Source organism: Pseudarthrobacter arbutini, assembly GCF_054510915.1.
The window spans coordinates 1-98,894 of record NZ_JBTNDQ010000019.1 but is presented as its reverse complement, the minus strand read 5'-3'; the positions used below and the strand labels follow the sequence as shown (position 1 = coordinate 98,894).

Annotated in this window: 85 protein-coding genes, 7 tRNA genes, 1 other RNA gene and 1 riboswitch; of the genes, 69 read left to right on the top strand and 24 right to left on the bottom strand. The window is 65.1% G+C overall.

All coding sequences use genetic code 11. From position 1 onward, the window contains the following. Nucleotides 1-265: pyruvate dehydrogenase E1 component-related protein (locus ACX80V_RS19330; protein ID WP_485844509.1), on the bottom strand; the 265-nt coding region annotated here is incomplete at its 3' end. A 398-nt stretch (nt 266-663) separates the two neighbouring features. Between ACX80V_RS19330 and ACX80V_RS19325 the strand changes: the two genes are divergently transcribed. From ACX80V_RS19325 to ACX80V_RS19290, 8 genes are all read left to right on the top strand, one after another. After that, entirely contained in the window at nt 664-1,083 is a 420-nt protein-coding gene (locus tag ACX80V_RS19325) for a DUF3052 domain-containing protein (protein ID WP_056341561.1), read from the top strand. Next, entirely contained in the window at nt 1,080-1,574 is a 495-nt protein-coding gene (locus ACX80V_RS19320; RefSeq protein WP_485844508.1) for a peroxiredoxin, read from the top strand. The genes ACX80V_RS19325 and ACX80V_RS19320 overlap by 4 nt, the downstream gene beginning before the upstream one ends. 6 nt (nt 1,575-1,580) lie before the next feature. Continuing rightward, complete coding sequence (locus ACX80V_RS19315) at nt 1,581-2,501, top strand: NAD-dependent protein deacetylase (protein WP_485844507.1); 921 nt, start codon at nt 1,581-1,583, stop codon at nt 2,499-2,501. Between the two features lie 100 nt (nt 2,502-2,601). After that, nucleotides 2,602-2,677, top strand: a tRNA-Val gene (locus tag ACX80V_RS19310). Nucleotides 2,678-2,760: 83 nt separating this feature from the next. Next, nucleotides 2,761-2,913 (top strand): hypothetical protein, encoded by a 153-nt coding sequence (locus ACX80V_RS19305; protein WP_485844506.1) that lies wholly within the window; start codon nt 2,761-2,763, stop codon nt 2,911-2,913. 39 nt (nt 2,914-2,952) lie between these two features. Then, nucleotides 2,953-3,243, top strand: a complete 291-nt coding sequence (locus tag ACX80V_RS19300; RefSeq protein WP_485844505.1) for a hypothetical protein — start codon at nt 2,953-2,955, stop codon at nt 3,241-3,243. Between the two features lie 265 nt (nt 3,244-3,508). Next, nucleotides 3,509-4,306, top strand: coding sequence for an IclR family transcriptional regulator (locus tag ACX80V_RS19295; protein WP_104061272.1), 798 nt, complete (start codon nt 3,509-3,511; stop codon nt 4,304-4,306). A gap of 214 nt (nt 4,307-4,520) precedes the next feature. Next, the gene (locus ACX80V_RS19290; protein WP_485844511.1) at nt 4,521-5,837 is read left to right on the top strand and encodes an MFS transporter; all 1,317 of its coding nucleotides are present in this window, start codon (nt 4,521-4,523) and stop codon (nt 5,835-5,837) included. 216 nt (nt 5,838-6,053) lie between these two features. On the opposite strand, the gene ACX80V_RS19285 is transcribed toward ACX80V_RS19290, so the two are convergent. Continuing rightward, nucleotides 6,054-7,118 carry a D-2-hydroxyacid dehydrogenase gene (locus ACX80V_RS19285; RefSeq protein WP_485844504.1) on the bottom strand — a complete coding sequence of 355 codons (1,065 nt, stop codon included), beginning with the start codon at nt 7,116-7,118 and terminating at the stop codon, nt 6,054-6,056. A gap of 73 nt (nt 7,119-7,191) precedes the next feature. On the opposite strand from ACX80V_RS19285, the gene ACX80V_RS19280 reads away from it, so the two are divergent. From ACX80V_RS19280 to ACX80V_RS19270, 3 genes are read left to right on the top strand one after another with little or no spacing between them, the layout of a single operon-like run. Then, on the top strand, nt 7,192-8,136 hold the full coding sequence (locus ACX80V_RS19280) for an NAD(P)-dependent oxidoreductase (RefSeq protein WP_485844503.1): 945 nt from the start codon (nt 7,192-7,194) through the stop codon (nt 8,134-8,136). After that, nucleotides 8,133-8,903 carry an SDR family oxidoreductase gene (locus ACX80V_RS19275; protein ID WP_485844502.1) on the top strand — a complete coding sequence of 257 codons (771 nt, stop codon included), beginning with the start codon at nt 8,133-8,135 and terminating at the stop codon, nt 8,901-8,903. The genes ACX80V_RS19280 and ACX80V_RS19275 overlap by 4 nt, the downstream gene beginning before the upstream one ends. Next, the gene (locus tag ACX80V_RS19270) at nt 8,903-9,991 is read left to right on the top strand and encodes an L-idonate 5-dehydrogenase (protein WP_485844501.1); all 1,089 of its coding nucleotides are present in this window, start codon (nt 8,903-8,905) and stop codon (nt 9,989-9,991) included. Before ACX80V_RS19275 ends, ACX80V_RS19270 begins: the two co-directional genes overlap by 1 nt. Nucleotides 9,992-10,058: 67 nt before the next feature. Here ACX80V_RS19270 and ACX80V_RS19265 read toward each other — a convergent pair whose 3' ends face one another. Then, nucleotides 10,059-10,787 carry a FadR/GntR family transcriptional regulator gene (locus tag ACX80V_RS19265; protein WP_485844500.1) on the bottom strand — a complete coding sequence of 243 codons (729 nt, stop codon included), beginning with the start codon at nt 10,785-10,787 and terminating at the stop codon, nt 10,059-10,061. A gap of 173 nt (nt 10,788-10,960) precedes the next feature. Here ACX80V_RS19265 and gnd point away from each other — a divergent pair, with 173 nt between their 5' ends. Beyond that, nucleotides 10,961-12,397, top strand: a complete 1,437-nt coding sequence (gene gnd, locus ACX80V_RS19260) for an NADP-dependent phosphogluconate dehydrogenase (protein WP_485844499.1) — start codon at nt 10,961-10,963, stop codon at nt 12,395-12,397. Nucleotides 12,398-12,521: 124 nt separating this feature from the next. Further along, nucleotides 12,522-13,355, top strand: a complete 834-nt coding sequence (locus tag ACX80V_RS19255) for an oxidoreductase (protein WP_248760185.1) — start codon at nt 12,522-12,524, stop codon at nt 13,353-13,355. A gap of 16 nt (nt 13,356-13,371) precedes the next feature. Here ACX80V_RS19255 and epsC read toward each other — a convergent pair whose 3' ends face one another. The 3 genes from epsC to msrA form a co-directional block, all read right to left on the bottom strand. Then, nucleotides 13,372-13,956, bottom strand: a complete 585-nt coding sequence (gene epsC / locus ACX80V_RS19250) for a serine O-acetyltransferase EpsC (protein WP_058932136.1) — start codon at nt 13,954-13,956, stop codon at nt 13,372-13,374. A gap of 39 nt (nt 13,957-13,995) precedes the next feature. Beyond that, nucleotides 13,996-14,931 (bottom strand): cysteine synthase A, encoded by a 936-nt coding sequence (gene cysK / locus ACX80V_RS19245; protein WP_058932137.1) that lies wholly within the window; start codon nt 14,929-14,931, stop codon nt 13,996-13,998. A gap of 65 nt (nt 14,932-14,996) precedes the next feature. Further along, nucleotides 14,997-15,521: a peptide-methionine (S)-S-oxide reductase MsrA gene (msrA, locus tag ACX80V_RS19240; protein WP_485844498.1), complete on the bottom strand. Its 525-nt coding sequence runs from the start codon at nt 15,519-15,521 to the stop codon at nt 14,997-14,999. Nucleotides 15,522-15,620: 99 nt separating this feature from the next. On the opposite strand from msrA, the gene ACX80V_RS19235 reads away from it, so the two are divergent. Both ACX80V_RS19235 and ACX80V_RS19230 read left to right on the top strand, forming a co-directional pair. After that, complete coding sequence (locus tag ACX80V_RS19235) at nt 15,621-16,544, top strand: Nif3-like dinuclear metal center hexameric protein (RefSeq protein ID WP_485844497.1); 924 nt, start codon at nt 15,621-15,623, stop codon at nt 16,542-16,544. A gap of 124 nt (nt 16,545-16,668) precedes the next feature. Further along, nucleotides 16,669-17,424 (top strand): zinc ribbon domain-containing protein, encoded by a 756-nt coding sequence (locus ACX80V_RS19230; RefSeq protein ID WP_485844496.1) that lies wholly within the window; start codon nt 16,669-16,671, stop codon nt 17,422-17,424. A gap of 60 nt (nt 17,425-17,484) precedes the next feature. Here ACX80V_RS19230 and ACX80V_RS19225 read toward each other — a convergent pair whose 3' ends face one another. Further along, nucleotides 17,485-18,249 carry a YaaA family protein gene (locus ACX80V_RS19225; protein WP_485844495.1) on the bottom strand — a complete coding sequence of 255 codons (765 nt, stop codon included), beginning with the start codon at nt 18,247-18,249 and terminating at the stop codon, nt 17,485-17,487. 56 nt (nt 18,250-18,305) lie between these two features. Between ACX80V_RS19225 and rnpB the strand changes: the two genes are divergently transcribed. From rnpB to ACX80V_RS19205, 4 genes are all read left to right on the top strand, one after another. Next, nucleotides 18,306-18,692, top strand: an RNA gene (rnpB, locus tag ACX80V_RS19220) — RNase P RNA component class A. Between the two features lie 268 nt (nt 18,693-18,960). After that, nucleotides 18,961-20,439 (top strand): glyceraldehyde-3-phosphate dehydrogenase, encoded by a 1,479-nt coding sequence (locus ACX80V_RS19215; RefSeq protein WP_485844494.1) that lies wholly within the window; start codon nt 18,961-18,963, stop codon nt 20,437-20,439. Nucleotides 20,440-20,517: 78 nt separating this feature from the next. Further along, complete coding sequence (locus ACX80V_RS19210) at nt 20,518-20,721, top strand: hypothetical protein (protein WP_485844493.1); 204 nt, start codon at nt 20,518-20,520, stop codon at nt 20,719-20,721. A gap of 125 nt (nt 20,722-20,846) precedes the next feature. Continuing rightward, nucleotides 20,847-21,644 carry an HNH endonuclease family protein gene (locus ACX80V_RS19205; RefSeq protein WP_485844492.1) on the top strand — a complete coding sequence of 266 codons (798 nt, stop codon included), beginning with the start codon at nt 20,847-20,849 and terminating at the stop codon, nt 21,642-21,644. A gap of 9 nt (nt 21,645-21,653) precedes the next feature. Here ACX80V_RS19205 and def read toward each other — a convergent pair whose 3' ends face one another. The 3 genes from def to orn all read right to left on the bottom strand — a co-directional run bounded on the left by def (nt 21,654) and on the right by orn (nt 23,177). Continuing rightward, the gene (gene def, locus ACX80V_RS19200; RefSeq protein WP_485844491.1) at nt 21,654-22,226 is read right to left on the bottom strand and encodes a peptide deformylase; all 573 of its coding nucleotides are present in this window, start codon (nt 22,224-22,226) and stop codon (nt 21,654-21,656) included. Between the two features lie 116 nt (nt 22,227-22,342). Continuing rightward, nucleotides 22,343-22,415: transfer RNA gene (locus ACX80V_RS19195), tRNA-His, on the bottom strand. 129 nt (nt 22,416-22,544) lie between these two features. Further along, entirely contained in the window at nt 22,545-23,177 is a 633-nt protein-coding gene (orn, locus tag ACX80V_RS19190) for an oligoribonuclease (RefSeq protein WP_485844490.1), read from the bottom strand. A gap of 162 nt (nt 23,178-23,339) precedes the next feature. Here orn and mptB point away from each other — a divergent pair, with 162 nt between their 5' ends. Beyond that, complete coding sequence (mptB, locus tag ACX80V_RS19185) at nt 23,340-24,896, top strand: polyprenol phosphomannose-dependent alpha 1,6 mannosyltransferase MptB (protein ID WP_167349848.1); 1,557 nt, start codon at nt 23,340-23,342, stop codon at nt 24,894-24,896. Between the two features lie 15 nt (nt 24,897-24,911). Here mptB and ACX80V_RS19180 read toward each other — a convergent pair whose 3' ends face one another. Beyond that, a complete protein-coding gene (locus tag ACX80V_RS19180; protein ID WP_485844510.1) occupies nt 24,912-25,688 on the bottom strand; it encodes a DNA alkylation repair protein in 777 nt (258 codons plus the stop codon). A 140-nt stretch (nt 25,689-25,828) separates the two neighbouring features. Here ACX80V_RS19180 and map point away from each other — a divergent pair, with 140 nt between their 5' ends. Next, entirely contained in the window at nt 25,829-26,596 is a 768-nt protein-coding gene (gene map, locus ACX80V_RS19175; protein WP_485844489.1) for a type I methionyl aminopeptidase, read from the top strand. Here map and ACX80V_RS19170 read toward each other — a convergent pair. Next, the gene (locus ACX80V_RS19170) at nt 26,583-27,038 is read right to left on the bottom strand and encodes a GNAT family N-acetyltransferase (RefSeq protein WP_485844488.1); all 456 of its coding nucleotides are present in this window, start codon (nt 27,036-27,038) and stop codon (nt 26,583-26,585) included. The two genes, map and ACX80V_RS19170, sit on opposite strands and share 14 nt — an antisense overlap. Nucleotides 27,039-27,043: 5 nt before the next feature. Continuing rightward, a complete protein-coding gene (locus ACX80V_RS19165; RefSeq protein WP_485844487.1) occupies nt 27,044-28,132 on the bottom strand; it encodes a LacI family DNA-binding transcriptional regulator in 1,089 nt (362 codons plus the stop codon). A 178-nt stretch (nt 28,133-28,310) separates the two neighbouring features. Here ACX80V_RS19165 and ACX80V_RS19160 point away from each other — a divergent pair, with 178 nt between their 5' ends. The 3 genes from ACX80V_RS19160 to ACX80V_RS19150 are packed head-to-tail and all read left to right on the top strand — an operon-like array spanning nt 28,311 to nt 31,548. Then, nucleotides 28,311-29,480 (top strand): Gfo/Idh/MocA family protein, encoded by a 1,170-nt coding sequence (locus ACX80V_RS19160; protein ID WP_485844486.1) that lies wholly within the window; start codon nt 28,311-28,313, stop codon nt 29,478-29,480. Then, nucleotides 29,480-30,694: a dihydrodipicolinate synthase family protein gene (locus ACX80V_RS19155; RefSeq protein ID WP_485844485.1), complete on the top strand. Its 1,215-nt coding sequence runs from the start codon at nt 29,480-29,482 to the stop codon at nt 30,692-30,694. The genes ACX80V_RS19160 and ACX80V_RS19155 overlap by 1 nt, the downstream gene beginning before the upstream one ends. Beyond that, a complete protein-coding gene (locus ACX80V_RS19150; RefSeq protein WP_485844484.1) occupies nt 30,691-31,548 on the top strand; it encodes a sugar phosphate isomerase/epimerase family protein in 858 nt (285 codons plus the stop codon). The genes ACX80V_RS19155 and ACX80V_RS19150 overlap by 4 nt, the downstream gene beginning before the upstream one ends. A gap of 110 nt (nt 31,549-31,658) precedes the next feature. On the opposite strand, the gene ACX80V_RS19145 is transcribed toward ACX80V_RS19150, so the two are convergent. Next, nucleotides 31,659-31,734 (bottom strand) — tRNA-Arg (locus ACX80V_RS19145). A gap of 214 nt (nt 31,735-31,948) precedes the next feature. Between ACX80V_RS19145 and ACX80V_RS19140 the strand changes: the two genes are divergently transcribed. The 3 genes from ACX80V_RS19140 to ettA all read left to right on the top strand — a co-directional run bounded on the left by ACX80V_RS19140 (nt 31,949) and on the right by ettA (nt 34,931). Next, nucleotides 31,949-32,530, top strand: a complete 582-nt coding sequence (locus ACX80V_RS19140; RefSeq protein WP_485844483.1) for a single-stranded DNA-binding protein — start codon at nt 31,949-31,951, stop codon at nt 32,528-32,530. 108 nt (nt 32,531-32,638) lie between these two features. After that, nucleotides 32,639-33,202, top strand: a complete 564-nt coding sequence (locus ACX80V_RS19135; RefSeq protein ID WP_485844482.1) for a DUF6993 domain-containing protein — start codon at nt 32,639-32,641, stop codon at nt 33,200-33,202. A 46-nt stretch (nt 33,203-33,248) separates the two neighbouring features. Further along, a complete protein-coding gene (gene ettA, locus ACX80V_RS19130; RefSeq protein ID WP_058932192.1) occupies nt 33,249-34,931 on the top strand; it encodes an energy-dependent translational throttle protein EttA in 1,683 nt (560 codons plus the stop codon). Between the two features lie 102 nt (nt 34,932-35,033). Here ettA and ACX80V_RS19125 read toward each other — a convergent pair whose 3' ends face one another. Next, a complete protein-coding gene (locus tag ACX80V_RS19125; RefSeq protein WP_252599541.1) occupies nt 35,034-36,014 on the bottom strand; it encodes an acyl-CoA thioesterase in 981 nt (326 codons plus the stop codon). 63 nt (nt 36,015-36,077) lie between these two features. On the opposite strand from ACX80V_RS19125, the gene ACX80V_RS19120 reads away from it, so the two are divergent. Continuing rightward, complete coding sequence (locus ACX80V_RS19120; protein ID WP_485844481.1) at nt 36,078-36,734, top strand: DUF8185 domain-containing protein; 657 nt, start codon at nt 36,078-36,080, stop codon at nt 36,732-36,734. A 50-nt stretch (nt 36,735-36,784) separates the two neighbouring features. Here ACX80V_RS19120 and ACX80V_RS19115 read toward each other — a convergent pair whose 3' ends face one another. Both ACX80V_RS19115 and ACX80V_RS19110 read right to left on the bottom strand, forming a co-directional pair. Next, complete coding sequence (locus tag ACX80V_RS19115; protein ID WP_485844480.1) at nt 36,785-37,237, bottom strand: globin; 453 nt, start codon at nt 37,235-37,237, stop codon at nt 36,785-36,787. A gap of 4 nt (nt 37,238-37,241) precedes the next feature. Next, complete coding sequence (locus ACX80V_RS19110) at nt 37,242-37,961, bottom strand: mechanosensitive ion channel family protein (protein WP_485844479.1); 720 nt, start codon at nt 37,959-37,961, stop codon at nt 37,242-37,244. Between the two features lie 122 nt (nt 37,962-38,083). On the opposite strand from ACX80V_RS19110, the gene ACX80V_RS19105 reads away from it, so the two are divergent. Beyond that, nucleotides 38,084-39,076: an NAD-dependent epimerase/dehydratase family protein gene (locus ACX80V_RS19105; protein WP_485844478.1), complete on the top strand. Its 993-nt coding sequence runs from the start codon at nt 38,084-38,086 to the stop codon at nt 39,074-39,076. Between the two features lie 100 nt (nt 39,077-39,176). Here the strand turns inward: ACX80V_RS19105 and ACX80V_RS19100 are convergent, their stop codons facing one another. Both ACX80V_RS19100 and pepN read right to left on the bottom strand, forming a co-directional pair. After that, complete coding sequence (locus ACX80V_RS19100; RefSeq protein WP_485844477.1) at nt 39,177-39,650, bottom strand: OsmC family protein; 474 nt, start codon at nt 39,648-39,650, stop codon at nt 39,177-39,179. A 9-nt stretch (nt 39,651-39,659) separates the two neighbouring features. After that, complete coding sequence (gene pepN / locus ACX80V_RS19095; RefSeq protein WP_485844476.1) at nt 39,660-42,227, bottom strand: aminopeptidase N; 2,568 nt, start codon at nt 42,225-42,227, stop codon at nt 39,660-39,662. Between the two features lie 110 nt (nt 42,228-42,337). On the opposite strand from pepN, the gene ACX80V_RS19090 reads away from it, so the two are divergent. The 3 genes from ACX80V_RS19090 (at nt 42,338) to ACX80V_RS19080 (ending at nt 44,846) form a co-directional block, all read left to right on the top strand. Then, nucleotides 42,338-43,354, top strand: a complete 1,017-nt coding sequence (locus tag ACX80V_RS19090; RefSeq protein WP_485844475.1) for a hypothetical protein — start codon at nt 42,338-42,340, stop codon at nt 43,352-43,354. 77 nt (nt 43,355-43,431) lie between these two features. Beyond that, entirely contained in the window at nt 43,432-43,926 is a 495-nt protein-coding gene (locus ACX80V_RS19085; RefSeq protein WP_248760260.1) for a ribose-5-phosphate isomerase, read from the top strand. After that, on the top strand, nt 43,926-44,846 hold the full coding sequence (locus ACX80V_RS19080; protein WP_485844474.1) for an Fpg/Nei family DNA glycosylase: 921 nt from the start codon (nt 43,926-43,928) through the stop codon (nt 44,844-44,846). The genes ACX80V_RS19085 and ACX80V_RS19080 overlap by 1 nt, the downstream gene beginning before the upstream one ends. A 73-nt stretch (nt 44,847-44,919) precedes the next feature. Here the strand turns inward: ACX80V_RS19080 and ACX80V_RS19075 are convergent. Next, nucleotides 44,920-44,993, bottom strand: a tRNA-Gly gene (locus ACX80V_RS19075). Nucleotides 44,994-45,141: 148 nt separating this feature from the next. Between ACX80V_RS19075 and ACX80V_RS19070 the strand changes: the two genes are divergently transcribed. The 6 genes from ACX80V_RS19070 (at nt 45,142) to ACX80V_RS19045 (ending at nt 50,381) form a co-directional block, all read left to right on the top strand. Next, nucleotides 45,142-45,216, top strand: a tRNA-Pro gene (locus ACX80V_RS19070). Nucleotides 45,217-45,301: 85 nt separating this feature from the next. Next, nucleotides 45,302-46,693: a trigger factor gene (gene tig / locus ACX80V_RS19065; RefSeq protein WP_485844473.1), complete on the top strand. Its 1,392-nt coding sequence runs from the start codon at nt 45,302-45,304 to the stop codon at nt 46,691-46,693. A gap of 224 nt (nt 46,694-46,917) precedes the next feature. Beyond that, nucleotides 46,918-47,541 (top strand): ATP-dependent Clp protease proteolytic subunit, encoded by a 624-nt coding sequence (locus ACX80V_RS19060; protein WP_058933073.1) that lies wholly within the window; start codon nt 46,918-46,920, stop codon nt 47,539-47,541. 37 nt (nt 47,542-47,578) lie between these two features. Beyond that, complete coding sequence (locus ACX80V_RS19055) at nt 47,579-48,238, top strand: ATP-dependent Clp protease proteolytic subunit (protein WP_056340578.1); 660 nt, start codon at nt 47,579-47,581, stop codon at nt 48,236-48,238. A gap of 179 nt (nt 48,239-48,417) precedes the next feature. Continuing rightward, nucleotides 48,418-49,698, top strand: a complete 1,281-nt coding sequence (gene clpX / locus ACX80V_RS19050) for an ATP-dependent Clp protease ATP-binding subunit ClpX (RefSeq protein WP_056340575.1) — start codon at nt 48,418-48,420, stop codon at nt 49,696-49,698. A gap of 68 nt (nt 49,699-49,766) precedes the next feature. Beyond that, complete coding sequence (locus ACX80V_RS19045) at nt 49,767-50,381, top strand: mycothiol-dependent nitroreductase Rv2466c family protein (RefSeq protein ID WP_485844472.1); 615 nt, start codon at nt 49,767-49,769, stop codon at nt 50,379-50,381. Nucleotides 50,382-50,694: 313 nt separating this feature from the next. On the opposite strand, the gene valS is transcribed toward ACX80V_RS19045, so the two are convergent. Continuing rightward, the gene (gene valS, locus ACX80V_RS19040; protein WP_485844471.1) at nt 50,695-53,313 is read right to left on the bottom strand and encodes a valine--tRNA ligase; all 2,619 of its coding nucleotides are present in this window, start codon (nt 53,311-53,313) and stop codon (nt 50,695-50,697) included. 116 nt (nt 53,314-53,429) lie between these two features. Between valS and ACX80V_RS19035 the strand changes: the two genes are divergently transcribed. Continuing rightward, a complete protein-coding gene (locus ACX80V_RS19035) occupies nt 53,430-54,233 on the top strand; it encodes an SDR family oxidoreductase (RefSeq protein ID WP_485844470.1) in 804 nt (267 codons plus the stop codon). On the opposite strand, the gene ACX80V_RS19030 is transcribed toward ACX80V_RS19035, so the two are convergent. Further along, nucleotides 54,230-55,240, bottom strand: coding sequence for an endonuclease/exonuclease/phosphatase family protein (locus ACX80V_RS19030; protein WP_485844469.1), 1,011 nt, complete (start codon nt 55,238-55,240; stop codon nt 54,230-54,232). The two genes, ACX80V_RS19035 and ACX80V_RS19030, sit on opposite strands and share 4 nt — an antisense overlap. Nucleotides 55,241-55,454: 214 nt before the next feature. On the opposite strand from ACX80V_RS19030, the gene ACX80V_RS19025 reads away from it, so the two are divergent. The 5 genes from ACX80V_RS19025 to ndk all read left to right on the top strand — a co-directional run bounded on the left by ACX80V_RS19025 (nt 55,455) and on the right by ndk (nt 62,487). Then, complete coding sequence (locus ACX80V_RS19025; RefSeq protein ID WP_485844468.1) at nt 55,455-56,507, top strand: glycerophosphodiester phosphodiesterase; 1,053 nt, start codon at nt 55,455-55,457, stop codon at nt 56,505-56,507. A 383-nt stretch (nt 56,508-56,890) separates the two neighbouring features. Further along, nucleotides 56,891-60,217: an isoleucine--tRNA ligase gene (gene ileS / locus ACX80V_RS19020; protein WP_485844467.1), complete on the top strand. Its 3,327-nt coding sequence runs from the start codon at nt 56,891-56,893 to the stop codon at nt 60,215-60,217. A 3-nt stretch (nt 60,218-60,220) separates the two neighbouring features. Next, nucleotides 60,221-61,579 (top strand): bifunctional folylpolyglutamate synthase/dihydrofolate synthase, encoded by a 1,359-nt coding sequence (locus tag ACX80V_RS19015; RefSeq protein WP_058932209.1) that lies wholly within the window; start codon nt 60,221-60,223, stop codon nt 61,577-61,579. Nucleotides 61,580-61,581: 2 nt separating this feature from the next. After that, on the top strand, nt 61,582-62,028 hold the full coding sequence (locus ACX80V_RS19010) for a DUF4233 domain-containing protein (protein ID WP_485844466.1): 447 nt from the start codon (nt 61,582-61,584) through the stop codon (nt 62,026-62,028). Between the two features lie 39 nt (nt 62,029-62,067). Next, the gene (gene ndk, locus ACX80V_RS19005; protein ID WP_485844465.1) at nt 62,068-62,487 is read left to right on the top strand and encodes a nucleoside-diphosphate kinase; all 420 of its coding nucleotides are present in this window, start codon (nt 62,068-62,070) and stop codon (nt 62,485-62,487) included. Nucleotides 62,488-62,601: 114 nt separating this feature from the next. Here the strand turns inward: ndk and ACX80V_RS19000 are convergent, their stop codons facing one another. After that, on the bottom strand, nt 62,602-63,276 hold the full coding sequence (locus ACX80V_RS19000) for a vitamin K epoxide reductase family protein (protein WP_485844464.1): 675 nt from the start codon (nt 63,274-63,276) through the stop codon (nt 62,602-62,604). A 454-nt stretch (nt 63,277-63,730) separates the two neighbouring features. Here ACX80V_RS19000 and ACX80V_RS18995 point away from each other — a divergent pair, with 454 nt between their 5' ends. From ACX80V_RS18995 to ACX80V_RS18895, 21 genes are all read left to right on the top strand, one after another. Further along, nucleotides 63,731-67,009 carry an Rne/Rng family ribonuclease gene (locus ACX80V_RS18995; RefSeq protein WP_485844463.1) on the top strand — a complete coding sequence of 1,093 codons (3,279 nt, stop codon included), beginning with the start codon at nt 63,731-63,733 and terminating at the stop codon, nt 67,007-67,009. Between the two features lie 101 nt (nt 67,010-67,110). Next, a riboswitch (TPP riboswitch) is annotated at nt 67,111-67,208 on the top strand. Then, on the top strand, nt 67,191-68,789 hold the full coding sequence (gene thiD / locus ACX80V_RS18990) for a bifunctional hydroxymethylpyrimidine kinase/phosphomethylpyrimidine kinase (RefSeq protein ID WP_485844462.1): 1,599 nt from the start codon (nt 67,191-67,193) through the stop codon (nt 68,787-68,789). It overlaps the preceding riboswitch by 18 nt. 272 nt (nt 68,790-69,061) lie before the next feature. Further along, nucleotides 69,062-69,370 (top strand): 50S ribosomal protein L21, encoded by a 309-nt coding sequence (gene rplU, locus ACX80V_RS18985; RefSeq protein WP_018773353.1) that lies wholly within the window; start codon nt 69,062-69,064, stop codon nt 69,368-69,370. 61 nt (nt 69,371-69,431) lie between these two features. Then, nucleotides 69,432-69,695 (top strand): 50S ribosomal protein L27, encoded by a 264-nt coding sequence (rpmA, locus tag ACX80V_RS18980; RefSeq protein ID WP_056340543.1) that lies wholly within the window; start codon nt 69,432-69,434, stop codon nt 69,693-69,695. A 117-nt stretch (nt 69,696-69,812) separates the two neighbouring features. After that, nucleotides 69,813-71,402: a GTPase ObgE gene (gene obgE, locus ACX80V_RS18975; RefSeq protein WP_485844461.1), complete on the top strand. Its 1,590-nt coding sequence runs from the start codon at nt 69,813-69,815 to the stop codon at nt 71,400-71,402. Next, a complete protein-coding gene (gene proB, locus ACX80V_RS18970) occupies nt 71,392-72,543 on the top strand; it encodes a glutamate 5-kinase (RefSeq protein WP_248760284.1) in 1,152 nt (383 codons plus the stop codon). The genes obgE and proB overlap by 11 nt, the downstream gene beginning before the upstream one ends. A 26-nt stretch (nt 72,544-72,569) precedes the next feature. Continuing rightward, nucleotides 72,570-73,934 carry a glutamate-5-semialdehyde dehydrogenase gene (locus tag ACX80V_RS18965; RefSeq protein ID WP_485844460.1) on the top strand — a complete coding sequence of 455 codons (1,365 nt, stop codon included), beginning with the start codon at nt 72,570-72,572 and terminating at the stop codon, nt 73,932-73,934. Between the two features lie 75 nt (nt 73,935-74,009). Further along, nucleotides 74,010-74,240, top strand: a complete 231-nt coding sequence (locus tag ACX80V_RS18960; protein ID WP_056340536.1) for a hypothetical protein — start codon at nt 74,010-74,012, stop codon at nt 74,238-74,240. Then, nucleotides 74,179-74,910, top strand: a complete 732-nt coding sequence (gene nadD / locus ACX80V_RS18955; protein WP_256468649.1) for a nicotinate-nucleotide adenylyltransferase — start codon at nt 74,179-74,181, stop codon at nt 74,908-74,910. Before ACX80V_RS18960 ends, nadD begins: the two co-directional genes overlap by 62 nt. Nucleotides 74,911-74,917: 7 nt before the next feature. Next, a complete protein-coding gene (locus ACX80V_RS18950) occupies nt 74,918-76,186 on the top strand; it encodes a hypothetical protein (protein ID WP_485844459.1) in 1,269 nt (422 codons plus the stop codon). Nucleotides 76,187-76,233: 47 nt separating this feature from the next. Next, entirely contained in the window at nt 76,234-76,635 is a 402-nt protein-coding gene (gene rsfS / locus ACX80V_RS18945; RefSeq protein WP_058932218.1) for a ribosome silencing factor, read from the top strand. 100 nt (nt 76,636-76,735) lie between these two features. Then, nucleotides 76,736-76,808 (top strand) — tRNA-Ala (locus ACX80V_RS18940). A 361-nt stretch (nt 76,809-77,169) separates the two neighbouring features. After that, a complete protein-coding gene (locus tag ACX80V_RS18935) occupies nt 77,170-83,214 on the top strand; it encodes an Ig-like domain-containing protein (protein ID WP_485844458.1) in 6,045 nt (2,014 codons plus the stop codon). 64 nt (nt 83,215-83,278) lie between these two features. Further along, nucleotides 83,279-84,253, top strand: coding sequence for an AAA family ATPase (locus ACX80V_RS18930; RefSeq protein ID WP_485844457.1), 975 nt, complete (start codon nt 83,279-83,281; stop codon nt 84,251-84,253). Next, entirely contained in the window at nt 84,250-85,608 is a 1,359-nt protein-coding gene (locus ACX80V_RS18925) for a DUF58 domain-containing protein (protein ID WP_485844456.1), read from the top strand. The genes ACX80V_RS18930 and ACX80V_RS18925 overlap by 4 nt, the downstream gene beginning before the upstream one ends. Further along, entirely contained in the window at nt 85,605-87,935 is a 2,331-nt protein-coding gene (locus ACX80V_RS18920; protein WP_485844455.1) for a transglutaminase-like domain-containing protein, read from the top strand. The genes ACX80V_RS18925 and ACX80V_RS18920 overlap by 4 nt, the downstream gene beginning before the upstream one ends. Beyond that, complete coding sequence (locus ACX80V_RS18915) at nt 87,936-89,072, top strand: RDD family protein (RefSeq protein WP_485844454.1); 1,137 nt, start codon at nt 87,936-87,938, stop codon at nt 89,070-89,072. Beyond that, nucleotides 89,069-89,959 (top strand): PP2C family protein-serine/threonine phosphatase, encoded by an 891-nt coding sequence (locus ACX80V_RS18910; protein ID WP_485844453.1) that lies wholly within the window; start codon nt 89,069-89,071, stop codon nt 89,957-89,959. The genes ACX80V_RS18915 and ACX80V_RS18910 overlap by 4 nt, the downstream gene beginning before the upstream one ends. Further along, nucleotides 89,956-91,410: an FHA domain-containing protein gene (locus tag ACX80V_RS18905; RefSeq protein ID WP_485844452.1), complete on the top strand. Its 1,455-nt coding sequence runs from the start codon at nt 89,956-89,958 to the stop codon at nt 91,408-91,410. Before ACX80V_RS18910 ends, ACX80V_RS18905 begins: the two co-directional genes overlap by 4 nt. Beyond that, complete coding sequence (locus tag ACX80V_RS18900) at nt 91,407-93,008, top strand: serine/threonine-protein kinase (RefSeq protein WP_485844451.1); 1,602 nt, start codon at nt 91,407-91,409, stop codon at nt 93,006-93,008. Before ACX80V_RS18905 ends, ACX80V_RS18900 begins: the two co-directional genes overlap by 4 nt. Nucleotides 93,009-93,173: 165 nt before the next feature. Then, nucleotides 93,174-93,249: transfer RNA gene (locus ACX80V_RS18895), tRNA-Ala, on the top strand. 103 nt (nt 93,250-93,352) lie between these two features. Here the strand turns inward: ACX80V_RS18895 and ACX80V_RS18890 are convergent. Next, complete coding sequence (locus ACX80V_RS18890; RefSeq protein WP_485844450.1) at nt 93,353-94,669, bottom strand: class I SAM-dependent methyltransferase; 1,317 nt, start codon at nt 94,667-94,669, stop codon at nt 93,353-93,355. An 84-nt stretch (nt 94,670-94,753) separates the two neighbouring features. Between ACX80V_RS18890 and ACX80V_RS18885 the strand changes: the two genes are divergently transcribed. The 4 genes from ACX80V_RS18885 (at nt 94,754) to ACX80V_RS18870 (ending at nt 98,767) form a co-directional block, all read left to right on the top strand. Next, nucleotides 94,754-95,107, top strand: coding sequence for a zinc ribbon domain-containing protein YjdM (locus tag ACX80V_RS18885; protein WP_485844449.1), 354 nt, complete (start codon nt 94,754-94,756; stop codon nt 95,105-95,107). An 18-nt stretch (nt 95,108-95,125) separates the two neighbouring features. Next, nucleotides 95,126-96,205 (top strand): FAD-dependent oxidoreductase, encoded by a 1,080-nt coding sequence (locus tag ACX80V_RS18880; protein WP_485844448.1) that lies wholly within the window; start codon nt 95,126-95,128, stop codon nt 96,203-96,205. Next, the gene (locus ACX80V_RS18875) at nt 96,202-97,383 is read left to right on the top strand and encodes a class I SAM-dependent methyltransferase (RefSeq protein WP_485844447.1); all 1,182 of its coding nucleotides are present in this window, start codon (nt 96,202-96,204) and stop codon (nt 97,381-97,383) included. The genes ACX80V_RS18880 and ACX80V_RS18875 overlap by 4 nt, the downstream gene beginning before the upstream one ends. A 181-nt stretch (nt 97,384-97,564) precedes the next feature. Next, complete coding sequence (locus ACX80V_RS18870) at nt 97,565-98,767, top strand: ROK family transcriptional regulator (protein ID WP_485844446.1); 1,203 nt, start codon at nt 97,565-97,567, stop codon at nt 98,765-98,767. The last annotated feature ends 127 nt before the right edge of the window (nt 98,768-98,894 follow it).

Genomic DNA, 98,894 nt, shown 5'->3' with positions numbered 1-98,894 from the left:
CCTGGTCCACCGGGATGGTGTTCACGTAGTCCGTGGTGGTCACCATCGGCACGCCGACGCTCTGCGCGCCGGCGCGCTGCAGCAGGCTCCGCATGATGTATTGGGCACGCTCGGTGCCCTGTTCCCTGATCAGTGCATCCAGGGACTCAGCCCATTCGGCGGTCTCTTCCGGATCACGATCAGGCAGCTGGTTTGTCAACCCGCTGAGGATATGGGAGGTATCTTCTCCTGCAGCCACGTCCAACCTCTCTTTGCGCGCATGCATCGGCGCCCACATGCCGGGCAGGGTGACTGTCCGGCATGAATGCGACGTGTGCGACGTATCGGTTACAACAGCCCGGTCATGTGCGCCGGGCAGGGTCTTATCACGCCTATGTCTGCCATTGAGTTCCAGGCGGTCGCCCCGCAGGCATAGTTGTCACCAGTCACTCTAGCTGTGACTCCAGCGCGATGCGTAGCCGCGTCCATGGCGTCCCTGTTGTATTTCGCCGTCATACTGGTTGTGTGACGAAAGCCGCTGCAACGCAGGCTGACGGCGCCGGATGTGACGCAGAATATGGCGGATCGCGGTGGTGGCAGCTTGAAGCGCAGGCACAAAGGGTGTTGGCTGGGAGTAATGGAAATCACTATGCGAATTGCATGTATTAGGCATTGGAGGAACACGTGAGCGAGGCCGACGCCGCCACTTCGGTAAATGTGGCGGAAAAATTGGGTTTCAAAAACGGGGATCTGATTCAGGAGTTCGGTTACGACGACGACGTCGATTTCGACTTACGTGATGATATTGAGGACCTGACAGGGTCCGAACTCCTGGACGAGGACGACCACGACGTTGTTGACGCCGTCATTTTTTGGTGGCGGGACGGCGACGGGGATCTGGTCGACAGCCTCATGGATTCCCTGACCACCCTGAGTGAAACCGGGGTTGTTTGGGTGTTGACGCCAAAGTCCGGGCGCACCGGGTACGTGTCGCCGGCGGAAATCCAGGAAGCGGCGCCCACTGCGGGCCTGCACCTCACCACCTCGGCAGGTGTGTCAAAGGACTGGAGTGCCACCCGCCTGGTCAGCAGGAAGAACAAGTGACGGCAGCTCTTGCCATAGCCGGGCAGACTGTTCCGGCGGTGGGGGAGCTTGCCCCGGACTTTGAGCTGGTAAACCAGTTCGGAGAACCTGTCCGGTTATCCACTTTCCGCGGGCAGAACGTTGTGCTGGTGTTTTATCCGTTTGCGTTTTCGGGTGTCTGTACCGGCGAGCTCTGCGAAATCCGGGACAACCTGGCCGCGTTCGAGGATGCCAGGGCCACCGTCCTGGCCGTGTCCGTAGACAGCAAGTTCAGCCTGCGGGCTTATGCCGAGAAGGAAAGCTACGGCTTTGACCTTCTGTCCGACTTCTGGCCGCACGGCGCTGTCGCTTCCGCCTATGGAGTCTTCGACCCGGAGAGCGGCATGGCTGGGCGCGGGACGTTCATCATCGATGCAGCAGGAACAATCCGCTACGTCGTGGTGAATCCACGCGGGCAGGCCCGCGATCTCGCCGAGTACCAGGATGCTCTGGCAGGTCTGGAACAGGCCTGAGGCCGCATGGACCAGGTGCGGCACGGCATCGGCCTGACGGGCTTCGCCAGCCTGCCGGCCGCTGACCCTGCCGCGCTGTCCAGTGCGGACCTTCAGGGGCTTGAACGCGTCCGGGAGCTTTTGTCCGGCAAGCGGCTGGCGTTACTGACCGGTGCAGGGCTGAGCACCGATTCGGGCATACCGGATTACCGCGGGCCGGACGCCGTGCCACGTTCGCCCATGACGTACCAGGAGTTTGTGCGCGACGGCGCCAACCGCCAGCGCTATTGGGCGCGGAACCATATCGGCTGGTCCCACTTGCGGCACGCAGATCCAAACCCTGGGCACACGGCGGCCGCAGAACTTGAGCGACGGGGCCTGCTCACTGGGTTGATCACGCAGAACGTCGACCGGCTGCATGAAGACGCCGGCAGCCGGAATGTCATTGACCTCCACGGCCGTTATGACCGGGTGGCCTGCCTCGATTGCAAGCGCACCTACACCCGCCGCCTGCTGTCGGACGTGCTCGAAGAACTCAATCCCGGCTTCCTGGCGCGCGCCACAACTTCCGGCCTGGTGGAAATGGCGCCCGACGCCGACGCCACTGTTGAGGACATTGCTCTGATCAGCAGTTTTGTGGTCGCTGCCTGCCCCGCCTGCGGCGGAATCCTCAAGCCCGACTTTGTCTACTTCGGCGAGAACGTGCCCAAAGAACGCGCAGAAGCCGCCTACGCGATGGTGGACAGTGCAGAGGCATTGCTTGTTGCCGGTTCATCGCTGACCGTGATGAGCGGACTGCGGTTCGTCCGTCACGCGGCGAAGGACGGCAAGCCTGTGGTGATCATCAACAGGGGCGGTACCCGGGGCGACCAGTACGCCACCATCAAGCTCGACGCCGGCGTCAGCGAGGCACTGACCTGGCTCGCCGCCGAACTCCCCGATCTTTGACCGTTCGGGGCGGACCGTGTCGATTGGCTTTTCGTCCCGCCCGTCAGGTAGAGTTTATGTTCGTTGGTTGACGCGCTGAGGTGCGAAAAACCGGCAGTTTGGGTCTTTAGCTCAGCTGGTAGAGCGCCACGTTTACACCGTGGATGTCATCGGTTCGATCCCGGTAGGACCCACCACCAAACCCCGTTGTTCCTGGCCAGAGGGCCGGGAACGGCGGGGTTTTTGTTGCCCTGTGCGGTTCAGGGCGTAGGGCCGGCCCATGAATGTGAATGGGGTCGAGTATCTCCGCGGCAGGGATTCCCCCAAGGGACCCGTGGAGCTCGTGGCATACGACGCAGGGTGGCCGGAGATCTTTTGCGACCTCCGCGACAACATCCGTTCCGCACTTGGCTTCATGGCTCAATACCGCTAGGGCGCCAAATTGTCGGTGGCTGTCCCTAGTGTTCCCGCTATGGAATATGTGGTGGTGAAGACGGCCAAGGACGGCAGCCCGACGGCCGTGGTCAGCAACGGCAGGGAATGGGCCGTCGGTGCCGACGCAGTGAGATGGTTTGAGCGTGTGAGCTGGTGGGAGGCGCAGCGGCGTATGCCCAAAGGTCTGGGCCGCGTAGACGTTGAGGTCTTGCAGGTCCAGGTGCGGCTGGGCCGCAATCCCCGGTCCGCATTGACCACCATGGTGCTGGAGCGCGACGGCCTTGGTGGCGGCTGGAGGCTGAGGGAATCCGTGGTGGACGTCGCCTGAACCCGGCAGCCCAGGCCACGGCAACATTCAGGCATTGGAAAACCCTCCACCGCGACTATTGGGGGATGCCGCGGTGGAGGGTCTGAAATGAATATACCGTGAACTTCCTGAAACAAACAAATGCCACGCGAACCAGGGTGCGTGGCGCGGTGGACAGCGCCTTGGCCCGGGCCCTGAATCGCCGCTAAGCCATTATGATGGTTACTGTTCAGCAGATTGAACGCATCTACGCGAAGCGCCCCGGCGTGCCGATCGAAGGAGAATCATGGCCGATTCCCGCACCTCCCGCTCCTCCGAGGGTTTGGGGAGCACATCGCCGGCGCCGGCGGTCACGCGTGCCGCCGCCGTCATGGACGCCTTGTCAGCCTCGGCGACGGGGCGGCTGACACTGAGCGACCTGGCCCGCGAGCTGGGTATCCCCAAGTCGTCCACCTCCAACCTGTTGCTGGCGTTGGAAGAAGCCCGGCTGATCAGCCGCCAGGGCGCCGAATTCACGCTGGGCCGCAAGCTCGTGGAACTCGGCGCCGCCTATCTCAGCCGGCTCGACGAAGTACAGGAGTTCTACCGGTTCTGCGAGCAGGCGCCGACTCTTTCCGGGGAGACGGTGCGCATAGCCATGCTGGACGGAACCAACGTGATCTATTTGGCCCGCTATGAGGGTCATCCGGCGGTCCGCCTGACGTCCAACATCGGCGACAAGATGCCGGTGTCCCTGTGTGCCGTGGGCAAGGCCCTGATTGCCCGCCTTCATGACCACGACGTCGACGCAATGTTTTCCGATGACGCCCAACTTCCGGTGCTGACCCCGAAGTCCCTCCGCACCGGGGCCGAATTGAAGGCACAGCTCACAACCATCCGTGAACAGGGCTATGCGTTCGAAGATGAGGAATCCACTACTGGAGTGGTCTGCTTGGCTGTGGCCGTGCCTACGCGCGGTGCCCACGGCCCAAGCCTTGGTTTGTCAGTCACGGCCCTAAAGGCCACATACTCCGCGGAGCAGGGTTCCCAGATGGTCAAGGAACTGAACGAGCTGGCGCGGTCCCTGGGCAACCCTATGGGCTGAGTGCCCCCCGCTCTGGCGGCCCTATTTAACGTTCGTCACCCCGGGTGTGAACAAAATCCGTCAACCACTTGCTGCGTGTTCAACTTGCTGTACTCTGTTCAATATAGTGATCGACACCACGGCGTGTCCTCGCTATCCCACCAGGCCAACGGGGGCCTGGAGTGTTTTTGAGGGAGTTCTTGTGACAACTCGTACTAAATCACCGCAGACTGACATGGACGGCGCCGCCGTCGATCCGGAGCAGCTGCGAAGGGCAACTCTTGCCAGCTCAGTAGGCTCCGCACTGGAGTACTACGACTTCTACATCTACGGCCTCGCCTCGGCCTTGATCTTTGGGCCGCTCTTCTTCTCACCGCTGGGGGAAAGCGGCGCCGTGATCGCGTCGTTCGCCACCTATGGTGTGGGCTTCGCAGCCCGCCCGTTCGGCGGCATCGTCTTCGGCTACATCGGTGACCGGTTCGGCCGGAAGATGGTCCTGATCCTGACCATCGGCCTGATGGGCATGGCCAGCTTCGCCATCGGGCTCCTGCCCACCTTTGAACAGGCGGGAATGGTCGGCGCAGTGCTCCTGGTGGCCCTTCGGATCCTTCAGGGCCTGGGCGCTGGCGCCGAGCAGGCAGGCGCCACCACCCTGATCTCAGAGGTGGCCCCGCGCCGCCGTCGTGGATTCTTCGCCGCACTGCCGTTCGTCGGCATCCAGCTGGGCACCCTGCTCGGCGCAGGCACCTTCGCCCTGATGGCACTGGCCGACAAGGAAGTGCTGCAGGGCTGGCTGTGGCGCGTTCCGTTCCTGGCGAGCGTCATCCTGATTGTTATCGCGGTGTTCATCCGACTCCGGCTCAAGGAAACGCCGGTCTTCCAGGAACTGGAAAAGCACAAAGCCGTGGTCAAGAACCCCGTCGTGCAGATCTGGAAGCACTCGAAGAAAAACGTGCTCATCGGCATCGGCCTGCGGATGGGAGAAAACGGAAACTCCTCCATTTACTCCGCCCTCCTGGTGTCCTTCATCAGCATGCCCGCCGGAATCTTCGCCGGCGACAAGTTCATCGGCCCCACCGGCCTCCTCATTGCCGCTGGATTCGCAGCGGTCATGGTGGTCACCTTCGGCGCCCTTTCCGACCGCTTCGGACGCGTTCCTGTATACCGCTACGGCGCCCTCTTTCAGGCCGTCATCGCACTGCCGGCCTTCTACCTGGTCACGCTCGGCAACGTCACCCTCGTCTGGGTGGTCATGGTGGTGGGCATTTCACTCGGCGTGCAGTCCATGCTCGGTCCGCAGTGCGCCATGCTGCCGGAACTCTTCGGCTCCCAGCACCGCTTCACCGGCGTGGCGCTGAGCCGTGAACTCTCCGCCGTCCTGGCCGGCGGATTCGCACCCATGATCGGTGTGGCCCTCCTGGCTGCGACAGGCCATTCCTGGCTGGTTCCCGCCATCTATTCCCTGGTCCTTGCGCTGATCTCCTTCGGCACCACCTTCTTCACCCCGGAAACCAACGGCCGGGACCTGCTCCTGGTGGAGGACGCACGCTAGGCACTCCACCCACGCAATAGGCGGCCTCCCCTTGATGGGGAGGCCGCCTATTTCCGTGCCGCTCGTTAATTTGGGCGCCGCTGCTCAGCGTAAATACGTAACTGATTTGCCGCTGACAGCACGCGGACATAACTGCCGGACACAAAAGAGCCCCTGCTACGGATTCCTGTTCCAGGATCCACGGCAGGGGCTCTGTGGTGCGGGCCGGGGCCTGCGTTAGTAGAAGTGGACCGGGTCCACCAGGTGGGGGAGGTCGCCGCCATCGAGGAACGTGCGCAGGTTGCTGCAGAAGCGCTCCGCAATCAGGCGGTTCTCCGCGGCACTGAGCGCCGAGGTATGCGGCGACACCATGACCCTGGGGTGGTTCCACAGCGGGCTGTCCTGGGGGAGCGGTTCCACGGCAAAGACATCAAGGCAGGCGTAGGAGACCTGGCCGTTGTCCAGGGCCTCCAGCAGGGCGTCCTCGTCCACCACGGTGCCGCGGCCCACGTTCACAAACACCGTTCCCGGCTTCATTGCGGCAAACACCTCACGGTTGAAGAGCTTCTCCGTGTACGGCGTGCCGGGCAGCGTATTGACGACGGCGTCCGCCGAGGCGAGCAGCCCGGCCAGTCCGTCGTTGCCGGCAACCTGCTCGATTCCTTCGATCGGCTCAACATTCCGCTTGGTGCCGCTGACAGTCATGCCCAGGGCGCGGGCGATCCGGGCGGTCTCCAGACCGATTTCGCCCAGGCCGGTCACTACCAGCGTGGAACCGCTGACCAGACGGGTGGGGGTCCGAAGCTCGGGCCACACCTTGGCGGCCTGGTCCTGGGCCAGCTCGGCGCTGCGCTTGAAGCCGTTGAGGATTCCCAGCGCAGCGAATTCTGCCAGCGGCAGGGCATGGACGCCGGCGGAGGTGGTCACCTTGAACTTGAGGAGGGTTTCCTGGTCCAGCCCGGAGGCCTTGACGGCACCGCCGGCGCCGGCGGCCATCGCGTGGACCCACTGGAGCCGTGGATTCTCGCGCGCTATGCGGGCCAGGCCCGCGGGGCTCTCATTGGGCAGGCCGTACAGAACCTGCGCCTTGTTGAGCATGGCCCAGTACTGCTCCTCCTGCGCGGGAGTGCGTTTGAAGTCCGGATCCCCGGAGTGGTCGGCCGGAAAACGCTCGGGCGGAAGCAGGTCCGGCTCATAGAGGACAGTTACGGAGGGGTCTACGGCGCGGATGCGGTCCACCAGCTCTGCTTCGAGCGGGACAGCGATCGCGACGGTGGTTAGAGTCGTCATAGTGTTCATCATACTGAATAGCGGCTAGGATATTGGACAGATTTCCCTTCATTAACCACACAACGATGTGAGTCGAGGCCTAGATATGCAAGACAGAACAGCGGGCTTTGTAGGCCTGGGGCTGATGGGGCTGCCCATGGCAGCGAATCTGGTCCGCGCCGGCTGGGCGGTCACCGCCTGGAACAGATCCGAAGCTCCCCTCCAGGAATTCGTGGCGCAGGGTGGCCACTCCGCGCCCGACGTCGCATCCCTGCGGGACCTGCCAATCATCGCCTTTATGCTCCCGGACCTGTCCTTCATCGAGGAGGCCTCGGCGGGGTTGCTGGCGAGCTGGGATGCGAATCCGCCGCAGGCCGGCACTGCCGTAGTGGTCGCAAGCTCAGTCTCACCGGCGAAGGTCCAGCACTTCGGGCGACGGGTCCACGCGGCAAGCCACGGCCGCGCCACCGTGGTGGACGCCCCGGTCAGCGGCGGGACCAAGGGCGCGACCGACGGGACCCTGGCCATCATGGCCGGCGGTACCGCGGACGACTTCCGGCGGCTCGAGCCCTTCTTCAACGCCATGGGAACCACGGTCAGGCACATGGGCCCACTGGGCGCGGGGTCGCTCGCCAAGGCCTGCAACCAGCTTATTGTTGGAACCACGACGGCGGCGCTCGCCGAAGCGGCCGAGCTCGCCGAGCGCTCCGGGATGGATCCGGCAGCGCTGTTCGACGTTCTGGCCGGCGGCCTTGCGGGCAGCCGTGTGCTGGAGAACGTGGGACCGCGTCTGGTCCGGAAGGACTACACACCAACAGGCCCGGCGAAGTTCATGCATAAGGACCTGTCCTTTGTGCTCGAATCAGCCCGGGCAGCCGGTGCTGCCGTGCCGATGGCAACTGCCGGTGTCGAGCTTTACGCCGAACTCAAGCGCCAGGGCCTTGGCGATCAGGACCTTGCCGTGGTCCGCCAGGCCATTTCGAATCTGAGCGACAACTCCAATATCGCGGAACCTGTGGATGCCGCAACGAAAGGGACAGCTGCACCATGAGTGGACTTTTTGATTTGACGGGGCGGGTTGCCCTGGTGACGGGTTCGAGCCGGGGGATTGGTCATGCGTTGGCGCGGGCGTTGGCTGATGCCGGGGCGACGGTGGTGTTGAACGGGATTAATGCGGAGCGGTTGAAGGCGGCTGAGGCGGCGATGGCCGCGGACTTCGCGCCGGGGCGGGTCCATGGTGTCGCGTTTGATGTCACGAGTGATGCCGAGGCTGCGCGGGGTGTTTCGTGGGTGGAGGAGCATGTGGGGCCGTTGCAGATCCTGGTGAACAATGCCGGGATCCAGCACCGGGTGCCGATGCTGGAGCTCGATGTCGCGGACTGGGAGCGGGTGATCAGGACGGATCTGACGAGCGCGTTCCTGGTGGGGCGTGAGGCCGCCCGGCACATGATCCCGCGGGGCAGGGGCAAGATCATCAATATCTGTTCGGTGCAGACGGACCTGGCCCGGCCCACGATCGCCCCGTATGTGGCGGCCAAGGGCGGGTTGCGGAACCTGACCCGGGCCATGACGGCGGAGTGGGCGGGGTCCGGGCTGCAGATCAACGGGATTGCTCCGGGCTATATCCATACCGAGATGACGCAGAACCTGGTGGACGATGAGCAGTTCAATGCCTGGATCCTGGGCCGGACCCCGGCGCACCGGTGGGGCACGGTCCAGGACCTGGCGGGCCCGGCGGTGTGGCTGGCCTCGGACGGTTCGGACTTTGTGAACGGGCAGACGATCTTCATCGACGGCGGAATGACGGTGGTGGTCTGATGGGCACCTCAGCAGTGGCTCAGGGGACCGAAGCAACAGTTCTGCCAGTGTCGGGTGCGGCGGTGGTGGCGCATGCGGCCGGGGATCTGCGGATCGAGGAGGTCCCGCTGGCGGCACCGGCCGCGGACGAGGCCGTGGTGGAGGTTTCCTACGGCGGGATCTGCGGGTCGGACCTGCATTACTGGCTGCACGGGGCGGCGGGGGAGTCCATTCTGAGGGCCCCGATGGTGTTGGGGCATGAGATTTCCGGGACCGTGGTCCGGGCCGCGGCGGACGGGACCGGCCCGGCCGCGGGCACCGCGGTCGCGGTCCACCCGGCCACCCCGGGCCCCGGTGCGGGGGAGGTGCGGTGGCCGGCGGACCGGCCCAACCTGTCCCCGGGCTGTACGTATCTGGGCAGCGCGGCGCGGTTCCCGCACACCGACGGGGCGTTCGCCCGGTACGTGAACCTGCCTTCCCGGATGTTGCGGGTGCTCCCGGCGGGGGTGGATCTGCGGACCGCGGCGCTGATCGAGCCGGCCGCCGTGGCCTGGCACGCCGTCGCCCGGGCCGGGGACGTGGCCGGGAAGAGCGTGTTGGTGATCGGCTGCGGCCCGATCGGTGCGCTGGCCGTCGCGGTCCTCAAACGTGCCGGCGCGGCCCGGATCACCGCTGTCGATGTCCATGCCAAACCGTTGGAGATTGCGTCCGCCGTCGGAGCGGATCACACCCTGCAGGCCGGGGACGCGGACGCGATCGCCGCGGTGCAGGCCGCCGTCGTCATCGAGTCCTCGGGCAGCCACCACGGCCTGACCTCAGCCATCCAGGGCGCGGGGCGCGGCGGGACCGTGGTCATGGTCGGGCTGCTGCCCACCGGGCCCCAGCCGGTCCTGATCTCCCTGGCCATCACCCGGGAACTGGACCTGCGTGGATCCTTCCGCTTCAACAACGAAATCGACGACGTCATCACCGCCCTCGCCGACGGCACCCTGCACATCGGCCCCGTCATCACCCACGAATACCCCCTCAGCCAAGGACTCGAAGCCTTCGAAACCGCCAGGAACTCCGCCGCATCAGGAAAAGTACTCCTCAACTTCCAACCGGAATAGCTGAGTGATTGAGCGCGAACGGACACTTGAGGCCCCGCTCAAAGGGGGCTTAAGTGTCCGTTCGCGCTTAAGCCCGGCGGACCGGAATGAACACCCTGGGCTGGTCCGTCCACGTTCCTGACAGCCGGGACGTGGTGCGGCGCATGATCTGTTCGGATGCGGCCCGGGCCGTGGCGGCGTCCCCGGCGGCGACCGCCTCGGCGAGATCGACGTGCCATTGGAGCGCTCCCTCGTGGGGGTGGTCCGGCATTAGTCCGTGGACCGTGCGCCCCGTCAGGGTCTCCGCCACTTGCCCCATCAGGTTGGCGAACATTTCGTTGCCCGATCCGGAAAGCAGGACCGAGTGAAAAGCGATGTCCAGCTCCAGGAACTTCTGCGCGTCCCCTGTATGGCCGGCGTCGCGCAGGGCATGGGCGATGTCCACCAGTTCCCGCCGCAGCTGCGCCGGTGCGTTGTTCGCGGCCAGCTCGGCCGCGGCGGGCTCGACGGCGGAGCGCAGTTCGATCAGTGACCGCAGCTGGGCGCCGCGGGCGTCGCTGGACAGCCGCCAGCGGATGACCTGGGAATCGAAGGGGTTCCAGCGGCTCGGCGGCAGCACGCGGATCCCCACCCGCTTGGTGGTTTCCACGAGGCCCAGGGACTGAAGGACCCGCACAGCCTCGCGGACCACGGAACGCGAAACCTGCAGTTCTTCCTCAAGGTGCTCGGCCAGCATGATGTGTCCGGTGGGCAGCTCGCCCGTGATGATCCGCGTGCCAAGGTTCTCAATGGCACGGTGGTGCAGGCTGGTCGACATGGACTCAAGCCTAAACTGGGATTGACTGGCCCCGTTCCACAAAGTGGGCACGGCTTCCCTCAAGCCGATTGAATATATATGCTTTATTCGGATCCCTCGGTTCGTGACAGCGTGCTTCGCTGCGAACGCGGAGCCATCTGCACATCCATTGCACAACGAAATTGGAGTTTTTGATGTCTGCACACATCGGTGTCACCGGCCTCGCGGTGATGGGCGCCAACCTGGCCCGCAACCTGGCTCGCAACGGCTTCACCGTTGCCCTGCACAACCGGTCCGTCGAAAAGACTGACGCGCTGCTCGAAAAGCACGGTACGGACGGCGACTTCGTCCGCACCGAAACCCTGCAGGAACTTGTTGACTCCCTGGAGAAGCCCCGCCGTGTCCTGATCATGGTCAAGGCCGGCAAGCCCGTTGACTCGGTCATCGAGCAGCTTGAACCGCTGCTGGAAGCCGGCGACATCATTATCGATGCCGGAAACTCCCACTACGAGGACACCCGCCGCCGCGAAGCCGCGCTGGCGAAGAAGGACCTGCACTTCGTAGGCGTCGGCGTCTCCGGTGGCGAAGAAGGTGCCCTGAACGGTCCGTCCATCATGCCCGGTGGCTCCAAGGAGTCCTATGACGCCCTCGGACCGCTGCTGGAAAAGATTTCAGCCAAGGTCGACGGCGAGCCTTGCTGCGCATGGGTAGGCACCGACGGTGCCGGCCACTTCGTCAAGATGGTCCACAACGGCATCGAATACGCCGACATGCAGGTCATCGGCGAGGCCTTCGACCTCCTCCGCTCCGGCGCGGGCATCGAGCCTGCGGAGCAGTCCAAGATCTTCACCGAGTGGAACAAGGGCGAGCTGTCGTCCTTCCTCATCGAAATCTCGGCAGAGGTCCTCGGCCACGTTGACGCGAAGACCGGCAAGCCGTTTGTTGACATTGTGGTGGATGCCGCAGGCCAGAAGGGCACCGGCCGCTGGACGGTCATCTCCGCCCTCGAGCTCGGTTCCCCGGTCTCCGGCATCGCCGAGTCCGTCTTCGCGCGTGGCCTGTCTTCGCAGGCTGAGCAGCGCAAGCTGGGCCAGGAACTGCTGGCCGGCGGGGAAGCATCCGTGGAAATCCCGGAGACTTTCGTCGAAGATGTCCGCCAGGCACTCTACGCCTCCAAGCTGGTCTCCTACGCCCAGGGCATGGACATGCTGACGTCCTCCGCCAAGGAATACGGCTGGGACCTCAAGCTGGACGAGATCGCCTCTCTCTGGCGCGCAGGCTGCATCATCCGTGCGGAGCTGCTCAAGGACATCACCAAGGCCTACGCCGCCGAGGAAAAGCCGGCCAACCTGCTGTTCGCCCCGGCCTTCACCCAGGCGATTGCCGACGCCCTCCCGGCGTGGCGCCGCGTGGTTGCCACGGCTGTCCAGCTGGGCATCCCGGTTCCCGTGTTCTCCTCGTCCCTGGCCTACTACGACGGCCTGCGCCGCAAGCGTGTGGCCGCAGCGCTGATCCAGGGCCAGCGTGACCTCTTCGGCGCGCACACCTACGGCCGCGTCGACGCTGAGGGCACGTTTCACACCCTGTGGGGCGAGGACAAGTCCGAAATCGAAGCAGTGGACACGCACTAATCCCCATGCTCTGATTGCATCAAGCTGCAAACCCTGCGGCCGGCACTTCCCGGATATTCTGGGAGCTGCCGGCCGTTGGCGTTTCCGGCAGCAGCCGCGGTGTCCGTCCATCCAAGGAGTCAGAATGCCCAAGCCAGTCGCATTTGTTACGGGAGCCTCCACGGGTATCGGCTTCGAGGCTGCGAAGAAGCTCAGCAGCCATGGCTTCATCGTCTACGCCGGCGCCCGCCGCGTGGACAGGATGGAGCCGCTGAAAGCGCTTGGCGTCCAGGTCCTGGCACTGGACGTGACGGACGACGATTCGATGCGCGCCGCCGTCGGCCGTGTCCTGGAAGAGCGCGGGCGGATAGACGTCCTGGTCAACAACGCCGGCTACGGCTCCTATGGGGCGCTGGAAGACGTGGATCTGGCCGAAGGCCGGCGCCAATTCGAAGTGAACGTCTTTGGCCTTGCCAGAATGACCCAGCTGGTCCTGCCGGCCATGCGGAGTGCGGGCCGGGGCAGGATCATCAACATCTCGTCCATCGGCGGAAAATTCTACGAACCCCTTGGTGCCTGGTACCACGCCACGAAGTTCGCCGTGGAGGGCATGAGCGATGCACTGCGGCTGGAACTCAAGCCGCACGGCATCGACGTCGCCATCATTGAACCGGCAAGTACGCTCAGCGAATGGGGCCGGATTTCCGCTGACGGGCTGCTGGCCAGCAGCGGCGAGGGGCCGTACGCTGCCCAGGCAAAGCACATGGCCGATGTCCTGGCGTCCACGGACAGGCCGGAAACGTCAACGCAGCCAGCGGTGATTGCTGCGGCTGTACTACACGCGGCCACGGCTGCGCGTCCCCGGACCCGGTATCCCGTGGGCAGGGGAGCGGCAGCCATTCTGGGCCTGCGGCGCGTCCTGCCGGACCGGCTCTATGACGCGGTGGTCATGGCAGTCCTGAAGCGTGTTGCCGGGTAGAGGCTGCAGTAACGGATCAGATCCGGTATTCGATGTCGTACTCGGCCGGATCCACTGCGGGCTTGGTTTCGCGCTGGGCATCGCGGTGGCGCCACTTGGCGGGCACTCCGGTGACAATCGATTCCGGCGGCGCGTCCTTGACCACCACGGCGTTGGCGCCCACGGCGCTGTCCCGGCCGATGGTGATGGGTCCCAGGATCTTGGCCCCGGCACCGATGGTGACCCGGTCCTCAATGGTGGGGTGGCGCTTGACCTTGGCCAGGGAGCGGCCGCCCAGCGTGACGCCGTGGTAGATCATCACGTCTTCGCCGATTTCGGCGGTCTCGCCGATGACCACACCCATACCGTGGTCGATAAAGAAGCGCCGGCCGATCGTGGCGCCTGGATGGATCTCGATTCCGGTCAGGAAGCGGCCCAGCTGCGACACCAGCCGCGCCGGGAACCGCAGCCCCGGGGTCTGCCACATGCGGTGCGTCAGCCGGTGGATCCAGATGGCATGCAGCCCCGAATAGGCGAAAAAATTCTCAAAAGAACCTCGAGCCGCCGGGTCGTGTGACCGGGCGGCGTCGAGGTCTTCCTTCAGTCTTGCGAAAAAGCCCACAAAGTTCTTTCTACAGGAAACGGGGCGACAACGGACTGATCAGCCGCGGATGTCGTCATAGAGCACGGTGGAGATGTAACGCTCACCGAAGTCGCAGACAACCGCCACGATCAGCTTGCCGGCATTCTCCGGACGCTTGGCAAGTTCCAGGGCACCCCAGACGATGGCCCCGGAGGAGATGCCGCCGAGGATGCCTTCCTTGACGCCGAGTTCACGGGCGACGCGGACGGAATCCTCCAGGGTAGCGTCCAGGACTTCGTCGTAGACGTTGGTGTCCAGGATTTCCGGGATGAAGTTCGCACCGATGCCCTGGATCTTGTGCGGCCCGGGAGCGCCGCCGTTCAGGATGGCGGAGTCCTTGGGTTCGATGGCCACAATCTGGACGTCAGGATTGCGTTCCTTCAGGACCTGGCCGACGCCGGTGACGGTGCCGCCGGTGCCGATGCCGGCGACGAAGATGTCCACCTTGCCGTCGGTGTCGGACCAGATTTCCTCGGCGGTGGTGGTGCGGTGGATCTCAGGGTTGGCCTCGTTGGCGAACTGCTGGGCCCAGATGGAGTTCTCCGTGTTGGCAACGATTTCCTGGGCCTTTTCCACGGCGCCGCGCATGCCCTCGGAACCCGGGGTCAGCACAATCTCGGCACCGAACGCCCGCAGCATAACGCGGCGTTCGGTGGACATGGTCTCGGGCATGGTCAGGATGACCTTGTAGCCGCGGGCAGCGCCCACCATGGCCAGGGCGATGCCGGTGTTGCCGGAGGTGCCTTCAACGATGGTGCCGCCGGGCTTGAGGGCGCCGGACTTCTCGGCGGCGTCAACGATGGCCACGCCGATGCGGTCCTTGACGCTGTTGGCCGGGTTGTAGAACTCCAGCTTGACGGCCACAGTGGCGCCCAGGCCCTCGGTGAGCCGGTTCAGGCGGACCAGCGGAGTGCCGCCGACCAGCTGCGTTACATCGTCATAGATCCGTGCCATGTAGATATGCCTATCTCTCAAGAGTGAATGCTGAGGTCAGCCTAACGATGGCTGAGCGGCCGCTGCTAAGCATTAAGCCATGCAGAGTAATATTTCCTGGCCTTCGCGAGCTTTGGATTGATGATCACCTGGCAGTAGCCCTGCTCGGGATACTTGGCGTAATAGTCCTGGTGGACGTCTTCCGCCACATGGAACCGTGGCAGCCGGCTGACCTCGGTCACAATCGGGTGCGACCACAGCGCCTGGTTCCGTTCGATGGCTTCCTCGAAGAGAATCTTCTCCTCGGTGGTCTCATAGAACATGGACGAGCGGTACTGCGTGCCCACGTCGTAGCCCTGGCGGTTGAGCGTGGTGGGATCGTGCAGCGCGAAGAACATGTCCAGGATGACCTCGGCCGGGATGACCGTCTCGTCGAAGGTGACCGCCACGACCTCAGCGTGGCCCGTGGTTCCGCCGCAGACGGAGTAGTAGTCCGGCCGGGGATCATGGCCGCCCGTGTAGCCGGAAATCACCGAGGAGACTCCCTTGGTTTTCTGGTAGACAGCATCAAGGCACCAGAAGCAGCCCCCGCCAAGAACAAAAGTTTTCATGACCTCTTCAATGGTTGAGCGCGCCGGATGATTCCCAGACCACCCTACGAGAATTTGAAAGATGCCGGGCAAACGGCCCGATGGGGTAAAACTGAGACTATGGAATCTGCAGACACCGGCGTTACAGATGCGGACAAGCACGACGACGGCACCCTTAAGGGGGAGGACGCTGCAGCGGATGGTCCGGCTGCTCCCACGCTGGGCCAGGTGCTGCTGGCGGTCGAGGAACTCTGGCCCGAGTCGCTGGCCGAAAACTGGGACGAAGTAGGGCTCGTGGCCGGCCACCCGTCAGCGCCCGTGACCAGGGTGATGTTCGCCGTTGATCCCACGCTCACGGTGATCGAGGAAGCGGTGGAATGGGGTGCCGAGCTCCTGATCACCCACCACCCGCTGCTTCTCAAGGGCGTCACGTCCGTGGCCGCTACCACCGCCAAGGGCCAGGCCATCCACCGTCTCATCGAGTCTGGCACCGCGCTCCTGACCGTCCACACCAACGGTGATTCCGCCGTCGGGGGCGTTTCCGACGTCCTGGCTGATGCGCTGGGACTGGAGGGCGTCGTCCCGCTGACCGTTGCCGCAAACGGCCTGCCCGAGGAAGGCATCGGACGCGTGGGTGATCTGGCGGACGTGATGAGTCTGGGCGATTTCGCGGCCAGGGTGTTCGGCATCCTGCCGTCGGTGGCCGGGGGAGTCCGCGTGTCCGGGGATAAGGATGGGCTGGTGCGGCGCATTGCGGTGTGCGGCGGGGCGGGGGATTCCCTGTTCAACGAGGTGCGGGCCAACAATGCCGACGTCTATGTCACCGCCGACCTCCGGCACCATCCGGCGTCCGAAGCCCGCGAAGCGGCAGTGAACGGCCGGCCGTACCTGATTGACGTTTCGCACTTCGCCAGCGAATGGCTCTGGCTGCCCGCCGCGGCGTCGGCACTGGGCAATGTGCTCGCCGATCAGGGCCACGACGTCGAGATCCAGGTAAGTACCACCAACAGCGATCCGTGGGACTTCATTCTGACTCCGGGCTAAGCCTGGCGTTCGAGGGGCCCCCGGGTGAGCGTAGCGAGGCAGGGGAGCAGGCCAGGCGCTAGAGTCTATACAGCGCCGATACGGTGCCCGGCTTCGGCCGGATTGGATTCAGCGGAGGTAAATAGTGGCCAAGGCAGCACCGGCGGAACAGTTGAAGTTGCTCGAACTGCAGGGGCTGGACGCAAAGCTCAAGTCCCTGTCCAACCGCCGCCGGGCCCTGGAAACCGATCCCCGGATCGAGGACCTGCAATCTGCCCTGTCCGTCGCCAACGGTGAACTCGGCTCCGCCAAGATGGCTGTCCATGACGCCGAAGCAGAGCTGAAGCGTGCAGAGGCCGACGTCGAACAGGTCGCCTCCCGCATCGAACGCGACGAAGCCCGGCTCAACAGCGGAACGGGGCTGTCAAAGGACCTTGTGGCCCTGCAGAAGGACATCGCGTCACTGAACAGGCGCCGCTCCGACCTTGAGGATGTGGAGCTGGAAGTCTTGGAACGCCTGGACTCGCTCCGCGAGCGGCAGGCGGCCCAGCAGCTCATCGTGGACAACGTCCAAGGCTCTTTCGGCGGCATCCGGGCCGAACTCGATGAGGCCCTGGCCGAAGTGGCCGCTGAAGCGACCGTTGTCAGCGGCAAGCGTGCCGAATTCGCTGAAAAGCTCGACGCCGGGATGCTGGCTGTCTACGAAAAGACGCTGGGAAAGCGGGGAGTGGGCGCCGCACGGTTGTTCCACGGGACTTCTGAAGCCTCCGGCATGAAGCTGAGCCCCGGAGACCTCGCAGAAATCAAGGCCGCCGCCGAAGACGACATTGTGTTCTGCCCGGATTCGGGTGCCATACTGGTGCGCTCCGCCGAGTGGAACACCCCCGCCCCAACTGCCTAGCAGCCCCTGAAAGTAGCGCTAGCTGTCGTTTTGAACGTTCAAAACGACAGTTAGTGCTACCTAGTTGGGAAGGATGATGTTCAGCGCGTGCGGTTTCCGCGCTGAACCGTCAACCAACTCCGCGTCCCATTTCTCGCGCGCGGCCTTCAGCAGCTGTACCGGGGTCTGGGGGGCGTTGCCGCGGCGGGCCAGCAGGTGCCGTGCCAGCTCGCCGCGCGTGTGCTTGGCGAAGTGGCTGACCACCTTGCGTACACCGTTGACCTCGGTGAATACGCTGACTGCCACCGTCTGATCCGGCGGCGGTGCCCATGCCACGGCATACGTGCTGGAGCGGCAGTCCACGAGCAGATGCCCGGACACGGACTCCGCGAGGGCTTCCGAAAGCTGCGGCTTCCAGAACGAGGCGAGGCGGCCGACGTCGGGCAGTGCCGTTCCCATCGACAGCCGGTAGGCGGGCACACTGTCGGCGAAGCGGATGGCACCCCACAGGGCCGAGATCACCAGCACCGAAACATCGGCCTTCCGGCGCTGCGCCGGGGTCAGCGTTCTGTAGCCGAGGGCGTCGTACAGAACGCCCGAATAGATCTGGTGCGCAGGGGCCGCCGGTTCGGCGTGGAGCCGGGTGTTGCGTTCGACGTCGTCCTGCAGTGATGCGCCGACGCCGAGCAGCGCGAGGGCATCCTCATGTGCACTCACCGTCCCCAGCGCTTCCAGGACCTTGGCCCGGTAGGTGTTGAGTTCAGGAAAACTCAGTGACGGCCAGTCGACGGCGGACCCGCGGACTGCGGGGGTCTTGCCTTCGGAGGGGGGAAGCAGAATCAGCACCGTACGATCCTACCGGCGACGGAGGGGCCTCCTTCCGGCGGTAGACTGGCTGCGGATGGGTTGACCAGGCGGCCGCGCGTCACGCAAGTGGCTCGAGGAACGTCCGGGCTCCGCAGGGCAGGGTGGTGGGTAACGCCCACTCGGGGTAACCCGCAGGCCAGTGCCACAGAGAACAGACCGCCTGCGTCTTCCGGCAACGGAGGCTCAGCAGGTAAGGGTGAAACGGTGGTGTAAGAGACCACCAGCTTCCCGGGTGACCGGGAAGGCTAGGTAAACCCCACCCGGAGCAAGGCCAGACAGGACACGTTTGAGGGCTGCCCGCCCGAGTGTCCGGGTAGGCCGCTGGAGGGCGTCGGTAACGGCGTCCGTAGATGGATGGCCGCTACTCCCGCGCTGGTAACGGCACGGGAGCACAGAACCCGGCGTATCGGTCAACCCATCCAACACCACCCGCCGGGCACCGACCCGCCCCGCATGTGAGTGATTTCACGCCGGTTGCGGCGGTCCGCGGTGTCGCTCCAGCCTAGAATAGAGAGCGAACGTAGAAGTTCTGCCGCCGGGTCTGCGTTCGCAGCCGGTGGCTTTTCTTTACGCTTCTCCACGGCACCCGGGATGGACCGCATCCTGCCGGTGCCAGAGCCCCTGGACAACATCAGGTGGCCGCCAACCGCGTACGACGACGTATGCGGCTGAACCGAGGAAGGTAGTTCTGTGAGCCAGACGTCAGATTCTTGTCTTGATACGTGGATGGGCCGGGAGGCTCTCGCCGAGGCCATGATTCCGGTGATTGGCCGGCTGTACCGCGAGAACAACGTGGTGACCAGCATTCACGGCCGCAGCCTGATCAACAAGTCCACCATGAACATCCTCAAGGCGCACCGTTTCGCCCGCCGCATGAGCAACACCGAGCTCCTGCTCGAAGAGACCGCACCGCTGCTGAACATCCTGGCTCAGCTGGAGCTTGGTGCGGCGGCCATCGACGTGGCCCGCCTGGCGGAGAAGTTCAAGGCAGAAGGCGACGGCGCCACCTTGGAAGAGTTCCTCCGCGCCGAACTTGCCGAGGTAGTGGGCAAGCGCGGCGGCGATGACCGCACCAGCACCGACGTTGTGCTGTACGGCTTTGGCCGGATCGGCCGCCTGCTGGCGCGCCTCCTCATCGAAAAGGCAGGCGGCGGGCACGGCCTGCGCCTGCGCGCCATCGTGGTGCGCCGCGGCTCGGACAAGGACCTCACCAAGCGCGCCAGCCTTCTGCGCCGCGACTCGGTCCACGGCTCCTTCGAGGGAACCATCCGTGTGGACGAGGATGCCAACACCATCACCGCGAACGGTGTCCAGGTCCAGGTCATCTACTCGGAGAACCCCGCCACGATCGACTACACGGCCTACGGCATCCACGACGCCCTGGTGGTGGACAACACGGGCCGCTGGCGCGACGCTGAGGGCCTGTCGCAGCACCTGCAGAGCAAGGGCGTTGCCCGTGTGCTCCTCACCGCTCCGGGCAAGGGTGCGCTGAAGAACATTGTGCACGGCATCAACCACGGCAGCATCGAGGACACGGACCAGATTGTGTCCGCAGCGTCCTGCACCACGAACGCCATCACCCCGGTCCTGAAGGCCATCAACGACAAGTTCGGTGTGATCCACGGCCACGTGGAGACGGTCCACTCCTTCACCAACGACCAGAACCTGATCGATAACTTCCACAAGGGCGACCGCCGGGGCCGCTCCGCCGCGCTGAACATGGTCATCACGGAAACCGGAGCGGCCACCGCTGTGGCGAAGGCCCTGCCCGAACTGCTGGGCAAGCTCACGGGAAGTTCCATCCGGGTCCCCACGCCGGACGTCTCGCTGGCGATCCTGAACCTGAGCCTTGAGAACGGCACCACCAAGGATGAGGTGAACGATTACCTGCGCCAGATGTCCCTGCATTCGGACCTGCGCAAGCAGATTGATTACATCGATTCGCCGGAGGTTGTTTCCACGGACTTCGTCGGCTCGCGCCGTGCCGGCATCGTGGACGGTCTCGCCACGATCGCCAATGATAAGAACGTCATCCTCTATGTCTGGTACGACAACGAGTTCGGCTACAGCTGCCAGGTAGTCCGGGTCATGGAAGAGATGGCCGGCGTCAACCCGCCGTCCTTCCCCGCCAAGGAAGCCGCTGCTGCCTTGGCCGCAATCGCCGTCTAGGCCGTCTGCCGGGCTGGCTGCCCGACATTCCCGGCTGATTCGCTGGAATCAGCCGGGAATCGGGACCACACTGGTGGCATGGATAACGAGACTCTCCACGAGACCACCCTTGAACACGCCCTCGACGTCGCCAAGGCCAACCACAAAGAAGCCATCAGGCTCCTGGAGCAGGCCCGTGCGTCCCGGGCTTCCGGCGACGTCGGCGACGCCCGGGTGCGCCAGCTCGAAGGGCTCCTCCAGGTTGCCGAAGAAGACCTGCGCCGCGTAGCCCGGGAGCAGTAGCCGGCCTTAGCAGTAGGCGGACTACCCTGGCCACTCGTCCTCCCCATTGTGGATAACCGCCTGGGTGTCAGTGGGGTGGCCTAGGCTCTTCTGGTGCATTACATTTCCGGAAGAGCCGGTTGCCCATGACCGTCAGCTGGCGTGCCTACCGCCGTGCCCGCCGCCGCTCGAGGCAGGCCTGGGCTCTGCTGGCGGTGCTGGCCTTGTCCGCAGTGGGCTCCGCGGGGTGGTTTTTCACCGCGGGCCAGTTCGCTGCGGCAGAACCGGCAATCGCCGGGCCCCGCGAGGCGCCTGTTTTCGACGGGACCTGGATGAAGCCCGTGATCCCGGTGCATGCTGTACCGCAGGGGAGTGCCCTGGCCGCCCTCGAGCGGCTTTCCGTCAAGGGACGGGCTCCCAAAGACAATTACCAGCGGGAAGCCTTCGGGCAGGCCTGGCTGGACGTGGACCGGAACGGCTGCGACACCCGCAATGACATCCTCCGCAGGGACCTCACCGCTGTGGGCTTTACGGAGGGTTCCAAATGCAAGGTAGTGTCAGGGTCCATCCATGAGCCGTACACGGGGAAAGCCATGGAGTTCCGGCGTGGCCCTGAAAGCAGCAAGGAAATCCAGATCGATCACGTCGTGGCGCTCAGTGACGCGTGGCAGAAAGGCGCACAGGGGCTGACCCCGCAGCAGCGCCAGAGCCTGGCCAACGATCCGATAAACCTCATCGCCGCGGACGGTCCTGAAAATCAGCAGAAGAGCGCAAGCGACGCCGCCACCTGGCTGCCGAAGAACAAGAACATCCGCTGCCATTACGTGGCCCGCCAGATCTCGGTGAAGGCGTCCTATGGACTGTGGGTCACGCAGCCGGAGAAGGATGCGATGAAGCGCGTCCTGGACTCCTGCCCGGACCAGCCAACCATTACCGCGAGGTAATGCGTCGGCTCAGTGGCCGAACGGGTCCGGATCCACGCCGGGCATCCAGGTCAGGCCGGGCACACCCCAGCCGCTCTTCTTGGCCAGTTTCATGGCCTTCCGTGCATAGCGGTCCATCAGCCGGTTGACGTAGAGCTTTCCGTCGAGGTGGTCGTATTCGTGCTGGATGACCCGTGCGAACCATCCGGTCGCTTCGAACTCCACAGGCTGCCCATGGCCGTCAAATCCTTCCACCCGCGCCCACTCCGCACGCTTGAGCGGGTATGCGCCGCCGGGGAAGGAGAGGCAGCCCTCTTCCTCTTCCTCGGGGTCCGGCAGTGCGCCAGAGATCTTGGACAGGGTCAGTACCGGGTTTACCAGGACGCCGATGGGCGGAGCGCCGTCGTCGTTGGTGTACTTGTACACAAAGATTCTTTTGCCCACACCAACCTGCGGCGCCGCCAGGCCCACGCCGTTGGCGGCGTCGTTGGTTTCAAACATGTCCGCGATCAGGGTGCGCAGTTCGTCGTCGAAAACCTCCACCTCGGCGGCGCGGCGGTGCAGCACCGGTTCACCCCAGACGGTGATTGGCAGAACTGTCATGTCAGGCGGCCCTTCGTGCGTGCGGCGTGGCGCCGGCGGTTATGCAAAAAAATGGAGGCCGTACCGGATATCCGGTACGGCCTCCAAATGGACGGCTTTTACTGCCGCCCTATGAGGGTGAGCTACGGGGGTTGAACCCGCGACCTCCTGGACCACAACCAGGCGCTCTGCCAACTGAGCTAAGCCCACCATGTGCCCTACAGATTTCCCGGTAGTCCGGTGCTCTGGAAAGGCAACTCAAATAGCTTACCTGCTGTTTGAGGGTGCTTGCGCCACTTTTGGGGTTTTTGCGAAAATTTCCGCCAAACGTGGCGCAGATTACTCTTTCGGAATACGTGCTGTGCCCGGCGAGGCAGTGATGCGCTGGGCGACTTCGCGGGCCGTGGCGCTGTCAGGCCCCGGAGCCGGAACGAAAACCGCCTCGCGGTAGTAGCGGAGCTCGTCGATGGAATCCTGGATGTCACCCAGGGCGCGGTGGCCGCCCTTCTTGGCGGGGGACTGGAAGTAAGCCCGGGCGAACCAGCGGCGGGAGAGTTCCTTAATGGTGCTCACGTCGATCACGCGGTAATGCAGGTGCTCCACAACGGCCGGCATGTCGCGGGATAGGAAGACGCGGTCGGTCCCTACGGAGTTGCCGCCCAGCGGTGCCTTGCGCGGGTCCGGCACCCACTTTTCGATGTATTCCATCACGGCGGCTTCGGCCTCGGCCATGGTCTTGCCGTGAGGCAGTTCCTTGAGCAGCCCGGACCGGGTGTGCATGTCCCTCACGAAGTCGTTCATCTGGGCGAGGGCAGCATCCTCAGGCTTGATCACCACGTCCACACCGTCGCCGAGAATGTTGAGCTCTGAGTCCGTCACCAGCGCCGCCACCTCGATCAGGGCGTCGTTCTTGATGTCCAGGCCGGTCATTTCGCAGTCGATCCAGACGATGCGTTCGTTAGATATAGGCACCGGACCAGCCTACCGTTTAGCTCCGGCGCAACCGTCCGATGCTAGGATTTCGGGTACATGGGGGCGAGGATTTTGCCGCTGTGCTGTGTCTGCGCGGCCCGGGCGGCCACCGCCGCCCGCCGGACTGAAGCGCCGAGTGTAAAGAGATTGGACGATCCTGAGATGACGGCGCCTGTGCCTGCAACGGGGGAGATGGCGGCCAGCGTGATCCCGGAGCCCGGTGCGGCAGAAGTGGATAACGCCAGGTCCCCCATCCTTGCCGGTCTTGTCGGCTCGGTCCTTATGGTGTTCGGATCCCTCGGCGTCGGCTGGCTGGCTCCCGTTTCCGAACTCCGCCGCGTACCGATCTTTATCTGGATGCGGACGGAGGCCATCGGCGTTGCCCTGGCCATCGTGCTGGTTGCGGTAGGCGGCATGCTCCTGGTCCGCTCCTGGCTGAGGCTCGGCCAGCGGGTCCGCGTATGGGGGCCGGCGGCGCGAAAGGCAACGCTGCAGGCCATCGCAGCATGGGGCCTGCCGTTGATGTTCACCGTCCCGCTCTTCAGCCGCGACGTGTATGCCTACATTGGTCAGGGCAGGCTGATGGTGGAGGGGTTCAACCCCTACGAGAACGGCATCTCGGCGTTGTCCAACTATTTCCAGCTTGGCGCCGACAAACAGTGGACTGAAGCTCCCGTGCCGTACGGCCAGCTGTTCCTGTGGATCGAGCAGTTTGTGGTCTGGTCCACCAACGTCCAGCCCGAGGCCAGCGTGATGCTTTTCAGGCTCGTGGCGCTGTTTGGTGTGGTCCTCTGTGTCATCTACGTGCCCAAGCTGGCCGAGCTTCACGGCGTCAATCCGCACCGCGCCTTGTGGCTCACCGCGGCCAACCCCCTGTTCCTCACCAACTTCATCGCCAGCGTCCACAACGATGCCCTCATGATCGGGTTGGCCCTTGCCGGGCTGTACTACGCGGCCACCAGGCGCGTGGTGCTGGGCATAGTCCTCGTCACCCTTTCCATCGCCGTCAAGCCCATCACCATCGTTTTCCTGCCGTTCATCGGCCTGATCTGGGCAGGCAAGAACGCCGGCTGGCCGCGGAAATTCCTGTTCTGGGGACTGACCGGAGGGCTGAGCCTGGCCATTCTGTACGGCCTGAGCCTCGTCAACGGGTTCGGCTTCGGCTGGATCAATGGGCTGTCCGCCCCTGGCAGCCTCTTCATTTGGTACGCGCCGGTGGGCTTGGTGGGGCTGATGGTCGCTTCCGTTTCGAACGCCTTCGGCCTCGACGGGTGGACGCTCGCCGACTGGGTGTTCGACGCCGGCAAAATACTTGCCGTAGGCATCGTCGCCTTCCAGATATTCAGGGGTGAGCATGAGCGGCTGATCCGCCGCCTCACCTTGGGCTTTGCGGCCATTGTGGTGCTGGCGCCGATGATCCAGGCCTGGTACGTGGTGTGGCTCATCCCGCTGTTCGCGGTGACAGGCATCCGCAATGACTGGCAGGTCAAGGCCCTCTATTTCATCGTGTCGTTCTTCATGATCTACGCCATTTCTGACCAGCTGGAGGTATTTCCCTACCTCCAGACCGAGGACCTGGGACTTGCCCTGGTCCTGGCCCGCTTCGCGGCGGCGATTACCGGCCTGCTTTTTGCCATGTACCTGATCTTCATGGATCCGGACACCAAAAGGCTTTTCCGGAAGTCGGCCGAACCGGTGACCGAACGCCCCGTTATCTAGTCTCCGCAGGCGCGGTTATCCGGCGCCGGTGATTCCCGCCGTCGTGCCCTGTTCCAGATGCCGCAAGGCTTCCTTCCGGGACAGCGGACTCAACCGCGTGCCCTTTTCCACCACGAAATCGTGTACCCACTCCGGGTCCGTTTTGGCGTATTCACGAAGCGCCCAGCCAATGGCCTTCCGGATGAAAAACTCCGGGTCCGCCAGGTTCGGCTCAATGACAGCCCGCAGCAGGTCCTGATCCGTGCTGGCCTTGGCCTTCAACTGCGAGGTGATGGCCGACCGCCGGATCCAGAAGTCCTGGTCCGTGCTCCAGGCCAGCAGGAGTTCGGTCATCATGGGCCGGTGGGCCTGAAGAAGCCCGCCGATACGATGCGACACCCCATCCACGAAATCCCACCACGCGCCGGTGCGGATGATCTCCTCATAGACGGGGAGCATCAGCTGGTCACGGGCCACCAACCGGAGGCTTGTCAGGTCAATGGCCGCATAGCGTTCCTCGCGTACAGTGGAGCCGCGCCAGAGTTCCAGCACCGTGGCCCGCAACTGGCCCGCCGACATAACGGGGTGGACGGAAGCAGCGGCCAGCGCCAGCCGCCTGACTTCCGGGACTCTGACGCCCAGTGACGGCAGAGCGGACTTCATATACGCCTGCGCGCCAGTGGCCCGCACCGGGTCAGTCCGCTCCCGCAGCGCCGCGCGCACGGCATCCAGCAACTCGCGGTTCGGAGTCTCCGTGGCCGTACCTTCCGTGACCGGTGCGTTCGTGTCCAGCGATTCGTCATTCGGCGGCATTCGGTCCATGGTGCAACTTTAGCGAGGTGCCGGCGGCCTGGATGTCGGCCGGTCCATCCTCAGCGGGACGGCTCTAGAGTGGGACCAGACAAACTGCACGTTCCCGTGAACCGTGCCACCCGACGTCGGAGGTTCCCTGCATGTCCATGATCAAGACTCCCGAGCAGATTGCCCTCATGCGCGAAGCCGGGCGGGTGGTGGCCAATACGCTGGCGGCGGTGCGTGAGGCCGCCGGAGTGGGTGTCACCCTGCGTGACCTCGATGCGCTGGCCGCCGAGACGATTGCCACGGCGGGAGCCACACCGGCCTTCCTGGACTACCACCCGCGCTGGGCCGCAGTTCCCTTTCCCGGCGTGATCTGTACAAGTGTGAACGACGCTGTGGTCCACGGAATCCCCGACGGCTACAAACTCCAGGACGGTGACCTGCTCAGCGTGGATTGCGGGGCATTCCTGGAGGGCTGGTGCGGCGATGCGGCCGTCAGTTTCATTGTGGGAACACCCGATCCTGTGGACCAGGCCCTCATTGATGCTACGGCTGCCGCCTTGGCCCGTGGGATCGAGGCAGCCCGGATCGGCAACAAAATGGGAGATCTTGCCTACGCGATCGGCGGCGCCGCGCGGCGGGCGGGCTACGGTCTGCTGGCTGACCATGGCGGCCACGGGATCGGCCGCACCATGCACGCCGAACCGCCGGTGCCCAACGACGGCAGGCCGGGACGCGGGATCAAGCTCACCGAGGGGCTGGTCATCGCCATCGAGCCCATGCTGATCCTGGGCCGCAAGGACGACTACTACCAGGACGACGACGCATGGACGCTGCGTTCCGCCAACGGCCGCCGGGCTGCCCACAGCGAACACACAGTGGCCATCACTGCCGATGGCCCGCTGATCCTTACGCTCCCTTAGGTCCGGTGAGGCTCAGGCGCACCACGGCCCGCCCTGGAACGGCGCTGCTGGCCACGGTGAACCCGGCGCGCAGGAAGAGGTTAAGCGTGCCGTGGTAAAGGTCTGCGGGTCCCGCTTTGGGCCGCTGCTCGCGGTCCACCGGGTAGCCTTCCACAACGTCGGCACCATTGAGCCGGGCATGCTCGACGGCGGCGCGCAGCAGCGCGCCTGCCACACCGCTCCGGCGGTGGCCGGCGGCGACCACCAAGCAGGTCACTGACCACACGCTGTCGGCCGCATCCGGTGGTGCTGTTTCGGAATCGGGCGGCCCTGATTCCTCCGCTTGCCGAAGCATGCGGGAGCGAAGCACTCGGGGATAACAGGTCCGTGGCTCCACGGCGCACCAGCCCACGGGCTGACCGTCGACGAAGGCGAGGACGCCGGGGGCGGGCCCGTCCGTCATGCTGGTCAGGCCACCGACTCGGCGCTGCTCGGGTGTGCCACCTCAGTGCTGCGCCGGAGTATGACCTGGCCGGTTATCGGGGGCGATCCGGCATCGTCGGCGGACGGGCCGGCTGCGCTGCTGGCGGCCTGCCGTCCGATCTCCTCCAGGGGAAGGTGCACCGTGGAGAGGGCCGGCCGGAAATCGCGCAGAGTCTCAATATCGTCGAAACCGGCAACGGCGGCGTCGCGCGGGATCCGCAGTCCCTGGGAGCGCAGCGCGGCGGCGGCCCCGATGGCCATAACATCGTTGACGGCAAAGATGCAGAGCCGTTTTGTCTCCGTCCCGGGTTGGGACGGAGTGATCCGTGCAGCCAGGCCGAGGCCGGCCTCGAAGCCGCCCGTACGGGTGAAGTCCGTGCGGATGACGTCCGCGGCAGGCAGGCCGGCGCTGGCAAGGCCGCGCTGGAACCCACGGATCCGGTCGTCGGAGGTGAACAGCCCTTCCGGGCCGCCGACGATGACGAAGTCTTCTTCCCGCGACGCGGCCAGCTCAGTTGCGAGCTGCGCGGCCAGCTCCTCATTGGGCACACTCACCACGTGGTAGCCGTCCGCTGCCGCGGCCCCCACAATCCCGTGGCCGATCACGCCCACGTGGCCGCCGTTGCGGCAGTATCGGTCCAGTTCCGCAGCGAGTTCGGTGTTGCCTTCCAGGTCCTCGGTGCGGGAGGTCCGTGATCCTGCGATCACGATGGAATCGGCGCGGCGTGCGGCGAAGGCAGCCACGGCTTCCTTCTCACTGTCCGGAGCGCCCTCGGTGGTGGCCAGCAGCACCATCTTGTGCTGTTCCCTCGCGGCATCCTGGACGCCGCGGGCAATGGCTGCGAAGTACGGATCGGCAATGTCATGCACGATCAGCCCGATCAGCCCGGAGCTGGACTTAGCCAGCCCCTGCGCCTGGGCGTTGGGAATGTAGCCGAGGGATTCGGCAGCCTGGCGCACCCGGTCCGCAATATCCTTGCCGGGTATCCGGGCGGAGCCGTTCAGCACGCGGGAGGCGGTGGCCGGCGACACGCCCGCCAGCCGGGCCACCTCGGTGAGGGTACTTGCAGCCACAACTTCTCCCGTTCATACAGACTTTCAGCGCCGTTAGCGCCGCTTTCAGTATGGCAGTTTGAGGATACTTTGGGAAAGCGCTTGCCAACCCGAAGGGGAGCGGTGCATGATGGACGCAGTGGGAATGCGCTTTCCCAATTCAGTTTGAGTAACACTGCTCACACACCGTGGAGGACACATGGGCTTCGAAACAAAGACGATCCGTATCGCCATGAACGGCATTACCGGCCGGATGGGTTACCGCCAGCACCTGCTGCGTTCCATCCTTCCCATCCGTGACGCCGGGGGATTCACGCTGGAGGACGGCACCAAAGTCCAGGTGGAACCTATCCTGGTAGGCCGCAATGAAGCCAAGATCCGCGAGCTGGCCGAGCTCCACAAGGTGGCCGAATGGACCACGGACCTGGATGCCGTGATCAACGATCCTTCGGTGGACATCATCTTTGATGCGTCCATGACGAGCCTGCGTGCCGCCACCCTGAAGAAGGCCATGCTGGCCGGCAAGCACATCTTCACGGAGAAGCCCACGGCGGAATCCCTGGAAGAAGCCATCGAGCTGGCCCGCATTGGCAAGGAAGCCGGCGTCACCGCCGGCGTTGTGCACGACAAGCTGTACCTCCCTGGCCTGGTCAAGCTCCGCCGCCTGGTGGACGAAGGCTTCTTCGGCCGCATCCTCTCCATCCGCGGAGAATTCGGCTACTGGGTCTTCGAAGGCGACGTCCAGGCAGCGCAACGACCGTCCTGGAACTACCGCAAGGAAGACGGCGGCGGCATGACCACGGACATGTTCTGCCACTGGAACTACGTCCTCGAAGGCATCATCGGCAAGGTCAAGAGCGTCAACGCCAAGACCGCCACCCACATCCCGGCCCGCTGGGACGAGGCAGGCAAGGAGTACAAGGCCACCGCCGACGACGCCTCCTACGGCATCTTCGAACTCGAAACGCCGGCAGGCGAGCCGGTCATCGGCCAGATCAACTCCTCCTGGGCTGTCCGCGTCTACCGCGACGAGCTTGTGGAATTCCAGATCGACGGCACGCATGGTTCCGCCGTTGCCGGCCTGAATAAGTGCGTTGCCCAGCAGCGCGCCCACACTCCCAAGCCGGTCTGGAACCCGGACCTGCCCGTCACGGAATCCTTCCGCAGCCAGTGGCAGGAAGTTCCCGCCAACGCCGAGCTGGATAACGGCTTCAAGCTGCAGTGGGAAGAATTCCTGCGCGACGTGGTGGCCGGCCGCGAGCACCGCTTCGGCCTGCTCTCCGCCGCCCGCGGCGTCCAGCTCGCCGAGCTTGGCCTGCAGTCCAACGACGAACGCCGCACCATCGACATCCCGGAGATCACGCTCTGATGACTTCCCTGATCCTTCCCACCCACGACGGCGGCACCCGCGAGTACCGCCTCCAGGGCGGCGTGTCGTGGGCACGCCCCACCGCCCCGCTCACGTCGCGCCGCGCGTACGCGGCCGCCCACGTCATTCCCGAGGTCCTGGCGGACAACACGCCAGGTGCCCCGGCCAGCCTCGACTGGGACGCCACCCTGGCGTACCGGCACGAACTCTGGTCCTACGGCCTGGGTGTTGCGGATGCCATGGACACGGCCCAGCGCGGCATGGGCCTGGACTGGGCCGCAACCCAGCAGCTCATCAAGCGCACCGGTGTGGAGGCCGCTTCGGTGGTCGCCGCCGGTGGCCCCGCTACCGCCGGGAAGACCGTCCGCGACCTGGTCTCGTGCGGTGCCGGCACCGACCAGCTGGAGCTCGCCACACTGCCCACCGGCAAGGCAGGTCTTGCCGCCGTCCTGGACGCCTACCGCGAGCAGATCGCCGTCGTCAGTGAAGCCGGACCCAAGGTCATCCTCATGGCCTCTAGGGCACTGGCCCGCGTGGCCACTGGCCCGGAAGACTACCTGAAGGTCTATTCGACGCTGCTGCAGGAAGCGGACCAGCCCGTCATCCTGCACTGGCTCGGGACCATGTTCGATCCCGCGCTGGCCGGATACTGGGGTTCGGACGACGTCGCTGCCGCGACCGAGACGTTCCTGTCCCTGATCCGCGAGCACGCCGACAAGGTGGACGGCGTGAAGGTATCCCTGCTGGACGCTTCGCATGAGGTTGCCCTGCGCGCCGCCCTGCCGGAAGGCGTCCGCCTCTACACCGGCGACGACTTCAACTACCCGGAACTGATCGACGGCGACGGCAGCCACCACTCGGACGCCCTGCTGGGCATCTTCGCTGCCATCTACCCCGCAGCTTCCGTCGCCCTGCAGCACTACGATGCCGGCGACTCCGCCAAGGCGCGCGCCATCCTCGATTCCACCCGGGAACTGGGCAAGCACATCTTCAGCGCTCCCACGTTCTACTACAAAACCGGGATCGCCTTTATGTCCTGGCTCAACGGCAAGCAGCCCGGTTTCCAGATGGTGGGTGGACTGCACTCGGGCCGCTCCGTGGTGCACCTGGCGAAGACGTTTGAACTCGCCGACCAGGCAGGACTGCTGAAGGACCCGGCGTTGGCCGCGTTCCGAATGTCCGACTACCTGCGCATCAACGGAGTGGCAGTATGACATCCAATTCAGAACCGTCCCCTTTTTCGCGGCTTTCCCTGAACAGCGCCACCACCAAGAAGCTGACGCTTGCCGAAGTGGTTGATGGCTGTGTCCGCGCCGGAATCCCCGCGATCGCCCCGTGGCGCGACCGGGTTGAAGAAGCGGGGCTGGACAAGGCCGCGAAGCTGATCAAGGACGCGGGCCTCCGGGTCTCCTCCTTGTGCCGCGGCGGCTTCCTGACAGCGGCTGACGCTGAGGGCCAGGCCGCCGCGCTGGCGGACAACCGGGCGGCCGTCCTCGAAGCGGCTGCGCTGGACACCGGGGAACTCTTCCTGGTGGTCGGCGGCCTGGCGCCGGGGGAGAAGGACGTGGTGGCAGCCCGCCAGCGCGTTGCCGACCGCCTCGCCGATCTTGTCCCGTTCGCCTCGGAGAACGGCATCCGGCTGGTGCTCGAACCCCTGCACCCCATGTACGCAGCGGACCGCGCCGTGATTTCGACCCTGGGCCAGGCCCTGGATCTTGCAACCCCGTTTGATGCGCACGCGGTGGGCGTCGCCGTCGACACCTTCCATGTCTGGTGGGACCCGGAACTGAAGGCGCAGATTGAACGTGCCGGCAGGGAAGGGCGCATCGCCTCCTACCAGGTGTGTGACTTCAACATGCCGATCGCAGCTGATCCGCTGCTGTCCCGAGGATTTATGGGCGACGGCGTCATTGACTTCGCCACCATTGGCACGTGGGTCCGGGACGCCGGGTACACCGGCGACATCGAAGTCGAAATCTTCAATCAGGAGATCTGGGACACGGATGGCAATATGGTCCTTTCCACGGTCAAGGAGCGCTACGCGGAGCTGGTTCTTCCGTACGCCTGAAAACGGCAATTTCACACCAGTCACACAACGAAGAACACCCCCGGTCCGAGGACCGGGGGTGTTCTTCGTTGTATGGCGCATCCGTATAACGATGGCCCGATTCATCACGATGGTGCCCCAGGAGGGAATCGAACCCCCGACCGGCGGATTAGAAGGCCGCTGCTCTATCCCCTGAGCTACTGGGGCACGTGGCGCCACGACCATAGATCCGGCGCATCAAAAGTCTACATTGCCCCGACGCGCAGCAGCGTCAGCACCGCGCACCGCCGTACTCCTCCTCAACAGGGCGGTTTCAGGCAGGGGTTGTGCACATACGCGAAGTTGTCCCTCGCGGTCCGGTGCCGTCCGCGCGAAGCTGGTTCTGCCGCTAAGGCGCTACCTTTCGAGACAGGACAAGAAGATGACTGACTACCAAACATTCCGGGGCTTCGTTGCCACGGATATCAAGACCTCCACAACTCCGGGCGGCGTTGGCACCGCCTCGTTCCGCCTCGGTTCAACGGCGCGGCGTTTTGACCGGGCCACCAGCACCTGGGTGGACAGCCACACCAACTGGTTCAACGTCCAGGGCTACCGTCAGCTTGCCGGAAACATGGCCTGCAGCATCAAAAAGGGCCAGTGCGTCATCGTCGTTGGCCGGCTCAAGCTGCGCAGCTGGGAGAAAGACGGCCGGGTCTACCATTCGGCCGAAATCGATGCGGATTCCGTGGGTCACGACCTCAAGCGTGGTTCGGCCAACTACATCCGTACCAGCGACACCGGACTGCACCTCGTCTCAGACAACGGCGCGGCAGGGCAGGAGGCGTCAGCGGAGGGCAGCGGCGTCGTCCCCGCTGATCCTGACGAGGACGGCGGAGACCCGGAAGAAGGGGAGCACACGGACGACGACGCTGCAGCGTTGGGAGTCTTCCACGAGGATGCAGACGGCAACCGCATTCCGGTGGACGCTGAAACAGGCGAGCTCGCCGGAGCCACCGTCTGAAAGTGCTGGCGCTGGATACCGCACGGGACGCGGGCGGGCCCGGGGTTGGAAGTCCGCCCGCGCCGGGACCGTTCCGTCCCAGGCTTGGCCGCGTGGCAGAATGGCGGCATGAATCGCGCGACGGACAACCGGCAGGCAACCCCCATCACCAGCCGGACCACCCGTTCCCGGCGGTTCGGGGCACGTGCGGGGCGGGCGCCCGCGGCGCTCGCCGGAAGCCTCCTGATGGTTCTTGCGCTTGCGCTTGCAGCCTGCACCGGCGGCTCCCCAACGGCGACAGGCACGGGCGCTGCCACGCCCGGCGAACTGGCCACCCCCTCGGACCCGGCGACCACCGGAACCACCCAGCCGGCCGCCACGCCCCCGGCGGAGGATCCGGCCATCGTGGAGATGAAACAGACAGTAACGGACGCGCTGGGGAAGCTGGCGGCGGGGACACCAAAGCCAGCCACAGCCCAGGTGACAGATGCCCTGACCGGCGCCGGGATTTCCCCGCCGGCGCTCGAAGTGTCGGCGAGCCGGACTCCTACCGGGCTGGAAGCTGATGCCATTGAGGCCGCTGTGTTGCAGGGCACCGACTGCGTGGTGGGACAGGTCCGCGATGGCAAGGTCACCGTTATCGTTCTGCCGGTCCTGGCCAGCGGCAAGTGTTTCGTGGGAGCGGCTGCCTGACGCCTCGAATGTGAGTTAAGCCCGCCAACCCACTAGATTTGGAACCATGGCGGAATTTATCTACACAATGACCAATGCCCGCAAGGCAGTTGGCGAAAAACTCATTCTTGACAACGTAAGCATGTCGTTCTTCCCGGGCGCCAAAATCGGTGTTGTAGGCCCGAACGGTGCCGGTAAGTCCACCATCCTGAAGATCATGGCCGGACTGGACATCCCCTCCAACGGTGAGGCCCGGCTCAGCCCCGGCTACACCGTGGGGATCCTGTTGCAGGAACCGCCACTGAACGAGGAAAAGACTGTCCTGGGCAACGTCCAGGAAGGCGTTGGCGAGATCTACGGCAAGATCCAGCGCTTCAACGAGATCTCCGAGGAAATGGCCAGCCCCGACGCTGACTTCGACGTCCTGCTCGAAGAAATGGGTCAGCTGCAGGAAGCCATTGACGCTGCTGAGGCCTGGGATCTCGACTCCCAGCTCGAGCAGGCCATGGACGCCCTCCGCTGCCCGCCCGCGGACGCCGACGTGACACTGCTCTCCGGCGGTGAGCGCCGCCGCGTGGCCCTCTGCAAGCTCCTGCTGCAGAAGCCCGACCTCCTGCTCCTGGACGAGCCCACCAACCACCTCGACGCCGAGAGCGTGCTGTGGCTGGAACAGCACCTCTCCAGCTACGCCGGCGCAGTCCTGGCCGTCACCCACGACCGGTACTTCCTCGACCACGTCGCGGAATGGATCGCCGAGGTTGACCGCGGCCACCTGTACCCCTACGAAGGCAACTACTCCACGTACCTGGAGAAGAAGCGGGCCCGCCTGGAAGTCCAGGGCAAAAAGGACGCCAAGCAGGCCAAGCGCCTCACCGAGGAACTCGAGTGGGTACGCTCCAACGCCAAGGGCCGCCAGACCAAATCCAAGGCCCGTCTGGCCCGCTACGAGGAGATGGCTGCCGAGGCTGACCGCACGCGCAAGCTTGACTTCGAAGAGATCCAGATCCCGCCGGGCCCGCGCCTGGGCGGGCTGGTCCTGGAAGCCAGGAACCTGCAGAAGGGCTTTGACGACCGCACCCTGATCGACGGCCTGTCCTTCACGCTTCCCCGCAACGGCATCGTCGGCGTCATCGGCCCCAACGGCGTGGGCAAGTCCACGCTGTTCAAAACCATTATTGGCCTGGAGCCGCTCGACGGCGGCGAGCTGAAGATCGGCGATTCGGTCAAGATCTCCTACGCGGACCAGAGCCGCGGCGGCATCGACCCGAACAAGACCCTGTGGGAAGTTGTTTCGGACGGCCTCGATTACATCCAGGTGGGCCAGGTCGAAATGCCGTCCCGCGCCTACGTTGCCGCTTTCGGCTTCAAGGGTCCGGACCAGCAGAAGAAGGCCGGGGTGCTCTCCGGTGGTGAGCGCAACCGCCTCAACCTTGCACTGACGCTCAAACAGGGTGGCAACCTGCTGCTCCTTGACGAACCCACTAACGACCTCGACGTCGAAACGCTCAGCAGCCTTGAAAACGCGCTGCTGGAGTTCCCCGGCTGCGCCGTGGTGGTATCGCACGACCGCTGGTTCCTGGACCGGGTGGCCACACACATCCTGGCCTACGAAGGCGACGAGGAAAACCCCGCCAAGTGGTACTGGTTCGAGGGCAACTTCGAATCCTACGAGGAGAACAAGGTAGAGCGGCTCGGACCCGATGCGGCCAAGCCGCACCGCGTGACGCACCGCCGCCTCACCCGCGACTGATCGCAAAGAAGGCCGGCACCCCGTCAGGGTGCCGGCCTTTCTGCTGCCTGCCGGAAGCCAGTCAGCCCGCTCTGCCAGCCGGCTTAGTCAGCCCGCTCAGCCTCAGTTCCGCCCGGCCTTGCGGATCTGGTGCTCCAGGACTTTGGACTGGAACGCGCCAACTACTTTGTTTTTCAGGTCGGTGGGAACCCGGACCATGCCCTCCTGCGCCACCGAGGCAACGTGCTGCCCGGCCCGGTTGAAGATTTTGCCCGTTGCGAGGCCGCGGGCTCCCTGGGCGCTGGGGGATTCCTGGACGTAGAGCAGCCATTCGTCCACGCGGGCGGGACGGTGCCACCACATGGCGTGGTCGAGGCTGGCGACACTCATGCCGGGCGTGATCCAGCTCAGCCCGTGGCGGCGCAGAATGGATTCCAGCAGCGTGTAGTCGCTGGCGTAGGCCAGGGCGGCCCGGTGCAGGTTTGAATCATCGGGCATGGGCCCGAACGTCTTCATCCAGACGGCGTTCCGGGCCTCCTTCTTGCCTTTGGCAGAAACGTAGAGCGGCGGGTCAACGTGCCGGATATCAAAGGGCCGCTCGTAAGCCCAGTGCTGGGCGATGGGGTGGTCGAACTTGCCCAGCAGATCGGCCGTGCTCGGCAGCGACTCAGGATCGGGAATGCCGGCGGGCATCTTGGATTCGTGGTCGAGGCCTTCGTCCAGGTCCTGGAAGGACGCGATCATCGAAAGGATGGGCACCCCTTCCTGGTAGGCATGGACACGCCTCGCCGAAAAGGACCGGCCGTCACGCAGGCGCTGGACACCGAACGTGATGGGCTTGTTGGCGTCGCCGGGCCGGAGGAAATAGCCATGCATGGAGTGGACAAACCGTTCCGGGTCCACGGTCCTCATGGAAGCGACCAGCGACTGGGCCAGCACCTGGCCGCCGAACACACGCTGCCGGGGCTGCTGCTGCGATGGGCCAAGGAAGATGTCCTCATCCGTCCGGGCGCCCTCAAGCTCACCAAGGTCAAGGAGCTGGATGAGCGTTTCGGTGGGGTCGCCGCTGGGTGGCGCCAGCAGTCCCGTTTCGGCTTCAGTCATGGATCGACTCTAGACGCCGCCCCGCCGCTGCTCAACCAAGCTTCAGCCGGTAGTGTTCTTAATGTGTCTGACCTACTTACAAAGTCCTTCCGGTTCGCCGACCCGCGTGATCTCGCCGATCTGCGAACGTTCACTAGCCGTGCAAAAACGGTCGACGACGGCGCCATCCGGCTTCAGGCCGCAGGTTCCGTTCTCGCGGCCTACGTGTGCATCCTGCGGCCCCGCCTGCTGGGCGAATCGACCCCCACCATCCTGGGCCTGCGCACCATGGCGCTGGCGGAGCCTTCCGCGATTGACGTGACGGTACCGCTCTCAGCCGTCCTTGACCGGCTTGCCAGGGCAGGGGAGGACGACGTCGAGCTGCCGGTTCCGCCGTCCACCGTCACCGAATCGTGGACAGGCGTCGGCGCACCGCGCACCGGCTGGGAACTGGTGGGTGCATTGTCGGATGCCGACCTCCGGCGCGCGGCCGAAGCCGGCATCACCGAAGTGGCGGGCATCATGCCCGCCCAGCCGGGGGCGCTGATCGTCAACAACGCACGCGCCGCCGTGTGGGGCCGGGCCCTTGATGACTCCGGCCTTCCGGCAGGAGCCGCCTTCGCGGCCCTCACCCTGGGATTCCTCGCAGACGCTGACCAGAAGCTGTACCGGGCGGGCCGTTGGTTCCGCCTCAGTGGTCCACGCGGCCACGTCCTGGCACGCACCGGCAGCGGCCTCTAAAACCCGGCCAGCCGCCGTCGGACGCGCCCATACGCTGCCCGAAGGCCGCGTCAGGCCTCCGACGGGCTGTTCACCATGGACAGCGCGGCGCGTTCCATGTAGTCCCAGAGCGTTCCCTCGTACAAGGGTGGCAGTTCCAGGGCATCGACAGCGGTCCGCATGTGGAACAGCCAGCGGTCCTTGGCCTCCGGCGTGACCCGGAACGGTATGTGGCGCATCCGCAGGCGCGGGTGGCCGCGCTCCTCGCCGTACGTGGTGGGGCCGCCCCAGTACTGCTCCAGGAACATCAGGAACCGCCGTTTGGCCGGTTCGAGGTCCTCCTCCGGGTACATCGGGCGCAACAGCGGGTCCGTGGCTACGCCGTCGTAAAAGACATCGATCAGCTTGACGAACGTCTTGTGTCCGCCCACGGCGTCGTAGAAGTTGTCCGTGTAGCCGGGCTGGCTGAAGGGATCGTTCTGCATAAGCTGGCGTGGCTGCTGCGGCTCGGCGGGTAAGGTCATGTCTCTATTCTCCGGCCTTTTGCTCGGTCTTTTTCGCCTCGGTGGCGGGCGCACTCAGGGCAGTGTCCGGCCCGGCGACCGGCACGTCCGGCACGTCCGGCACGTCCGGCACGTCCGGCACCGGAACGTAGTTGCCCTGCGAACGGTTGCCGACGCGAAGGATCTCGCCATTACGGAGGTACCAGATGGCGCCGTCCTCCGAACGGACCCGGGTGATGCGCAGCCCCATGGACTCCACCACACCCACAACTTCGCTGGTTTCGATGACGTCACCGATCCCGTACTGGTCCTCGATGGTGATGAAGATCCCGGCAAGGAAGTCGCGGATCAGCTGCTGGGCGCCAAAACCGATGGCGATACCCAGGATTCCCACGCTGGTCAGCAGCGGGGCGATGTTGATGTCCAGGTTCTGCAGCACATACATGGTGGTGATCACGGCCACCAGAACTCCGACGATGCTGTTGAGCAGGGAACCGATGGTCTCCGCCCGCTGCACGCGGCGCTCGTGATCCAGGGCCCTCAAGGCGGGGGCAACCCACTTGAAGTGCGGTTTCTTGAAGAAATTGGTACCCGACGCCACGCGCTTGCTGATCCGGGAAATTACAAAGGTGGCCACCAGCCATATCGCGATTCCGACGCCAAGGCTGATCACAATGCCCGTGACGCTGACGCCGTTGGGCTGCGAGGTGAGGGGCGGGGGTGTAATCGACATCGTGCTGAACATAGAGGCAAAACTCCTTGGGGGGATCACCGGCGGCGGCCGGGGGATAACGTCGGCCCATGCACAGGTTCGCCCGTGGCATAAGGCTCTATTCTCTTTCAACCCTAGCGCCGTAGCGTGGCCCCATGCGCATCCTCATTCTCGGCGGAACCGCCTTTCTCTCGTCTGAAATCGCCCGGCAAGCCGTTTCCGCAGGTCACACAGTCACGTGCCTGGCCCGCGGATCCGCGACCGAACCGCCAGACGGTGTCCAGTGGGTAAAAGCGGACCGTTCACTCGGCGGGAACAGCTACGCACAAGTGGAAGGGGAGTGGGATGCGGTCATTGACGTGGCCCGCGATCCTGTCCCGGCCAAGGAGGCGCTGTCCGCCCTGGCCCAACGGACCAGCCACTGGACGTTTGTGTCCAGCTGCTCCGTTTACGCAGACCCTTCGACGCCGGGAGCGGCTGAGGACGCTGAGCTGCTGGCACCGCTGTCAGCCGGCACGGAATCCACCCCGGAGAATTATGGGGAATCCAAGTCGGCGATTGAACAGGCCACCCTGGAGGCCGCGGGGGACAGGGCCCACCTCTGCCGCGCCGGCCTGATCAGCGGCCCCGGCGATGGAACGGACCGTTACGGCTACTGGCCTGCAAGGTTTGCCCGGGACAACGCCCCGGCCGTGGTCCCGGCCATCGCCGGCCATGCCACGCAGGTCATTGACGTGCGGGACCTCGCGGCCTGGGTCCTCGATGCTGCCCAGCGTGGGGTGACCGGGCCGCTGAACGCCGTGGGGGAGCACGTGCCCTTTGGCGAGTACATCGAGGCGGCCAAAACAGTGGCCGGGTATCGGGGCGAGGCCCTCAATGCTCCGGAGGATTGGCTCGTGGAGTCCGGGATCGACTATTGGGCCGGACCGGATTCCCTCCCGCTGTGGCTGCCGCCCGGCCACGAGGGGTTCTGCAACCGCAGCAACCACGCCGCGAGGGCCGCCGGATTGGCCATAAGACCCTGGCAGGAAACGCTGGCGGCCACCCTGGAGGACGAACGCCGCCGCGGCCTGGACCGCCCCCGCAAGGCAGGGCTCACGCCCGCCACCGAAACACGGCTGGCTGAGGAGCTTGTTCGAAGCCGCTGAGTCCGGCCGAGCGCGAACCGGGTAGCACCCCACCCATGTAGGTCGCAGTAACTGTCGTTATGACCTCCCATAGCGACAGTTAGTGCGACCCAGTTGGGTCTCAGGCCACCACGGTCACGGGTGAATGATGCACGGGGAAGTTGACGCTGCGGGCGATGAAACAGACCGCGTTGGCTTCGCGGTGAAGCTGTTCCGCAAGATCCACGTGCGCCGCGTCCGCCACGGTCACCCGCGGGTTCAGCGTGACGGACTCAAACTGCCCGCTGCCGTCGCGGTTCAGCCGCATCACACCGGTGGCGTCGTCCTGATAGCCGGTCACCACCACGCCGTGCTTCACCGCCACGTGCAGGAAAGACAGCATGTGGCACTGCGCCAGCGCCGCCAGGAGCAGCTGCTCCGGGTTGTAGCGGTCACGGTCCCCATGGAACGTCGGATCGGCGGAACCGGGCAGGACCGGCAGCCCGGGGATCCGGATGTCGTGGTCCCGTGAGTAGCCACGGTACGACGACGTGCCGTTACCCAGGTTGCCGGTCCACTGCACCGTCAGGGAATAGTGGTGCTCGCCCAGGCCCATTGTGCCGGCCTAGGCTTCGCCCGGCAGCACGTCGGCCGCGCGTGCCCGCAACGCCCGGGCCACGCCGTCCCGGTTTTCCAGCATCATGCGGCGCAGTGCGCTGCTGTCGGCCGGAAGACCGGCGAGGAAAGCATCCGTCCGATCCACCGTTGCCTGCGTGGTCAGCAGTGCCGGATAAAGCCCGACGACGATCTGCTGGGCGAGTGCGTGTGTGCGGTTCGCCACGATCCCGGGAACAGCCTCGAAGTACTTTTCCGCATAGGGCTCCAGCAGCGAACGGTCCAGCACCCGCATAAAGCCTGTGACGGCTGAACCCTGGAGCGCATTGGAGAGTTCTCCCGTGACCACGACCGAGTCCCACGCGGCGGCCTTGGCTTCGGCGGTGGGGATGGCCGCCGTGGCCAGCGCCGCCGCGTTCTGTCCGCTCGCGGTGTTGTCGCGCTCCAGTTCGGCGTCGATCTGTGCCTGGCCCCGCCGGCCACCGGCCACCAGGGACGCCAGCAGCTCCCAGCGGAGGTCCTGGTCCACGGCCAGCCCGTCCAAGGTCGCCGTGCCATCCAGGAGCCCGGCGACGGTGTCCAGCTGGCCCGGGCTGCCGGCCAACAGGGCAAACGACTTCACAAACTGCAGCTGGGCGTCGGACCCGCCAAGTGCTGCACTGGCAAGCTCCCACAGCGTGTCCACGGCGGTGACCGTCGTGGCCTCGCGGTGCTCCTCGGCCACATAGAAGTTCACCGTGGTGGCCAGCTGGCGCAGCTGGACCAGGATCACCGAAGAATCCGATTCCGCGGCCACGTTGGCCAGGATCAGCTCCACATACCGGCGCGCCGGGGACTCGCCATCGCGGGCAGCGTCCCAGGCGGAGTTCCACACCAGAGTGCGCGGCAGGCTCTCGCTGAAGTCCTTCAGGTGCGCCGTTGCCGTGGCGAGGGACTTCTCGTCCAGCCGGACCTTGGCGTAGGCGAGGTCGTCGTCGTTGACCAGGATCAGGTCAGGCTGCGCCAGGCCCGCCAGCTCCGGCACCTCGGTTCGCTCACCGTCGACGTCGAGCTCCTCGCGGTGCACGCGCTCCAGCTTGCCCGCGCTGTTCAGGTTGTAGAACCCGACGGCGAGCCGGTGCGGACGGATGGTGGGCCACTCCTCGACGGCAGACTGCACGATGGTGAAGGACGTCAGCGTCCCGGAGCCGTCCACGGAGAGCTCCGGCTTGAGCGTATTGACGCCGGCGGTCTCCAGCCAGAGGCGGCCCCACTGGTCCAGGTCGCGGCCGCTGGCCTTCTCCAACTCCACCATGAGGTCGCTCAGCTCGGTGTTCTGCCAGGCGTGCTTCGCGAAATACTCCCGGACCCCGGCCATAAACTGCTCCGGCCCCACCCAGGCCACCAGCTGGCGCAGGACTGAGGCGCCCTTGGCGTAAGTGATGCCGTCGAAGTTGACCTCCACGTCCTGCAGGTCACTGATGTCGGCGAAAATCGGGTGGGTCGTGGGCAGCTGGTCTTGGCGGTAGGCCCAGGACTTCTCCACCGAGGCAAAAGTGGTCCACGCGCTCGTGAAGGACGTGTTTTCCACGGCCGCGAGGTGGGACATGTATTCGGCGAAGGATTCGTTGAGCCAGAGGTCGTTCCACCAGCGCATCGTCACCAGGTCGCCGAACCACATGTGCGCGAGTTCGTGCAGCACGGTGATGGCCCGGCGCTCGATCTGTGCCCCGGTCACCTTGCTCCGGAAGACATAGCCTTCCAGGATGGTCACCGCGCCGGCATTCTCCATGGCGCCCGCGTTGAACTCGGGCACAAAGAGCTGGTCGTACTTCTCGAACGGGTACGGGAAGCCGAACTGCGCCTCGAAGAATTCGAAGCCCTGGCGGGTCAGGTCAAAGATGTTGTCCGCGTCGAGATATTGCATCAGGGACTTCCGGGCAAAAACTCCCAGCGGGATCACGCGGCCGTCGGAACTGGCCACTTCGCTGCGGACTGACTGGTACGGGCCGGCGATCAGGGCGGTGACGTAGGAGGACAGCCGCGGTGTGGGAGCGAACGTCCAGACCGAGCGGGCGCCGCCGTCGTCCCCTGGTGTGGCTTCCACCGGGGCAGGGGTGGGGGAGTTGGAGATGACATCCCAGTGCGACGGCGCGGTGACCGTGAACCTGAAGGTGCCCTTGAGGTCGGGCTGCTCAAACACCGCGAACATCCGGCGCGAATCGGGAACCTCGAACTGCGTGTACAGGTACACCTCGTTGTCCACCGGATCCACAAAGCGGTGCAGGCCTTCGCCGGTGTTCATGTACGGCGCGTCGGCCACCACCGTGAGCTCGTTGGCCGCGGCCAGGTCCGGCAACTGGATCCGGATACCGTCGGACACTGCCGCAGGGTCCAGGGCGTGCCCATTGAGCGTGACGCTGTGCACGGCGTGCGTTACGGCGTCGATGAAAGTGGTGGAACCCGGCACTGCCGTGAACTTCACCGTGGTGGTGGTCCCGAAGACCTTCCCGCCCCTGGTCAGGTCGAGGATGACATCGTAGGAGTCAACGTTGATGAGTGCGGCACGCTCGCGGGCTTCGGCGCGAGTCAGGTTCATACCTGGCAAGTGGGGCCTCCAGAAGGGGTTGCGGTTGCCGGCGGGCGGTGGCCTGCACCGGCACAGTGAAGTCATTCTGTCACGCCCTCCGGCGGGAGTAGCGTTAATGCATGGGAAAGTTCCGGGATTCGGTGGACACCAAGGCACTGCGCTTCGCCGTCGGCTTTCCCGTCGTCCTGTCGGCGGCTTTTGTGTTCTGCGCCTTCTTGCTGCGTCCCGATCTTCCGGACCCCGTAGCCATCAGCTGGACGGCCGACGGCGGCGCCTCCTTTGCCCCGTTCGGCGCCTATGCGGCCGGCGGCGCGCTGCTTATCATCGCCTCAGGCTGGCTGGTGATGTTCCAGGCGGCACCGCTGTCCCGGCCCGCTGTGATGCGCCGGATCATGATGGGGACGGGACTGTTCCTGAGCCTGTTCATCACCAGCGTCCTGGCGGCCGGGCTGGTGGGGCAGGCCGGCCTCGCGGACGCCCGGGAGTCCCGGGTGGATCTCACGGTTCTCGCATTGGGCAGCGGGGCGGCGTTGTCGCTGGGTGTCATCATGGGCTTCGTGTTCAAGGCCGACCGGCAGTGGTCGCTTGACGACGACCGGGCCCTGGAGCGGGCCCTCGCCCGCGAGCTTGACCCGGAGCTTGCGGGGGACACGTTCCGGATGTGGGTGCACGCCCGCAGCTCGGTCTTTGTGATGATCGCGGTGGCAAGCCTGTTCCCGGCCGCGCTGATCGCTGTGGCGCTGCCCTGGCTCGGGGCCCTGGTGGCTGCCCTCGCTGTGGTGGCCGCTGCTTTCCTCTGCGCCCGCGTCAAGGCCGACCGCCGCGGCCTGCGTGTCCTGGTGGCCGGAGTGCTGCCGGTCATGGATGTGCCGGCGGCCGCGATCTCCACCGCAAGCGCCGCGGACGTCCGCGCCGCCGACTACGGCGGGTGGGGCTACCGCAACCACAGCGGCACCGCCGCGATGCTGGTCAGCAGCGGCCCCGCCGTCGTCGTTCATCAAACCGACGGACGCAACCTTGCGGTCAGCGGCGGCAGCCCGGCATCCGCGGCCCGGCTGGCGGAAGTCCTGACCCGGGTGGCCGCCAGGGCGCACGGGGGCACTTCCGGCGAACGCGCGCCGGAGTCTGAGTCCTAGTAACCTTGTCCCTGATGATCTGACCCTGGCCTGAACCAGCACTGCTGGCACCGGCGCCGAAACGAACGGATACTGCTGTGACTTCTTCCCCTGCCTTCCCGCGGGTACACATCGCCACCGACCACGCAGGCATGGAACTCAGCGCCCACCTGGTCAGCCACCTCACGGCCAAGGGCTACGACGTGGTGGACCACGGCCCCAAGGAATACGACGCCCTGGACGACTACCCGTCCTTCTGCATCAACGCAGCGCTCGCCGTCGTCGCTGACCAGCAGGCAGGAATCCACGCCCTGGGCATCGTCCTGGGCGGCTCGGGCAACGGTGAGCAGATCGCCGCCAACAAGGTCAAGGGGGTCCGCGCAGCCCTCGCCTGGAACCACTCCACCGCAACTTTGGCACGCGAACACAACGACGCCAACGTGGTGGCCGTGGGCGGCCGCCAGCACACTGTCGAAGAAGCAACCGAACTGATCGAGGCGTTCCTGGCTGAGCCCTTCAGCAACGACGAAAGGCACGTCCGCCGCATCGGCAAGATCGCGGCTTACGAAACCACCGGCGAGGTCATCGAGTAGTGCCCGAAGGGCATTCAGTCCGCCGCCTGGCGCAACAGTTCGGGGACGTCTTTACCGGGGAATCGCTATCCGTGAGCAGCCCGCAGGGCCGGTTCGTTGCCGGCGCAGCCCTGCTGGACGGCCAGGTCCTGACGGATTCGCGCGCCCACGGCAAACATCTCTTCCTGCATTTTGACCACGCTGTGGTGCTGCACGTCCACCTGGGGCTCTACGGGGCCTGGGACTTCGGCGGCGACGCGACCTTCAGCGGGGCCTCCAGCATCGGTGCCCCGCGGAAGATCGGGGAGCGCGAGGTTTTCGAGGACCCCGAAATTACCGACGACGCCGGGATGGTTGAGTACGCGGGACCTCCCGAGCCCCGCGGCGCCGTGCGTGTCCGGCTGGTCAGCAGGCATGGCTGGGCGGACCTCCGCGGTGCCACCACATGCGCGGCCACCACCGAGGCAGAAGCCCGGGCCGTGCTGGCCCGGCTGGGGCCGGATCCGCTGCACAACCATCACGCGGACAGGACCCGCTTTGTGACGGGCCTTTTGTCCCGCAAGACGTCCGTCGCAGCGCTGCTGATGGACCAGAAGGTGATTGCCGGCGTCGGGAATGTCTACCGGGCCGAAGTTCTGTTCCGGCAGCGGCTGGATCCATGGCTGCCGGGTACTGGACTCTCCAGCAGCGCCGCCGGTCTGTTGTGGGACGACACAGCCGCAGTAATGGCCGACGGCGTCCGCGACGGGCGGATCATCACCACACCGCCGATGTATTGGGAGCCGGATAACCGGGAACCGGGGGCGCTCCTGCCCACGGGCAGCGACGCCCACTTTGTGTACAAGCGCGAAGGGCAGCCCTGCCGGGTCTGCGCCGTGCCGGTGGCCATCACCGAAATGGTGGGCCGCAAGCTCTACTGGTGCCCCGGCTGCCAGCAGTAACCAAAAAAAGTCAGCCAACAAAAGTCGGCCAAACAAAAAAGCAGGGCCCCTCAGCTGAGGGGCCCTGCTTATGTGGAGGGGACGACGGGAATCGAACCCGCGTAATCAGTTTGGAAGACTGAGGCTTTACCATTAAGCTACGTCCCCGGAAAAATACAGCTCAGCTGTTGCGTCGGGCTGCTCTGCGTTTCTTCGGGCTGGCTGTTGAAGCCGGATACAACTAAACCTAATTCATGCCCCACGTGTCAAATGTGCAAAGAACGCCCGGATGACCGTAGACTTGCCTGTGCACTTACGGGGTGTAGCTCAGCTTGGCTAGAGCACCTGCTTTGGGAGCAGGAAGTCGCAGGTTCAAATCCTGTCACCCCGACTCTGCGGCTCGGGCCGTGCAAGCGGCCCGGGCAGAAAAATGCGTTTGCAGAAACCCATCCCACAAACCCAGGAGTACTTAGACCGTGAAGAGCGCTGTCGAGAACCTCACCCCCACGCGGGTCAAGCTCAATGTTGAGGTCCCTTTTGAGGAATTGAAGCCCAGCATCGACGAGGCATACAAGACTGTTGCTTCGCAGATCCAGGTCCCTGGCTTCCGTAAGGGCAAGGTCCCGTCCAAGCTGATTGATCAGCGCGTTGGCCGCGGTTACGTCCTGGAGACGGCCATCAACGAAGGCCTCAACGGCTGGTACCAGGCTGCAGTCCAGGAATCCGGCATCCGCCCCCTGAGCCGTCCCGAGGTTGAAATCACCGAAGTTCCGGACCCCACTTCCACGGACGGGGAACTGAAGTTCCACGCCGAGGTTGATATCCGTCCGGAGATCGAACTTCCCGACTACGCCGGCATCAAGGTCGAGGTAGCCGCAGCGGAGTCCTCCGACGAAGATGTTGACAAGGCCCTGGATGAACTGCGCGGCCGCTTCGGCACGCTGAAGTCCGTGGACCGCCCGGCCGCCGATGGCGACTTCCTGACCATCGACATCACCGCCACCATTGACGGCGCCGACGTTGATTCCGCGTCCGGCCTGTCCTACCAGGTGGGCACCGAGACCATGCTCGAGGGCCTGGACGAGGCCGTGACCGGCCTCAGCGTTGACGAGGACGCCATCTTCGAAACCACCCTGGTGGGCGGTGACCACGCCGGCGAGTCCGCCCAGGTGAAGGTTGTTGTCAAGGCCGTCAAGGAGCGCGAGCTTCCCGAAGCCAACGACGACTTCGCCCAGCTGGCCTCCGAGTTCGACACCCTTGCCGAACTCCGTGAGGACCTGGCCAAGCAGGCCGCCGAATCGAAGGTTGTTGAGCAGGGTGTAGAGGCCCGCGACAAGGTCCTGGACAAGCTCGTTGAGCTCATTGAGGTTCCGGTTCCCGACTCCGTAGTTGAAGAGCAGGTCGACGCCCACTTCAAGGAGGGCAACGGCCACGGTGAAGGCGAACACGACACCGAAGAGCACCGCGAAGAGGTCAAGGCCAACACCGCCCGCGCCTTCCAGAACGAAGTCATCCTCGACGCCATTGCCGAAAAGGAAGAAGTCAACGTCAGCCAGGCTGAGCTGATCGACTACATCGTCAGCGCGGCCAGCCAGTACGGCATGGACCCGAACCAGTTCGCCCAGATCATCGATCAGAGCGGCCAGGTTCCCATGATGGTTTCCGAGGTCCGCCGCCGGAAGGCACTGGCCGTTGTCCTGGGCCAGGCCACCGTGACCGACACCGAGGGCAAGACCGTTGACCTCAGCGACTTCGTCCGCCCCGGCGGCGAAGAAGAGGCTCCCGCCGTTGAGGCCGAGTCCGCTGAAGGCACCAACGCCGAGACCGCGGCCACCCCGAGTGACGACCCGGCAGCCGTGAAGTTCTAGCACGCCCCTGGTAGTGCGACTGAAGGCAGCCCCTGGACCTATTGGTCCGGGGGCTGCCTTGGTTAACGGGCTCTCGCAGGGATCGTGCGCCGTCAGCGAACAGCGCGATTCCCGCGAACAAATCGGCCACCAAACCGGTTAGTGTCCAAGTAGTGAAGTTCAGTGATGTCACCGTCACCAGCGAGAGGTAAGTACACATGTCACAGCACGCAGAGGCCCCCCGGATGGCGACTGTAGATCCGGCCGGCCAGGACAACTACATCTACAACCGCCTCCTGAAGGAGCGCATCATCTGGCTGGGCTCCGAGGTGCGTGACGACAACGCCAACGCCATCTGCTCGCAGCTGCTGCTCCTGTCCGCCGAGAACCCGGAAAAGGACATCTACCTCTACATCAACTCTCCCGGCGGCTCCGTGACCGCGGGCATGGCCATCTATGACACCATGCAGTTCATCCCGAACGACGTCGTCACAGTCGCCACCGGCCTGGCAGCCTCCATGGGCCAGTTCCTGCTCTCCTCAGGCACCAAGGGCAAGCGCTACGCCACCCCCAACGCCCGGGTCCTGATGCACCAGCCCTCCGGCGGCATCGGCGGCACGGCCTCGGACATTAAGATCCAGGCCGAGCTGATCCTGCATATGAAGAAGGTCATGGCCGAACTGACCGCGGATCAGACCGGCCAGTCCGTGGATACCATCCTCAAGGACAACGACCGAGACAAGTGGTTCACCGCGCCTGAAGCCCTCGAATACGGCTTCTTCGACAAGATCGCGGCCCACGCCGGTTCCGTCTCAGGCGGCGGCGGAACCGCCAACGCTACCTCCGGCGAGTCAGCCTCCGAGAAGTAACCCGGCACTTAGAACACTTAGATCAGGAGCAACAAAAATGACTTACAACTTCGGATCGACTGCCGGTAATCTTCCGACCAGCCGCTACGTCCTTCCCCAGTTCGAAGAGCGCACGCCTTACGGCTTCAAGCGCCAGGACCCCTACACGAAGCTGTTCGAGGACCGCATCATCTTCCTCGGCGTACAGATCGATGACGCCTCCGCTGATGACGTCATGGCCCAGCTGCTGGTGCTCGAGTCCACCGACCCGGACCGCGACATCACTCTCTACATCAACTCCCCGGGGGGTTCCTTCACGGCCATGACCGCGATCTACGACACCATGACGTACATCCGGCCGGAGATCCAGACCGTCTGCCTCGGCCAGGCCGCCAGCGCCGCCGCCGTGATCCTCGCAGCCGGCACCCCGGGCAAGCGCCTGGCCCTGCCCAACGCCCGTGTCCTGATCCACCAGCCGGCCCTCTCCGGCGGCCAAGGTGGACAGGCCTCGGACCTGGAGATCCAGGCCGCGGAAGTTATGCGGATGCGCGCTTGGCTTGAGGACACGCTGGCTCACCACTCGGGCCGCACCCCGGAGCAGGTCAACAACGACATTGAGCGTGACAAGATCCTGACCGCCGCCGAGGCCCTGGATTACGGCCTCATTGACCAGGTGCTTGATTCCCGCAAGATGAAGCCGCAGGCAATCACCAGGTAGCCAGCCTCTTCGACGGCCGGTGCGGTCCGGTAATTTGGGCCGCACCGGCCTTCGCTTTCCACCCTTGGACGCAATTGTGACCTAGAGTGGAAGATGTCACGGCCGGTCCTCCCAGGCCCGCCACGATTCCAGCAACGGTGCACAGCTGCCTGGCAGCAAGATACTAAAGGGGTTCACATATGGCTCGGATTGGCGAGAGCACGGATCTGCTGAAGTGTTCTTTCTGCGGAAAGAGCCAGAAGCAGGTACGCAAGCTCATTGCCGGGCCCGGTGTCTACATCTGCGACGAATGCATTGAGCTCTGCAACGAGATCATTGAGGAAGAGCTCGCGGAAGTCGCCGATCTGGGAAGCTTCGAGCTGCCCAAGCCCCGCGAGATCTTCGACTTCCTGCAGGAATACGTCATCGGCCAGGAACCTGCCAAGCGTTCCCTCGCCGTCGCCGTCTACAACCACTACAAGCGGATCCAGGCCGGCCACGCCCCCAAGAGCGGCAGCCTCGCCGAGGGCGGCCACCACGACGACGTCGAAATTGCCAAGTCCAACATCCTCCTGATCGGCCCCACCGGCTGCGGCAAAACCTACCTGGCCCAGACACTGGCGCGGCGGTTGAATGTTCCGTTTGCTGTTGCCGACGCCACGGCACTCACCGAAGCCGGCTATGTGGGTGAGGACGTGGAGAACATCCTCCTCAAGCTCATCCAGTCAGCGGATTACGACGTCAAAAAGGCCGAACAGGGCATCATCTACATCGACGAAATCGACAAGATTTCGCGCAAGAGCGAGAATCCTTCCATCACCCGGGACGTCTCCGGTGAGGGCGTGCAGCAGGCCCTCCTGAAGATTCTCGAAGGAACCGTAGCCTCCGTCCCGCCCCAGGGCGGACGCAAGCACCCCCACCAGGAATTCATCCAGATCGACACCACCAACGTGCTGTTTATCGTGGCGGGCGCCTTTGCCGGGCTGGAAGAGATCATCGGTTCGCGTTCCGGACGCAAAGGCATTGGCTTCGGCGCCCCACTCAACGATGCCAGCAACAAGGTGGACTCTTACGGTGAAGTTATGCCCGAGGATCTCCTGAAGTTCGGTCTGATCCCGGAATTCATCGGCCGCCTTCCCGTGATCACCACGGTCTCCAGCCTGGACCGCGACGCCCTCATCCAGATCCTCTCCACGCCGAAGAACGCGCTGGTCAAGCAGTACCAGAAGATGTTCCAGATCGACGGCGTGGAACTCGTCTTCGATGACGACGCCCTCAATGCCATCGCCGACCAGGCCCTGGAGCGTGGTACCGGTGCCCGTGGCCTGCGCGCCATCATGGAGGAAGTGCTGCTCCCGGTCATGTTCGACCTCCCCAGCCGCGAAGACGTGGCCAGCGTGGTCATCACCGCTGACGTTGTCCTCAGCAAGGCCGAGCCAACCCTCATTCCGCACGTGACCAAGCGACGCAAGTCCGCCTGACACGTCCGCCACCCCGCCTGACACTTCCGCCTTCCATCCCCGCATGCCCAGGAACAGAGGACTCACGCATGACTGAAACAACCATCAACCAGGCCGACTTCTGGTTTGATCCGCTGTGCCCGTTCGCCTGGATCACCTCACGCTGGATCGGCGAGGTTGAGGCTGTCCGCGACATCAAAACTGTGTGGCATGTAATGAGCCTCTCCGTCCTGAACGAAGGCCGGGATCTGGAACCCGCATACCGCGAAGGCATGGACAAGGCATGGGGCCCGGTCCGGGTCATCATCGCGGCCCAGGAGCAGCACGGCGACCACGTGGTGAAGCCGCTCTACGACGCCATGGGCACACTGATCCACCTTGGTGGGGAGAAGGACTTCGGCGTTGTCATCAGCAAGGCACTGGCGGAGTGCGGACTCCCGGCCGGCCTGGCAGACGTTGCCACCACGGACGCCTTTGACACCCAGCTGAGGGCCAGCCACGAGGAGGGCATCTCGCTGGTGGGCCAGGACGTCGGCACACCGGTTGTGGCCTTCAACGGAACTGCTTTCTTCGGCCCCGTGCTGACCCGCATCCCGCGCGGCGAACAGGCAGGCAAGCTGTGGGATGCCACCGTCACGCTTGCCTCCTACCCGCATTTCTTCGAGATCAAGCGCAGCCGCAGCGAACGTCCCGAATTCAACTGACGCAGACAGCAAAGAGCCCCGGACGAACTACTCTGATGTAGTTCGTCCGGGGCTCTTGCGCATCCAAACCGTCCGGACAACAATGGTTCTTACCCACTTCGAAAGAAGCGGGACGCAGGAACCAAAGATTCAGTGATATGTATCCGACGCAGCCATCGGCAAAGTCAGATACAAGCTACCAGTGACGAGGTAGGAAGACCTGAAGATCCAAGGATCCTGCCAGACCATCAAAGACGTCACCAGGATGGCCGAAAAGTCGAAGCCCCACCAACGGCAAAACGCTGATGGGGCTTCCCCTTTGCCCAAAAACAGGTCAGGCCTTGGGCTGTTCCTCCGGAGCGGCCAGCACAACGTCGCTGACGGTCAGTTCGCCGTCGCCTGCCACGAGGGTCAGTTCGCGGGCGTTCGAGGCTGCCTTCAGGTCGCCAAGTCCGGCCTTCAGCTGCGTGGTCAGGGATTCCGACGCCGTGATGGTGGCGGAGAGGACCTCGGTGCGCTGCTTGACCTTTGCCTCGGACTTTGCCTTGCGGACACCGCTCAGGGCCGTGCCAACGGTGGCAAGCAGGGTGGTGTCGCCGTCCACGTCCACTGCGGTGGGCCACGGTGCACGGTGTACGGAGCCGTTGCGCCACCAGCCCCAGACCTCTTCGGTGGCGAAGGGCAGGAACGGGGCGAACAGGCGCAGCAGCGTGTCCAGGCTGGTGGCGAGTGCTGCCAGCACGGAGGCCTGCTCAGCGTCGCCGGCGGCACCGTAGGCGCGGTCCTTGATGAGCTCCACGTAATCGTCCGTGAACTGCCAGAAGAAGCTCTCGGTGATCTGCAGGGCCCGGGCGTAGTCGTAGTTCTCGAACGCCTTGGTGGACTGGCGCACCACCTCGGCCAGCTGGGCCAGCACCGCCCGGTCCAACGGGTTGGTCAGGACCGAGAGATCGGTGGAGACCACGGAATTCTCCGTCGCGCCCAGGTTCAGGACGAACTTTGAGGCGTTCAGCAGCTTGATGGCAAGGCGGCGGCCGATCTTCATCTGCGCGATCTCGTACGCAGTATCCGCGCCGAGCTTGGCGGACGTGGCCCAGTAGCGGACGGCGTCGGAGCCGAATTCGTCCAGCACATCGGTGGGAACCACCACGTTGCCCTTGGACTTGGACATCTTCTTCCTGTCCGGGTCCAGGATCCAGCCGGAGATGGCGGCATGCTTCCACGGCGCGGCGTGCTGCAGCGCATCAGCCTGGACTACCGAGGAGAACAGCCAGGTGCGGATGATGTCGTGGCCCTGGGGGCGCAGGTCAAACGGGAAGACCTTGGCGAAGAGGTCCTCGTCCCGGCTCCAGCCGCCCACAATCTGCGGCGTCAGGGAGGACGTGGCCCACGTATCCAGGATGTCGGCGTCGCCGGCGAAGCCACCGGGAACGCCGCGCTGGGCTTCGTCGTAACCCGGTGCGGCATCGGCCGCGGGGTCAACCGGCAGCTGCTCGTCCAGGGGCACGATCGGGGCGTCGTACCGCGGGTTGCCCTCGGCGTCCAGCGGGTACCAGACGGGGATGGGCACACCGAAGAAGCGCTGGCGGGACACGAGCCAGTCGCCGTTCAGCCCGGAGATCCAGTTCTCGAAGCGGGACCGCATAAAGGCCGGGTGGAAGTCGATCTCGTGGCCGCGCGCGATCAGGCGGGCGCGGCGCTCTTCGTCGCGGCCGCCGTTGCGGTAGTACCACTGGCGTGAGGTGACAACCTCGAGGGGTTTGTCGCCCTTTTCGTAGAAGTTCACCGGGTGCATGATCTTCTTCGGTTCGCCGTCGATCAGATCTTCGGCGGCCAGGAGCTCCACCACTGCTTCCTTGGCGCTGAAGACGGTCTTGCCGGCAATGGCTTCGTACGCGGTGCGCCCTGCATCGGTGGTGATCCAGTCCGGGGTTTCGCCGACGATGCGGCCGTCCCGGCCAACGATGGCACGGGTGGGCAGCTGGAGTTCCCGCCACCAGGTGACGTCGGTGAGGTCACCGAACGTGCACACCATGGCGATGCCGGAGCCCTTGTCCGCCTTGGCCAGCGGGTGGGCCTTGACCTCAACCTCAACACCGAAGACCGGGGACGTGACCATCTTGCCGAACAGCGGCTGGTAGCGCTCGTCGTCGGGGTTTGCAACGAGGGCGGCGCAGGCTGCCAGCAGTTCGGGACGGGTGGTCTCGACATAGATCTTTTCGCCGTCTTCGGTGAAGAACGGGTAGCGGTAGTAGGCGCCGGCAACTTCGCGGTCTTCGAGTTCCGCCTGGGCCACGGCCGTGCGGAAGGTGATGTCCCACAGGGTTGGTGCCTCTGCCATGTACGCGTCGCCGGCTGCCAGGTTGGCCAGGAAGGCGCGCTGGGAGACTTCGCGGGAGGCATCATCGATGGTCCGGTACGTCAGCTGCCAGTCCACGGAAAGTCCGAGCTGCTGGAACAGGCTTTCGAAGACCTTCTCGTCCTCCACGGCCAGTTCTTCACACAGCTCGATGAAGTTCCGGCGCGAGACGACGTCGAAGTCGCGCTGGTTCTTGGCGGGCTCGGCCGGAGCACGGTAGCCGGCGTCGTACGGGATGGCCGGATCGCAGCGCACGCCGTAGTAGTTCTGGACGCGCCGCTCGGTGGGCAGGCCGTTGTCATCCCAACCCATCGGATAGAACACGTTCTTGCCGATCATGCGCTGGTAGCGGGCCAGCACGTCCGTCTGCGTGAAGGAGAACATGTGCCCCACGTGCAGGGAGCCCGACGCCGTGGGTGGGGGAGTGTCGATCGAGTAGACCTGCTCCCGGGTGGTGTCCGGGTTGAACTTGTAGGTCCCTTCGGCAAGCCAGCGCTGCGTGAGGGCAGCTTCCAGCCCCTCAAGGGCGGGCTTGTCCGGAACGTTGATAGGGGCGGTGGAGGGCGTGTCTGTACCCTGAGTGTCTTCAGCCATCTGGCAATTGTTTCATGTTCCGGTGGCGCGGCCTGCCGTAGCATGCGGGACATGGGTACAACCGCGGAAAGTTCATACTCAAGCATCGGTAGCTGCTCTGCCGTTAGGGTGGTGCCATGACTGAGGAATCACGGAACGCGACAGCACAGAACCAGGCATCACAAAGCGATTCACCCCAGAACAGGGCGGCGGTGGTTACCGGCGCCAGCACCGGCATCGGCGAGGCGACCGTGCGGGCATTGCGGGAAGAAGGCTGGACGGTATTCGCTGTGGCACGCCGCGCCGAACGGCTGGCCGCGCTGGAAGCCGAAACAGGCGCCGTCGGAATTCCCGCTGACATCACCGAGGACGACGACGTCACCAGGCTCCTTGCCCGCGTCACCGAAGCCGGCGGCGTGGGGACGCTCATCAACATTGCCGGCGGGGCCCGGGGTGCTGACCTGGTGGGCGAGGCCAACACCGAGGACTGGGAATGGATGTTCCGGGTCAACGTCCTCGGCACAGTGAAGCTCACCCGGGCGTTCCTGCCGATGCTCCGCGCCACCGGCGAAGGAACTGTCCTGAACCTGACGTCGACCGCCGGACTGGTGGCCTACGAGGGCGGCGGCGGCTACAACGCCGCCAAGTTTGCCCAGCACGCACTGACCGGTGCCCTCCGGCTGGAAGAGGCGGAGCACAACATCCGCGTCATCGAGGTAGCCCCGGGCCTTGTCCGCACCGAAGAGTTCGCGCTCAACCGCTTTGGTGACCAGGACGCCGCGGAGAAGGTTTACGAGGGCGTGGAGAAGCCCCTGACCGCAGCCGACGTCGCCGACGTAGTGCGCTACGCCGTCAGCGCGCCGCACCATGTCAACCTGGACCAGATCGTGATCCGGCCCGTTGCGCAGGCGGCCACCCACAAGCTGATCCGCAAGCGTTAGGGAAGCTGGATCTCCAGGGTGGCGATCACTGCAGCGTGGTCGGTGCCGCTGACCGGATGGACCGAGTAACCCGAACTTGAAATGTCCGGGCTGGTCACCAAATGGTCCAGAGTCACGCCGGGAAGGCTGTAATCCCGCATCGGCCAGGTGGGGATGAGCCGGCTGCCCAACGCGGTTGCAACATCCACCAGTTTCCGGCCGCCGCCGGCCCCCTCCAGCATCGCGCGGAATTCCCAGTGGTCATATGTCGCGTTGAAATCGCCCGCCAGAAGCGTAGGACCGGCTCCGCTGCTTGCCCGGGCCACAGCTGTAAGGTCACTTCGCCATTGATGAACGGCAATGTCCACGGGCGCGTGCGTGTGCACATTGATGACCGTCAGGCCGGCGCCGGCGCCCGGGTCACTGGTCTCAAGCCGGACAACCGGCATACTGAACGCTGTGTCAGGGACCAGTCCCACCTCCTTGAGTCGGAAAGACGAGTAAACGGCGCTGCCGGCCGCTCCGTTCCGGGGATGGGACACGCGGTGGGGAAGCACGCTGCCCAGGTCCGCACGCGCCAGCCGCTTCTCCAACTCCAGGCTGTGCTCCTGGACGGTCAGCAGGTCAACATGGTGGTCCTGGACCAGCCGGACGATGGCGGCGCTATCAGCACCCCCGAGCCGGGCATTGAGGTTCATGACTGTCAGCTTCGCCGCGGCTGGAGCATCCGGCCCCCGGACCTGGGGGTACCCTCCCTGCCGGGCCAGGAACACTTCCGGCGGGAACAGCCAGGTAAGCTGTGCGATCAGCAGGATTGCGGCCGGCAGGATAGCCCAGGCACGCCGGCTGGGCAGTGCCAGCAACACCGCGGCCGCGGCGAGGAATGCCAGCCACGGCGTAAAGGCCACTACCTGTACCACAAGCGGTGGCCACGGCGCCGGGACAGCGCGGAACCAGGACACCACCACAACCGGTGCCGCAACCAGGCCAGCAGACCACAGCCAGCCGTGGTGTGCACGACGGCCCATCAGGGACCGGAACAAATCGCCCGGGAGACTGTCATGGCACGAGTCTAAGGAGTCGCCGCCCTGGCGTCGCCCGTTGATTGGATCGGCTTTGCGATGAAGCCCAACGTTTACCGTCCAGTCGCACGCCGGCCAGCCCGCTGTGGCCTGACGTTGGCCGCAGGACGGCACCGTTGCAGGCGCAAACTGCACACCACCAGAGTGGAGATTCCTTCCCATGCGCACCCCGATGAAGCTTGGCGCTGCCGTACTCAGCGCAGCCCTGCTCCTCACTACTTCGGTCCAGGCCCAAGCCGCTGACACGAACCCCAACGGCACGGACAACCATTTTGATCTACAGGCCCACCGCGGCGGACTCGGCCTGACCGTCGAATCCACCCTGGCGTCCTTCGCCAAGGGCCTCGAGACCGGCGTGTCCACCCTGGAACTTGACCTCCAGATCACCAAGGACGGCCGCGAAGTGATCACGCACGACCGCAAGATCAGCAACAAGAAGTGCCTCGATACCGCGCCGGTCACGCCGAACGATCCGCAGTTCCCCTATGTTGGCAAGTACGTCAAGGACCTGACCTTCGAACAGGTCCGAAGCCTGGACTGCGGTTCGCTCACCCAGCCGCAGTTCCCGGGCCAGACGGCGTCTCCCGGCGCCAAGATGCCGACTCTGGCCGAGGTTTTTGAGCTCGCCGACGCCCACCGCGCCAGCCAGGTGAAGTTCAACATTGAAACGAAGGTCGAAGCCGGCGCTCCGGCGGAAACCGCCCCGCGCGAGCAGTTCATCGACGTCGCCCTCCGGGAAATCGACGCCGCCCAGATGCAGAGCCGCGTCTCCATCCAGAGCTTCGACTGGGGCTCCCTGCGCCTCGTCCAGCAGCGCGACCCGCAGATCCGCACCGTGGCCCTGACCAACAAGGACTTCCTCCAGGCCGGGCAGCCGGGCAGCTCGCCGTGGCTTGGCGGGATTGACGCCGACGACTTTGGCGGCGACCTCATCGCTGCAGCGTCCTCCCTCGGCTTCGACGCCGTCTCTCCCGTGCACGGCACCCCGCAGAACGGCAAAGTGACCGATCCGGGCTACGTCCCCTACGTCACCGCGGACATGGTGGAGCGTGCGCACGCTGCCGGGATGCAGGTCATCCCGTGGACCGTCGATGACCAGCCCACCATGCGGGCGCTGATCGACACCGGGGTTGACGGGATCATCACCGACTACCCGGACCGGCTCCGCGATGTCATGGCTGCTGCCGGGATGAAACTGCCGCGCGGCTTCTAGTACCGGCCCGGGCGCCCAGCCGCCGTCACTGCGTTTCGCTGCCCGGCGGACCGCGCTGTGCAGTGAAACGCAGTGACTTCTCCGGTAACATCGTCGTATCAGCTTTGACCCGGCCATCACCGGTGAGCTTCCGGAAGAACGCCCCGGCGCAAGGATCAGCACGCGCCAGGGCCGGTAGAACCGGACGGGTAAGCCCGTCACAGCAGTAATGAGCGGCCGGCGCACCAACAAGCTTCCCCCGGAGCATGGTGGAGTGCCGGTAAGTGAGGTGGTACCGCGGTAAGCGTGCAGTCCCAGGACAGTACACGAGCCGTCCTCGCATCCTGAACGGAACCATCCAGCAACGGCTGAGTGGTTCACCAGCTCAACACAGGATGTCGAGAATGACGTATTACCCCAAAGCCTCAGCTTCCCCTTCGGCTGCAGTTTCGAGCGGCGCTGCCGCCGGTGTCTCCGCCTCCGTGAAGTTCCCGGAGATCGAAGAGCGCATCCTGAAGTACTGGGACCAGGACGGCACTTTCCAGGCCAGCATCGACCAGCGAAGCGCCGACGCCCCCGGCGGGCAGCCCGGCAGCAACGAATTCGTCTTCTACGACGGCCCTCCCTTCGCCAACGGCCTGCCGCACTACGGCCACCTCCTGACCGGGTACGCCAAGGACCTCGTGGGCCGCTACCAGACACAGCGCGGCCGCCGCGTTGAACGCCGCTTCGGCTGGGACACCCACGGACTGCCGGCTGAACTGGAAGCCATGAAGCAGCTGGGCATGACGGACAAGACCCAGATCGAGGCCATGGGCATCGATAAGTTCAACGACGCCTGCCGTGCCTCCGTGATGAAGTACGCCGATGAGTGGAAGAGCTACGTCACCCGCCAGGCCCGCTGGGTGGACTTCGACAACGATTACAAGACGCTCAACGTCGAATACATGGAATCGGTCCTGTGGGCGTTCAAGCAGCTGCACGAAAAAGGCCTGACGTACAACGGCTACCGCGTGCTGCCGTATTGCTGGAAGGACGAGACGCCGCTGTCCAACCATGAGCTCCGCATGGACGACGACGTCTACAAGAACCGCCAGGACCAGACTGTCACGGTGACGTTCCCCATCACGGCAGGGGAGTCGGCGCTGTCGAAGCAGCTCGCCGGCGTCCAGGCGCTCGCCTGGACCACCACGCCCTGGACGCTGCCCACCAACCTGGCGCTCGCCGTCGGGCCTTCCATCACCTACGCCGTGCTCCCCGCCGGACCCAACGGCGTCAAGGCCGCTTCGCCGGACGCGCCCGTCACCGGCAGTTTCCTCCTGGCCGCGGACCTGCTGGCCGCGTACGCCAAGGACCTGGGCTATGAGGATGCGGACTCCGCCGAGGCTGCCGTGACGTCAACCCACACCGGCGCCGACCTGGAGGGCCTGGCCTACCAGCCGCTGTGGAACGACTTCAGCGACGACGAAAAGTACGGGACGCAGAACGCCTGGCGCTTCCTCGTGGCCGACTACGTCACAACAACCGACGGCACCGGCATCGTCCATCAGGCGCCCGCCTACGGTGAAGACGACCAGAAGGTCTGTGAAGAAGCCGGCATCCCGGTGGTCCTGTCCGTGGACGAAGGTGCCAAGTTCCTGCCGCTGTTCAGCCACGGCGACCTGCACGACATCGTGGGCCTTCAGGTCTTCGAGGCCAACAAGCCCATCACCCAGGTGCTGCGGGCCCAGGGCCGCCTGGTCCGCCAGGCCAGCTACGAGCACAGCTACCCGCACTGCTGGCGCTGCCGCAACCCCCTGATCTACCGCGCGGTGTCCTCCTGGTACGTCGAGGTCACCAAGTTCAAGGACCGCATGTCCGAACTGAACCAGGACATCAACTGGATCCCCGGCAACGTCAAGGACGGCCAGTTCGGCAAGTGGCTGGCCAACGCCCGCGACTGGTCCATCAGCCGCAACCGCTACTGGGGCAGCCCCATCCCGGTGTGGCAGTCCAGCGACCCGGAATTCCCGCGCACCGACGTCTACGGCTCGCTGGCCGAGATCGAGGCCGATTTCGGCCGCCTGCCGCTGAACAAGGCCGGCGAGGTTGACCTGCACCGCCCGTTCATCGATGAACTGACCCGCCCCAACCCGGACGATCCCCGGACCCCCGAAGAGGGCCAGTCCGTGATGCGCCGTGTCGAGGACGTCCTGGACGTCTGGTTCGACTCCGGCTCCATGCCCTACGGCCAGGTGCATTACCCGTTCCAGAACGAAGCCTGGTTCGACACTCACAACCCCGCGGACTTCATCGTGGAGTACATCGGCCAGACCCGTGGCTGGTTCTACATGCTGCACATCCTCTCCACGGCGCTGTTTGACCGTCCGGCGTTCCGAAACGTCATCAGCCACGGCATTGTGTTGGGCTCGGACGGGCAGAAGATGTCCAAGAGCCTGCGCAACTACCCGGATGTCTCCGAGGTTTTGGACCGTGACGGCTCCGACGCCATGCGCTGGTTCCTGATGTCCAGCCCCATCCTGCGGGGCGGCAACCTGGTGGTCACCGAACAGGGAATCCGCGACGGCGTCCGCCAGGTCATCCTGCCCCTGTGGAACGTGTACAGCTTCTTCACGCTGTACACCAACGCTGCCGACGGCGGAAAGGGTTACGACGCGAAGCTCCGCTACGACGGGTACGCCGACACCCTGGACCAGTACTTGCTGGCCAACACCGGCGACCTGGTCCGCAACATGACCGCCCAGCTGGACAGCTACGACATCTCCGGCGCGTGCGATGAACTGCGCAGCTACCTGGACATGCTCACGAACTGGTACGTCCGCCGCAGCCGCCAGCGCTTCTTTGACGAGAGCGCTGACGCCTTCGACGCGCTGTACACCGCGCTGGAGACCGTGTCCCGCGTGGCCGCCTCGCTGCTGCCGCTGGTCTCCGAGGAGATCTGGCGCGGCCTCACCGGCGGACGCTCCGTGCACCTGGCCGACTGGCCGGACGCGGACCTGTTCCCGGCCAACGCTGCGCTGGTGGAAGCGATGGACCGCGTGCAGCAGATCTGCTCCACCGGATCCTCGCTGCGCAAGGCCGCCAACCTGCGCGTGCGGCTGCCGCTGCAGGAACTGACCGTGGTGGCACCCGGCGCGGATGCGCTGGGAGGCTTCGCCGCCGTCGTCGCCGATGAACTGAACCTGCGCTCCGTGCGCCTGCTGGACGCCGAGAGCGCCTCCCCGGAGGAGTTCGGCATCGAGCAGAAGCTCGTGGTCAACGCACGCGCCGCGGGACCGCGCCTGGGCAAGAACGTCCAGCAGGCCATCAAGGGCGCCAAGTCCGGCGACTGGTCGGTTTCCGACGCCGGAGTGGTCATCGCCGGAGGCCTGGAGCTGGAAACCCAGGAGTACACACTGGAGACCGTGGTGGCAGAATCCGACGGCGGATCGGCTTCGGTAGCTGTCCTGCCGGGCGGCGGATTTGTGGTGCTCAACACCGAGGTCACGCCCGAACTTGAGGCCGAAGGGACGGCCCGCGACATGGTCCGCGCCATCCAGCAGGCACGCAAGGACGCCGCACTGAATGTGAGCGACCGGATCCGCACCACCGTCACGGCCGTTCCCACCGTGCTGGAGGCGCTGCTGGCAAACGCCGAGCTGGTCAAGACCGAAACCCTGACCCTGGAGCTGGCCACAGTTCCGGCTGAGTCAGGCGAACCACGCATCACCGTCGAAAAAGTAGAGGCTTGAGCTATGACTGACGAATTCTCCGTGGAAAGTGTCTACGCCGAGCTGCTGGGGCGTGCGCCGGAAAACAAGATGGAGCCGCGTCTTGCGCCGCTGTTCCGGGCCATGGACGTGCTGGGGGAGCCCAACAAGGCGTTCCCGATCATCCATGTGACGGGGACCAACGGGAAGACCTCCACGGCCCGGATGATCGAGGCCGGGCTGCGCGCGCACGGCCTGAGTACCGGCCGCTACACCAGCCCGCACCTGTCCAAGGTCACCGAGCGGATCAGCATCGACGGCCACCCTGTCTCTGACGAAACGTTTGTCCGGATCTGGGACGAGATCCGCCCGTACCTGCAGATCGTCGACGACGAACTTACCGCTGCGGGGGAGCCGCGTCTCACGTACTTCGAGTGCCTGACCATCCTGGGCTTCGCGATCTTCGCGGACCAGCCGGTCAACGTGGCCGTGATCGAGGTGGGTCTGGGCGGTATCACCGATGCCACCAACGTGGGCGACGGCCTGGTTTCCGTGGTCACCCCCATTTCCCTGGACCACACCGACCTGCTGGGCGACACTACCGAGGACATCGCTTACGAGAAGGCCGGCATCATCAAGCCCGGTGGTTACCTCATCAGTGCGTCGCAGCCCGTTGATGCCGCGCAGGTGCTGCTTGAAAAAGCCAAAGAGGTGGCAGTTCCGTTCCGGTTTGAAGGCGTGGAGTTCGGCGTCGAGTCCCGGACGGTTGCCGTGGGCGGCCAGGTAGTGAGCATCCAGGGCATCGCCGGCCGATACCCGGAACTGCTGCTGCCGCTGCACGGCGCGCACCAGGCCCAGAACGCGGCCGTGGCGGTGGCAGCGCTCGAGGCCTTCTTCGGTGGCGAAAAGGAACTTGACGCCGAGGTGCTGCAGGAAGCCTTCGCGTCCGTCACGTCCCCGGGCCGCCTTGAGGTTGTCCGGACGGCGCCCACCATCATCGTGGACGCGGCGCACAACCCGGATGGCATCAGGGTCTCGGCCGAGGCCATCCAGGAGGCCTTCACCTTCACCCGGCTTGTGCCGGTGGTGGGAGTCCTCAAAGAGAAGGATGCCGAAGAAATCCTGCGCCAGCTCAAGGAGTCCCTGGGAGACCTTGCCGAGGAATACTGCTTCACCCAGTCCAACTCGCCGAGGGCAGTGCCCGCCGCCGAACTGGCCGAACTCGCCGTGGAGATGGGCTTCGGGGAAGACAACGTCCACATCGCGGAGAAACTCGATGACGCCCTGGAATGGGCCGTGGAACGCGCCGAAGCCAATGACGACCTCTCCGGCGGTGTGCTGGTCACGGGGTCCATTACCCTGGTGGCGGAAGCTCGGATCCTGCTCGGAAAGACGGAGGCCTAGCCGTGGCCAAGCTGACCAAAGCCCAGCGCGAATGGCGCCCGGGAATGCCCAAGAAGCGCCGGTCCACCAAGGTGATGTTTGCCTCCACCGTCCTGCTGCTTGAAGCGTTTGTGGTCTTTTTCGCAACGCTGGCCGTCTTTGGACTCAGGCGCGGCGAGTTTCCGCCGGCGCTGATCCTGGGCATCGGCATCGCACTGAGCGTAGTGATGATCCTGGCCTGCGCGGTGCTGTCCAAGCCCTGGGGCGTGGGACTGGGCTGGATCCTGCAGATTGTGCTCATCCTCACCGGCATCGTCGAGCCCATGATGTTCCTTGTTGGCGCGCTGTTCGGCCTTGCCTGGTGGTACGGAATCCGCACCGGCATCAGGATCGATTCCGAAGCGGCAAAGCGCGAACGCGAACAGGCCGAATGGAACGCGGCGCACGGGGACGCCCCGGAAGCCTCGTAGAATTGTCCCGAAACCCACCCATTACGCATTGGAGCAGCTATGACCATTGAGCGCACCCTGGTACTGATCAAGCCCGACGGCGTTGCCCGCAACCTCAGCGGCGCCATCCTGGGCCGCATTGAGGCCAAAGGCTACACCCTCGCCGAACTGAAGAAGGTTGACGCCAGCCGGGAACTGCTGGAGCAGCACTACGAAGAACACGTGGGCAAGCCGTTCTACGAGCCCCTCGTTGAATTCATGCTCAGCGGACCGGTGGTGGCCGCGATCTTCGAAGGCCACCGCGTCATTGAAGGCTTCCGGTCCCTGGCCGGCACCACCGATCCCACCACTGCGGCTCCCGGCACCATCCGTGGCGACTTCGGCCGCGACTGGGGCCTGAAGGCCCAGCAGAACCTGGTCCACGGCTCCGACTCCGTGGACTCGGCCGAGCGCGAAATCAAGATCTGGTTCCAGGACTAACGTCCACCCGCCCACAGCGCGAGCGGACACTTGAGGCCCCGGGAAACCGGGGCCTCAAGTGTCCGTTCGCGCTTGTCCGTTGGCGCCTTCTGTGCGTTTTGTGCGGGGCTCGCGTCAGAAGCCCGAGGTTCCGGCAAACACCTGGATGAAGGCAAAGAAGATGGTGGCGATGACCGCCACGTACAGCAGCGCCGTGATGATCCAGCCCGATTCGCCCAGCACACGTGCAGTACCTGCCGGGACGGGGATGACGCCGTGGACGACGTTGCGGATGGTCACCCAGACGAAGAGCGGGATCATCGCGGCCCAGACAATCATGCAGAACGGGCACAGGACATGGATGTCGTAGAGTGCCTGGGACCAGAGCCACACCACAAACGCGAAGCCGAGCGTCACGCCGGCCTGGAGTCCTGCCCAGTACCAGCGGGCGAACGTGGCGCCGGAGAGCAGGGCCATGCCCACTGTGATGATGACGGCGAACGCCACGATGCCAATAAACATGTTGGGGAACCCGAACGCCGAGCTCTGCCACGTCTGCATGACCTGGCCGCAGGAGATCCACGGATTAACGTCGCAGGCCGTTACGTGATTCGGATCCTCGAGGACGGCGAGCTTTTCCAGGACCAGCGTTCCCGAGGCCAGCCAGCCGATGGCGCCGGTGATGACCATCAGCCAGCCGAGGGGCCGGTTACGTGCCATCGGTGGCACAGTCCCGGGCGTGGCGGGAAAGGGCTCCGCCGCAGGGGAGGCAGCCGGCGTGTCGGTGCCGTGGGAGGAAATGCTGGGCATGGTGTGTGGCGTCCTTTGCTTCGGGTGCTCCTTGCCCCGATTGTAACGCCGGTGACTGGAAGCAGCATTCAGTCAGTGCCCCCAGGTACCGATCCGTTGCCCGTGGTTCCGCCGCCTTTCAGTCCGGGTGTGAGAGAATGAACATGGCTGGAGGCCGACCCACATTCGGACTCCGGTCCGGTGGCTTGTTTCAAGACCGCCAATGATGAGCAGGGCAGGCTTCGGATTCTCTGATCCGGCTTCCCGCAATTCCATTGGTCGGCACCTGGTTGTGGCGTTTAGAACAACGGGTTTCAGGACACAGCCGACGGCTCCCACGGGCTGCCGCACCCCTCTGCCGGTGCGAACCTGGGAGTATCCACTTGACTTCTGTCAACGCCTGCGGGTTTTGACAATATGTGCCCCAATGGGTGCCGGATGTGGCGGTACGTCAGGGGCAGGAGTGTTGCCACATATGGAAAACGAACAAACACCAGCCGTTAATGATGAAGCCGTCGCCGAGGCTACGGAAGCGCCCAAGAAGGCTACCCGGACACGTCGGAAGGCAGTGCCGAAGGCCGCAGAGGCCGTACCGGTGAATGACGCCGCCGAGGCTGAGCCTGCGACGGATGCCGCTCCGGAACCCAAGACGCCGGTCCGCCGGACCCGCGCACGTAAGACGGTGGTCGCCGCCGAACCCTTGCCGGCCTTCGCTGCTGAGGTTCTGGAAGCACCTGCCGCCGTTGTTACCGAGACCGCCGTAGATACTGCCGGCGTCGAACACGCGGCCGAAGCTGCAGCGCCTGAGGCTGCAGCGGAGACCAAGCCTGTCCGCCGCCGCCGCGTGGCCACCCGCAAAACCTCGGCCCCCGACGTCGCTCCCGCGGCCGTAGAACAGACAGCTCCGGAGCAGGCAGCCCCTGAAACTGCAGCAACGCAGGCCCCGGAAGCAGAGGAGGTCGCCGCTGCGGCGCCCGCAGCAGCCGCCGTCGCCCCCGTCAACGCTGCCCCGATCAACGCTGCCGCCGCGCCGGCTGAAGAGCCAGCTGCTGCTGAGACTGCCAGCCCGTTCAGTTCACTGTTCCTTGAGCCGGCGTCCACCACATCGGTGCTTTTCCAGGCCCCCGACCTCAGCACTGTGGTCCGCCCCGCGCCGGTTGCTGCCGTGGTTGAAGAGCCGGAAGAGGACGACGCCGAAGACGGCGAAGCGGACGACGCCAACGGCCGCCGCAGGCGCCGCAGCCGTGGTCGCCGTGGACGCAGCCGCACAGGCGAAAGCGATGCTGACGGTGATAGCGAAGGCGACGAAGGCGCAGCCGAAGAAACCGATGAGGAATCCGCCGGGCAGGCCGATGAGGGCGTGACGTCCCGCCGTCGTCGTCGCCGCCGCCGTGGCGACCAGGATCTGGAACTGACCGGAGGAGAAGGCGACGACCCGCCCAACACGGTGACCCGTGTCCGCGCGCCGCGCGCCGCGACCGAAGCGCCGGTCAACAACCGCGTCACGTCTGTCAAGGGTTCCACCCGCCTCGAAGCCAAGAAGCAGCGCCGCCGCGAATCCCGCGACACCGGCCGCCGCCGCACCGTCATCACCGAGGCCGAGTTCCTGGCCCGCCGCGAATCAGTTGACCGGCAGATGATCGTCCGTCAGCGCGACGACAGAATCCAGATCGGCGTCCTCGAAGACGGCGTCCTGGCCGAGCACTTTGTCTCCAAGACCCAGCAGGACTCCCTGATCGGCAACGTCTACCTCGGCAAGGTGCAGAACGTCCTGCCGTCCATGGAAGCGGCGTTCGTTGACATCGGACGCGGCCGCAACGCCGTCCTGTACGCCGGTGAAGTGAACTGGGAAGCCGTTAACCTCGAAGGCAAGCAGCGCCGGATCGAAAACGCGCTCAAGTCCGGCGACACCGTCCTGGTCCAGGTCACCAAGGATCCCGTGGGCCACAAGGGTGCACGCCTGACCAGCCAGATCTCGCTGCCCGGCCGCTACCTGGTCTATGTACCCGGCGGCTCCATGACCGGAATCTCCCGCAAACTGCCCGACGTCGAGCGAAACCGCCTCAAGCGCATCCTCAAGGACCGCCTCCCGGAGCACGCCGGCGTCATCGTCCGCACCGCTGCCGAAGGCGCCTCGGAAGAGGAGCTCACGCACGACATCAACCGGCTGCGGGCCCAGTGGGAGGGCATCGAAAGCCAGTCCACGTCCACCAAGATCCTCGCCCCGGAGCTGCTCTACGGCGAACCTGACCTCACCATCAAGGTGGTCCGTGATGTCTTCAACGAGGACTTCTCCAAGCTGATCGTCTCCGGTGAAGAGGCCTGGGACACCATCGAGGCCTACGTCACCTACGTTGCCCCGGACCTCGTGGGCCGCCTGGAAAAGTGGACCAAGGACCAGGACATCTTCGCTGCGTGGCGGATCGATGAGCAGATCCACAAGGCCCTGGAACGCAAGGTCTTCCTGCCTTCGGGCGGCTCGCTGGTCATCGACCGTACCGAAGCCATGACCGTGGTGGACGTCAACACCGGCAAGTTCACCGGCAGTGGCGGCAACCTCGAGGAAACCGTCACCAAGAACAACCTCGAGGCAGCTGAAGAAGTGGTCCGGCAGCTCCGGCTCCGCGACATCGGCGGCATCATCGTCATCGACTTCATCGACATGGTCCTCGAATCCAACCGCGACCTTGTCCTCCGCCGCATGGTGGAATGCCTGGGCCGCGACCGGACCAAGCACCAGGTGGCCGAAGTGACCTCGCTGGGCCTCGTACAGATGACGCGCAAGCGCATGGGCACCGGGCTCCTGGAAGTCTTCGGCGAGCAGTGTGAAACCTGTGCAGGCCGCGGAATTGTCACCCACGACGACCCCGTGGAACACCGCCGCGCCAACACTGTAGCCGCGGAGCACCACGTGCAGCGTGTGGACAGCCGCCCGGAAACCCAGCGCACCGATAGCGTGCGGACTGACAGCCAGCGCCCGGACAGCCAGCCGGGTGGCCGCACTGACCGGAAGCGCCGCCGCGGACGGGGCGGCCAGCCGCTGGAAACGGCACCGGCAGCTCCGGTGCAGATCCACACGGTCCACCCGGAAGCCAGTGATGCCGAGCGACATGCCAAGGCGGAGGCCACGCGGGCAGCGCTTGCGAACATTGCGGCCGCAGCCCACGCTGCGCACCTGCACGACGACGAAGTGGCTCACGCATCAGCCGCCGCGGGCCGGCAGCCTGCGGCTGCGGTGCCGGCTCCGGCTGAGCGGTCCGAAACGGACTCCAACGGCCGTCCGGCCGCAGTGCTGACATTCGGCGGCGAGCAGGTTGTGCTTCCGTTCGTGGCGCACCACGATGACCAGCCGCACTCACCTGCCCTGACACTTGATCGCCTCGCGGAGGCCTTCGCGCACCTTGGCGAGCCGGCACCTGTAGCGGAAAGCAAGCCGTCGGCATTCCAGGCAACTGAAACCCAGCCGGCTGAACCTGCCCGCCAGCAGCAGCCAGCCGCGGCGGAGAAGGATTACTCCGACCACACCGAGGAGCCCCGCGCCCGCCGTCCCCGGCGGAACCGGAGTGCCAGCCGCGCCCAGGGCGCAGCCAACGCCACGTCCGTAGAGCATCACGAAGCCGCTCCGGCGGCTGCCGCCGGACACACCCACGCCGCCAAGGCGCCGGAGCCCGTCAAGGCTCCTGTGGCCGACAAACCGGTTGCCGCCAACGCGCCCATCATCCTGGGCGTAGGAGTTCCGGCCTCGGAGCTCTGACCAAGCAGTAGGGCAAGCCAATACAACGGCGCCCGGACGTGCCTGTGAATCACAGGCTGCGTCCGGGCGTCCGGCGTTAAGTCGCGAGGAACGCTAGGCTGGTGACTGACACGGGGTGCCGCGCAGAGAGCCGGCTGAGATCCACACCCGTTGAACCTGTCCGGTTAGCACCGGCGAAGGGATGTCTCCTTTGGCTTCAACTTCTGTCCTTCCTCCTGCAACACCCGCGGCGGCTCTGCCGGAAACCCCAGCAACCCGGGCTGAGGTCCGGCCCGCACCAGCCCGCTCTTCTGCGGTCCGGGTGCTGCGTGACGTTCCGCGGGTGCTGTCCATTGCCGGATCGGACCCTTCAGGGGGCGCGGGCGTCCAGGCCGACCTCAAAAGCATTGCAGCCCTTGGCGGCTACGGCATGGCGGCCATCACCGCGCTGACGGTCCAAAACACCCAGGGGGTCCAGGCGGTTCACGTCCCGCCTGCGTCCTTCCTGGGCCAGCAGCTCGATGCCATCAGCGATGACATCACCATCGACGCGGTCAAGATCGGCATGCTGGGCGACGCTGCGGTGATAGGCGTGGTCCGCGACTGGCTGGAAAAGGTGCGTCCCGCCGTCGTCGTTCTTGATCCGGTCATGGTGGCCACGAGCGGCGACCGGCTGCTGCAGGAGTCTTCCGAGGCGGCCCTGCGGGAGCTGCTCCCGCTCGTGGACCTGATCACCCCCAACCTGGCCGAACTGGCCATCCTGGTGGGGGAGCCGCAGGCGAGGGAATGGCACGACGCGCTCGGGCAGGGGCAGCGGTTGTCCGCCGCGACCGGTGCCACCGTCCTGGTCAAGGGCGGCCATCTCGACGGCGGTGCGTGCCCGGATGCCCTGGTCAACGCTGCCGGGCTGCTCGCCCAGGAGGTGGTGGAAGTGAGCGGGGACAGGATCCCCACGCGCAACAGCCACGGCACCGGCTGCTCGCTGTCGTCGGCCATGGCCACGGCTCAGGCCCGGCTGGGGGACTGGGAAGCCGCACTACGGCAGGTGAAGCCCTGGCTGGTGGGCGCGCTGCAGGCCTCTGACCAACTTGAGGTGGGCGAGGGCAATGGCCCCATCAACCACTTCCACCACATGCAACAGATTCCGGCAGTCGGCGAGTTCGCAGAGACGCTGCGCCGGGCGTCGGAGCCGGATCTTGCAGCCATCTACGGGCTGGATTTCATCCGCGACCTGACGGCCGGCACGTTGGCTGAGGAACAGTTCGCCTATTACCTCGCCCAGGACGCCATCTACCTCAACGGCTATTCGCGGGTCCTCGCCCGGGCCAGCGCGCTGGCGCCCACGGAAGCCGCCCAGCTGTTCTGGGCAAAGTCGGCCCAGCAATGCCTTGAGGTCGAGTCCGAACTGCACCGCACGTGGCTAAGCACCAGGACAGTGGACTCTGTCCTGGGACCTGTCACCAAGTCCTACGTGGACCACCTGCTGGCGGCCTCGGCCTCCGGCAGCTACGCGGTGCTCGTTGCGGCGGTGCTGCCGTGCTTCTGGTTGTATGCCGAAGTGGGACAGACCCTCCACGAGGAGTTCCTGGCTGCGGGTGCACCGGCAGCACATCCTTATGCCGACTGGCTGCGGGCCTATGCTGACGAGGATTTCGCCCAGGCCACGCGTGACGCCATCGCCTTGGCTGACGACGCCGGCCGGAGTGCTTCCGCGGATGAACGGGCGGCGATGCTGGTGGCTTTCAGGCAGTCGTGCCGGTTTGAGGTGGAATTCTTCGACGCGCCGCGAATTCATTCCTGACAGGCTGCGGCCCGTGCGGCCTGTACGATAGTCAGGCACGGTTTTGGATTGTCAGTGCAGTACCTGCTTGTGGGTCCTATCACAGACAACCTGCCGTAACCAGCCTCATTTGCGGCCGAAGGCAAAATTAGCGTATTCTAGATCTTCGGTGCTTACGCCAACACTTGGGTTACGACCCCACGGCGTTGAGGCACAGCGAGAACCCAGCCAATTATGGAACAGGGTTCAGCACGCAAATTTAGTAATAAACGTCGAGAGAAGTGAGTTCCCAAGTGGTGTACGCGATTGTCCGCGCAGGCGGCCGCCAAGAGAAGGTTTCCGTTGGAGACTTCGTTACCCTGAACCGCGTCCCCGGTGGAGCCGGCAGCACCTTTGAGTTGCCCGCACTGCTCCTGGTAGACGGTGACAAAGTCACCTCTGCTGCTGCGGACCTGGCCAAGGTAACGGTTACGGCTGAGATCCTCGAAGACCTCCGTGGTCCGAAGATCGTCATCCAGAAGTTCAAGAACAAGACCGGTTACAAGAAGCGCCAGGGTCACCGTCAGGAATTGACCAAGGTCAAGATCACGGGTATCAAGTAACTCTTCGTTACTGTTCAGGTTCTTCAGCAGATTCCCCAGAATTTAAAGGCAGGCATTTCAAATGGCACATAAAAAAGGCGCGAGTTCCACTCGCAACGGTCGTGACTCCAACGCCCAGTACCTCGGCGTCAAGCGCTTCGGCGGCCAGGTAGTTTCCGCAGGCGAGATCATCGTTCGCCAGCGTGGCACCCACTTCCACCCGGGCGCCGGCGTTGGACGTGGCGGCGACGACACACTGTTCGCACTGGCCCCGGGAGCCGTCCAGTTCGGCACCCGCCGCGGTCGCCGCGTTGTTAACATCGTTGCTGCTGCAGCTGCAGAGTAACAAATAGTTCTGAAGCGGTGGAGCGGGCCATTTTGGTCCGCTCCACTGTTCTTTTAACCGCATTACAATCGTCTTGGCGCCTTTGGGCGTACAGGAAACAGCACTGAGGAGATCCACGTGGCGAGCTTTGTAGACCGGGTAGTACTGCACGTATCCGGCGGTACCGGCGGCCACGGGTGTGTCTCTGTCCACCGGGAGAAGTTCAAGCCCCTGGGCGGTCCCGACGGCGGCAACGGCGGCGACGGCGGCGACGTCATCCTGCGCGTTGATCACCAGACCACCACGCTGCTTGACTACCACCACGCCCCGCACCGCCACGCCACCAACGGTGGCCCCGGCATGGGTGACTGGCGCGGTGGCAAGAGCGGCGAGACCCTCATCCTGCCCGTACCGGACGGCACCGTGGTCAAGTCCAAGGACGGCACCGTCCTGGCGGACCTGGTCGGCGAAGGCGCCGAGTATGTGGCGGCCGCCGGCGGCCTGGGCGGCCTGGGCAATGCCTCGCTGTCCTCGCAGAAGCGCCGTGCCCCGGGCTTCGCCCTGCTGGGCATCGAGGGTGACGCCAGCGATATTGTGCTGGAACTGAAGTCCATCGCCGACATCGCGCTGGTGGGTTTCCCCTCTGCCGGCAAATCCAGCCTGATCGCGGCCATGTCCGCCGCTCGGCCCAAGATCGCCGATTACCCCTTCACCACGCTGATCCCGAACCTGGGCGTTGTCCAGTCCGGCGATGTCCGCTTCACCATTGCCGACGTCCCGGGCCTCATCGAGGGCGCCAGCGAAGGCAAGGGCCTTGGCCACCACTTCCTGCGCCACGTCGAGCGCTGCGCCGCCCTGGTGCACGTGCTGGACTGCGGCACGCTTGAATCCGACCGTGACCCGTTGGCAGACCTGGCCATCATCGAGGCCGAGCTGGAAAAATACTCCGTGGACATGAGCTACGCGGGTACCGACGGCGAAGTGGTTCCGCTGAACCACCGGCCGCGCCTGGTGGCCCTGAACAAGGTGGACCTCCCGGACGGCAAGGACATGGCTGAATTTGTCCGCCCGGAACTCGAGTCACGCGGCTACCGGGTCTTCGAGATCTCGGCCACCAGCCACGAGGGTCTCCGCCAGCTGGGCTTTGCCATGGCGGAAATTGTCCAGGCCGCCCGCGACGCCCTCGCGGCCGCCCCGCCCAAGGTCCAGCCGCCCGTTCTGCGGCCCCGCGCCGTCAACGAATCCGGTTTCAAGATCCGCCGCGAGGAGAAGAACCTCGAGCCGCTGTTCCGCGTCCTGGGCGACAAGCCCGTCCGCTGGGTCAAGCAGACCGACTTCACCAACGAGGAAGCCATCGGTTACCTCGCCGACCGCCTGGCCAAGCTGGGCGTCGAAAACGAACTGTTCAAGCAGGGCGCCACGCCGGGCGACACCGTGGTGATCGGCGAGGACGACGGCGTCGTCTTCGACTGGGAGCCCACCATGATGGCCGGCGCCGAACTGCTGGCGGCACCGCGTGGCACCGACGTCCGCTTCGCCGACATCGGCGACCGGCCCACCCGCGGGCAGAAGCGGGACGAGCAGGTGGAACGCCGCGAGGCCAAGGCCGCCGCCCGCGCCGAGCTCGAAGCCGAGCGCAAGGCCGGGATCTGGACCGAATCGGTCAGCGGCCGCCGCGTCGCCAAGCCGGTCAAGGAGAGTGGACTGGGCGCAGAAGATGACCAGTAGCTCCGTCTCCGCGGTCCCGCGGAAGCGCGCCGCGGACCGAAGTGTGCTCTCGGATGCCCGCAGGATTGTTGTTAAGGTCGGCTCATCGTCGCTGACCAGCATCAAGGGCGGCATCTCGGAAGAATCGCTGACCGCCCTCGCCGATGCGCTGGCAGCCAAGCGGAACTCCGGGACCGAGATCATCCTGGTGTCCTCCGGCGCCATCGCGGCCGGCCTGGCACCGCTGGGTCTCGCCAAGCGGCCGCGGGACCTGGCTACGCAGCAGGCCGCGGCCAGCGTGGGCCAGGGACTGCTCATGGCCCGCTACACCCAGGCGTTCGGCGCCCACGGCGTAACCGTCAGCCAGGTGCTGCTCACCGCCGATGACCTGATGCGCCGGAGCCAGCACACCAACGCCTTCCGTGCCCTGGACCGCCTCCTCAACCTTGGCGTGGTACCGGTGGTCAACGAAAACGACACCGTGGCCACGCACGAGATCCGTTTCGGTGACAACGACCGCCTTGCGGCCCTGGTGGCCCACCTCGTCCGCGCCGACGCGCTGGTGCTCCTCTCCGACGTCGACTCCCTCTATGACGGTCCGCCGTCGCACGGCGCCAAGCGGATTCCGCTCGTGGAAGGTCCGCACGACCTCGACGGCGTCACCATCGGCAAGGCAGGCAAAGCCGGCGTCGGAACCGGCGGCATGACCACCAAAGTGGAAGCCGCCACCATCGCGGCCGGTTCAGGGATCCATGCCCTGGTCACGTCCACCGCCAACGCCGCCGCCGCCCTGGCCGGCGAGGACGTTGGCACCTGGTTCAAGGTCAATGGCGCCCGCAAGCCGGTCCGGCTGCTGTGGCTTGAGCACCTTGCCTCCGTGCATGGCAGGCTGATCCTCGACGACGGCGCCGTCAAGGCAGTGCGCCACCGCCGCACTTCGCTGCTTCCGGCCGGCATCTCCGCGGTGGACGGCGATTTTGAGGCGGGCGACGCCGTCGAAATCGTCAGTGCCGACGGCACCGTCATTGCCCGCGGCCTCGTCAACTACTCCGCCGCGGAACTGCCCCAGATGCTGGGACGGTCCACCAAGGAGCTTGGCAAGGCGCTGGGCCGCGGATATGACCGTGAAGTTGTTCACGTTGACGACCTGGTGCTGGTCTGAGCCTGCGGCTCGCCTAAACTTGGATCATGACTGAGGCACTGATTCACAACACTGCTGCGATTTCCGGGGATACCACTGCTGTTCCCGCTGCCCCGGAAGCGCCTGCATCAGCTGCCGTTCCGTTGTCCGCCGAGGACGTCGAAGCGGCGGTCCACGCCGTCGCCGACCGTTCCAAGCACGCGGCCCGCCGGATGGCGAGTGCCAACAGGGCCTGGAAGGACCGTGGCCTGCGCGCCATCGGAGCTGCCCTGCTGGCGCGGAAGGACCAGATCCTGGCCGCCAACGCCAAGGATGTTGCCGCCGGCAAGGCCAACGGCACCTCGGCGGCCATGCTGGACCGGCTGACGCTTACTGACGCCCGCATTACCGGGCTCGTTGACGCCCTGGAAAACCTTGCCAACCTGCCCGACCCGGTAGGCAACGTGGTCCGCGGCCAGACGCTGCCCAACGGTCTCCGCCTGCGCCAAATCAACGTGCCCATGGGTGTCGTCGCAGCCATTTACGAGGCCCGGCCCAACGTCACCGTTGACATCGCCGGTCTCGCGCTCAAGAGCGGCAACGCCGTTATCCTCCGCGGCGGCACCGCCGCTGCAGCCACTAACGACGCCTTGGTCCACGTTCTCCGCGAAGCCCTGGACGGTGTGGGCCTTCCCGCCGATGCCGTGCAGACAGTGGACCAGTACGGACGGGAAGGCGCGAATGCGCTGATGCGGGCCCGCGGCCGGGTTGATGTCCTGATTCCGCGCGGGGGCCGGGATCTGATCCAGTCCGTGGTGTTGAACGCCGCCGTGCCGGTCATCGAGACCGGCGAGGGCAACGTGCATATCTTCATCGACGAATCCGCCAGCGAGGACATGGCGGTGGAGATCCTGCTGAACGCCAAGACCCAGCGGCCCAGTGTCTGCAACACCGTGGAGACGCTGCTGGTCCATTCGCGGTCCACCGTGCTGCCCGCCGTCGCCGCCGCGCTGCGCGGCGCCGGGGTCACCCTCCACGCCGACGAGCGCATCCGTGCGGCGCTGCCTTCATCTGTTGAGTCCGTGCCGGCAACGGATGAGGATTGGGGAACCGAGTACATGGACCTGGACCTCGCTGTCGCAATGGTGGACAGCCTGGATGACGCCGTCAAGCACATCCGGACCTGGTCCACAGGCCACACCGAAGCGATCCTCACCAACGACCTGGCCAACGCGGAGCGGTTCATCGCCGAGGTTGACTCTGCCGCGGTCATCGTCAACGCGTCCACGCGGTTTACCGACGGCGGCGAGCTGGGCCTCGGTGCCGAGGTTGGCATCTCCACGCAGAAGCTGCACGCCCGCGGCCCGATGGGACTGACAGAGCTCACCACCACTAAGTGGATCGTGCAGGGCGAGGGCCAGGTCCGCGGGTAGCAACGCGGTAATATAGACAGAAGTCCGGAACGGCGGGACAATCCGCTGCCACATCCTTGAACCTTAGGGGAGAAAATGCTGCTCCAGCAGATCGCCATGACCGTTGCCGAAGGCGGAGAACACGCACCCGCTCCGATCTGGGCTGAGCCGTGGGTGTTCGGCGTATCCATTTTCGCCATCCTGCTGGTGATGATGTTCGTTACGCTCTCCTACTCGAACCTGGGCAACCGGCACACCGTAACGGATGAGCACGCCGATCCGCACCGCCAGCACCCCAACAAGCACGACCACGGCCAAGGCCACTGAAATTTCCCGTGTTCTGCACCGTGACGGTGCGCAAAGGCGGCTGCGGCTGGGCGTGATGGGCGGGACGTTTGATCCCATCCACCACGGCCACCTTGTTGCAGCCAGCGAAGTGGCCGCCAAGTTCGGCCTGGATGAAGTGGTCTTTGTCCCCACCGGGCAGCCGTGGCAAAAGTCGCACAAGCAGGTCAGTGAGCCTGAGCACCGCTACCTCATGACGGTGATCGCCACGGCATCGAACCCCCGCTTCACCGTCAGCAGGGTGGATATTGACCGGCCCGGTCGCACGTATACCATTGATACCTTGCGGGATCTCCGGACCCAACGTCCGGATGCGGATCTGTTCTTCATTACCGGTGCGGATGCGCTGGCGCAGATTCTGTCCTGGAAGGACATCGACGAGCTGTGGTCACTGGCCCATTTTGTCGGTGTGACACGGCCGGGACATGTGCTTGATGGCATGGGCCGCAAGGACGTCAGCCTCCTCGAGGTGCCTGCCATGGCCATCTCGTCCACGGACTGCCGTGTCCGTGTAGCCGGGAACAACCCCGTCTGGTACCTCGTGCCGGACGGAGTGGTCCAATACATCGCCAAATATGGTCTGTACGCCGAGGGATCAGATCCCGAGGACGTCCGAACTACCGAAACAGACGAGCCAGCCAGTACTGAATGAGTCCTCAATGAGTCAGGAAAAGCCCCCCGTCCGCAGCCGCCGCGAACTGCGGCAGGCCAGAGATGAGAACACGGCTCCCGGGTCCAACGGCCCGGGCCAGGTTTCGCCTGCCTCAAAACAACGGCGCGCGGCTGACGCCGCGGTGGATTCCGTCCCCGAGCAGTCCCAAGCGCAGCGGTCCTCGCAGATCCGGGCCCGCGACCGCGCGGCGCTGCGTGCGATCAAGGAACTCGAGGAGAAAGAGGGCCAGCTTTCCGCAGGAGGCCCTCCCACGCGCAGGCAGTTGCGGCTCCAGCAACTGAAGGAACAGGCCGTCACCTCGGCCAATCCCATCATTCCCGCTCCCATGGGGCAGCCTTTGCCAAGCCAACCCGCGCCGAGCCAACCTAAGCCAGCCCCAACGAAGCCAGGTCACGACACTGCTGTATCCGCCGATATGGCCGGGCCCACCGCGCCGGCGAACGGTGCAGGTGTTCCGGCTGGCATGAGCGTGGAGCAGGCACTCGCAGCCCGCACGCTCATCGCCGAGCAGGCCAAGAATCAGCTGGCCAAGATGGAACACATCGCCTCGCTGGACCCCGAAGCAGTGGATCCGGACATTCTTGCGGAACAGATCGCCTTGGCCGAGCGCGCGGCGGTGCTGAACCGCCGGGCGATGGCCAAGCGGAAGCTGGCCGAGCAGGCCGCCCCTGCACAGCCAGTATCAGTACCCACGCAGGCTGCCAATCCGCAGGCCGCGGCCACCCAATCCGTTCCCCAGACGGGCCCGGCCACCGCCGACAACCTGGCCATGGTCACGCCGCTGGAGTTCGTGCAGGTACCCGGCGTCGACCGTCCTGTGATGAAACCCCCGGCGACCTCCTACGTGCCGTTGGCGACCCAGGCCGGACCTAAGGTCCGGCCTGGCGGCAAGGGCCGCCGGCCGTCCAGTACGTCCAACGAGCCGGCCGCGGGTTCTGCGCAGGCGGCCGCTTCGGGCCGTTCCCGGGTGATCGCCCGTGCGGAGGCTGCTGCCAGGGCCGCCGCGGCACCGAAGCGCGTCGTCCCCGTCCAGCCCACCGTGGCCGATACACCAGTTGGGGAGCCGGACGATCTGTTCGATGACCTGCCACGCATCCCGGCCCGGTCAGCGCATGGGCTGGAGCCGCTGGATGCGGCGACGGCGGGCCTGGCCCGCGCGAAGCGGCTCAGGCTTATGCAGGTCCTCGTCCTGGCTTTTGGGATCGTGGCCCTTATTTCCGGCGTTATCCTCATCGTCAGCGGCATCTCCAGCTGACCAGGCAACGCCCTTTTACGAAGCTTTAGAAAACTACAAGGAGTCCCATGACTGCAACAGATTCATCCATCGCCATTGCCCGCCAAGCCGCCAAGGCAGCCGCGGACAAGATTGCCCACGACATTGTGGCCCTCGATGTCAGCGAACGGCTGGCACTGGCAGACGTCTTCCTCATCGCATCCGCGCCGAGCGAGCGCCAGGTCAACGCCATCGTTGACGGCATCGAAGAAGAACTTTCCAAGCAGGACCTCCGTCCGGTACGCCGCGAAGGCCGCTCCGGCGGGCGCTGGGTACTGCTGGATTACTCGGACATCGTCATCCACGTCCAGCATGAAGAGGACCGCGTTTTCTACGCCCTGGAGCGCCTGTGGAAGGACTGCCCGGTAGTTGACCTGCAGCTGGGCGAGGACACTTCAGCCAAGGCGACGGCGGCCTCCGACTCCGAATAGCAGGCCTTGCCGGCCCGAATATGCCCGATTTGGAATTTTCGGAAAAGCTGGTCTAAGATATTTGAGTTGCTCCGGGGAGACCGCGGAGTAACGAAGGTCCGGGGCTGTGGCGCAGCTGGTAGCGCACCTGCATGGCATGCAGGGGGTCAGGGGTTCGAGTCCCCTCAGCTCCACCGGATAATCCGCCGGAATCGAAAGATTCCGGCGGATTTTTTGTGTACCCAGCAGAGTCCGGGGCTTATGCCCAGACCTGGGCTTTGAAGGTCCGGATATGTGAACATGCTTGGGAATCTTGCGGTGCCGGAGATTACCGCTCCCATTCCGCGCAGTTCCCCGCACCATTCTGAGAGCCGTGTCCCACTTGACTCGCAATTGCGTCATAAATGTGCAATAGAGAAAATTGCCGCCAATTCGTGAACTTCCGGGTGATACATTTTCCCCATCATCTGGAGGACGGACTCGGTAGGTCTGCGCTGACCAGGGGCATTCAGCTTGGGGGAACGATTGTCTTTTTTGGGTGCGCGTGGAAAGTCCTTGGGCGCCGTCGCGCTACTGACGGCATTAAGCCTGGTTATTACGCTCTGTGCGTTTATCTACGAAGGTCACAAAACCACAGATGTTGAACTGAACGACGGCGGCGTGTGGGTAACCAAGCCGGCCAGCCTCCTCGTCGGTCACCTCAATTACCAGGCCCAGGTCCTTGACTCGGGGCTCAAATCAAAATCCAGCGAGGTGGAACTCCTCCAGAGCGGCAATACGGTTCTCACCCATGACCGCGCTAATGCCACCCTGAATGCCGTTGATCCGGCCAACGTCATTCTCGGCACGGATATCAAGGTTTCGCCGTCCGCCGTACTTGCCCTCGGCGGGCAGACAGTCGCTGCCTTGGACGCCGCCACCGGCAAGATCTTCTCCACCGTTGCCGATCAACTCTCATCGCTCACCATGGACACCGGCGCTGAACCGTTGGCGGAGCTGGGGGCCAATGCGACGATCACCGTTGGCACTGACGGAACCATCCGGGCTGCATCCAGCGAAAACGGTCAAGTAATGACCATCCCCGTAACCGGGCAAGGCGCCTTTGGCGCGCCGTCGCAGGAGACCCTCCAGGGAATCACTCCGGAATCCAAGCTATCTGTCGCGGCTGTGGGTAGCCAGACTGTTGTTTTCGATTCCCACACGTCCACCCTCTTCCTGCCCGGCGGCAAGTCAGTCAAAGTGGACAACGCCGAAGGCGCCGTCCTGCAGCAGAGTGGCCCGGACAACGACTCCGTTGTGATTGCCACCGCCACTGGCCTCGTCACACAGCCACTCGATGGTGGGCAGGCGGTCATCACGGACACCGGCGCCAAGGGCAGCGCCATTGCTCCGGTCCACCTGCGCGGCTGTTCGTACGCCGCCTGGAACGGTTCCGGAAAGTATGTCCGCGACTGCCGTGGCGAAAGCGATGACCTCCTCAAGGACCTTGAGAAGACTCAAACCCGCAGCGAGTTGGTGTTCAGGGTCAACAGGGATGTTGTAGTGCTGAACGACCTTTCCAGCGGTGTCGTGTGGCTCGTCAACCAGAACATGGTTATGGCCAACAACTGGGACGACGTCAAACCCCTGCCGGACAAAGACGACGAGGAACAGGAGGAGGACTCTCCCACCGAGTCTCTGTCCAATTCCCTGCCCAAACGCGAGGACCAGAACCGGGTTCCCGTGGCCCAGGACGACCAGCTGGGCGTACGCCCGGGCCGCACGATCATCCTGTCAGTCCTGGACAACGACAACGATCCTGACGGAGACCTCCTGACAGCAAGAGTGGTAGGCGAAGGTCCGAAAATCGGATCGGTCCAACCGATCTATGGTGGCAAGGCGCTGCAGATTGATGTCAGGGATGAGGCTTCGGGAACCGATGGTTTCCGCTACAAAATTTCCGACGGTCGGGGTGGCGAGGCGGAAGCATCCGTTTCCCTGACAGTGACTGCTGCCGGCTCCAACAAGGCTCCTGTCCAAAAGCGCATCCCAAACCTCGTGCTTGAGCAGGGCGGGACCGGGACCATGAACGTGCTGGGGGACTGGACGGATCCCGACGGCGACGACCTGTTCCTCGCCGCCGCCGCCACGTCGGGCACAGGCGATCTAGAGTTCAGCGCGGACGGCGTGGTCACATACAAGGCCACCGGTGACGTCCTCGGGCCACAGGAAATGTCCATCGTTGTTTCTGACGGACAGGACAGCAGCGACGGCACCATGCGCGTTGATGTCCGGGCAGTAGGCACCACCAAACCCATCGCGAATCCCGATCACGTCACGATCATCGCCGGGCAGGCCGGGACAGTGACCCCACTGCTCAACGATGTCAGCCCAAGCGGGAGCCCGCTGAGGCTGGCCAAAGTGGATGAGTCCGCCGGATTGACGCTCACCCCGGACTACTCGGCAGGAACATTCGTGGTGACTGCTGCCTCGCCCGGAACCTATTACGTCCAGTATTTGGCCACTGACGGACCCGGATCCGCCCTTGGCCTGGTGCGCGTGGATGTCCAGGAGGCCAGCGCCGGATCCCTTCCGCCTATCGCGGTCCGGGACGTGGCACTGCTGCCCGTTGGCCGCGACACGCTGGTGGACGTCCTGCAGAATGACTCTGATCCTGCCGGCGGCATCCTGGTGGTCCAGTCTGTTTCCGTACCCGCTCAGTCCGGGCTCAATGTCGCCGTGCTCGAACACAGGGTCCTGCGGATTTCAGACCTCTCCGGCATCGCCGGCCCCACGAGCATCGGCTACACCGTTTCGAATGGCGCGTTGACAGCCAAGGGGGAGGTACTGGTTATTCCAGTCCCGGCTCCGTCGAAGCTTCAGCCTCCTGTTGCGGTTGACGACACCGCCACTGTCCGGGCCGGCGATGTTGTGTCAATCCCGGTGCTGGACAACGACCACCATCCCAACGGGGACACCATCTCCCTTGATCCCGACCTTATCCAGCCGTTTATCGATCCGAACGACGGCGACATGTTCATCGCCGAGAATTCGCTGAAGTTCCGGGCGGGAAACACTGCCAAAACGGTGTACGCCACGTACGAAGTGGTGGACTCACTAGGCCAGAAGGATTCCGGCTACGTGACCATCCGTATCGTTGGCCCGAACGCGGAAACCAACACACCGCCGCGGCCACTTGACGCGACAGCTCGGGTCCTGGCCGGAAGCACTGTCCGCATCCCCATCTCCATGAACCAGATCGATCCTGATGGGGACTCAGTGGAACTCCTGGGACAGGTGTCGGCACCGGTCAAGGGGAGAATCGTCGAGGTCGGTGCGAGCTGGCTGGTCTATGAAGCCTTCGAGGACTCGGCAGGCACAGATACGTTTACGTACTCGGTGCGGGACCGACTGGGCGCGGAAGCGCAGGCCACAGTGCTGGTGGGCATCTCGCTGCCTTCGGCCAGCAACCAGAAGCCCTATCCGGTCAAGGACGTCTACACTGTCCGTCCGGGGCGCCAAGTGGTTGTGCCGGTCCTGGTCAATGACACAGATCCTGACGGTGACGTGCTGTCGCTCGTGGCAGATGGGCTCGACGTCCCGGCCGGCATGCAGGCCAGGGTGGTCTCAAGCCGAGTCCTTGTTGACGCCCCGGAATCACCAGGGATCTTCACCATCCGTTACAAGGTGCAGGACACCTGGGGCGCCGAGGCCGACGGCGTTTTGCAGGTGACCGTCTCTGCCGACGCCAAGCTGGAAGCTCCGATCGCCAGGGACGACCGTGTCCCGGCCGCAGAGATTGCGGGAAAGCAGTCTGTCACCGTCCAGGTCCTTGCCAACGATGAAGATCCCGACGGCGTGGCCTCCCAGCTCAGGGTGGGCGTCAAGGATGCGTCGGCAACGGTGCTGGCTGACGGAGTGGTGGAAGTCAAGCTCCAGCCAACCGCACAGACCGTCGTGTATACCGTGACAGACGCGGACGGACTCACGGCTTCCGCCTTCGTTTTCGTCCCGGGCTCAGACCGCAGCAGGCCCAGCCTAAAGCTGCCGATCAAGCCGGTTGAAGTGAAGAGTGGCGAGCCCGTCACCATCAGCCTCGCCGACTACGTCATCGTTGGAGAGGGAAAGACACCGCGGATCACTGTGGCCGAAAGCGTCAAAGCCGCACATTCCAACGGCGAACCGTTGGTCAAGGACGAGTCGCATCTCGTGTACACGTCAGTGCAGGACTACGCGGGAGCGGACGCCGTCAGCTTTGAAGTGACCGACGGCAACGGACCGGACGATCCCACCGGCACAAAAGCTGTGCTGTCGCTGCCCATCACCGTCCTGAGCCCGTCCAATAGGCCGCCCACGTTCGTTGGCGGAAGCGTCGAAGTGGCTCCCGGTGAATCGGCCCAGCGAGTCAGCCTGGCTGCAATGTCCAAGGACAACGATCCGGGCGACCTGGAACGTCTGGCCTTCAAGGTAACCGGTGGGGTGCCAGCCGGAGTGACCGCCGCCGTCGAAGGCCAGGAACTCCTGGTAAGTGCGGCCAAGGAAACGTCGAAGGGGACCTCGGGCACCATCCAGATTGAAGTGACCGACGGAAAGTCGAATCCCGTGACCGGCATTGTGGAAGTCAAGGTGACAGGTTCCACCCGGCCGCTGGCCACGGCAACCGACGATGTCCTCACCGACGCCCAGCAGGGCAAGCCGAGCAGCGTTGCTGTGCTGGCCAACGACACCAACCCGTTCCCGGACCAGGCACTCAAGCTCGTGTCCGCCATGGTGGAAACCGGTACCGGGACGGCCACCGTTTCGGGAACCGAGGTTGTGGTGACTCCTGGCGGTGACTTCGTGGGAACGATGGTGGTGCGGTACCGGATCGCCGACGCCACGGGAGATCCCGAGCGCGAGGTTGACGGCCGCATTAGGCTGACGGTCAAGGGCAAACCCGATGCGCCGTCAACGCCGAGTGTTGCCTCGATCCAGGACCGTACGGTTGTCCTGTCCTGGGCGCCGGCGTCGAACAACGGCGCGGAAATCACGGGATACACGGTCAAGTCCGCGCAGGGATTCAGCCAGGCGTGCGCCACCACTACGTGCACCCTGAGCGGCCTGACAAACGACGTCGAATACACCTTCACGGTAACGGCCAAGAACCCAGTAGGGGAGTCGCAGCCCTCTCCCGCGTCCGCCCCTGCCCGACCGGATGCGAGGCCAACAGCGCCTGCGGCGCCCACGCTTAAGTACGGAGATAAGCAGATCGAGGTGTCCTGGCCCACGCCCGCCAGCCCCGGCTCCGCTGTGTCTTCCTACACGGTAGAAATTTCCGGTGCCTTTGCGGGTGCCTCGCAGCGCACAGCGACAGGAAATTCGGTGACCTGGACGGGACTGGACAACGGGTCCAGCTACCAGTTCCGCGTGCAGGCCCATAACAAGGCCCCGCAGCCCTCAGAGTGGGGACCCTACGGCGGGGACCCCGTGAACAGTGTTCCGGCTGGCATCCCCGGTGCCCCGGGAACCCCCACCACTGAACGTCTGAGCCCTGTGGGCAGCCAGGCGCAGCTCCGGGTCTCATGGGCCGCCGCCAACCCCAATGGTGACCCGGTTTCCGGCTACTCCCTGAACGTGCTGAGAGGCGGTGCCGTAGTTCAGACGGTGGCCGTTCCTGCCGGCCAGCTGTCACAGGCGGTTTCCGTGGATACATCCTCCACGGACTACACGTTCACCGTGACCGCCCGGAACAAGGCCGGGGCCTCCAATGCCAGCGCTCCGTCGGCACCGCGACGGGCCTTTGTGCCACCCGGAGCTCCCACCAATGTTGTGGCCACTGCGGGAGACAACCAGGTATCCGTGACGTACACGCCAGGATCGGCCAACGGAGCAAACGCGAACGAAATCAGCTACCAGTTCAGTGTCAGCGGCGGCGCCTGGCGGTCCGACTGGGTGAACAACCGCATCACGGCCGGAGTGCCGAACAACGGGCAGTACTCCATCGCCGTCCGCGGCGTCACAACGCTCGACGGCGAACGCTACGAGGGTTCACCTTCCGCGCCGTCGAATTCTGTTGCCCCCTACGGGCCTATAGGTCAGCCCGGCGTAACGGCCAACGGCAACAGCCAGACCGTCACGTTCAACTGGTCAGCCCCGGCCCGGAACGGCCGCGACATCGTCAGCATGGAGGTCAACGTGGACGGCGGCGGCTGGTCCGGCGTCGGTGTTGGCAGCGGCAGCCGCGAGGTCGGCAACGGCTATTCACAAACGCACAGCATCCAGGTACGTGCCACCGACGCCGCCGGCCAGTCGAGCACAAATTCGGCCTCCGCCCGCAGCGCCGATCCGCCCCCCAAGGAAGCTTGGATCTCAAGGGGAAGCCACAACACCGGAAATGCGTACAACGTGGTTGTCAACACGCGGAACTTCCCCGCGGGTAACTACCGGTATACATGCCGTGCCGACGGCTCGCCAGGAGGATGGCCGAATGGCACCAACATGGCGCCCGTGTTTTTCCCGGCTGACGGCTCCGTCCAGCTGAACTGCTGGACGAACTATGGCGGACTAGGGCACGAGTGGATCGAAGTCGAAATCATTGGCGTTATGACTACCACCCGCTACCAGGGACAGGGCGCATGGTAACGCCTGGTCCCACGGCGCACAGCCGCATCTTCAACGGCAGCAAATCAAACGAAGGAACGACGAAATGGCACTGACAGAGGAACACGCCGCGTGGTTTGCGGACACGTTTGCGAAGCTTGTTGACAACGTAGGGCTGGCAGTCCTGGGCAAACCCGAGACCATCCGGCTTGTCTGCACAGCACTGTTGGCTGAAGGGCACGTGCTCCTGGAGGACGCCCCCGGTACGGGCAAGACGTCACTCGCGCGCGCCCTCGCGGCCAGTGTCCAGGGCACCAACAACCGTATCCAGTTCACGCCTGACCTGCTGCCATCCGACGTCACCGGCGTGACCATCTACGATCAGCAGACCCGGCAGTTCGACTTCCACAAGGGGCCGATCTTCGCCTCGATTGTGCTGGCCGATGAGATCAACCGTGCATCGCCCAAGACACAATCCGCGCTGCTGGAGGTCATGGAGGAATCCAGGGTGACCGTAGACGGTGTGGGGCACGAGGTGGGCCGGCCCTTTATGGTCATCGCCACCCAGAACCCGATCGAGCAGGCCGGCACCTACCGGCTTCCGGAAGCCCAGCTTGACCGGTTCCTGATCAAGACGTCCATCGGATTCCCGGACCTCGATTCGGCCGAGAAGATCCTGGCCGGCGCGGCGGTCCGTAACCCCGCCGGAACACTGAGCCCCGTAGTCACCACCAAGGCGGTTGCAGACATGGCGGACTTGGCCGCGCGGGTCCACGTGGACGGCGCGGTGTTGAGGTACACCGCCCAACTGGCCCAGGAAACCCGCCACGCGCCCGAAACACAGCTCGGCGTCTCAATTCGAGGCAGCCTCGCCATGATCCGGGCGGCCAAGGTCTGGGCGGCAGCGAACGGCCGGAACTACGTCCTGCCGGACGACATCAAGCGGCTCGCCGCACCGGTCTGGACGCACCGCATCACCATCGACCCGGAGGCCGAGTTTACCGGCATGACCGCGGAAAAGGTGCTGTCCAGGGTGCTCGCCGATGTGGCTGCGCCACTGGCCAAGCAGCCGGTTGGATGAGCCAGGTCATCACCGGCGCGAAAAGCGCACGGGCAGCGGTCGCAGCCGCCGCGCGGGGAGCATCGTCCGGAGCGGCAGCAGCAAGGAGAAGGATCGGAACGGCGTTGTCAGCCGTCAGCCGTTACGGTGCCCCGATCGGCAGGATCGCGGGACCCTTCGTTTCCCCTGCAGCGGCGGCCGCAGCGCGCCTGCTGAAAGTGCCCACGTCGTTCGGTTGGGCCGTTATGGGTGTGGCCGCCCTGTCGGCCACGGGGGCAGTGGCCTGGGGGTGGCAGGAGCTGAACACCTGGACGTTCATCGCCGTCGCGCTCGTTGTAGTGGCGTTGCCGTTTGTGCTGGGCAAGCTCTCGTACCGCGTCACCCTCGATCTCGCCCGCAACCGGGTTGTTGTCGGTGAACGGGCGGTGGGCCGGGTTGACGTGGAAAACACTGCGAAGCACAGGCTGTTGCCCGCACGGATTGAACTGCCCGTTGGACAGGGCCTGGCCTCATTCCACCTGCCTGGCCTTGACTCCGGCGAAACGCATGAAGAGCTGTTCACCATCCCGACAAACCGCAGAACGGTCCTTTCGGTGGGGCCCGTCAGGTCAATCAGGGGCGACGCCCTGGGACTGCTTCGCCGCCAGCTGGCGTGGACAGAGGCTGTGCCGCTGTTTGTCCACCCGCGGACTACGTCACTGAGCAATTCATCGTCAGGCCTTTTCCGGGATCTTGACGGGTTGCCCACCAAGGATCTGGCGAGCGACGACATCTCGTTCCACGCGCTCCGCGAGTACGTGCCAGGCGACGACCGGCGCTACATCCACTGGAAGTCGAGTGCCCGCACCGGCAAGCTGATGGTCCGGCAGTTCGAAGAGACGCGGCGATCCCACCTGGCCGTCGCACTGTCCACTAACCCGGAGCACTACCAGGACGATGTCGAGTTTGAGCTGGCCATCTCAGTGTGCGGATCGATTGCCCTCCAGAGCCTGCGGGAAGAGAAGGAGGTCACGGTCGTAACCCACGACAACGTGGTCCCGTCCCCCACGGGCAAACGCCTCCTCGACGGACTGGCTGCAGTCGACGCGTTCGATGCAGCTTTTGCGAAGCCGCGCCACTCTGCCCCGGGCGCATTCGCACAGAAAGTGGCAACGGATGTTGCCAATGCCTCGGTGATTACAGTCATTTTCGGTGGCCGTGTGGACATGAGAGAGATTCAAGCAGCGATTCGGAAAATTCCCCATGGTGTCCGTACAACTGTCATACGGTGTGTCCGGGACGAAGAGTTGGGACTGCGCAGCATCGCTGGAGCTTCCATGCTCACGCTCGGGCACCTCGAGGACCTCTCCCGCGGAGTGCGGAGGGTCGGCGAATGACACAGGCAGCCACTTCCCGCCGGGCACTGGAGCCAGGGACACTGATCAGCGACCTGGTCCAGCTCGGCTTGTTCCTCTTGCTTCTGGCCACCGGGACACTCGGCTTCAGCCGTGTGTTCGAAGGTGCTGACTACCTTGTTGCCGGTCTCGGAGGCGCTTTCCTGGGCCTGGGCGTTGCACTGCTGGGAGCGCGCTGGCGGTGGGGAATCCTCTCGATAGCCGGCGCCACAACAGTGGCCTACTTCCTGTTCGGGGGAGCCATCGCGCTGCGGCCCACGGCCATCGCAGGTGCAGTGCCCACGCTGGAGACCCTGCGCGAACTCGCCCTGGGACCGGTGCTGTCCTGGAAGCAGCTCCTGACGCTGCAGCCTCCGGCCGGAACGTATGAGAATCTCGCAGTCTTGCCGTACTTGGCAGCTTTGCTGGCCGGCGTGCTGGCTGGCAGCTTCGCACTCCGGCTCAGCCGGCCGGCCGTGGCCCTACTTCCCGTGGCGGCACACTTTGTGGTGGCTGTGGCATTCGGCACCAAGGACCCGGTGGAACCCGTGCTGCGGGCCTCATTCGTGTTCGCAGGTTCACTCGCATGGTACGCATGGAGCCGAGGCCACCGCAGTCGAATGGTCGCCCCGCAACCCCACGTGGCGGACAGCGGCGGATGGCGGAGGTCCCTGCGGGTCCGTGCCATAGCCGCCGGCGCCGGAGTCCTGGCAGCTGGCCTGTTGTTCGGCTCAGTTGCTGCCTACTCCGTTGAACCCGTCACCCAGCGCCAGGTCCTGAGGGATTCCCTGGTGCCTCCCTTGGACCTTAACGCCTACCCAAGCCCGCTGGTTCCATTCCGCAAGTACGTCCGTGACCAAAAGGACGAAACCCTCTTCACAGTCACCGGCTTGCCAAGCGACGCCCGCATCCGGCTCGCCACCCTCGACGCGTACGACGGCATCGTGTACAACGTGGCTGGCGACGGCGGTACGGGGTCGGGTTCGTTTGCCAGAATCGGCTCATCCGTGGGCGAAAACCGTGGGCCCGTCACGGCCGAAATAGCCGTCACGATCGAGGCCTTCAAAGGGGTCTGGGTTCCCGGTGTGGGGGACCTTAAGACTGTGCAATTTGGCGGACCCCGCGTGGACGTCCTGACGAAGGCGCTGCACTACAACCGTGAAAGCCAGACGGCTATCAACACGGCCGGTCTACAGGCCGGCGATACCTACACAGCGGAAGTATCCATCCCCACGGTCCTGTCGGATGAGCAGTTGGGTGATCGCGATTCCGCTGATATCGCCCTTCCTGCGGCGGCTGCAGTCCCGGACGTGGTGTCCGGTTCGGCGCAGTCTGCCGCGGGCTCGAACACTACCGCGTTGCTGCAGGCCCGGGCGCTCGAGGCGAAGCTGCATACCGACGGGTTCTTCAGCCACGGCCTTCAGGGTGAAGCTGTTTCGAGGGCAGGCCATGGTGCGGAACGCATCGCGGCGCTGCTGGGAGCCACGCAGATGGTGGGCGACGACGAACAGTACGCCACGGCCATGGCGCTCCAGGCACTCTCGCTGGGACTGCCTGCCCGCGTCGTGCTGGGGTTTCACTCAGAGGAAGACGGCGGGGGCGCTGTCGAGATCACGGGCAGTGACCTGCATGCGTGGGTGGAAATTGCGTTGCAGGGGGCAGGGTGGGTGACCTTCGACCCCACACCCCCTGAAGACCAGGTTCCGCAGGAACAGAAGATCAAAGAGAAGTCCCAGGAAAACGCGCAGGTACTCCAGCCTCCGCTTCCACCGCAGAAACCCGCGGAGTTGCCGCCGGAAGTTTTGCCGGACGACGAGAGGGACGACGACGGCGGGAACCCCTGGGGGACGCTGCTCACCGTGTTGGGGATTGGCGGAGGCTTCCTCGGCGTCGCAATCCTGTTGTTGGGTCCCGTTCTCCTGGTTTTCTATTTGAAACGGAAACGCCGGATGAGGCGCGCGAACGCGGACAGCACCGCTGACCGGTTCAGCGGCGGTTGGGACGAGCTGCTGGACGCCGCAACCGATCTTGGCGTCGGAATCTTGCCCGGCGTCACCCGGCAGGAGGGCGCCAATGCCCTGGAATCGAAGTACCCACAGTCATCAATTGTGGCTCTCGCGGAACGGATCGACGGCGGCGTGTTTGGGCCCGTTGAACCAAGCCCCCATGAGCTTGAAGGTTTTTGGCAGGAGGTGGACGGGATCATCGGCTCAATGAACAACAGCGTCGGACCGTGGAAACGGTTCAAGGCACGTGCCTCGCTGCGCTCGTTGCGCGGATCGTGGACGTCCATTGGCATGGCGTTCATCGCCAGGAAAAGGAAGAACTAGATGGTCCAGGAAGTCGGGCGCATTCCCGAAGTACTACACGCGGGTCCGGGGTTTTACAGCGCCGGCATTGGAGCCAGGATCTGGGCCAATGTCATTGATGGACTGCTGCTCCAAGGCATCTACATCGGGCTGTATTTCGCCTCATTCGGAGCGATGCTCGGCGCAGCACAATCAGGGAATTACTCCACTGCCATCACCTTGATGAATGTCATCGGGTTCGTCCTGCCCGCCCTGTGGATTTTGCTCGCCATCATCTACGTAGCCATGCTCGGTCGCGGCCAGAGCCTCGGCATGAAGCTGACTGGGGTGCGGCTCGTGTCCCTGGAAACACTGGGCGCACCCGGATTTTGGCGGGCAGCAGGGCGGAACGTGGTGTTCGCCCTTGGCGGCTTGATAGTCGTTGGGCCTTTTTCGCCCCTGTTTGACGATTCGGGGCAGCGGCGGGGCTGGCATGACAAAGCCACCAACACGTGGATGATTGACGAGCGCCGCCGGCTAGCGGAGTCTGCCACGGTTGGTGCGCCCCGGAACGGAGCGCCGTTCGTTGCCCAAGTGCCCGCGCCCGCAGCGGTAACGCCAATCGTGTCACCGGTGCAGCCGCCGTCGCCCGTTCCGCCACCACCGCCACCACCGCCGGGCTTCGCCCCGGGCTTGGTGACGGCTGCACCGTCAGTGCCATCCTGGCAGCCCAATGCTCCGGCTCCGCAGCCGCAGCCAGTGCCCGCGGCCTTGGCCGATGACGACGATGACCTGGACGCCACCCGCATCGGCGTCGTAGCCAGGGCCCACCGAACCTGGTGCCTCCGCCTCGATGACGGACAGGACATCCACTTGGCTGCACGAGGCTTCATCGGACGGAATCCAGCAGACCCGGAAGGCCAGCCGAATCACGCGGCGGGTGCAGCCGCGCAGTTGATCCCTGTCCGGGATGCCACGAAGACGGTTTCCAAAACCCACCTGGCATTCGGAATCGACGGAAGCCGCCTTTGGGTCCAGGAACGGGGATCCACCAATGGCACCAAAATCGTCCGAACCACAGGCGAGCACCTGGATGTCAGCAGCTCGACGCGTTCCTATGCCGGCAACGGCGACGTCCTGGTCCTCGGGGACCTCCGGATCACTGTGGTGGGTGAATGACGGGGATCGAAGGTCCCGCCTCGGAGACGGGGCCGGCGAGACGGATCACGGTGGACTTTGGCGCCTCCTCGAACACTGGTCGGCGGCGCACATCCAACGAAGACTCGTACCTCGCAGGAGGTGCCCTGTTCCTTGTCGCGGATGGCATGGGCGGACATGATGCCGGCGAGGTTGCGAGTTCGATGGTGGTGAGCTCCTTCGAAGAGCTGGCCCTGCGGCCATCCGTCGGGCTCGACGACGTGAGGCAAACCATTTCCCAGGCAACCCGCAGGGTACTCGGGCTGCCCGCAACCGGAAAAAGCGCAGGGACTACGCTCACCGGCGTTGCCATCTCCGAAGCCGGTGGGCTGCCCTACTGGCTCGTACTCAACATCGGGGACTCGCGGACGTACCGGCTCGCGGGATCCACGCTTGAGCAGATCAGCGTGGACCATTCTGTGGTGCAGGAACAGGTGGACAGGGGCGAGCTAACATCCGCCGAAGCCGCCGGAAGCCCAGGCAGGAATGTTGTCACCCGTGCCATTGGCGCCGGGAGCTCCGGCGAAGCGGACTACTGGTTCGTTCCAGCTGAAGCTGGTCACCGGATGCTGGTCTGTTCCGACGGGCTGACCAACGAGCTGGCCGATGCCCGGATCCTGGAAGTCCTGCTGGAGGAATCGTCACCACAGGATGCCGCAACAAGACTGGTCCATGAGGCTCTCCTGCATGGTGGCAGGGATAACGTCACTGTGCTGGTTGTCGATGCCATGGCCGTTGACGGCCAGGGGTCGGAGCTGCCAACGACGAGTCCGCAGCATGCAGGCTCTGCGGGGGAACATCACGACCCGGACGAAACGATCCCGCGGGAAGCCCTGGCGACCCTGCGGAGAACAGGTGAGGAGAAATGATGCACCGCTATCGGACCGGTGAGTGGCTGGGGGTTGTGACCGAGCACGGCGTCGCTGTGCTGCCCGGGGACCTTGATACCAATCTCGTGGAACGGATCTGGCATTCGCTGCGTTCCGGCAAAGGACTTGGAGGCGTGCTGGATGTTCTCACGGGCGCTTTCGGGACGAGCCTCTCGGCCCTTCCCAGCTTTGCTGTTGTGAGCTTTACCGGCACCGAAGCCGGCATAGCGGTGCGGGGCCCCTTGGAGGTCGGTGTGGTGGGGGACGACGACGCGGGCGAGTACACGGTCAGTGGCGCCCGTGTGTCTACCTGGAGCGAGAGAGTGTCGAGTAACCCCGATATGGTCCAGATCGTCACGGCTCTCGGGACGGGAACGGAAATCGGCCTCCCTGAGTCCCTGCCGATCGCCGACGGAGTGGTCCCGTGCTCCGCAATCTCCGTAGTTCTGAGCGCGGATCGGCTGAGCGTCGTGCTCCCGTTTCCGGATCGTCAGCAGGGTCCGGAGCCCGTATCCGTCCAGGCACAGCCGCCCGAACCTGTGCCGGCCGAGGAACTCGTGCCGGTTGGCGCCACCACATCTGAACCGCAGCCCGTGGCGCCGACGGAACCTCAGTCCACGCAGGCCGAGGCAGGGGACGGCTGGCATGCATCCCCCGTGCACGATCCTTCCCACACCATCTCAGATCCTGGGGACGCGGAAGGAACTGACTACGACTGGCTGCTCTCCGGCGAAACGATTGCCAGGTCCGTGGAAGGGGCGGCCATCCGCGGCGAGGAAGACGGCGACGGCGCCGGGCAGGAGCCAACGGCCCCCCAGAGGCAACTGTCCGCCACGGCAGGCGACCTGCACCCGCCCAGCCTTCCGGTGCCTGGTGTACTGAGTCCACCGGAATACCCCGCTCTCCCGCCCGCCAGACCGTTCCACGTGCCGAGTACCCCCGGTGGCGTCATCGACGGCCTCCCGGACTTTCCCTGGGACGCAGTCGCTGAGCCTGGCGAACCGGACAACGATGACACCATTTCCATCGAAGCTCTGGCGGAGATGAGGCGCCGCAGCGGAACGCCCGTGCAGGCGGTACCAGCTGCGAGACAGCCGGCGGCGGCCCGCAACGCCGGCAGGCTCGACGTGTCCACCGGAGAGTCCGTGGTGTTGGACCGGAACGTCATCATTGGCAGAAGGCCGAAAAGCACCCGTGCGGTTGCCGACATGGTCCCGTACTTGCTGACGGTGCCAAGTCCCACCCAAGACATATCCCGGAACCATGTGGAAATCCGGGTGGAAGGCGATCATGTCCTGGCCGTCGACCAGGAAACCACCAACGGCACCCGTCTCCTGCGGACCGGACGCGACCCGGAGCGCCTTCACCCGCGTGAGGCCACGATGCTGAGTTTCGGGGATGTACTGGATCTAGGCGAAGGCGTCACCGTCACGTTCCGGGAGGAATCATGAGCCCTAAGCGACTCGTAGGTCCACCACCCCGGATTGAGGGCTTCACGTATCAGAGTGTCCTGGGGTCCGGCGGCTTCGCTGACGTGTTCCTGTACCAGGATGTGCTGGGTCGGCGCGTGGCCGTCAAAGTGCTGCTCGTGGAAAGGCTCTCGTCCGGCTCCGAGCAGCAGTTCACGGCTGAGGCCAACCTGATGGCGGCACTGTCCGCGCATCCGTCCATCGTCACCATCTACCAAGCTGGACTGTCCTCCGACGGCCGGCCGTACCTGGTCATGGAGTACTTCCCGAAGGCCAACCTTCAGGTCCGGTACCGCCGCGAACGCTTCAGTGCGGCCGAAGCACTCCGGATAGGCATCCAGGTTGCCGGTGCTGTGGAAACGTCGCACCGGGCAGGCATCCTCCACCGGGACATCAAACCGGCCAATATCCTCATCAGCGAATACAACAAGCCGGCACTTACAGACTTTGGCATCTCAGCCACCCAGGAAAATCAGCAGGATGCCGTGGGCATGTCCATCCCGTGGTCGCCGCCGGAGTCATTCGGCAGCCCTCCGTGGAGCGGCCCCCAGTCCGATGTATATGCCTTGGCCGCGACCGTTTATACCCTGCTGGCAGGCAGGTCTCCCTTCGAAGTTCCCGGTGCTGCCAATTCAAGCAGCGACATCCTGGGCCGGATCGAAAATTCGGCGCTCCCAGCATTGGGCCGGGACGACGTGCCGCCCATGCTGGAGGAAGCCCTGGCGAAAGCCATGAGCAAGAGCCCGGGCGACAGGTACGAAACCTCCCTCGCCTTTGCCAGGGCCCTCCAAAAAGTCCAGATCGATATGCACATGGCAGTTACGCCCGTGGACGTGGTGGACGACAGTGCCGATCAGATCGATGAGAACGATGACGACGACGGACTGACGCGGATCCGGAGCATTGTCAGCATCAGCCCCGAAGCCACTGCGCCGCAGGCTCCAAGCCGTGGACGCCACCCTGATTACGTGCAGCCAATTGCCGGAGTCCCGGACGACACCGTCCTCCGCGACGGGCTGCATGCCAGCGGGGGTGGACAACCGGCCGGACGTCATGAGGCAGGCCTCCCGTTGCCTGTTGCGCCGCCGATCGAAGACACACTCCTGCGGCCGCCGTCGGAGCCTCCGTCGTCAGAAGTCAGCCAGCCGGCCAAGCGACGCATGCTCGTGCCAACCATTATCGGGGCGGCTGCAGTCATTGTGGTGGGCGGTGCCATTGCCGCAACGCTGATGACTGGCCAAGCGGGCGAGGCGGACAAGAAGGGCGCAGGCCAGTCCGCGCCCCAGACGTCCGTTCCCCTCGATCCGGTGGTGGAAAGTATTGTGCCTGCCCCCACAGGACTCGCGGGAACAGTCGGGGACAAAGGTGTTGTTTTCAGTTGGCAGAATCCCAGCCCGCAACCTGAGGACATGTATCTTTGGCGAGTCCTGGACGCCGAGACCGACGGCCCCCTGACCAGCACGAAGGATCCTTCTGTCTCTGTTCAGCCAGGCGCCACCGGGAGAACGTGCATCGAAGTATCGATAAGGAGAAGTACCGGCCGGTCCACCAACGAACCTGCCGTCGCCTGTGCACCCTAGCGCTGAAGCGTCCTAGGCTGGTTCGCGGATCCCGGCCTTGACGGTGCGGATCCGCGAACCAGCGATGAATTGTTGGCTGGCGCTCCCGATTGGCGCCGCGCGCAGTTTTCTATTAAGCTGATCAGGTTGCTTCGGGCGGTCTGAACCGCGGAGGAGCACAAGTTTGGGGCTGTGGCGCAGCTGGTAGCGCACCTGCATGGCATGCAGGGGGTCAGGGGTTCGAGTCCCCTCAGCTCCACCAAACAGGACGCAGGTCCGCAAAAAATTGAGCCACCCGGTCGGGTGGCTCATTTTTTTGTCTCCCAAACAGGGAGCCGGAGAAGTGGGCGCCCAGTAGTGAGTGCTTAGAACCAATCACTCCGGCGCAGCGGCGGCCCGTCCCCGCCGGCACGTTGGACCAGGACCTGGTTGACGCCAGTGATCCCGGTTTCAAAGCCCAGGGCACTTGAGGCCATATAGAGGCGCCACACCCGCGCCCGGCCCAGGCTGGTGAGCCGGACGGCTTCGTCCCAGTTCTCTTCGAGCCTGCGCACCCACGCCCGCAGGGTCAGGGCATAGTGCTGGCGCAGGGCCTCCACGTCCAACACCTCGAACCCGCCGGTCTCCAGTGCGCTGACCATCTCGCCCAGGCTGATCATCTCGCCGTCCGGAAAGACATAGCGCGGAATGAACGAATCCGGGTCCGGCTTGGTGGGGCCGGCGTTCCAGGAGATGGCGTGGTTGAGCAGCCGGCCGCCGGGACGGAGCAAGCGGTGCAGCACGTCGACATAGTGGGGTGTCTGTTCCCGGCCCACGTGTTCGGACATGCCGATGGAGCTGATGGCGTCGAACGGCCCGTCGGCGATATCCCGGTAATCCTGGACCCGGATGTCGATGTTTTCGGTTAGGCCGGCGTCGGCAGCACGTTTGCGCGCCAGCACGGCCTGTTCGGTGGAGAGCGTCACGCCCACTACCAAGACGCCGTAATGCTGCGCCGCGTGCAACGCGAAGCTGCCCCAGCCGCACCCCACGTCCAGTACCCTCGTCCCGGGCTTCAGCCCCAGCTTCCGGCAGACGAGATCCAGCTTGGCCGTCTGCGCGTCATCCAGTCCGGCCGGAAGGCCGCGGCTGGCAGGGGTGCCGCCGCCGGGTCCATCCGCCCACACAGCGCACGAGTAAGCCATTGAGGGTCCCAGCACGAGGGCGTAAAAGTCGTTGCCGACGTCGTAATGGTGCGAGATGGCCGCGGCGTCGCGCTTCCGGGTGTGGAGCCGGCCCTTCCTCGTGGCCTTTGCTTCTTCCGGCGGCGGTGCGGGGTTGGGGCCCAGCGCGCCCAGCCGGACGGCAATGCTGACCAGCGTGGCCAGTTCACGCGGAGTCAGGGGCCGGAAGGGGCCCGGCTCGGAAAACTTGCCCACCGAGCTGAGCGCCGTGAAGGCTGCAAAGATGTCGCCTGGGGCATCGATGTCCCCGGCGACATAGGCGCGGCTGAGCCCGAGCTGCCCCGGCGACCACAGGATCCGGCGCAGGGCGCGGCGTGACCTGAATTCGAGGACCGGGGCCTCGGGCGGCCCCGCCTCGGACCCGTCCCACGCCCGCAGCCTCAGCGGTATCTCCGTCGTCCCCAGGACGATGCCCAGTGCGTTCGCCAGCAGCGACGCTGCCCCTTTTTCTGTTTTCATGGTCCTCGCCTTTCGTCCGCCTAGGCCCAACAGTACGACGCCGGCGCGCGCCTGTCAGCGCAGTGGCGCGATTATCATGGGGGAGTGAATGAGACGTTGCCACCGTGCCCCGAATGCTCCAGCGCCTACACCTACGAGATGGGTGCGCTCCTGGTCTGCCCGGAATGCGGCCACGAGTGGTCCGCCCAGGCAGCGGAGGCCACGGCAGAGGCCGGGCCGAGGGTCGTCAAGGATGCAGTGGGCAACATCCTCGCCGACGGCGACACGGTCACCGTGATCAAGGACCTGAAAATCAAGGGCAGCTCCGGTGTCATCAAGGTAGGCACCAAAGTCCGCGGGATCAGGCTCATGGACGGTGTAGGCGATCACGACATCGACTGCAAGGTGGACGGCGTGGGGCCGATGCAGCTCAAATCCTCCGTGGTGAAAAAGGTCTAGCCGGAACCGGTCAGGGGCATGGACTATGTAACCACCGACGTTGTGGTCATCGGTGCGGGCCAGGCGGGACTCTCCGCCGCCTACCACCTGCAGCGCCGGGCGCTGGACTACAGGGTCCTCGACGCGGAGGAAGGCCCGGGCGGCGCCTGGCGCCACCGCTGGAAAAGCCTGGTCATGGCCACGGTCAACGGCATCAGTGACCTTCCCGGCATCGCGAAGCCTGACGTGGATCCCACGGAACCCAGCTCGGAGTTCCTAAGTCGGTACTTCGAAGGCTACGAGCGGGACCTCGGAATTGAGGTCCTGCGCCCGGTCAAGGTCACCTCGGTGGCCAGGGAAGACGCCGATCCGGCGGGGCGCCTGCGGATCAGCACCGACAGCGGCGACTGGTCAGCGAAGGCGGTCATCAACGCAACCGGTACGTGGACCCGGCCGTTCTGGCCCATCTACCCGGGCCGGGCCACGTTCCGGGGCCGGCAACTGCACGTGGCCGATTACGTCTCCGCCGAGGAGTTCCGCGGCCTGCACGTCATCGTGGTGGGAGGCGGAATTTCCGCCGTCGGGCTGCTGGACGAGGTCTCGCAGGTGACCAGCACCAGCTGGTTCACCCGGCGGGAACCGGACTGGCGTGACGCCGCGTTCGACGCCCAGGCCGGCCACAACGCCGTCGCCCTCGTGGAGGAGCGCGTGCGGCAGGGACTGCCGCCGCAAAGCGTGGTGGCCGTGACCGGCCTCATCTGGACGCCCTCGCTGAGGGCGGCAGCGCAACGGGGTGCGCTGGACCGTCGCCCCATGTTCACCGCCATAGAGCCCGACGGCGTCCGGCTCACCGACGGGAGCTTGCTCCGTGCCGACGTCATCCTGTGGGCCACCGGATTCCGTGCCGAGCTCGAACATCTGGCGCCGCTGCATCTGCGGGGACCCGGCGGCGGCATCGCCATGGAAGGGACCCAGGTGGCAGCTGAACCGCGCGTCCATCTGGTGGGGTACGGGCCGTCGTCGTCCACCATCGGCGCAAACAGGGCGGGCCGGGCGGCCGTCTCCGCCATCCTCAAACTGCCCGCGCTTGCATCAACCGCATCAACAACCAGTACATGACCAGATGGCAGGAACCAGTGGCACAGAACAATCTTGAGGACATCTTCGGCACGCTCCGGCGCCACCCGGATGTCGAAGCCCCGAACCTCCAGGCCTGGGACGCCACGGACCGGCTGCTGCTCGAAGCCGCCGCAGGGCGCACGGAACCGCGTACCCGGCTGGCAGTGATCGGCGACCGCTACGGTGCTCTCACCCTCGGTGCGCTTGGCACTCTGGGGGTCAGCCGGGTCCGTGTGCATGAGGATCTCATCACTGGGGAGCGCGCCCTGCGGAACAACGCTGCGGCTTTGGGGCTCGCAGCGGCGGATCCCGGAGCCATTGACGCCACTGGGTTCGAACAATTGCCGCTGGGGGAGGAGCTACTGTCCGGCGCGGAGCTGGTGCTGCTTCAACTGCCGCGGACGCTGGCGGAGCTTGAAGAAATCGCAGCCACCGTGGCGCGTTATGCCGGCCCTGACGTAGTGCTGCTCGCCGGCGGGCGGATCAAACACATGTCCCTGGGAATGAACGCGGTCCTGGAACGCCACTTCGAGACGGTCCAGCCGCAGCTGGCACGGCAGAAGTCCCGGATCATCCTGGCCAGCGGCGCCCGGCAAACTGAGACGCACGAGTGGAGTCCCGCCGTCGAACGCCTTGCCGAGCTGGACCTGGACGTTGCTGCGCACGGTGCCGTCTTTGCTGGAGCGAAACTGGACATCGGGACCAGGTTCCTCCTGACCTTCCTGCCGGAGATGCCTGAAGCCGGGCACGCCATCGATCTGGGCTGTGGCACCGGCATCCTCGCCGCCATGTACGCCCGCCAGAACCCGGCCTCAAGGGTCACGGCCACGGACCGGTCCGCCGCCGCCGTCGCGTCCGCCCGGGCCACGGCGCAGGCCAACGGCCTCGAGGAACGGATTACCGCCCTCCAGGATGACGCCATGAGCACCCTCCCGGCCGGAAGCGCCGACCTGGTCCTGCTGAATCCGCCCTTCCACCTGGGCGCCAGTGTGCATGCCGGAGCGGGCATCAAACTGTTCGAGGCGGCAGCCAGGGTCCTGGCGCCGGGCGGTGAGCTGTGGACGGTGTTCAACCGGCACCTGCAGTACCTCCCGGCGCTGGAGCGGCTGCTGGGTCCCACCACTGTGAGGGGCGGCAATCCAAAGTTCACGGTGGCGGTCAGCACCCGGCGGCCATAGGCGTGCCAGCACGGCAAGGTGGCGCCTCCGGCCGCGGCGCGGCCCCACCTCCGGCTCTGGGCGTTGATCAGGAGGTAACGTACCATTCAGACATCATGAATACGCGGCCGAAAACCTAGGGGAGACCGTGCCAGAAATCCGCCAGTCCTCGGCGCCACGGCGCGGGACTAATCTTCCGCGCATGGGGGACTTCAACCTCACGGTCATCCTGGATGCCATCCGCCGGTCATCCGGGGGGCTCAGCCGCGTGGAGCTCGCCCAGATTGTGGGCCTCTCGCCGCAGACCATCTCCAACATCTCCCGCCGCCTGCTGGACCAGCACCTGATCGTCGAAGCCGGCAAGGAAGGCAGCGGCCCCGGCAAACCGCGCACCATGCTTCGCCTCAACCCGGGCGGAATGTATGCCATCGGCGTCCACCTGGACCCCGCCGTCACCACGTTCGTTGTCCTCGATCTTGTGGGCGCCGTTGTACAGCATTCACGGATTAAGACACCCGGCGGGAATGATCCTGCAGCCGTTATGTCCACCATGGCCACCGAGATCGAGCAGCTCGTTGCCGAGTCCGGCGTGGACACCAGCCGGATCGCCGGCCTGGGCCTGGCCGCTCCGGGACCCATCGACCTGGACAACGGGACCGTGGTGGACCCGCCGCTGCTGCCGGGCTGGGACCGCGTGGAACTTCGGGACGCCCTGGCCAAAGCCACCGGCTATTCCGTCCTCGTGGATAAGGACGTCACCAGCGCCGCCGTCGCCGAAACATGGGCCGGCGGGCCCAGCGGCTCGGGCAGTTTCATCTTTATGTACATGGGCACCGGTATCGGCTGCGGCATCGTCCTCAACGATGAGGTGGTCCGTGGAACGTCAGGAAACGCCGGCGAGATCGGCCACATCGTGGTGGACCCCGATGGCCCGGTCTGCGACTGCGGACTGCGCGGCTGCGTGAAGTCCTCAGCCATCCCGCAGGTGCTCGTGGCGGAGGCCGTTGCCGCCGGCATCCTGGACGGGTCCGGCAAGCACACCAGCGGAGCCGAAGTGCAGCAGAGCTTCTCCCAGCTGTGCGACCTTGCCGATGCCGGCGACGCCAAGGCCCTGGCGATCATCGACAAGTCAGCGGTGCTGGTGGCCCGGGCCGTCTCCGTCGTCACGAACACGCTTGATGTGGAGCGGGTTGTGTTCGGCGGGCCCTTCTGGAGCCGGATCGCCGACCGCTACCTGGAGAAGATCCCGGCGCTCGTGGACGCCAACAGTGCGGCCCGCCTGATCCACACCATCGAGGTTGTCGGCACGGGAGTCGGTGAGGACGTCGGCGCCGTTGGAGCTGCCTGCCTGGTCCTGGAGCATACACTGGCGCCCCGGGCGCAGCGGCTTCTCCTGGAAGTCTGAACCGGACGTCTGAACGGGGTCTCCCCCGGGGAATCATGTCAAGATGCCCGCGTAGCTCCTATCGAAGAATCACTTGATTGTGCCCGGATGGGCGGTTGGCTTTTAGGGCCTTGCTTCGCGGTGGTCA

Bases quoted from the DNA above. Each gene is read 5' to 3' on its own strand.
- ACX80V_RS19315 (WP_485844507.1), top strand. From the start codon at position 1,581: ATGGACCAGGTGCGGCACGGCATCGGCCTGACGGGCTTCGCCAGCCTG.
- ACX80V_RS19305 (WP_485844506.1), top strand. From the start codon at position 2,761: ATGAATGTGAATGGGGTCGAGTATCTCCGCGGCAGGGATTCCCCCAAG.
- ACX80V_RS19300 (WP_485844505.1), top strand. From the start codon at position 2,953: ATGGAATATGTGGTGGTGAAGACGGCCAAGGACGGCAGCCCGACGGCC.
- ACX80V_RS19295 (WP_104061272.1), top strand. From the start codon at position 3,509: ATGGCCGATTCCCGCACCTCCCGCTCCTCCGAGGGTTTGGGGAGCACA.
- ACX80V_RS19290 (WP_485844511.1), top strand. From the start codon at position 4,521: ATGGACGGCGCCGCCGTCGATCCGGAGCAGCTGCGAAGGGCAACTCTT.
- ACX80V_RS19285 (WP_485844504.1), bottom strand. From the start codon at position 7,118: ATGATGAACACTATGACGACTCTAACCACCGTCGCGATCGCTGTCCCG.
- ACX80V_RS19280 (WP_485844503.1), top strand. From the start codon at position 7,192: ATGCAAGACAGAACAGCGGGCTTTGTAGGCCTGGGGCTGATGGGGCTG.
- ACX80V_RS19275 (WP_485844502.1), top strand. From the start codon at position 8,133: ATGAGTGGACTTTTTGATTTGACGGGGCGGGTTGCCCTGGTGACGGGT.
- ACX80V_RS19270 (WP_485844501.1), top strand. From the start codon at position 8,903: ATGGGCACCTCAGCAGTGGCTCAGGGGACCGAAGCAACAGTTCTGCCA.
- ACX80V_RS19265 (WP_485844500.1), bottom strand. From the start codon at position 10,787: ATGTCGACCAGCCTGCACCACCGTGCCATTGAGAACCTTGGCACGCGG.
- gnd (WP_485844499.1), top strand. From the start codon at position 10,961: ATGTCTGCACACATCGGTGTCACCGGCCTCGCGGTGATGGGCGCCAAC.
- ACX80V_RS19255 (WP_248760185.1), top strand. From the start codon at position 12,522: ATGCCCAAGCCAGTCGCATTTGTTACGGGAGCCTCCACGGGTATCGGC.
- cysK (WP_058932137.1), bottom strand. From the start codon at position 14,931: ATGGCACGGATCTATGACGATGTAACGCAGCTGGTCGGCGGCACTCCG.
- msrA (WP_485844498.1), bottom strand. From the start codon at position 15,521: ATGAAAACTTTTGTTCTTGGCGGGGGCTGCTTCTGGTGCCTTGATGCT.
- ACX80V_RS19235 (WP_485844497.1), top strand. From the start codon at position 15,621: ATGGAATCTGCAGACACCGGCGTTACAGATGCGGACAAGCACGACGAC.
- ACX80V_RS19210 (WP_485844493.1), top strand. From the start codon at position 20,518: ATGGATAACGAGACTCTCCACGAGACCACCCTTGAACACGCCCTCGAC.
- ACX80V_RS19205 (WP_485844492.1), top strand. From the start codon at position 20,847: ATGACCGTCAGCTGGCGTGCCTACCGCCGTGCCCGCCGCCGCTCGAGG.
- def (WP_485844491.1), bottom strand. From the start codon at position 22,226: ATGACAGTTCTGCCAATCACCGTCTGGGGTGAACCGGTGCTGCACCGC.
- mptB (WP_167349848.1), top strand. From the start codon at position 23,340: ATGACGGCGCCTGTGCCTGCAACGGGGGAGATGGCGGCCAGCGTGATC.
- ACX80V_RS19180 (WP_485844510.1), bottom strand. From the start codon at position 25,688: ATGCCGCCGAATGACGAATCGCTGGACACGAACGCACCGGTCACGGAA.
- map (WP_485844489.1), top strand. From the start codon at position 25,829: ATGTCCATGATCAAGACTCCCGAGCAGATTGCCCTCATGCGCGAAGCC.
- ACX80V_RS19170 (WP_485844488.1), bottom strand. From the start codon at position 27,038: ATGACGGACGGGCCCGCCCCCGGCGTCCTCGCCTTCGTCGACGGTCAG.
- ACX80V_RS19160 (WP_485844486.1), top strand. From the start codon at position 28,311: ATGGGCTTCGAAACAAAGACGATCCGTATCGCCATGAACGGCATTACC.
- ACX80V_RS19155 (WP_485844485.1), top strand. From the start codon at position 29,480: ATGACTTCCCTGATCCTTCCCACCCACGACGGCGGCACCCGCGAGTAC.
- ACX80V_RS19150 (WP_485844484.1), top strand. From the start codon at position 30,691: ATGACATCCAATTCAGAACCGTCCCCTTTTTCGCGGCTTTCCCTGAAC.
- ACX80V_RS19140 (WP_485844483.1), top strand. From the start codon at position 31,949: ATGACTGACTACCAAACATTCCGGGGCTTCGTTGCCACGGATATCAAG.
- ACX80V_RS19135 (WP_485844482.1), top strand. From the start codon at position 32,639: ATGAATCGCGCGACGGACAACCGGCAGGCAACCCCCATCACCAGCCGG.
- ettA (WP_058932192.1), top strand. From the start codon at position 33,249: ATGGCGGAATTTATCTACACAATGACCAATGCCCGCAAGGCAGTTGGC.
- ACX80V_RS19125 (WP_252599541.1), bottom strand. From the start codon at position 36,014: ATGACTGAAGCCGAAACGGGACTGCTGGCGCCACCCAGCGGCGACCCC.
- ACX80V_RS19115 (WP_485844480.1), bottom strand. From the start codon at position 37,237: ATGACCTTACCCGCCGAGCCGCAGCAGCCACGCCAGCTTATGCAGAAC.
- ACX80V_RS19110 (WP_485844479.1), bottom strand. From the start codon at position 37,961: ATGTTCAGCACGATGTCGATTACACCCCCGCCCCTCACCTCGCAGCCC.
- ACX80V_RS19105 (WP_485844478.1), top strand. From the start codon at position 38,084: ATGCGCATCCTCATTCTCGGCGGAACCGCCTTTCTCTCGTCTGAAATC.
- ACX80V_RS19100 (WP_485844477.1), bottom strand. From the start codon at position 39,650: ATGGGCCTGGGCGAGCACCACTATTCCCTGACGGTGCAGTGGACCGGC.
- pepN (WP_485844476.1), bottom strand. From the start codon at position 42,227: ATGAACCTGACTCGCGCCGAAGCCCGCGAGCGTGCCGCACTCATCAAC.
- ACX80V_RS19090 (WP_485844475.1), top strand. From the start codon at position 42,338: ATGGGAAAGTTCCGGGATTCGGTGGACACCAAGGCACTGCGCTTCGCC.
- ACX80V_RS19060 (WP_058933073.1), top strand. From the start codon at position 46,918: ATGGCGACTGTAGATCCGGCCGGCCAGGACAACTACATCTACAACCGC.
- ACX80V_RS19055 (WP_056340578.1), top strand. From the start codon at position 47,579: ATGACTTACAACTTCGGATCGACTGCCGGTAATCTTCCGACCAGCCGC.
- clpX (WP_056340575.1), top strand. From the start codon at position 48,418: ATGGCTCGGATTGGCGAGAGCACGGATCTGCTGAAGTGTTCTTTCTGC.
- ACX80V_RS19045 (WP_485844472.1), top strand. From the start codon at position 49,767: ATGACTGAAACAACCATCAACCAGGCCGACTTCTGGTTTGATCCGCTG.
- valS (WP_485844471.1), bottom strand. From the start codon at position 53,313: ATGGCTGAAGACACTCAGGGTACAGACACGCCCTCCACCGCCCCTATC.
- ACX80V_RS19035 (WP_485844470.1), top strand. From the start codon at position 53,430: ATGACTGAGGAATCACGGAACGCGACAGCACAGAACCAGGCATCACAA.
- ACX80V_RS19030 (WP_485844469.1), bottom strand. From the start codon at position 55,240: ATGGGCCGTCGTGCACACCACGGCTGGCTGTGGTCTGCTGGCCTGGTT.
- ACX80V_RS19025 (WP_485844468.1), top strand. From the start codon at position 55,455: ATGCGCACCCCGATGAAGCTTGGCGCTGCCGTACTCAGCGCAGCCCTG.
- ileS (WP_485844467.1), top strand. From the start codon at position 56,891: ATGACGTATTACCCCAAAGCCTCAGCTTCCCCTTCGGCTGCAGTTTCG.
- ACX80V_RS19015 (WP_058932209.1), top strand. From the start codon at position 60,221: ATGACTGACGAATTCTCCGTGGAAAGTGTCTACGCCGAGCTGCTGGGG.
- ndk (WP_485844465.1), top strand. From the start codon at position 62,068: ATGACCATTGAGCGCACCCTGGTACTGATCAAGCCCGACGGCGTTGCC.
- ACX80V_RS19000 (WP_485844464.1), bottom strand. From the start codon at position 63,276: ATGCCCAGCATTTCCTCCCACGGCACCGACACGCCGGCTGCCTCCCCT.
- ACX80V_RS18995 (WP_485844463.1), top strand. From the start codon at position 63,731: ATGGAAAACGAACAAACACCAGCCGTTAATGATGAAGCCGTCGCCGAG.
- thiD (WP_485844462.1), top strand. From the start codon at position 67,191: ATGTCTCCTTTGGCTTCAACTTCTGTCCTTCCTCCTGCAACACCCGCG.
- rpmA (WP_056340543.1), top strand. From the start codon at position 69,432: ATGGCACATAAAAAAGGCGCGAGTTCCACTCGCAACGGTCGTGACTCC.
- proB (WP_248760284.1), top strand. From the start codon at position 71,392: ATGACCAGTAGCTCCGTCTCCGCGGTCCCGCGGAAGCGCGCCGCGGAC.
- ACX80V_RS18965 (WP_485844460.1), top strand. From the start codon at position 72,570: ATGACTGAGGCACTGATTCACAACACTGCTGCGATTTCCGGGGATACC.
- ACX80V_RS18960 (WP_056340536.1), top strand. From the start codon at position 74,010: ATGCTGCTCCAGCAGATCGCCATGACCGTTGCCGAAGGCGGAGAACAC.
- nadD (WP_256468649.1), top strand. From the start codon at position 74,179: ATGAGCACGCCGATCCGCACCGCCAGCACCCCAACAAGCACGACCACG.
- ACX80V_RS18950 (WP_485844459.1), top strand. From the start codon at position 74,918: ATGAGTCAGGAAAAGCCCCCCGTCCGCAGCCGCCGCGAACTGCGGCAG.
- rsfS (WP_058932218.1), top strand. From the start codon at position 76,234: ATGACTGCAACAGATTCATCCATCGCCATTGCCCGCCAAGCCGCCAAG.
- ACX80V_RS18930 (WP_485844457.1), top strand. From the start codon at position 83,279: ATGGCACTGACAGAGGAACACGCCGCGTGGTTTGCGGACACGTTTGCG.
- ACX80V_RS18925 (WP_485844456.1), top strand. From the start codon at position 84,250: ATGAGCCAGGTCATCACCGGCGCGAAAAGCGCACGGGCAGCGGTCGCA.
- ACX80V_RS18920 (WP_485844455.1), top strand. From the start codon at position 85,605: ATGACACAGGCAGCCACTTCCCGCCGGGCACTGGAGCCAGGGACACTG.
- ACX80V_RS18915 (WP_485844454.1), top strand. From the start codon at position 87,936: ATGGTCCAGGAAGTCGGGCGCATTCCCGAAGTACTACACGCGGGTCCG.
- ACX80V_RS18910 (WP_485844453.1), top strand. From the start codon at position 89,069: ATGACGGGGATCGAAGGTCCCGCCTCGGAGACGGGGCCGGCGAGACGG.
- ACX80V_RS18905 (WP_485844452.1), top strand. From the start codon at position 89,956: ATGATGCACCGCTATCGGACCGGTGAGTGGCTGGGGGTTGTGACCGAG.
- ACX80V_RS18900 (WP_485844451.1), top strand. From the start codon at position 91,407: ATGAGCCCTAAGCGACTCGTAGGTCCACCACCCCGGATTGAGGGCTTC.
- ACX80V_RS18890 (WP_485844450.1), bottom strand. From the start codon at position 94,669: ATGAAAACAGAAAAAGGGGCAGCGTCGCTGCTGGCGAACGCACTGGGC.
- ACX80V_RS18880 (WP_485844448.1), top strand. From the start codon at position 95,126: ATGGACTATGTAACCACCGACGTTGTGGTCATCGGTGCGGGCCAGGCG.
- ACX80V_RS18875 (WP_485844447.1), top strand. From the start codon at position 96,202: ATGACCAGATGGCAGGAACCAGTGGCACAGAACAATCTTGAGGACATC.
- ACX80V_RS18870 (WP_485844446.1), top strand. From the start codon at position 97,565: ATGGGGGACTTCAACCTCACGGTCATCCTGGATGCCATCCGCCGGTCA.